The 115343-nt window shown below is 57.8% G+C and carries 102 protein-coding genes and 5 pseudogenes (2 of these 107 running past the window's edge); 53 read left to right on the top strand and 54 right to left on the bottom strand.

Annotated elements, in window-relative coordinates; genetic code table 11:
• On the top strand, positions 1-631 hold the 3' portion of the coding sequence (locus LQ231_RS12695; RefSeq protein WP_230171579.1) for a catalase family peroxidase. 344 nt of this gene lie to the left of the window's left edge; the window shows 631 of its 975 coding nt (coding positions 345-975); the start codon falls outside the window, past its left edge; it ends in the stop codon at positions 629-631.
• Positions 632-1159: 528 nt separating this feature from the next.
• On the top strand, positions 1160-2164 hold the full coding sequence (locus tag LQ231_RS12690) for a hypothetical protein (RefSeq protein ID WP_230171578.1): 1005 nt from the start codon (positions 1160-1162) through the stop codon (positions 2162-2164).
• 80 nt (positions 2165-2244) lie between these two features.
• On the opposite strand, the gene LQ231_RS12685 is transcribed toward LQ231_RS12690, so the two are convergent.
• Positions 2245-2664, bottom strand: a complete 420-nt coding sequence (locus tag LQ231_RS12685; protein ID WP_230171577.1) for a hypothetical protein — start codon at positions 2662-2664, stop codon at positions 2245-2247.
• 20 nt (positions 2665-2684) lie between these two features.
• Complete coding sequence (locus LQ231_RS12680; RefSeq protein ID WP_230171576.1) at positions 2685-3434, bottom strand: glucose 1-dehydrogenase; 750 nt, start codon at positions 3432-3434, stop codon at positions 2685-2687.
• 96 nt (positions 3435-3530) lie between these two features.
• Between LQ231_RS12680 and LQ231_RS12675 the strand changes: the two genes are divergently transcribed.
• The 3 genes from LQ231_RS12675 (at position 3531) to LQ231_RS12665 (ending at position 6968) form a co-directional block, all read left to right on the top strand.
• Positions 3531-4427: a LysR family transcriptional regulator gene (locus LQ231_RS12675; protein WP_230171575.1), complete on the top strand. Its 897-nt coding sequence runs from the start codon at positions 3531-3533 to the stop codon at positions 4425-4427.
• Between the two features lie 268 nt (positions 4428-4695).
• A protein-coding gene (locus tag LQ231_RS12670) for an IS3 family transposase (protein ID WP_113144399.1) occupies positions 4696-5795 on the top strand; the annotation gives its coding sequence in 2 pieces (ribosomal slippage) (positions 4696-4948 and positions 4948-5795; 1101 coding nt in all).
• Between the two features lie 258 nt (positions 5796-6053).
• Positions 6054-6968, top strand: coding sequence for an alpha/beta hydrolase (locus LQ231_RS12665; RefSeq protein WP_230173338.1), 915 nt, complete (start codon positions 6054-6056; stop codon positions 6966-6968).
• A 227-nt stretch (positions 6969-7195) separates the two neighbouring features.
• Here LQ231_RS12665 and LQ231_RS12660 read toward each other — a convergent pair whose 3' ends face one another.
• A complete protein-coding gene (locus LQ231_RS12660) occupies positions 7196-7984 on the bottom strand; it encodes a hypothetical protein (RefSeq protein ID WP_230173434.1) in 789 nt (262 codons plus the stop codon).
• Between LQ231_RS12660 and LQ231_RS12655 the strand changes: the two genes are divergently transcribed.
• Positions 7874-9319: a catalase gene (locus LQ231_RS12655; RefSeq protein ID WP_230173337.1), complete on the top strand. Its 1446-nt coding sequence runs from the start codon at positions 7874-7876 to the stop codon at positions 9317-9319. The two genes, LQ231_RS12660 and LQ231_RS12655, sit on opposite strands and share 111 nt — an antisense overlap.
• A gap of 136 nt (positions 9320-9455) precedes the next feature.
• Here LQ231_RS12655 and LQ231_RS12650 read toward each other — a convergent pair whose 3' ends face one another.
• Positions 9456-10358, bottom strand: a complete 903-nt coding sequence (locus LQ231_RS12650; protein WP_230171574.1) for a LysR family transcriptional regulator — start codon at positions 10356-10358, stop codon at positions 9456-9458.
• Between the two features lie 200 nt (positions 10359-10558).
• Between LQ231_RS12650 and LQ231_RS12645 the strand changes: the two genes are divergently transcribed.
• The 6 genes from LQ231_RS12645 (at position 10559) to LQ231_RS12620 (ending at position 17446) form a co-directional block, all read left to right on the top strand.
• Positions 10559-12121 (top strand): MFS transporter, encoded by a 1563-nt coding sequence (locus LQ231_RS12645; RefSeq protein WP_230171573.1) that lies wholly within the window; start codon positions 10559-10561, stop codon positions 12119-12121.
• A gap of 241 nt (positions 12122-12362) precedes the next feature.
• Positions 12363-12713: an SPW repeat protein gene (locus LQ231_RS12640; protein WP_230171572.1), complete on the top strand. Its 351-nt coding sequence runs from the start codon at positions 12363-12365 to the stop codon at positions 12711-12713.
• Between the two features lie 191 nt (positions 12714-12904).
• A complete protein-coding gene (locus LQ231_RS12635) occupies positions 12905-14083 on the top strand; it encodes an HlyD family secretion protein (RefSeq protein ID WP_230173336.1) in 1179 nt (392 codons plus the stop codon).
• Between the two features lie 139 nt (positions 14084-14222).
• Positions 14223-15764 (top strand): MDR family MFS transporter, encoded by a 1542-nt coding sequence (locus LQ231_RS12630; RefSeq protein ID WP_230173335.1) that lies wholly within the window; start codon positions 14223-14225, stop codon positions 15762-15764.
• A gap of 326 nt (positions 15765-16090) precedes the next feature.
• Positions 16091-16873 (top strand): alpha/beta hydrolase, encoded by a 783-nt coding sequence (locus LQ231_RS12625; RefSeq protein WP_230171571.1) that lies wholly within the window; start codon positions 16091-16093, stop codon positions 16871-16873.
• 132 nt (positions 16874-17005) lie between these two features.
• Complete coding sequence (locus LQ231_RS12620) at positions 17006-17446, top strand: hypothetical protein (protein WP_230171570.1); 441 nt, start codon at positions 17006-17008, stop codon at positions 17444-17446.
• 42 nt (positions 17447-17488) lie between these two features.
• Here the strand turns inward: LQ231_RS12620 and LQ231_RS12615 are convergent, their stop codons facing one another.
• Positions 17489-18241, bottom strand: a complete 753-nt coding sequence (locus tag LQ231_RS12615) for an NmrA family NAD(P)-binding protein (protein ID WP_230171569.1) — start codon at positions 18239-18241, stop codon at positions 17489-17491.
• A 379-nt stretch (positions 18242-18620) separates the two neighbouring features.
• Here LQ231_RS12615 and LQ231_RS12610 point away from each other — a divergent pair, with 379 nt between their 5' ends.
• Positions 18621-19259 (top strand): response regulator, encoded by a 639-nt coding sequence (locus tag LQ231_RS12610; RefSeq protein WP_230171568.1) that lies wholly within the window; start codon positions 18621-18623, stop codon positions 19257-19259.
• Positions 19260-19649: 390 nt separating this feature from the next.
• Positions 19650-20411 (top strand): SDR family oxidoreductase, encoded by a 762-nt coding sequence (locus tag LQ231_RS12605; protein ID WP_230171567.1) that lies wholly within the window; start codon positions 19650-19652, stop codon positions 20409-20411.
• A 264-nt stretch (positions 20412-20675) separates the two neighbouring features.
• Here the strand turns inward: LQ231_RS12605 and LQ231_RS12600 are convergent, their stop codons facing one another.
• Positions 20676-21647 carry an alpha/beta hydrolase gene (locus LQ231_RS12600; protein WP_230171566.1) on the bottom strand — a complete coding sequence of 324 codons (972 nt, stop codon included), beginning with the start codon at positions 21645-21647 and terminating at the stop codon, positions 20676-20678.
• A 341-nt stretch (positions 21648-21988) separates the two neighbouring features.
• Here LQ231_RS12600 and LQ231_RS27285 point away from each other — a divergent pair, with 341 nt between their 5' ends.
• On the top strand, positions 21989-22669 hold the full coding sequence (locus tag LQ231_RS27285; protein WP_356635954.1) for a response regulator: 681 nt from the start codon (positions 21989-21991) through the stop codon (positions 22667-22669).
• Here the strand turns inward: LQ231_RS27285 and LQ231_RS12595 are convergent.
• Positions 22647-23746 (bottom strand): IS3 family transposase gene (locus LQ231_RS12595; protein ID WP_113144399.1). Its coding sequence is split into 2 segments (ribosomal slippage): positions 22647-23494 and positions 23494-23746, totalling 1101 coding nucleotides; the frame shifts between segments, so codons are not numbered across the junction. The two genes, LQ231_RS27285 and LQ231_RS12595, sit on opposite strands and share 23 nt — an antisense overlap.
• Positions 23747-23812: 66 nt before the next feature.
• Here LQ231_RS12595 and LQ231_RS12590 point away from each other — a divergent pair.
• A pseudogene (locus LQ231_RS12590) lies at positions 23813-23980 on the top strand (winged helix-turn-helix domain-containing protein); the annotation flags it as partial.
• A 15-nt stretch (positions 23981-23995) separates the two neighbouring features.
• Here the strand turns inward: LQ231_RS12590 and LQ231_RS12585 are convergent.
• The 9 genes from LQ231_RS12585 to wrbA form a co-directional block, all read right to left on the bottom strand.
• On the bottom strand, positions 23996-24955 hold the full coding sequence (locus tag LQ231_RS12585; RefSeq protein WP_230171565.1) for an adenylate/guanylate cyclase domain-containing protein: 960 nt from the start codon (positions 24953-24955) through the stop codon (positions 23996-23998).
• 249 nt (positions 24956-25204) lie between these two features.
• The gene (locus LQ231_RS12580; RefSeq protein WP_230171564.1) at positions 25205-25876 is read right to left on the bottom strand and encodes an NAD(P)H-dependent oxidoreductase; all 672 of its coding nucleotides are present in this window, start codon (positions 25874-25876) and stop codon (positions 25205-25207) included.
• Between the two features lie 72 nt (positions 25877-25948).
• Positions 25949-26329: a response regulator gene (locus tag LQ231_RS12575; protein WP_290371357.1), complete on the bottom strand. Its 381-nt coding sequence runs from the start codon at positions 26327-26329 to the stop codon at positions 25949-25951.
• 86 nt (positions 26330-26415) lie between these two features.
• Entirely contained in the window at positions 26416-27054 is a 639-nt protein-coding gene (locus LQ231_RS12570) for a response regulator (protein ID WP_230171563.1), read from the bottom strand.
• Positions 27055-27139: 85 nt separating this feature from the next.
• On the bottom strand, positions 27140-29212 hold the full coding sequence (locus LQ231_RS12565) for an ATP-binding protein (protein ID WP_230171562.1): 2073 nt from the start codon (positions 29210-29212) through the stop codon (positions 27140-27142).
• A gap of 684 nt (positions 29213-29896) precedes the next feature.
• Positions 29897-30541 carry an HD domain-containing protein gene (locus tag LQ231_RS12560; protein WP_230171561.1) on the bottom strand — a complete coding sequence of 215 codons (645 nt, stop codon included), beginning with the start codon at positions 30539-30541 and terminating at the stop codon, positions 29897-29899.
• 485 nt (positions 30542-31026) lie between these two features.
• Complete coding sequence (istB, locus tag LQ231_RS12555) at positions 31027-31821, bottom strand: IS21-like element helper ATPase IstB (protein ID WP_230171305.1); 795 nt, start codon at positions 31819-31821, stop codon at positions 31027-31029.
• Entirely contained in the window at positions 31811-33331 is a 1521-nt protein-coding gene (gene istA / locus LQ231_RS12550; RefSeq protein WP_115672796.1) for an IS21 family transposase, read from the bottom strand. Before istA ends, istB begins: the two co-directional genes overlap by 11 nt.
• Positions 33332-33933: 602 nt before the next feature.
• Complete coding sequence (gene wrbA, locus LQ231_RS12545) at positions 33934-34548, bottom strand: NAD(P)H:quinone oxidoreductase (RefSeq protein WP_230171560.1); 615 nt, start codon at positions 34546-34548, stop codon at positions 33934-33936.
• A gap of 311 nt (positions 34549-34859) precedes the next feature.
• Between wrbA and LQ231_RS12540 the strand changes: the two genes are divergently transcribed.
• The 9 genes from LQ231_RS12540 (at position 34860) to LQ231_RS12500 (ending at position 46667) form a co-directional block, all read left to right on the top strand.
• Complete coding sequence (locus LQ231_RS12540) at positions 34860-36023, top strand: VOC family protein (protein ID WP_230171559.1); 1164 nt, start codon at positions 34860-34862, stop codon at positions 36021-36023.
• A 39-nt stretch (positions 36024-36062) separates the two neighbouring features.
• A complete protein-coding gene (locus LQ231_RS12535) occupies positions 36063-37178 on the top strand; it encodes an iron-containing alcohol dehydrogenase (RefSeq protein WP_230171558.1) in 1116 nt (371 codons plus the stop codon).
• Entirely contained in the window at positions 37178-38527 is a 1350-nt protein-coding gene (locus LQ231_RS12530; RefSeq protein WP_230173330.1) for an amidase, read from the top strand. Before LQ231_RS12535 ends, LQ231_RS12530 begins: the two co-directional genes overlap by 1 nt.
• A 45-nt stretch (positions 38528-38572) precedes the next feature.
• Positions 38573-39001 (top strand): CBS domain-containing protein, encoded by a 429-nt coding sequence (locus LQ231_RS12525; RefSeq protein ID WP_230171557.1) that lies wholly within the window; start codon positions 38573-38575, stop codon positions 38999-39001.
• 95 nt (positions 39002-39096) lie between these two features.
• Entirely contained in the window at positions 39097-39723 is a 627-nt protein-coding gene (locus LQ231_RS12520) for a glutathione S-transferase family protein (RefSeq protein WP_230171556.1), read from the top strand.
• Positions 39724-39954: 231 nt separating this feature from the next.
• A complete protein-coding gene (locus tag LQ231_RS12515; protein WP_230171555.1) occupies positions 39955-41397 on the top strand; it encodes a mechanosensitive ion channel family protein in 1443 nt (480 codons plus the stop codon).
• 164 nt (positions 41398-41561) lie between these two features.
• Positions 41562-42275 (top strand): nitroreductase, encoded by a 714-nt coding sequence (locus LQ231_RS12510; protein ID WP_230171554.1) that lies wholly within the window; start codon positions 41562-41564, stop codon positions 42273-42275.
• 122 nt (positions 42276-42397) lie between these two features.
• The gene (locus LQ231_RS12505) at positions 42398-43330 is read left to right on the top strand and encodes a LysR substrate-binding domain-containing protein (RefSeq protein ID WP_230171553.1); all 933 of its coding nucleotides are present in this window, start codon (positions 42398-42400) and stop codon (positions 43328-43330) included.
• A gap of 397 nt (positions 43331-43727) precedes the next feature.
• Entirely contained in the window at positions 43728-46667 is a 2940-nt protein-coding gene (locus LQ231_RS12500) for a PAS domain-containing protein (protein ID WP_230171552.1), read from the top strand.
• Positions 46668-46771: 104 nt separating this feature from the next.
• Here LQ231_RS12500 and LQ231_RS12495 read toward each other — a convergent pair whose 3' ends face one another.
• The 3 genes from LQ231_RS12495 to LQ231_RS12485 form a co-directional block, all read right to left on the bottom strand.
• The gene (locus LQ231_RS12495; protein WP_230171551.1) at positions 46772-47140 is read right to left on the bottom strand and encodes a response regulator; all 369 of its coding nucleotides are present in this window, start codon (positions 47138-47140) and stop codon (positions 46772-46774) included.
• Positions 47137-52755, bottom strand: coding sequence for an AAA family ATPase (locus tag LQ231_RS12490; protein ID WP_230171550.1), 5619 nt, complete (start codon positions 52753-52755; stop codon positions 47137-47139). Before LQ231_RS12490 ends, LQ231_RS12495 begins: the two co-directional genes overlap by 4 nt.
• A 65-nt stretch (positions 52756-52820) precedes the next feature.
• The gene (locus LQ231_RS12485; protein WP_230171549.1) at positions 52821-53258 is read right to left on the bottom strand and encodes an Rrf2 family transcriptional regulator; all 438 of its coding nucleotides are present in this window, start codon (positions 53256-53258) and stop codon (positions 52821-52823) included.
• 105 nt (positions 53259-53363) lie between these two features.
• Between LQ231_RS12485 and LQ231_RS12480 the strand changes: the two genes are divergently transcribed.
• The 6 genes from LQ231_RS12480 to LQ231_RS12455 all read left to right on the top strand — a co-directional run bounded on the left by LQ231_RS12480 (position 53364) and on the right by LQ231_RS12455 (position 59371).
• A complete protein-coding gene (locus LQ231_RS12480) occupies positions 53364-54026 on the top strand; it encodes a DUF1971 domain-containing protein (RefSeq protein ID WP_230171548.1) in 663 nt (220 codons plus the stop codon).
• 12 nt (positions 54027-54038) lie between these two features.
• The gene (hmpA, locus tag LQ231_RS12475; protein WP_230171547.1) at positions 54039-55256 is read left to right on the top strand and encodes an NO-inducible flavohemoprotein; all 1218 of its coding nucleotides are present in this window, start codon (positions 54039-54041) and stop codon (positions 55254-55256) included.
• A gap of 160 nt (positions 55257-55416) precedes the next feature.
• Positions 55417-55896 carry a carboxymuconolactone decarboxylase family protein gene (locus LQ231_RS12470; RefSeq protein ID WP_230173328.1) on the top strand — a complete coding sequence of 160 codons (480 nt, stop codon included), beginning with the start codon at positions 55417-55419 and terminating at the stop codon, positions 55894-55896.
• Positions 55897-56065: 169 nt separating this feature from the next.
• Positions 56066-56905, top strand: coding sequence for a tryptophan 2,3-dioxygenase family protein (locus tag LQ231_RS12465; protein WP_230171546.1), 840 nt, complete (start codon positions 56066-56068; stop codon positions 56903-56905).
• 122 nt (positions 56906-57027) lie between these two features.
• The gene (locus LQ231_RS12460) at positions 57028-58053 is read left to right on the top strand and encodes a glutathione S-transferase family protein (protein ID WP_230171545.1); all 1026 of its coding nucleotides are present in this window, start codon (positions 57028-57030) and stop codon (positions 58051-58053) included.
• Positions 58054-58435: 382 nt separating this feature from the next.
• Entirely contained in the window at positions 58436-59371 is a 936-nt protein-coding gene (locus tag LQ231_RS12455; RefSeq protein ID WP_230171544.1) for an MBL fold metallo-hydrolase, read from the top strand.
• 756 nt (positions 59372-60127) lie between these two features.
• Here LQ231_RS12455 and LQ231_RS12450 read toward each other — a convergent pair.
• The 4 genes and pseudogenes from LQ231_RS12450 to LQ231_RS12435 all read right to left on the bottom strand — a co-directional run bounded on the left by LQ231_RS12450 (position 60128) and on the right by LQ231_RS12435 (position 65104).
• On the bottom strand, positions 60128-60805 hold the full coding sequence (locus tag LQ231_RS12450; RefSeq protein WP_230171543.1) for a hypothetical protein: 678 nt from the start codon (positions 60803-60805) through the stop codon (positions 60128-60130).
• A gap of 777 nt (positions 60806-61582) precedes the next feature.
• Positions 61583-61815 (bottom strand): annotated as a pseudogene (locus tag LQ231_RS12445) (IS6 family transposase); the annotation flags it as partial.
• A gap of 215 nt (positions 61816-62030) precedes the next feature.
• Positions 62031-63863, bottom strand: a complete 1833-nt coding sequence (locus tag LQ231_RS12440) for an ABC transporter ATP-binding protein (protein ID WP_230171542.1) — start codon at positions 63861-63863, stop codon at positions 62031-62033.
• Positions 63864-63907: 44 nt separating this feature from the next.
• A complete protein-coding gene (locus LQ231_RS12435) occupies positions 63908-65104 on the bottom strand; it encodes an aminotransferase class V-fold PLP-dependent enzyme (RefSeq protein ID WP_230171541.1) in 1197 nt (398 codons plus the stop codon).
• A gap of 141 nt (positions 65105-65245) precedes the next feature.
• On the opposite strand from LQ231_RS12435, the gene LQ231_RS12430 reads away from it, so the two are divergent.
• Positions 65246-66031: an IclR family transcriptional regulator gene (locus tag LQ231_RS12430; protein ID WP_230173326.1), complete on the top strand. Its 786-nt coding sequence runs from the start codon at positions 65246-65248 to the stop codon at positions 66029-66031.
• 8 nt (positions 66032-66039) lie between these two features.
• Here LQ231_RS12430 and LQ231_RS12425 read toward each other — a convergent pair whose 3' ends face one another.
• The 5 genes from LQ231_RS12425 to LQ231_RS12405 form a co-directional block, all read right to left on the bottom strand.
• The gene (locus LQ231_RS12425; RefSeq protein WP_230171540.1) at positions 66040-66537 is read right to left on the bottom strand and encodes a RidA family protein; all 498 of its coding nucleotides are present in this window, start codon (positions 66535-66537) and stop codon (positions 66040-66042) included.
• A 30-nt stretch (positions 66538-66567) separates the two neighbouring features.
• Positions 66568-67776 (bottom strand): amidohydrolase/deacetylase family metallohydrolase, encoded by a 1209-nt coding sequence (locus tag LQ231_RS12420; protein ID WP_230171539.1) that lies wholly within the window; start codon positions 67774-67776, stop codon positions 66568-66570.
• A 1-nt stretch (position 67777) separates the two neighbouring features.
• Entirely contained in the window at positions 67778-68653 is an 876-nt protein-coding gene (locus tag LQ231_RS12415; RefSeq protein WP_230171538.1) for an ABC transporter permease, read from the bottom strand.
• Positions 68653-69594 (bottom strand): ABC transporter permease, encoded by a 942-nt coding sequence (locus tag LQ231_RS12410; protein WP_230171537.1) that lies wholly within the window; start codon positions 69592-69594, stop codon positions 68653-68655. The genes LQ231_RS12415 and LQ231_RS12410 overlap by 1 nt, the downstream gene beginning before the upstream one ends.
• Before the next feature lie 74 nt (positions 69595-69668).
• Positions 69669-71195: an ABC transporter substrate-binding protein gene (locus LQ231_RS12405; RefSeq protein ID WP_230171536.1), complete on the bottom strand. Its 1527-nt coding sequence runs from the start codon at positions 71193-71195 to the stop codon at positions 69669-69671.
• Positions 71196-71302: 107 nt separating this feature from the next.
• On the opposite strand from LQ231_RS12405, the pseudogene LQ231_RS12400 reads away from it, so the two are divergent.
• The 3 genes and pseudogenes from LQ231_RS12400 (at position 71303) to LQ231_RS12390 (ending at position 72513) form a co-directional block, all read left to right on the top strand.
• A pseudogene (locus LQ231_RS12400) lies at positions 71303-71635 on the top strand (type II toxin-antitoxin system VapC family toxin).
• A gap of 184 nt (positions 71636-71819) precedes the next feature.
• The gene (locus tag LQ231_RS12395) at positions 71820-72098 is read left to right on the top strand and encodes a type II toxin-antitoxin system Phd/YefM family antitoxin (protein ID WP_230171535.1); all 279 of its coding nucleotides are present in this window, start codon (positions 71820-71822) and stop codon (positions 72096-72098) included.
• Positions 72085-72513, top strand: coding sequence for a plasmid maintenance toxin (PemK-like) (locus tag LQ231_RS12390; RefSeq protein ID WP_230171534.1), 429 nt, complete (start codon positions 72085-72087; stop codon positions 72511-72513). The genes LQ231_RS12395 and LQ231_RS12390 overlap by 14 nt, the downstream gene beginning before the upstream one ends.
• 274 nt (positions 72514-72787) lie before the next feature.
• On the opposite strand, the gene LQ231_RS12385 is transcribed toward LQ231_RS12390, so the two are convergent.
• Complete coding sequence (locus tag LQ231_RS12385) at positions 72788-73690, bottom strand: site-specific integrase (RefSeq protein WP_230171533.1); 903 nt, start codon at positions 73688-73690, stop codon at positions 72788-72790.
• A gap of 219 nt (positions 73691-73909) precedes the next feature.
• Between LQ231_RS12385 and dusA the strand changes: the two genes are divergently transcribed.
• Positions 73910-74989: a tRNA dihydrouridine(20/20a) synthase DusA gene (gene dusA, locus LQ231_RS12380; protein WP_290371356.1), complete on the top strand. Its 1080-nt coding sequence runs from the start codon at positions 73910-73912 to the stop codon at positions 74987-74989.
• A 144-nt stretch (positions 74990-75133) separates the two neighbouring features.
• Here the strand turns inward: dusA and LQ231_RS12375 are convergent, their stop codons facing one another.
• Entirely contained in the window at positions 75134-75346 is a 213-nt protein-coding gene (locus tag LQ231_RS12375) for a cold-shock protein (RefSeq protein ID WP_007607318.1), read from the bottom strand.
• A gap of 433 nt (positions 75347-75779) precedes the next feature.
• Between LQ231_RS12375 and LQ231_RS12370 the strand changes: the two genes are divergently transcribed.
• Positions 75780-76400: a DnaJ domain-containing protein gene (locus LQ231_RS12370; protein WP_230171532.1), complete on the top strand. Its 621-nt coding sequence runs from the start codon at positions 75780-75782 to the stop codon at positions 76398-76400.
• Positions 76401-76493: 93 nt separating this feature from the next.
• On the opposite strand, the gene LQ231_RS12365 is transcribed toward LQ231_RS12370, so the two are convergent.
• A complete protein-coding gene (locus tag LQ231_RS12365; RefSeq protein ID WP_230171531.1) occupies positions 76494-77042 on the bottom strand; it encodes a hypothetical protein in 549 nt (182 codons plus the stop codon).
• Positions 77043-78075: 1033 nt separating this feature from the next.
• A complete protein-coding gene (locus tag LQ231_RS12360) occupies positions 78076-79569 on the bottom strand; it encodes a TIR domain-containing anti-phage reverse transcriptase (protein WP_230171530.1) in 1494 nt (497 codons plus the stop codon).
• Between the two features lie 736 nt (positions 79570-80305).
• On the opposite strand from LQ231_RS12360, the gene LQ231_RS12355 reads away from it, so the two are divergent.
• Positions 80306-80617, top strand: coding sequence for an antibiotic biosynthesis monooxygenase family protein (locus LQ231_RS12355; protein ID WP_230171529.1), 312 nt, complete (start codon positions 80306-80308; stop codon positions 80615-80617).
• Between the two features lie 239 nt (positions 80618-80856).
• On the opposite strand, the gene uvrB is transcribed toward LQ231_RS12355, so the two are convergent.
• Positions 80857-84081, bottom strand: coding sequence for an excinuclease ABC subunit UvrB (gene uvrB / locus LQ231_RS12350; RefSeq protein WP_230171528.1), 3225 nt, complete (start codon positions 84079-84081; stop codon positions 80857-80859).
• Positions 84082-84294: 213 nt separating this feature from the next.
• Between uvrB and LQ231_RS12345 the strand changes: the two genes are divergently transcribed.
• Positions 84295-85266, top strand: coding sequence for a hypothetical protein (locus LQ231_RS12345; RefSeq protein WP_230171527.1), 972 nt, complete (start codon positions 84295-84297; stop codon positions 85264-85266).
• 35 nt (positions 85267-85301) lie between these two features.
• Here the strand turns inward: LQ231_RS12345 and LQ231_RS27280 are convergent.
• From LQ231_RS27280 to LQ231_RS12335, 3 genes and pseudogenes are all read right to left on the bottom strand, one after another.
• Positions 85302-85556, bottom strand: a pseudogene (locus LQ231_RS27280) (NAD(P)/FAD-dependent oxidoreductase); the annotation flags it as partial.
• A 213-nt stretch (positions 85557-85769) separates the two neighbouring features.
• Positions 85770-86780 (bottom strand): annotated as a pseudogene (locus LQ231_RS12340) (NAD(P)/FAD-dependent oxidoreductase); the annotation flags it as partial.
• Between the two features lie 525 nt (positions 86781-87305).
• Positions 87306-89291 (bottom strand): EAL domain-containing protein, encoded by a 1986-nt coding sequence (locus tag LQ231_RS12335; protein WP_230171525.1) that lies wholly within the window; start codon positions 89289-89291, stop codon positions 87306-87308.
• Between the two features lie 399 nt (positions 89292-89690).
• On the opposite strand from LQ231_RS12335, the gene LQ231_RS12330 reads away from it, so the two are divergent.
• The gene (locus LQ231_RS12330; RefSeq protein WP_007607909.1) at positions 89691-90041 is read left to right on the top strand and encodes a DMT family protein; all 351 of its coding nucleotides are present in this window, start codon (positions 89691-89693) and stop codon (positions 90039-90041) included.
• A gap of 18 nt (positions 90042-90059) precedes the next feature.
• Here the strand turns inward: LQ231_RS12330 and LQ231_RS12325 are convergent, their stop codons facing one another.
• Positions 90060-90446, bottom strand: coding sequence for an acyl-CoA thioesterase (locus LQ231_RS12325; protein ID WP_230171524.1), 387 nt, complete (start codon positions 90444-90446; stop codon positions 90060-90062).
• A gap of 174 nt (positions 90447-90620) precedes the next feature.
• Here LQ231_RS12325 and LQ231_RS12320 point away from each other — a divergent pair, with 174 nt between their 5' ends.
• Together LQ231_RS12320 and LQ231_RS12315 are read left to right on the top strand one after the other, a co-directional pair.
• Positions 90621-92429 carry a methyl-accepting chemotaxis protein gene (locus tag LQ231_RS12320; RefSeq protein ID WP_230171523.1) on the top strand — a complete coding sequence of 603 codons (1809 nt, stop codon included), beginning with the start codon at positions 90621-90623 and terminating at the stop codon, positions 92427-92429.
• A 203-nt stretch (positions 92430-92632) separates the two neighbouring features.
• Positions 92633-93439 (top strand): hypothetical protein, encoded by an 807-nt coding sequence (locus LQ231_RS12315; RefSeq protein WP_230171522.1) that lies wholly within the window; start codon positions 92633-92635, stop codon positions 93437-93439.
• 124 nt (positions 93440-93563) lie between these two features.
• On the opposite strand, the gene LQ231_RS12310 is transcribed toward LQ231_RS12315, so the two are convergent.
• A complete protein-coding gene (locus LQ231_RS12310; protein ID WP_230171521.1) occupies positions 93564-94394 on the bottom strand; it encodes a hypothetical protein in 831 nt (276 codons plus the stop codon).
• Positions 94395-94676: 282 nt separating this feature from the next.
• Here LQ231_RS12310 and LQ231_RS12305 point away from each other — a divergent pair, with 282 nt between their 5' ends.
• From LQ231_RS12305 to LQ231_RS12295, 3 genes are all read left to right on the top strand, one after another.
• The gene (locus tag LQ231_RS12305; RefSeq protein ID WP_230171520.1) at positions 94677-95498 is read left to right on the top strand and encodes a sulfite exporter TauE/SafE family protein; all 822 of its coding nucleotides are present in this window, start codon (positions 94677-94679) and stop codon (positions 95496-95498) included.
• A 49-nt stretch (positions 95499-95547) separates the two neighbouring features.
• The gene (locus tag LQ231_RS12300; protein WP_230171519.1) at positions 95548-96462 is read left to right on the top strand and encodes a DMT family transporter; all 915 of its coding nucleotides are present in this window, start codon (positions 95548-95550) and stop codon (positions 96460-96462) included.
• Between the two features lie 138 nt (positions 96463-96600).
• Entirely contained in the window at positions 96601-96981 is a 381-nt protein-coding gene (locus LQ231_RS12295; RefSeq protein WP_230171518.1) for a DUF930 domain-containing protein, read from the top strand.
• A gap of 55 nt (positions 96982-97036) precedes the next feature.
• Here LQ231_RS12295 and LQ231_RS12290 read toward each other — a convergent pair whose 3' ends face one another.
• From LQ231_RS12290 to LQ231_RS12275, 4 genes are all read right to left on the bottom strand, one after another.
• Positions 97037-98056 (bottom strand): GlxA family transcriptional regulator, encoded by a 1020-nt coding sequence (locus tag LQ231_RS12290; RefSeq protein WP_113143514.1) that lies wholly within the window; start codon positions 98054-98056, stop codon positions 97037-97039.
• On the bottom strand, positions 98053-98289 hold the full coding sequence (locus LQ231_RS12285) for a hypothetical protein (RefSeq protein WP_230171517.1): 237 nt from the start codon (positions 98287-98289) through the stop codon (positions 98053-98055). The genes LQ231_RS12290 and LQ231_RS12285 overlap by 4 nt, the downstream gene beginning before the upstream one ends.
• A 72-nt stretch (positions 98290-98361) precedes the next feature.
• Positions 98362-98577: a hypothetical protein gene (locus tag LQ231_RS12280; protein WP_113143513.1), complete on the bottom strand. Its 216-nt coding sequence runs from the start codon at positions 98575-98577 to the stop codon at positions 98362-98364.
• Positions 98578-98642: 65 nt separating this feature from the next.
• Complete coding sequence (locus LQ231_RS12275) at positions 98643-98852, bottom strand: hypothetical protein (RefSeq protein WP_230171516.1); 210 nt, start codon at positions 98850-98852, stop codon at positions 98643-98645.
• 107 nt (positions 98853-98959) lie between these two features.
• On the opposite strand from LQ231_RS12275, the gene LQ231_RS12270 reads away from it, so the two are divergent.
• Both LQ231_RS12270 and LQ231_RS12265 read left to right on the top strand, forming a co-directional pair.
• A complete protein-coding gene (locus LQ231_RS12270) occupies positions 98960-99856 on the top strand; it encodes a LysR family transcriptional regulator (protein WP_113143511.1) in 897 nt (298 codons plus the stop codon).
• A 34-nt stretch (positions 99857-99890) separates the two neighbouring features.
• Positions 99891-100322: a thioesterase family protein gene (locus LQ231_RS12265; RefSeq protein ID WP_230171515.1), complete on the top strand. Its 432-nt coding sequence runs from the start codon at positions 99891-99893 to the stop codon at positions 100320-100322.
• Between the two features lie 147 nt (positions 100323-100469).
• On the opposite strand, the gene LQ231_RS12260 is transcribed toward LQ231_RS12265, so the two are convergent.
• The 7 genes from LQ231_RS12260 to LQ231_RS12230 form a co-directional block, all read right to left on the bottom strand.
• On the bottom strand, positions 100470-102500 hold the full coding sequence (locus tag LQ231_RS12260) for an ASKHA domain-containing protein (RefSeq protein WP_230171514.1): 2031 nt from the start codon (positions 102498-102500) through the stop codon (positions 100470-100472).
• A 188-nt stretch (positions 102501-102688) separates the two neighbouring features.
• A complete protein-coding gene (locus tag LQ231_RS12255) occupies positions 102689-103651 on the bottom strand; it encodes a methyltetrahydrofolate cobalamin methyltransferase (RefSeq protein WP_113143508.1) in 963 nt (320 codons plus the stop codon).
• Between the two features lie 98 nt (positions 103652-103749).
• Positions 103750-104844, bottom strand: a complete 1095-nt coding sequence (locus LQ231_RS12250) for a methylenetetrahydrofolate reductase (RefSeq protein WP_113143507.1) — start codon at positions 104842-104844, stop codon at positions 103750-103752.
• 3 nt (positions 104845-104847) lie between these two features.
• Positions 104848-105480: a methylenetetrahydrofolate reductase C-terminal domain-containing protein gene (locus LQ231_RS12245; protein ID WP_230171513.1), complete on the bottom strand. Its 633-nt coding sequence runs from the start codon at positions 105478-105480 to the stop codon at positions 104848-104850.
• Positions 105473-105775, bottom strand: a complete 303-nt coding sequence (locus LQ231_RS12240; protein WP_113143505.1) for a virulence factor — start codon at positions 105773-105775, stop codon at positions 105473-105475. The genes LQ231_RS12245 and LQ231_RS12240 overlap by 8 nt, the downstream gene beginning before the upstream one ends.
• Positions 105776-105875: 100 nt before the next feature.
• Positions 105876-106637, bottom strand: a complete 762-nt coding sequence (locus tag LQ231_RS12235) for a formyl transferase (protein WP_230173323.1) — start codon at positions 106635-106637, stop codon at positions 105876-105878.
• Positions 106638-106690: 53 nt separating this feature from the next.
• Positions 106691-107344, bottom strand: coding sequence for an exopolysaccharide biosynthesis protein (locus LQ231_RS12230; protein WP_230171512.1), 654 nt, complete (start codon positions 107342-107344; stop codon positions 106691-106693).
• 236 nt (positions 107345-107580) lie between these two features.
• Here LQ231_RS12230 and LQ231_RS12225 point away from each other — a divergent pair, with 236 nt between their 5' ends.
• Positions 107581-107721 (top strand): entericidin B signal peptide protein, encoded by a 141-nt coding sequence (locus LQ231_RS12225; RefSeq protein ID WP_085995727.1) that lies wholly within the window; start codon positions 107581-107583, stop codon positions 107719-107721.
• 13 nt (positions 107722-107734) lie between these two features.
• On the opposite strand, the gene LQ231_RS12220 is transcribed toward LQ231_RS12225, so the two are convergent.
• Positions 107735-108385: a DUF1638 domain-containing protein gene (locus tag LQ231_RS12220; RefSeq protein WP_230171511.1), complete on the bottom strand. Its 651-nt coding sequence runs from the start codon at positions 108383-108385 to the stop codon at positions 107735-107737.
• 42 nt (positions 108386-108427) lie between these two features.
• Between LQ231_RS12220 and LQ231_RS12215 the strand changes: the two genes are divergently transcribed.
• On the top strand, positions 108428-108586 hold the full coding sequence (locus LQ231_RS12215; RefSeq protein WP_113143529.1) for an entericidin: 159 nt from the start codon (positions 108428-108430) through the stop codon (positions 108584-108586).
• Positions 108587-108656: 70 nt separating this feature from the next.
• Positions 108657-108809: a hypothetical protein gene (locus LQ231_RS12210; RefSeq protein ID WP_230171510.1), complete on the top strand. Its 153-nt coding sequence runs from the start codon at positions 108657-108659 to the stop codon at positions 108807-108809.
• A 57-nt stretch (positions 108810-108866) separates the two neighbouring features.
• On the opposite strand, the gene LQ231_RS12205 is transcribed toward LQ231_RS12210, so the two are convergent.
• Positions 108867-109568, bottom strand: coding sequence for a B12-binding domain-containing protein (locus LQ231_RS12205; RefSeq protein WP_113143502.1), 702 nt, complete (start codon positions 109566-109568; stop codon positions 108867-108869).
• Positions 109569-109825: 257 nt separating this feature from the next.
• Between LQ231_RS12205 and LQ231_RS12200 the strand changes: the two genes are divergently transcribed.
• Together LQ231_RS12200 and LQ231_RS12195 are read left to right on the top strand one after the other, a co-directional pair.
• Entirely contained in the window at positions 109826-111391 is a 1566-nt protein-coding gene (locus tag LQ231_RS12200; protein ID WP_113143501.1) for a trimethylamine methyltransferase family protein, read from the top strand.
• Positions 111392-111489: 98 nt separating this feature from the next.
• A complete protein-coding gene (locus tag LQ231_RS12195; RefSeq protein ID WP_230171509.1) occupies positions 111490-112215 on the top strand; it encodes a ferredoxin in 726 nt (241 codons plus the stop codon).
• 5 nt (positions 112216-112220) lie between these two features.
• On the opposite strand, the gene LQ231_RS12190 is transcribed toward LQ231_RS12195, so the two are convergent.
• Positions 112221-112955: a ParA family protein gene (locus LQ231_RS12190; protein WP_230171508.1), complete on the bottom strand. Its 735-nt coding sequence runs from the start codon at positions 112953-112955 to the stop codon at positions 112221-112223.
• 232 nt (positions 112956-113187) lie between these two features.
• Here LQ231_RS12190 and LQ231_RS12185 point away from each other — a divergent pair, with 232 nt between their 5' ends.
• The gene (locus tag LQ231_RS12185; RefSeq protein WP_230171507.1) at positions 113188-113889 is read left to right on the top strand and encodes a phosphodiester glycosidase family protein; all 702 of its coding nucleotides are present in this window, start codon (positions 113188-113190) and stop codon (positions 113887-113889) included.
• A gap of 6 nt (positions 113890-113895) precedes the next feature.
• On the opposite strand, the gene LQ231_RS12180 is transcribed toward LQ231_RS12185, so the two are convergent.
• Together LQ231_RS12180 and bmt are read right to left on the bottom strand one after the other, a co-directional pair.
• Complete coding sequence (locus tag LQ231_RS12180) at positions 113896-114237, bottom strand: hypothetical protein (RefSeq protein WP_113143497.1); 342 nt, start codon at positions 114235-114237, stop codon at positions 113896-113898.
• 227 nt (positions 114238-114464) lie between these two features.
• Positions 114465-115343, bottom strand: the 3' portion of a protein-coding gene (gene bmt / locus LQ231_RS12175) for a betaine--homocysteine S-methyltransferase (protein WP_230171506.1). The gene runs 138 nt beyond the window's last position; only the last 879 of its 1017 coding nucleotides appear in the window; the start codon falls outside the window, past its right edge — the gene reads right to left on this strand; it ends in the stop codon at positions 114465-114467.

The raw sequence follows: 115343 nt of genomic DNA, 5'->3' as shown, positions 1-115343 counted from the left end.
ATTCATCTCGTTTCTTGCGGCCCGCCGTATCGACCCTGCAACGGGAAAACCCGATCCAGATGCAGTTGCTTTGTCCAACAAGACACATACAGATAGTGAAGCGCAACGCAGATGGCTTGCCGCGACACCCCCATCTGTTAGCTTTGCCACAGCTCCTTACTTCGCTGTGCACACGTATTTCTTCGACAATCCCGATGGCACAAAGCACTCCGCGAGGTGGATATTTGAGCCTCTCGCTGGCCGTGTTGGGCTTGATGCGGACGAGCTCAAGTCATTTCCCGACAATTTTCTAAATGATGAACTGGCCCGTCGCCTTTCCCGTGGTCCCGTTGAATGGCGCGTTTTACTGCAATTGCCGCATCCAATTGATCCACTTCATAACCCGACCACTGCATGGCCGGAATCTCGGAAAACGATTGAAGTAGGCAGGTTCGTCGTCGAGGACATATTACCCTCGGTAGATGGGGATGCTCTCGACGAGACGGTTTTCGATCCAGAGCGCCTTCCAGCTGGAATAACTGCGGCAGGCGACCCCATATTTGACAGTCGAAGCGCTGCTTACTCGATGTCCTTGGCTCATCGGCTTGTGTGCCCATTGTCAGAGAACGGCGGGGTTGATAGCGCGGGGTAGCGACGCGGTCATTCTCAGTGTTTATGAAATGAACTTCGATGAGCGACCTTGCCATCGCGGGCACTGACACCAACGCCGTCCACCAGAATTTTGGAGGCTGCCCCCTGGCAACTTGATCGCTTAACAGCTGGGATCGTCTGATCGATCTATGACCGTGATTCCCGAAAACGACAGATCAACACATCGGGCGGCAGGTTAGCCGTCAATGCGTTCAAGTTCAGATGCGACGTCGAGCGTGATCCTTCAAGTTCAGATGCGACGTCGAGCGTGATCCTTCCGCGTCGGTGTGGGGAAGTTTCATCCGACCCGCTGTGACACCGCGCGTGCCAAGCAGGGTGATTGCCTATAGGGGCGCAGAAAAGAGAAAGCATGCACATGCAATTCACGCAATTTAGTCGAAGAGACCGCCGAAATGTTTGGTTTCTCACAACTGGATTTACTGTTGGGGCTAGTGCTCCGGTGGAGGCCCATGTGAAATGGTTCGCTCCGTACATCGTTGGAGCGCCTCCACAGCCTGTTGGAGAAACATTGAGCGATGGTTGGTTTTGGCTCGGAATTTCTCTGGTCCTTGTCTTCTTCCTGGTGTTTGGGTTTTTGGAGAAACGGCCTCTAGGAGCGCGTGTCTTGGATCTCCTAGACAGCGCCACGAACTTCTTGTGGGTGCGGATCGACGATTACGTTCGGGCCATCATAGGTGCGTTTTTCATCTCGATTTTCTCCGTCGGTGGCATATACCTGACGCCTGATCTCAAAACCCCAGCAGAGTGGGTGTCCTGGGTCCAGTTGATAATTGCTTGGTGTGTATTCTGGACTTGGACGATGCCTTTGGCGGGAGCCGGAATTCTCTTTCTATGGCTCCTCGCACTACGGGATTATGATCTTTTTCATTTGCTCGACTACCTTGCATTGGGCCTCGGGGTCGCGGCATACCTGTTTCTCGCTGCCTCTAAGGACCCGAAATGGTCTAGCCACAGGCTCGAGGCCTTACGGTGGGGGCTGGCGATCGCACTTATGTGGTCGAGCTTAGAAAAGTTCGCCTATCCGGAGTGGTTCTATCCATTGGTTGTTGAGAAGCCTTTCTTAACCTTCGGACTCCCTCGTGACGCTTTCATTCCGATGGCGGGCGTCGCAGAATTCACAATGGGCTTCGGATTGCTGTGGACGCCATTGATCCGCCGACTGTCCGCGATCGCCCTCTTTGTTATCTTTACAGCCGCTGTCTGGCCGTTTGGCCGTATCGAGATCATTGGACACGGGCTGATTATGGCGATCATCCTAGCCGTGGCGGCAGATCACAGTCGGGACTCCCATTTCCTTGCCTTCTTCAAAAGCAAGCCGAGAAACATCCCGGTGGGGTTGGTTGCCGCTCTGGTGGTTTTCGTTTCAGGCTATTGGGGATTGCACGCCACATTTTACGGGGTGAACGGGTTTGTGGGGGCTGCGCGGAACGATCAGGCGACACACTCTCACAATCAAGAACATCCCCACGGGCCAAAAGCCGAGGGCGAGATTGGTGCTCCGCCAACCAAGTAGCGCTCAATTGGCGTATATAAATAGGTCAGGTGGGCTTTGCTGGGGGCGGAGGCTCTGCACCTACCGCCCCCAGCATAGGGTCAGTGCTCGCGAGGAGGCAAGAAGCTCCGAACGGTGTCCAGTTCTGGCCAAGGCAGAACGGTCTCCCCAACCACCTTCCAGTCATCAGCCATACGCTTGAGTCGTAGCTCGTAGAACGCGGGAGCGGCGCGCTCGCTCATACGACGGTAGAGAATGGCAGTGGCGTGATCACCCTGCTCTTCGATGTGAAGTATGCGCTTCTCCGTTGAAAGGGGTTGCTCACCGGCATCGCGACGCGAACGAAATTCGGAGAACATTTCCTCTTTCGAGAAGCGAGCAATGCCACCTTCCGGCGTCAAAACCAGGAATGCTAGATCGTCAGTGTAAAGCGCTTCCATTTCGTCCATGCGATAGTTGCTTCCAGTGTCAGCAAGCTTTTCGATGAAGGCAACAATTTCGGCATTTTGACTCTTTGTCATTTGGCTGTTTCCTTCCAGATTTAGATGAGCGACATTCCGCCGTCGACGTGAAGTTCGATCCCGTTCACGAACCTTCCGGCGTCCGAGGCCAAGAAAAGGGCGGCCTCGGCCAGTTCGTCCGATGTGCCTAGTCTTCCTGCTGGAATGGTGTTCGCCATATGCTCCAAGAAAGGACCGCGTTCAGCGTCGGAAATTCCCAGTTTTCCGAGAATTTCGGTGTCTGTTGGCCCTGGGCTGAGGATGTTTACCCTGATGCGCCGAGCTTTTAACTCGATCGCCCAGTTCTTCGCGAATGCCGCTGACGCAGCCTTGGAGCCCGCGTAGGCGGTATGGTTTGGCAAAACTTTAGTGGCGGCCAAAGAACTTGTGATTGTAATGCTTCCGCCATCATTCATGTGAGGAACGATAGCTTGAACGCCGAAAAAGACACCTTTGGTGTTGATAGCGAAATGCCGATCGTAGTCTGCTTCGGTGATCGCTGCGAAGGGTTTCAGATCGATTACCCCGGCATTTGCGACGTATACATCGATTTTTCCAAACCGCTTCGCAACTTCGCTAGCGACCGCCTGATGATGGGATAATTCGGCCACATCGCCTTGTATGCTGATTGCGCCGAAGCCAATCTCTTTCACAGCTTGCTCAAGCACTTCCTTGCGTCGGCCCGTGATTACAACTTGGGCACCTTTCTTTGCGAAGAGTTTGGCTGTGGCTTTTCCGATGCCGCTGTTACCACCTGTGATGACGGCGACTTTTCCTTCGAGAGTACTCATTTTCAACTCCATATTTGGTACAAAATGGAGGTAATGCTCGTTGCCTCTGCGCATTAGTGGTTCCGTGAGCAAATGATATGTGCCTAAGAGGTTCGAATGCCCAATCTGCTTCATGAGACACCAGGCTTGATCGCCTTTGTCAGAACCGTTGAAACTGGCTCGTTTAGTGCGGCCGCCAAAATACTGAAAACGTCTCCGTCTGCAGTCTCGAAGGGTGTCGGGAGGCTGGAGGCGTTGGTGAGCGCTAGGCTTTTCCTGAGATCCACCAGGGCCTTGACCCTGACGTCCGAGGGTCAAAAACTCTTCGAAAAGGTCGCACCTATTCTCCGCCAACTGGATACATCTGATGAGATCGCTTCAGGTGAAGACGCTTGGGGCGGCAGAATTCGGTTCAGCATGCCCAGCGAACTCGCACGGTTCTTCACGACCCCCATTTTCAGAGACTTTGCACCTCTGTTTCCGGCGTTGAAACTTGAGGTTAGTCTCACTGATCGGAAAGTCGACCTGATCAAAGAGGACTACGACGTCGTTTTTCGTGTGGGGGGGAGTTCACAGGGCAACCTGAAGGTTCGAAAACTTGCGGATGTGGAGATGGTTGTTGTCGCCTCACCATCGTATGTCGAAAAGCACGGCAAGCCGCGTTCAGTCGAAGAAGCCTCACGCCTTCCGTTCGCGCGATATGCCGTTAACGGCAATCCAAGACCCATTGTCTTTCTTGGTGGCGAACAGTTCGTTCCTGAAGGGAGAGTAGATTGCGACACAGGTCAGGCGTTACGTGCGGCTGCTATCCATGGCCTAGGGGCGGCTCTACTCATGCGATGCGTTGTTCAGGACGAGTTGAATGACGGGCGACTGGTGAATATCTCGCCACAGCTACGCTTACCGACTGAGCCCTTGAGTGTCATTCACGCGTTCGATTCAATGATGCCGGGACGCGTTCGGCGCTTCTGTGATTTTATTGCCGAACTGACCAAGACGATCCCGGGCCTTTAAGAAACGCGGATAACTTCCTTTTGGTCCAATCTCGGCGGCAATCAACAAGAGGATGATTGAGGCGACTGAGCACTCGATAAGTAGAGCTTTCGAGGGAGGCTTAGCAAGCTCATCGAGCGGCTGTACGCTTTTACAGCAGTGACGATCATGGGCCGGATAGAACGTCCTCTCCCGCAGATCCCTCCCTCCTGTAATCCGTCATTTTGACCTGAGACCCTGAACTTCCTCCAGAATTTGGTAGAGTCCGTCACAACCAGGAGACGGACGAATGAAGCGTTCACGGTTCACGGAAGAACAGATCATCGGGATATTGAAGGAGCAGGAGGCTGGCGCGAAGACCGTCGATGTCTGCCGCAAGCACGGCATCTCGGATGCAACCTTCTACAAATACAAGGCGAAGTATGGCGGCATGGACGTGTCGGATGCCCGCAAGCTGAAGGCGCTTGAGGACGAGAACGCCAAGCTGAAGAAGCTGCTCGCCGAGGCCATGCTGGACAATGCGATCCTGAAGGATGTCGCTGCAAAAAAATGGTGACGCCCGATGTGAAGCGAGATGCGGTGGCTCACGTCTGTGCGCAGCATGGAGTAAGCCAGCGTCGGGCGTGCGAGGTTCTATCGGTGGATCGGTCGAGCATGCGATATCGCAGCGTGCGGCCTGACGATGCGTCCATTCGGGAGGCAATGAAAAAGGTGGCGTCCGAGCGCCGCCGCTTCGGTTATCGCCGTATCCACGTGATGCTCGACCGTCAGGGGATCGTCATGAACCTGAAGAAGCTTCGACGTCTCTATCGGGAGGAGAAGCTGACGGTGCGCAAACGCGGCGGCCGAAAGCGGGCCTTGGGAACGAGACGTCCCCTGGCTCTGCCGTCACGCCCCAACGAGCGCTGGAGTTTGGACTTCGTCAGCGATGCCTTCACCGACGGTCGCCGCTTCCGGGTGCTGGCGGTTGTCGACGACTTCACCCGCGAATGCCTATGCCTGGTCGCCGATACATCCCTGTCAGGCGCAAGGCTTGCCCGTGAACTGGATAGTCTCATCGCCAGACGCGGAAAACCGAGGACGATCGTCTCGGACAACGGCACGGAGATGACCAGCATGGCCATCCTCAAATGGTGCCAGGAGACCAAGGTCGAATGGCATTACATCGCCCCCGGCAAGCCGATGCAAAACGGCCTCATTGAAAGCTTCAACGGCAGCTTCCGCGACGAGTGCCTGAATGAGACGCTGTTCTCGTCGCTCGCTCAGGCCCGCGCCGCAATCACTGCATGGAAGGAGGATTACAACAGAAACAGACCCCACTCGTCGCTGGGCAATATCACCCCCAGCGAGTTCGCAACGAAAATGGCTATGGAAAAACAGGCCGCATGAGGCCAGATTGAAAACCCAAGACTCTCTCGAAAACTGGAGGGAAATTGGGTCTCAGGTCAATTTGAAAGACAAAAATCACAACGGTCTTTTATAGCTCCAACCAGTGTATAGCTGGCTAGCGATATGCAGCGCTGTTCTATTGCCTTGAGAGTCATAAGGAATAGGATTTTCAACGTGGACAGGCGCACCTTTCTCCTCGGCACCGCCGTAACGAGTCTGAGCGGCACAATCGGATCGGCGCGAGCTGCGCCCAGCAATATGACTGGGGAGGTGAACTTGTTTGACGCCGCCAAGCAAATCAATGCTGGGGTCCTTAACGTCGGCTACTATGACGCTGGTCCGCTGAGCGGTCCAGTTGTGGTGCTGCTACATGGATTTCCCTATGATGTGCACAGCTATGTGGACGTGGCGCCTGGGCTGGTGAGGCAGGGGTACAGGGTGATTGTTCCACACCTTAGAGGTCATGGTTCCACCATTTTTCTTGATCCAGATACACCACGCTCAGGTCAGCAGGCTGCAATAGGTAACGATCTCATAGATCTGTTGGATGCGCTTAACATCGAGCAAGCTATTTTTGCCGGTTACGACTGGGGCGGACGAGCCGCTTGTGTTGGAGCAGCACTCTGGCCCGAACGATGCAGGGGGTTAGTGTCGGTAAACAGCTATCTCATCCAGAACATTGCCAAGGCGGGTGAGCCCGCGCCTGCTCGCGTCGAGCGAGGTTTCTGGTATCAATTCTATCTGCAGACGGAGCGAGGCAGAAAAGGGCTAGCCCAGAACCGAGAGGACATTGCCCGGATTATGTGGCGAGATAACTCACCAACGTGGGACTTTGATGCCGAGACTTTTGATCGAAGCGCGAAGTCATTCGATAATCCGGACTACGTCGATGTAGTCGTTCACTCATACCGTCACCGTTTGGGCGGTGCGGGTGGATTTTCCGCTTACGACGAGATCGAGGAAAAACTCGCCACACATCCAGTGATACGTGTTCCCACGGTGACGCTTGATGGAGATCGTGACGGTGTGGTCCCAGCTACCGATGGCACAGCCACCGCTAACAAATTCAGTGGGTATAGAAAGCATCACGTGATTTCGGGTGCAGGGCATAATCTACCACAGGAGGCACCCCAAGCCTTCATTGATGCTGTCATTGAAATTGCATCTCTGTGAGCAGGTCGCTTGGTAACTTTGCCTCCTTCCAAAGGAAGGGTGGTACCCAAACAGACGTATAGTTACGGGATAGGGCAGTTTCGGATATTGTCAGATTCTCGAGGTTGCGATCCTTTCTCCCAAGCTATGTGATCAACCTCGGGCCTCTCCCCCAGAGGCGAGCGGACGCCCCGTCCGCTTAGTGGGCCGTCCTCCGCCGAGGACGGCCCTTTTTTCTCGACTGTCTTCTAAGACCTCCAGATACGGAGACGCTCCGCATAGTCAGCGCTCAAATGCCCGGCGCTGACTGGGAGCAATTGCCGTAGCCCCTCGTCCAACTCGTCTTTGTCAAGGGAACCCTTTCCCGTTGGATCAAGTGTCGCCCAATGCTTCTCTGCTTGAGCGGGATCATATGGCCTGCCATTCGCCTGGGCCAGTCGAGCCTGACCATCCAGGTACTCGTCCTTTGTGACACTCCCGTCTTTATTGGCGTCGGCCCAGTCCAACTGTTGTTTGGTCAGGCGATCGTGGAAGTCGGAAATCAACTGCCCAGGAGACTTCATCTCCGGTGTGTTTTGTCGGGGCTGCGGTACTACATCCATTTTCTGATCAGCATTCGGTGGTGCCTTCCGTGTCTGAGGCACGAAAAGGCCGTAAATTGAATTGTCGGAACCTATTTTCATCATCCATCCCTCAATTGGTGTGTTTCCAATTGCAATTTCCGGGCAAAGGCTTGCTTCGGGCTTGCGAAAAACACGCATTCGAGGCTTGCGTTGCAACCGCAACCATTTGACGCCGACACCCTGTTGAAACGACGACAGCGTACGCCCGCTTCCCCAAACAACCGTATAGCTATTCTCTCCAAAGGCGACGTGGCCTACTGCCGCCGACTTGAACTCGGAGACAGTGATATGGCTCAGGACAAACTGACAACGGCGGCAGGCGCGCCAGTCGCCGATAACTTCAATATTGAAACTGCAGGACCCCGAGGGCCAGCACTGCTTCAAGATATATGGTTGATCGAGAAGTTGGCGCATTTCGATCGTGAGGTAATTCCTGAGCGGAGAATGCACGCGAAAGGAGCTGGCGCTTACGGAACGTTCAAAGTGACCGCCGACATAACGCGCTATACCAAGGCAGCTCTATTCTCCGAGCGGGGCAAAGAAACCCCGATCTTCATCCGCTTCTCAACAGTCGCAGGCGAGCGCGGTGCGGCCGATGCAGAAAGAGACATCCGTGGATTCGCCATCAAGTTCTATACAGAGCAGGGCAATTGGGATCTTGTCGGCAACAACACACCCGTATTCTTCTTCCGTGACCCACTCAGGTTCCCCGACCTGAATCATGCAGTGAAGAGAGATCCGCGCACTGGGATGAGGAGTGCGGAGAACAATTGGGATTTCTGGAGCCTTCTACCCGAGGCGCTGCACCAGGTTACAATTGTAATGTCGGATCGCGGCATTCCGAAAACCTTTCGGCATATGCACGGGTTCGGCAGCCATACCTTTAGCATGGTCAACTCAGCGAACGAGCGTTCCTGGGTGAAATTCACACTGAAATCTCAGCAGGGGATTGAAAATTTATCGGATGAGGAAGCCGCAGAGCTCATCGGTAGTGATCGCGAGAGCCATCAACGCGATCTTTTCGAAAGCATCGAGCGCGGAGACTTTCCGCGGTGGACCATGTACATCCAGGTCATGTCGGAAGATGCGGCGAAAGCGCACTACCACAATCCGTTTGATTTAACCAAAGTGTGGCCGCATGCTGAGTTTCCACTCATCGAGGTCGGCGTGCTGGAACTCGATTGGAACCCTGAAAACTTTTTTGCTGAGGTCGAGCAGGTTTCCTTCACGCCCGCAAACATCGTTCCGGGCTTGGGTTTCTCCCCCGACAGGATGCTTCACGCCCGCCTTTTCTCCTACGGGGATGCCGCTCGCTATCGGCTGGGCGTAAACAACCATCAGATCCCTGTTAATGCACCACGTTGTCCGCATAACTCATTCCACCGCGACGGTGCGATGAGAGTCGACGGCAATTACGGGAACCAGACGAGCTATGTTCCAAATTCAAAGGGCGCATGGACCGAGCAGCCGGACTTTCGCGAGCCGCCGCTCGAATTGAGCGGCCACTACGCAGATCGTTATGATCACCGGTTGGAAGAAGATCACTTCGAGCAGCCCGGCAATCTCTACCGTCTCATGTCGCCGAAGCAGAAATTGACACTCCTATTAAACACGGCCCGTTCAATGTCCGGCGTGTCGGCTGCCATCAAGGCGCGTCATATCGAGAACTGCCGCCGAGCTGATCCGGAGTATGGAGAAGGTCTAGCAACGGCCCTCGAGATGAACTTGGATGTGGGCTCAGTTGGCTAGTGGCTTCCAAGTGTTTTTAGGAGCACGGCCGCAGGTGGCTCGGCTAGTGTCGCCGTAGACGGTGATGGCGCTGGCCTACAGACTTCGATGCTTCACTTCTCGGCGCACGGAGTGTGATCTATCTTTGGCAAGGCAATCAAGTCATCCATTTGCGATGGTCGGAAAAACCTTCGGCAAGCAAATCTATGAACAGCCGCACTTTCGTCGGGAGGTGGTTTCGATTTGGATATATGGCGTTGATAGCGAACTCTATTCCTCGATAGCGGGTTAAGACGCGAACCAGACGGCCCGCCGCCAGGTCTTCCGATACGACAAAGCTGGGGGCTAGCCATAAAGCCCTACCGTTTGCTGCAAGATATCTGAGTGTTTCCGCACTGTTAGAGAGAACTGACCCGGCAACACGAACCTGAGTTCGCTCGCCCTTTTCATCTTCGAATTGCCAGTCGTCCCCGTGCGGATAATAGCTATACCTGAGGCAATTATGCTGCGTCAGATCGGCCAGTTCAGCAGGTTCGGGATAACGGTCAAGATAGGAAGGCGAGCAGACCAGAACATGACGCCATGATGTCAACTTTCGCGAAATCAACCCGGAATCCGGGGAAGGAATGGTGCGGATGGCCAAATCATAGCTATCCTCAATTGGATCGACCATCCGTTCCCCACTGTTGAGGTCTAACGAAACATCAGGGTAGAGCGCTAGAAACTCGTCGATCACGGGAAGAATAAAGCGCACAACCGCTATTGTTGAATAGATCTTCAGGACACCGCGGGGCGATGATGTAAGTGCACCGGCTGTTAGATCCGCCTCTTCTAAATCCGCAAGGATTTGAGATGACCGCTCGTAATAAAATCGCCCGGTTTCCGTGAGGGAGACGCGGCGGGTTGTCCTGTTCAGCAATCGGACCCCCAGCCTGTCTTCCAAGGACTGAACATGTGTGGCCACCATCGTGACCGACATGTTCATTGCACGCGCCGCAGCGGAAAATCCGCCATGCTCCACGACTTTTCCAAAGACGTTTAAACTTTTCAAGCGGTCCATGAAGTCTCCGAGGCAGTGCCAGCCCAGTGAGTTGAGGTGCGCAAAGCACCTGGGTCATTCTATCCTATTATCCGCTATGAGCGAATAGTCCTTGCGTTTAATTGCGCATTCTCAAGCGATGGCGATCATGACACTCCAAATACCTACGATTCACGCTCTTCAAGAGCATCTCACTATGCGTACGAGCGGAGGAGATTTCGATGACAGATAGAGGCAAGCGCATTGGAGTGCTGTGCATGCTGATCGGTGTCGTCTTGGCGTCGCTGACTGAGGCAGTGACCGGCTCGGTATTGTCGATCGCCCGATTGGATATGATGAGCGACGTGCACGCGTCGCCGGATGAGTTCGCCTTTTTGGATTTCGGATATACGGCCGCGAAGCTGGTTGGTTTTGCCGCAGGAGCGTGGCTGGCGTCCTCGCGTCATTTACGACGTGCCCTAACTCTCTCAACTGTTGTCATGACTTTGGCATGTGCCATCGCTGCATTCTCTCGGGACCTAACGGTTCTTTCACTCGCCCGAGTAATCCAGGGCGGGGCGGGGGGAATCCTGCTTGTTTGCGGTCAGACGCTACTCCTGACGTCCTTCCAGAGGCGAAGCCAGCCCTTTATCCAAGTTATTTTCGCGATCGGTGCAGTGGTCGCTCCGGCAACGCTTGCGCCATATCTACACGGTTGGATGCTGGACAATCACTCGTGGGAAACCGTGTTTCTCTCGGTTCTGCCGATCGGCGCGACCGCGTCTGCTTTGCTTATCATGTCAGACACCGAGACGACGGATCAAAAGCCACTGACAACTCCCGACATGCGCGGGTTCCTGTTTCTGACATTGGCTGCTTTCTGCGTGTCCTTTGTGCTGTCGCAGGGAAACCGATGGGACTGGCATCGAGACGAAACCATAGCGACATGCATCGCTCTGGGGGCAGCGGCGTTTCTAGCTTTTGTTCTGTCGGCGGGACGAACCCAGCCCCGCAGGGCACAGTTGCTGAATTTTGACGTCTTCCAGGACCCAGGCTTCACATTCGGCTTCCTCGCTAGTTTTGCCGCTGGTTTTGCCCTGATGGGGAGTGGTTTTCTAATCCCCTCGTTCGCGATTTCAATGCTGAGAATGACACCTACAGCTGCCGGAATGCTGCTGCTACCGAGCACGGTCATGTTCGTCTCAACGCTGATCCTGGCGGCAATCCTCATCAGTCGGCTGAGATTGCCTCCCGTAGTGACCGTGCCTTTCGGAATCCTTGGATTGATATCGTCAATGCTTATGCTGTCTGGTTCTACCGGCGGCAGCGGGATGCCTGATATGTTGCCTGCGGTTCTGCTCCGAGGGGCATCGCTGGGACTGCTGTTTCTATCGATCACTTTGATCACACTCCTCGACTTGAACCGAGCGGTGGTTGCCTCTGGTGTTGCCCTGTTCAACATAGGACGCCTTTTTGGCGGTCTCGTTGGGGTGTCATTTCTTCAGACGTTCATCGAGAACGAAACAGCACAAAATCGCGCTGTGCTGGCCGCACATATCACGCCGGGCAGTGTCGAGGTCCTAGAACGTGTGGTGTCGGCCGCCAAGTACCTAACTATGAATGGTATGGAGGCAGGCGCAGCGATGAAAGCATCAACACTGCTCATGGGAAAACAAGTCGTGCACCAATCTATGCTGATTGCTTTCAATTCCGCTTTCTTTGCGGTCGCGGCTTTCTTCCTGTTCGCTGCGCCAGCACTCATCATTTCTAAGATTGTAATAACCAAAATTTCTGCCAGTCGGTGACCGGCATTTCGACGTGTGAGGTTCGCCGCTGTAGCTGTGTTGGGAGAAATACATCGACAAAATATCGGCTGCGGCAAATGCATTGAAATCTAATAAATACAAAGCGCAACAATAAACACTATTCCAGCGAAGCTATACATACGTTTTATTGATGATTTCAATTCAATCGTAAATAAAACTAGGGTAGCGCCGAACGTTACTACGGCTCTATCTAATCTCAATGTGGAATAGGTACAAGATAATGAAAAATGAACTGCCGAGCAAAGCCTTGGAATGGACGAACGTACTGTTGGGTGTATGCATGGCCTGCTGCGCTCTCTATTTTCGGGACACCCCCGCTGCGGCCTGGAATGCGGTAATCGTTGGCGTACTCGTAATGAGTTTTTCTGCTGTTGCGCTCAGCCGTTATGGCGTGTGGGCGGAGTGGTCGAATCTTAGTCTCGGCTGCTGGACCCTCATCGCGCCTTTCCTCCTCGGCTTCGGCGTGTCTGGCGCCCCGATGTGGATCCACGTCGTGATGGGACTTTGCATTGCTGCCATTGCTAGCATTCAGCTGAAAGGCAGCTCCAAGGGAGGTCGACGCTCGTCATAATAACAAAGCGAGAGAGCATCTAGCTCAGGAAATTCCCGCCGGACGGCGAACGCCGACCGGCGGCTTGTAGCCTAGAGAAGGATTATCCGCGCTGGGCGAAAGATCCTTGCTGGATTCGAGCTATTATCAGATCGAACTGACCAGTTCAAAAAGGTCGGCTAAGCGCCGTGCGCGCCAAGCTGCTAAAGGAGATTAAAGTGGTCGAACTGCCCCGCAAAGAGGCCTTTGGGGCCCCCGCCGAAACGAACAACAAGAAGCTCGAAGAGTCATCGCCTTTGAATGAGAAAAAGCTCGTTGCTGATGGGGGAGCTCGCAAATCTAGTTTGAAAAAGGTCATCGTCAGCACGGTACTGCTTTCGGGTGCAGCTTATTCTCTTTATCTTGGTTACGGTTATTGGACGGTAGGGCGCTTCGTCGAATCTACCGACGATGCATACGTCAAAGCCGACTACACTTCCGTTGCCCCCAAGGTCGCTGGTTACATCAAGGAAGTCTTAGTCAACGACAACGACGTCGTTAAGGCTGGTCAGATCGTCGCCAGAATCGACGATCGCGATTTTCAGTCGGCTCTCGCTCAGTCCAAGGCGGACGTGAGCGCGGCAGAGGCGGCAATTACCAACATCGACGCCCAGATTGACCTTCAAGGTTCAGTGATCGAACAGGCAAAAGCATCACTTGATGCTTCCAAAGCGTCCCTGACCTTTGCCAAGTCAGATGCAAGCCGAAACGCACGGCTCATTTCCAGCGGTGCTGGAACACAGTCGCGTGTCGAGCAAAGTCAGTCTGTTCATGACCAAGCGGAGGCGGCGGTTGAAAGAGACCAAGCCGCGCTGATTGCGGCGCAGTACAAAATTCCCGTTCTTGAGACGCAACGTCTGCAGGCGACGGCACAGCGCGACAGGGCTGCTGCGGCGGCAAGACAGGCGGAGCTAAATCTGTCCTACACCAACATCATTGCGGCAGTCGACGGTACCATCGGTGCTCGATCGATTCGAGTTGGACAGTTTGTAAACGCTGGCACCCAGCTGATGGCAGTGGTCCCGCTTCATTCGGTGTATATCGTCGCCAACTTCAAGGAAACACAGCTTACATTCGTTCGCCCGGGGCAAGCGGTGAAGATCAAAGTTGACAGTTTTCCTGACCTGGATTTTACGGGCCGCGTCGATAGCATATCGCCCGCAAGCGGCCTTGAATTCTCGCTGCTACCGCCAGACAACGCCACCGGAAACTTCACCAAAATCGTTCAGCGCATTCCCGTGAAGATCGTCATCGATCAGGCGGGCCTTGAACGCGGCCTCCGAGCGGGAATGTCCGTAGAACCCGAGATTGACACCAAGGCCGAGCAGATCTCGAACGCAGAGACGCACTAACTTCCAAGCCGTCGATCTGGAACATCAACAATAAATTCGGCGGCTCTCAATGGGGCCGGGCCGAGAGGATAAAGACGTGTCATCAGCCGAGGCGGCCGCCACGCCAGTCTCGCGTACAAGCGCGAGCACAAACGAGCATATGAGTTCATTGCGCATGTGGGTTGCCGTTGTCGGCTCTACCCTCGGAGCCTTCATGGCCGTCCTGAACATTCAGATTGTGAACGCATCACTAGCTGACATTCAGGGGGCAATTGGTGCAGGAAAGGACGACGGCGGTTGGATTTCGACTTCCTACTTGATCGCCGAAATTATCGTCATTCCGCTGAGTGCATGGCTCGCAAAGGTCTTTTCGCTAAGGAAATACCTCCTGGTCAACGCCATATTGTTCTTGGCCTTCTCGGTTGCCTGTGCCTTCGCCGTTAACCTTCAGCAGATGATCGTGTTGCGTGCCATACAGGGGTTTTCCGGAGGCGTGCTGATACCGATGGCTTTTACGATCATCATCACGCTGCTTCCAAAATCAAAACAATCGGTAGGCTTGGCACTGTTTGCGTTATCGGCCACCTTCGCGCCCGCAATCGGACCGACTATTGGTGGCTACCTTACCGAAAATTATGGTTGGCAGTACATCTTCTACGTGAATTTGATTCCCGGTTCTATCATGATTGGGATGCTCTGGGCATCGCTTGATCCATCACCAATGAACCTCAAGCTTTTGTCTCAGGGCGACTGGCCCGGAGTTATAACCATGTCTATTGGGTTGGCAGCACTCCAGACAGTGCTCGAGGAAGGAAACAAAGAAGACTGGTTCGGTTCCGATTTTATCGTTCGTCTTTCGGTGATTGCGGCTGTCTCGCTCGGCCTTTTCCTAGCGATTGAACTCAAAACCAAGCATCCGCTTCTAAACTTGAGGCTGCTTCTAAGAAGGAACTTCGGCTTCGGGATCGTCGCCAATTTCATGTTGGGAATGGCACTGTACGGCTCTGTGTTTGTGCTCCCAATCTATCTCACCCGTATCCAGGGTTACAATGCTGAGCAGATCGGGTTGGTTCTTGCTTGGACAGGCATACCCCAATTGTTGCTGATACCTTTGGTCCCGAGGCTAATGAAAAGGTTCGACGTGCGGGCGGTCATCGTCGTTGGCTTCGCGCTTTTCGCAATATCAAACTTTATGAATATCTACATGACTGGCGACTATGCGAGTGATCAACTGTTCTGGCCAAACATTGTCCGAGCAATTGGACAAGCGCTCGTCTTCGCCCCGCTGTCTGCAGTAGCGACAGCAGGGATCGAACCGGAGAACGCGGGGTCAGCTTCGGCGCTTTTCAACATGATGAGAAATCTGGGCGGTGCGGTAGGCATTGCCTCGCTGCAAACCTTCCTGTCGAAGCGTGAGCAGTATCATTCAAACATAATCACGAATTCGATCAGTGCTTTCGACGACGCGACGCGAACAAGTGTGGCCAAACTGACGTCCTATTTCATGAGCCACAGAGTTTCCGATCAGGCATTAGCTACTCAAAAAGCCGTAGTCGTGATTGCTCTGAAGATCAGGAAGCAGGCGAATATCATGGCGTTTAGCGACACGTTTTTCGTCTTGGGTGTCGCCCTAGTTATCGCCCTCGTCGCGAGCCTTTTGCTTAAGAAACCTGACCACCTAGCGGGCGGTGGAGCGCACTAGTTACCGCGAGGTCAAAGTATCAGATTACTTTGAAAGCGACCGATGAATGAGATGTCCAGCAGCACGTATCAGTTGCGCTTCAGCACGAAATCAACGCTTGCGAAGCTAAATGCAAGCGTTGGTAACCCGTGACTAGATTGCAGACCAGCAAGTCTGTCTCTGGCGTGTGGAAACTTATGTTTAGGTTGCAGGGCAGGGCCCATTGAAAGCAGTCTAGCTGCGCCGTCTTCCGTAACAAACGCCGACGTAGGGCAACTCCGCTGACCCATCAAACGGCCTGTAGAAGGCGGCTGGGCCAGTCTCACTACCGATCAAAAGGATTGCAAATGCACAAGATCGCAAGATTTGCTTTGGCGGCTTCTCTTTACGCTGCCTCTGCGCTGCCCGGCCTTGCCGGAACCCACAAACCCACCGTCGTGTTAGTCCACGGCGCTTTCGCTGACTCATCTAGCTGGAACCATGTCGTTTCTCGCCTGGAAAAGGACGGATACAAAGTGTTGGCCGTCGCGAACCCCTTGCGCGGCGTGAAATCGGACGGCGAGTACGTCGCGAGGGTCCTAAAGCAGGTCGAAGGTCCGGTAGTTCTCGTCGGCCATTCTTACGGCGGCTCAGTTATCAGCGAAGCGGCTGCCAGCAGTTCCAACGTCACAGCGCTGGTATTCGTTGCCGCGTTCGCTCCAGAGAAGGGCGAGTCTGCGCTTGATCTGTCCGGTAAGTTTCCAGGCAGCACTCTCGGACCAGCTCTCGCCCCGCCTGTAGAACAGGCCGGTGGCGATCAGGACTTGTATATCGATCAGGGTAAGTTTCCCGACCAGTTCGCCGCCGACGTTCCGATCGCAGAGGCGAGGCTGATGGCGGTGGCCCAACGACCTATATCAAACGCGGCGCTGGCTGAGCCCGCACCGAACGCTGCGTGGAAGACGATCCCATCTTGGTTCGTTTACGGCGCTGAAGACAAGAACATCCCGCCGCAAACCCTTCAGTGGATGGCAGAACGTGCAAAGTCGCGGAAGACGGTTTCTATCAAGGGAGGTTCTCACGTGGTGATGATCTCGCATCCAGGCGAGGTCACGAAACTTATAGAGCAGGCCGTGTCCTCGGCGAAGTGACGCTCTAAAGGCGCGGGGTTGAGTTGTTTCACTCTCCCCGCGGCCGATACGGCAAACCTTAAACCTTCGTTTGGGAAGAACGAAGAAAGGCCTGGTGCTAGCCTCACTGCTATTCAACCGCAGGAGTCGAAAATGAAAATCCTCAAATATAGCTTACTCACGATGGTCTGGTTCAATGTCCTTTTGGCCGGATGGTTGTCGCTTCACATGCTCTATGATCCGGAAGGGTGGTACTACTTCGTTCCGGGCGTGACTGACACGGGATTTTACAACCAGCATTTCGTCCGTGACATCGGGATCATTCAGGGCTTTATCGCGCTGGCATACATCATTGGTACATTCAAGACGGAACGCCGCATCGAACTGTGGGGGGCCGCGACACTGTGGCTAATTGCGCACGCAACGTTCCATCTTTGGGAGGTTGCAGTGGGCATTTGCTCCTCGTCTGTCCTTGTCCGGGATTTCCCCGCGGTAAGCCTCCCGGCCATCTTCGGCATCGCCGCGACGACCTGGGCCTACCTGGAAGCACGGAATATGTCTGCTCGAAGAATCCCAGCGACGATCCGTTTTTGAGGGTGCGGGCCGGAGGCACGAGCTGCCTCCGGCCTTGCCGGTCTATTCGTAAATAGTCCGAGACAGCCAATCGTGGTAGGTCAGTCTGCCCGCAGCGGCAATCTGATGGGGAATCAAGGCTTCTAGGGTCGTAGCAACACCAAAGTACAACGCGTCCGGTGAGGTGACCACAGGGCGGTTGTCTTCCGTGGCGGTTAGAAGCTCCCTCGCGAGATCAGTTAGCAGCGTGGAAACAGGACCGCCTAATTCGACTATAGAATCTGTAGCCTTCTTCGCGCAAAACTTAGCAATCCAGTTTGCGGCTTCGTCGGCCGCAATGGGTTGAAGCCTTAGCTGCGGCAGCTTCAAAGCACCATCCACGGCAGATGTGTCGATTATTCCAGCCAGGAATTCGAAAAACTGGGTTGAGCGAATGATGGTGTAGGGGATACCAGAGGAGCGGATGAGATTTTCCTGCACTAGCTTAGCTCTAAAGTAGTCGTTTTCCACGAGTCTGTCTGATCCAACGACGGTAAGCGCAAGGTAATGTCGAACACCGGCGGATTTTGCGGCTGCAAGCAAGTGCTGACCTGCCTGTTTGAAGAATGCGAGTGAGTCTCCAGTACCAAAGGCCCCCGAATTGGTGACGTCGATGACTGTGTCGGCTCCCGAGAACGCGGCGTCCAGGCCCTCGCCAGTCAGGGCGTTCGCCCCGGTCCTCCCAGACGCCTCTACAACGTCAATTCCATTACGTTTCAACGCCCCGACTATTTTTGAACCCATGGTTCCGCTTGCGCCTACCACGACCACTTTCATAATACTCTCCATTGCTTCCGAGTTGGCCGATAGTAGGCAGCGAGAAACTCAGGTCGATTAAACGATGGGTTGGGTTGACCGATGTGGTTCGAAGGACGAGCGTCTCTTGTAGGGTCGAGTAACTCTTATCGACCCCAAACCGGGTAGCGACGATAGCAATCCGTGAGCTTCACATCCTGCGATTAACTTGGCTTGGCGTCGCACCTAAACCAAGGTTTAAGGTTCCCACGAGGTCATGCCGTGGTAAAATACGGCTGCGTTGCTACGAAAAGGCGCACTTGTGGGTGCGAGTTCGTCGTTTGGCCGCCTGGTTCTCGGATCGGGGGACGAACGCTTTCCGGCGGAACCGAATAAATCTAGGACATATTGGGGACGCGCCATGCAAAGTTCTGAAAACCATCTTGAACGCACCGTCGAACCAATCGTTTACGTGGTCGATGACGACGAGGAAATGCGAGAAGCGCTGTTGGATCTGTTTCTGCTCACCAAGAAACGGGCTTCAGCGTTTTCGAATGGCATCGACTTCCTCAATACGGCAGACACTGATGCGCCAGGTTGCGTGGTCGTTGACCTTCGGATGCCTGGTGGGACGGGACTGGACGTGCAAAATCAGCTGATTTCGCTGGGCAGCCGCCTTCCTGTGATCTTCCTCACTGCCTTTGCGGACATTTCAACCAGCGTTAAGGCAATGAAAGCCGGTGCTGTCGACTTCATCACCAAGCCTTTTTCCAATCAGGATCTCCTGGAAGCTATTGATCACGCCATCTATCTAGATTGCGAACGGCGCAAGGTGGATGCCGAATTCGATCGTATCAGTGCGTTGGTCAATGCCCTAACACCCCGCGAGCGCGAGGTCATGTTCGCCGTGGTGAGCGGCTTGATGAACAAGCAGGTGGCCTACCAACTGGGTATTAGTGAGATGACTGTGAAGCTTCATCGCATGAGCGTAATGCGAAAGATGCAGAGCCGCTCGCTAGCTGACCTCGTGCGGAAAGTCGAATATATTCAGCGTAGCTGAGCCCCGTCGCAAGTTCCTGATGGTCCCAATCTAAAAGCACCAGCCTGGTTGGTCGACACCAGGCTGGTGCTTGTCGGCGGCTTATCTTTCCGCTCCTGACGGCCGAGTATTCATCTTCGATCGAGGATCGCGCTTTGATCCCTAACTTACGTTTAGCTATCGCCAGCTAGCTGATCGCATACAGTTTAAACGGGCGGTGATCGCCAACCTTCGAAGACCTAGCGGTTGCTGTGATGTCCACAGATACCTGAATTGCGTAAGGCGGGCCTTGCGATAATGCCTTGTCGTCAGGCCTGACGCGCCTTCGATAGGTTGGGTCCAACTGATCCAACAGCTGCGCCGACAATCGGTGCACATCTCCCAACCACGTCCAATGCCAAGGAGCGAAAAATGAAAATCGTCGTAATAGGTGGAACGGGCCTCATCGGCTCTAAACTGGTCAAGCGCCTTCAGGCGAAGGGCCACGAAGTAATTGCCGCGTCGCCAGCGTCGGGCGTTAATACTATCACGGGTGAGGGGCTTGCCGAGGTTCTTGCTGGCGCTCAGGTGGTTGTTGATGTCGCCAACTCTCCGTCATTTGAAGACAAGGCAGTCATGGAGTTTTTCCAGACGTCGGGCCGCAATCTGCTGACCGCTGAAGCGGCCGCCGGGATACGGCATCATGTTGCTCTTTCAGTGGTTGGCACTGAGCGTTTACAGGAAAGCGGATATTTTCGGGCCAAGTTGGCTCAGGAAGTGCTTATCAAGGAATCTGGTATCCCATACACACTGGTTCATTCCACACAGTTTTTCGAGTTCATGTTTGGCATCGCTCAGTCCGGTGCTCAGGGCGATAAGGTTCACCTCTCTCCTGTTATGATGCAGCCTATCTATTCAGAAGATGTGGCGGAATTGCTCGCGGAGTTCGTTCTGGCCAAGCCACTTAACGGTGTTGCGGAGATTGCAGGTCCGGAGCCGATTCGCATCTCGGATGCCGTTGGGAAGTACCTTCGCCAGATCGGTGATAGTCGAGAAATCAAGGTCGATGAAAGTGCACGCTACTTTGGTGCACTTCTTGACGACATGACGTTGATGCCTGGCGAAGGTGTGGGTCTCGGGAAGAACGCCTATTCCGAGTGGGTGAAGACTGCCACACCCCCGCCCGCACACTGATCAAAGAACTCACTGACCGGAAATATTCGGTCAGTGACCTTGATACTTGATCACACAGGGGGCCGAGTTTGGGGTGGCCCCCTGTTCCGTCAGCTATGATACGTCCTCGAGCGATTTATCGGCGATCTTGAGAGGCATTGGGGCGGAGTTCATTGCCATTTGAACCAGGCTCCGATGCGTCACCGCGCCCAACGGTCGTGTAGTCCGCTCCCGGCAGTAAGAGCTAGGCGGGGATGCCCGAACAAGCCGCGCATCCCCCAGGCATTATTCTTGGATGAAGCTCAAAATATCTGCGTTGATGATATCTGCATGAGTGGTCGCCATGCCATGCGGCAAACCCTTGTAGATCTTCAGCGTTGGTTTTTTCAGCAGTTTCACTGAAATCTCGGCTGAGTCGGCGACCGGGACGACCTGATCGTCGTCGCCATGGAGCAGCAAGGTTGGCGCTTCGATGATCTTGAGGTCATTTGTGAAGTCTGTCTCCGAAAAGGCGGCAATTCCGAGATAATGAGCGTTTGCAGCGCCGTGCATTCCCTGCCGCCACCAATTCATGATCATTGCGTTAGAGGGCTTCGCATCCGTGCGATTGAAGCCGTAGAACGGCCCACTCGCGACATCGAAATAAAACTGGGACCGATTGGCCGCCAGGGCCGTGCGGAAGCCGTCAAAGACTTCGATCGGCAAGCCGCCAGGATTTGCTGCTGTCTTCACCATGATCGGCGGGACGGCACCAATAAGAACCAGCTTGGAAACGCGTTCTTTTCCATGGTGTGCGGCATAGCGAACTGCTTCGCCACCACCCGTGGAGTGGCCGACGTGAATGGCCCCACGGAGATCGAGGTGTTCGGCAACGGCGGCTACATCTGCCGCATAGTGGTCCATGTCATGACCATCACGGACTTGCTCCGACCTGCCATGGCCGCGACGATCATGAGCGATGACCCGGTAGCCCTTGCCAAGGAAGAAAAGCATTTGGTTGTCCCAGTCGTCACTGCTGAGCGGCCAGCCATGGTGGAAAACCATGGGTTTGCCGTCGCGAGGACCCCAGTCCTTGTAGAAAATCTGCGTTCCATCCTTGGCGGTAACGAAACCATGTCCCATGGGGCCGGACGACGAAGCTTTTTTGGAAGTGGCCGCGTTTGCAGACCCACCGCTCGTTGCGGCCACGGCCGCAGTGAGCGAAAGCGTACCTGCCATGACTGTTCGACGCGTGGCGATAACCGACGTGCTATTCATTTCAAATCTCCTAGTCGCACTGATGTTTTCCGCCCCAGCAAATCAAAGATGAAAAGGGGGTCGGTGACTAGGAAGACTATGGATCTGGTTAGATAACGGTAAGTATACTAATGTTCTATACGCTCATGTTTTCCGATGTTTTTCCTACGTAATTTTGAACAATCAGTTTATCAATCTTATAATACAGAAAATGTCTTACCTAAGGTATTTTTTGTTGTGTCGTCATCTCTGATTATGCAGCCGTTTAGGGGATTTTTGTCCAAGGCGGTGCAAAACGAAACGTATGCACTGAAGCAGGGCAGACGTAAGCTATACTTACGTTAGTGAGAAACTCTGCTCGAATGCCGATACAGCGTGCCTCGTCATCGCGTTCGACGGAGCCCAAAATGCATCACGTACTTGTCCTTGAGAGTGAAGATAAAGAGCGCACGGACTTGCGTTCGTTTCTCCAGGAGCATGGGATGCGGGTGACCCTAATGGGCAGACCTGATCAACTGAAACGTGTTCTTCTGAGAGAGAGCGTAGATGCAATACTGATTGACGTCGTAGCGCCCGCTGGGTTCCAGTTGGTGCGTGAGATGTCAACTGTCACAGACGCTCCTATCCTGATCCTGAGCAATCGATTGGTGACTGAGGACGATAGGGTTTGCGGGCTTGATGTAGGTGCGGTCGACTACATTTCTGAACCGTTCGGATCTCGTGAGCTAGTTGCCCGACTGAAGGTCGCGATGCGTGAAAGGTCGCAGACAAGAATAAGAGCCGACCGGAAGTCGTACTCATTCTCGGGCTATCATCTTCTCGTACAGCAAAGGATTCTCAGCACTCCGACGAGAGGGGATATGAAGCTCACCCCAGCTGAGCTGAATCTCCTCACAGCCTTCCTGGACGCCCCACGCCAGATCCTCAGTCGCGAGAGACTTCTCTCCGCGAGTAGGGTTCGTGACCTGAGACCCAATTTCCCTCCAGTTTTCGAGAGAGTCTTGGGTTTTCAATCTGGCCTCATGCGGCCTGTTTTTCCATAGCCATTTTCGTTGCGAACTCGCTGGGGGTGATATTGCCCAGCGACGAGTGGGGTCTGTTTCTGTTGTAATCCTCCTTCCATGCAGTGATTGCGGCGCGGGCCTGAGCGAGCGACGAGAACAGCGTCTCATTCAGGCACTCGTCGCGGAAGCTGCCGTTGAAGCTTTCAATGAGGCCGTTTTGCATCGGCTTGCCGGGGGCGATGTAATGCCATTCGACCTTGGTCTCCTGGCACCATTTGAGGATGGCCATGCTGGTCATCTCCGTGCCGTTGTCCGAGACGATCGTCCTCGGTTTTCCGCGTCTGGCGATGAGACTATCCAGTTCACGGGCAAGCCTTGCGCCTGACAGGGATGTATCGGCGACCAGGCATAGGCATTCGCGGGTGAAGTCGTCGACAACCGCCAGCACCCGGAAGCGGCGACCGTCGGTGAAGGCATCGCTGACGAAGTCCAAACTCCAGCGCTCGTTGGGGCGTGACGGCAGAGCCAGGGGACGTCTCGTTCCCAAGGCCCGCTTTCGGCCGCCGCGTTTGCGCACCGTCAGCTTCTCCTCCCGATAGAGACGTCGAAGCTTCTTCAGGTTCATGACGATCCCCTGACGGTCGAGCATCACGTGGATACGGCGATAACCGAAGCGGCGGCGCTCGGACGCCACCTTTTTCATTGCCTCCCGAATGGACGCATCGTCAGGCCGCACGCTGCGATATCGCATGCTCGACCGATCCACCGATAGAACCTCGCACGCCCGACGCTGGCTTACTCCATGCTGCGCACAGACGTGAGCCACCGCATCTCGCTTCACATCGGGCGTCACCATTTTTTTGCAGCGACATCCTTCAGGATCGCATTGTCCAGCATGGCCTCGGCGAGCAGCTTCTTCAGCTTGGCGTTCTCGTCCTCAAGCGCCTTCAGCTTGCGGGCATCCGACACGTCCATGCCGCCATACTTCGCCTTGTATTTGTAGAAGGTTGCATCCGAGATGCCGTGCTTGCGGCAGACATCGACGGTCTTCGCGCCAGCCTCCTGCTCCTTCAATATCCCGATGATCTGTTCTTCCGTGAACCGTGAACGCTTCATTCGTCCGTCTCCTGGTTGTGACGGACTCTACCAAATTCTGGAGGAAGTTCAGGGTCTCAGGTCATTCGGTCTGACGAAATAGTGGACCGTAGCCTCGACCCATTGATCCTGAGACTGCGGAGGAAAGTTGAAATTGACCCTCTGCGTCCGCGATTGATCGTAACCGAGAGAGGAGCAGGATACAGGCTCGACAGCTCAGTCGCCTTTGAAGAACGACCTAGAGTGAAGAGATAGACCGCAGGGAGGCACCTATACCGATCGGGCCTGAAGAGGTAGTGAGTGAATTTCAAACGCACCGTCGAAGCCCTTTAGGACGTGACGTCCCATATACTCGGTCTGCGTAATGAGCTCGGCTGTGCGAACAAAAGTGTCGGATAAGAGAACGGGCCGTCTCAGTTCCTTGGTCAAGGACTCAAGCCGCGACGCTAAATTTACCGCAGGCCCGATCACCGTGAAATCAAGACGCCGTTTTGATCCGATGTTCCCGTACATAACTTCACCGACATGTATGCCCGTACCGAACAGCAGTTCGTTTTTGCCATCTGTATCGTCACCAGAAGCAAGTTCATATGCCCGCCTGACCGCCAGGATAAGCCGCTGGCAAGCGTCTGGGCGGTCAAGGGGGAATACGGCTAGCAGGCCGTCCCCCGTGAATTTAAGGATTTCACCACCGTAAAGTTCGATGGGTTCTGCGACGAGATCGAAGTATCGGTTGAGGACTTCGATCACATCGTCACGGCTGCGGCGAACTGAAAGCGCGGTGAAATTCCGCAGATCGCACACCATTATTGCGGCGCTAATCGTCGCCCCGCTGCCCCGCGTCGTCGCGCCGTCGAGAATTTGTTCGCTTGCATGCGGGCCGACATAGGTACGCAGAAGCGTTCTCGCAAGCTGGTCTTTTATCCGGATTTCGGTCACGAGGGAGAACAACGGGAGCGCCTCCCGGATGAGCACGATGTCTTTTTCGGTGAACCCGGCCGGACGTGCGGTTGCGAAGGTGATGAGGTGACGCCGGCCTTGTGTGTGGTCAAGTGGCCAAGCTGCGTAATCAGTGTGCCCCAGCCCGCGGAGTTCGTCGTAGATAGGAAATAGATGGGGTCCGGTGAGGTTGAGTGGCTGCCTGACGTTGCTTCCCGTCTCAAGAACAAGTCGAAACGGACTGTGTTTGAACGAACTGCTTGCTTCAACGTCATACGCCACCGTCTCCACGAGTGGTTCCTGTATTTGTGGCGTCCAGGAGAATCTGGTTCCGAGCCATTGGGGATGGTGGACACGAAAGTGAAGAGTGGACCGGCTTAACTCAATTCCGCATTCACACAGACGTTCGCAAAACTGAGCGAAAATGCGTTCCGGGGCTGGTTCATCTCTGAGCCCCGATGCCAGCCATCGGAAAAGCTCACCTTGATGTTCTTCGTACCCGCTGCCCACCTTTTCGACCTCCCACTGCCTAGAAGAAGCCTACCAAAATTGTGACCAGAGCTCATGAACGGCGCTATGCTCTATCACTGGCCTGGAGTCGGCAAGCAGCGTCATCGCGTCCGTCGCTGTAACTATCCCTGCGCCGTCACTGACGAAATGACTAGGGAGACCGAAGAACTCGACACTGAGGATACCCATAGCTGCGAACATTGCCTTCAAGTAAGGCTTGAGAAAGTCTTGGTCATTGTCCCCCCAGCGATTGCCACCGGAAGACATGACCACAAAAACAGGTTTGTCAGCTACCAATCCGACCATTTCTCTCCCGCGGTATCGAAATGTCACATCTGGGCGTACGACATGGTCGATCCATGCTTTGAGCGCTGACGGGAACGACAGGTTGTGAAGCGGAGTGGATAGCACTATAGCGTCGCTTTCGACAACTTCAGCCACCAACTCTTCGGATAGCAGGAGCGATCCGTTGTCCGCTTTGGCCGTCCCGCCGGCGCGCGATGCCAGTGAAAACTCCCGATCGACATGTGGCATTGTGAGCGCGTTTAGACACCTCACGGCAACTTCAGAGCCTTGTCTGGCCGCGATTATTTTCTGAACAAGGTGACGTGAGATCGCGGCGCTGCGGGAAGCGTGTCCTTTCGGACTGCAGATCAGATGGAGAACCTTCACTGCCGTTTTCTCTCGTGTTATGTTTGGCATGGGTAAATATTCCTTTATGGAGTGTTGGTTGATTTACACCCTGCCAAGTGACGCTGAGTAGTATACGTGTGTTTAGCCGCTGACCGTTACCCACTCAGCCCGACTGTGGTTCTGTCCGCAAATTATGCGAAGGAGGTCTGCGGACCGGATTGGCTTCTCCAAAAAACCGACGGCACCTCTCTCGCTCGCTGCCAAACGGGTTCGATTGTCGGTGAACGATGTCATTAGACAGACCGGGGGACCATTCTGTCTGACAAGCAATTCAAGTAACTCAAGCCCGGTTGTTCCTGGCATCTTCACGTCGGCCAAGACGCAATGGATAATCGGCAGATCCCCCGATTCCAGAAAGGAATCCGCAGACTGATAGGTCTTGCTGTCAATTCCCATCGACTCGAAAAAATCGTGAAGTGACTCCAACAGAAACTGATCGTCGTCTACGATAGCGACCGTCATGGTTGATTTCTGGGACATTGAACCTCGGCTCGTTGCGGGAACCGATGGTTCCCAGATACTACATATGGTGAGGTCAAATGCCGTCTTCACTGGAGCAGTTCGTGTTGCCTCACGAGCTCGGCCAATGATGGTGCCTCCATTTTCCGCATCACGCTGCCTCTGTGAAGCTTCACCATTATCTCGCTAATTCCTAGCTCGTACGCAATTTGCTTGTTCATAAGGCCTTGTGCCACGAGGTCCAGCACTTGGGTCTCTCTAGGTGTCAGCTTATCCGCCCGGTCGCGAACTGCGTGTCTGTACGCGCGCTTAGCCTGAGCCTCTGAATCGCGTGCGAAGGCCGATTTGATCGCGTCCAAAAGCTCGTAGGTCCTGAGGGGCTTCTGAAGAAAGTCGATCGCTCCAGCCTTCATCGCCGACACACTCGTTGCTACATCACCGTGCGCGGTCATGAACACGATAGGGAGGCCATACCCCTTGCCTTCAATTGCCTTCTGGAACTCAATACCACTGAGGCCGGGCAGCCGCACATCTAGGAGAACACAACCCGCGGCGTTAGATGACGTCTTAGCAAAGAACGCCGCGGCGTCTTCGAATGCCTCGGCTTCCATCTTTAGAGACTGGAATAGATCCAGCAAAGAAAGTCGGAACTGCTCGTCGTCCTCTACGACGTGAACGAGCTGACGACATGGGCGGCTGGTCTCGGAAGATTTAATTTCACCTACCATGAAAGGTCCTCCAACGGAAAATTATGGCGTCGTTTGCACGCATTCTATCAATTTCTTTGGCACCGGACAATTAAACCAACGTTTGCTATCTATCTAGAAACAATAGCGGATCTGGATGTTCGTCCGTTCCTGATCCGCCATTCAACACTGGAAGTGTCATCAAGAACACGGCTCCCCGTGTGCCGTCGTTTCGCACGGTGATTGATCCACCGTGGTCCACTGCTATGGACCTGCATATTGCGAGTCCCATTCCCATCCCGTCGGTTTTCCGAGAGAAAAATCCGTCGAAGATTTGGTCGATGTATTCCAGAGGGATGCCGCCTCCTGTATCTCGTACGCACAGAAGAACGTGTCCACTTTCGTTGCGCGATGTTTCGATGGAGATGTCGCGCCAGGGTGGATTGTTCATCGTGATGGCTTGGATACTATTGATCAGCAGGTTGACCACCACCTGCTGCAACTGGACGCGGTCTCCCATTACCGTCGGGATTCCGTCAGTGAGCCGAGTGGTAATTGGAATATTGTGGGCGTGGCTTTCCGAACGAACGAGAAGGGAGGCTTCGCGAACAATTTCGTTGATGTCCGTCGCGCAACGGACGGGATCCCTTTTGACCGCCATGTCCTTAATGCGCCGTATAACCTCGTTCGCACGGTGGGCATTGTCCATGATGCGCGAAATAATGGATTTGACCTTGGGAATGTTTGGTTCAACCCGATCAAGCCATCGAAGGCCAGTGTCGGCGTCCGTTACTATCACGGAGAGTGGTTGGCGAACCTCATGGGCTATGGATGTGACAAGTTCGCCCAGCGCTGATACGCGGGCGGCATGAGCAAAGTCTGCCTCGGTCTTGCGAAGTTGGCGCTCGACGTGACGCTGCTCCGTCACGTCAATCATCATAATGAGCGTTTTGTCGAGTTTCTCGGGATATTGTGGAAAGGTAACATAGAACAGCACATCCAAAACTGCGCCATCGAAAGCTAGGATCTTAATCTCTTCGCTGAAGTTTCTACGTCCTTCAAAATGAGCTGCTACAAGGCGTGTAGCGGCCCCTGGAGTACCCGCGAAGAGATAGGATACATCCCGTAAGAAATCGTTTCGCGAGGCCCCTCTAAAGAGCCTGACGGCGCTGTCGTTTACATCAGTTACGATAACCGCGCCGCTCGCAAAGGCGATCAGATCTGGATGATTGGCGATATGGTCTGCGATGTCTTCTACACCCGCGGCCTTCAGCCTCCCAATAACCCCAGTCATAACGCGCGCATCGACCTGCCAAACTGGAAGTGGAATGTTGTCGATGAGGTTGCGGTACGTCTGTTCGCTCGCCGCGATGTCCGAGTAAGTATCAGCCTCTTGGCGACACCGGCTTACACTACTCAAAACGTGGTTGGCTTGTGAGGTCAGGTCTCGCCAGACTTTGAGCGTGTCGGTGCCCACGACTCTCGTAAAGCTTGAAGCTTCTTCCTTCGCCGTAGTCAATGCCGACACCGTCATCTCCAGCAGAGCGTCGCGATGCTCTGGGGGCCAGTACCAGTACACGCTTTTCCCCAAGGCTGTGCTGAGGGGCTCCCCGTTCGCAAATAGCTTGATAGCTGTAACGTTCAGGTCCGAGACTTGCATGTGTTCGCAGTTCAACGATGAAGTTGGAACGGGTGTAACACAGAGATCGGTGTTCCGTTCGATCTGCCCAAGGCTTGCCAAAGCGACTGAAACGTCGACAATCCACAGGGCGGACCATTCTTCGTCGGCGGATGTGGAGGTCTGGTGTTCGGAGGCACGAAAATCAGACACCCGTCCGTACTCGACAAAGGCGCTGATTGTTCCTCCTAAACCGTTCAGAGGATGGATCCGTAGCTCAACGGAGATCGTCCTTCCATCCAAAGTCTCTCTTTGGACTTCCCCTCGCCAGGTCTTGCGAGTCTGCCACTGTTTGAAATCGGGTTCGCTTGCAGCACTGCCGAAAAGATGCTGCTTATCCTTTTGCAGGGCGTCCACCCGGGCGAAGCCGTAGAGCACCTCGGACATCTGGTTCCAGAAAATAACTCGACCTGCGAGATCATACACGATGACGCTCTCGGTTGCGGCATCAAGCAATTGAGCGGTGAAGGCGTCAATGTCGTTTTGCGGTTCTCTGCCAATCAGGTGTTGAGTGGTTGCCATGATCTAGGTTCCGTTGACAAAGTTGACTCCCAAATCGGCGGAAAAGCGAGGGCGCTATTTCTATTGAAGCCCTCGTTATCGTTGCGACGCATCGGCTGATAAGACCAAGGTCCTCTGGCTCCCGGCGGCCGAAGCTGCAGACGATGAGCGCGACGGAGGCGGAACCCAACGAGGTCGGTCCATATTCATGAAGACCACGGAAGCCAAAACGGCAACCCAAAGCAAGTCGTGCAGATTGGACGCAACGTCCAAGAATCATGCCTTCTAGAACTCGCACCAGCGCCTGTGCCCGAATAGCCCCGGTCGCCTTCTTGCGGATTTAATCCTTGAGCGAGGGAATTGACTGGTAGCGGCCATTGTTTCGCCTGCGGGACTTCAAGGAGCAGCGCATTGATTGTGTCTAACTCTATGACTTGACGTAATTTCATCCGCCGTGTGACAGGAAGCGATCGAATAAGCCGTCATGGTGTTTGGCAACTTGACGGGGTGGCCAGCAGCTCGGGTTACGCAATTGTTGGATCGCTTAAACAAACAGCTCATCACGGTCGCACGCCAATCTCGATACTCGAGTCATTGGGGTAGATGGGCACTCATCGTTTTTCCAATGAGGGGCATATACATGCCCACGACCCGGACAAACCATCGCTAGGGTAAGCTACTGGATACATGTGCTCCTTCGGCTGCCTAGCTCTCGAATGGGGCGTTCATCACCAAATCGACGGACGACGGTCCCGCATATCCCGGTACATATCTCAGGCCGAAATCGCGCAGGAAGTTGTCATAGGTGGTTTCCATCGCGACCTCGACCACATGACAAAAACAGCTCGTCATCTTCACCTTCATGCCCAAGCGCGGATATGCGTCTGTGATCGCTTCCCTCGCCATCGCCGGTATTCGGTCATATTGGAGCCCGACGACGTCCAGACAAATGCCTGCAGTGCAAAGAGCAACTTCAGGCTCTTTGTAGAGCGCGATCGAAGGGGTCGAGTTGAGTGCAACACTGTCCCAAATTAGCTGGGCACGGCTGATGCTGACGCCCGCATCCAACGCAAACGATCGGGCGATATCTGCTCCCTCTACCTCGAAGCGCCGGGGTCCGCGAAATGAGGTGTTCAAGGTGATATCGTGCAACAAGGTTCCCAGTGCGACGACTTCGCTATCGTGCTCGACGTTTTGGATGGAGGCGAGACTGGTCGCAAACAACCAGGACCGAATTACATGGTTCAACAGGTATGGTTCGTATACACATTGTGCGTAGTCAAGCGCGGCTCGTACTAATTCCGTATCCGGAACCACCACCCCGGCTAACACTCGTTTTCTGTCTTCCATATTATCCCTCTCGCCGCAGCAGATGTTGCAAGTTGGGTATAGGGGCAGGCAGCGTCACATAAGTATACTTAGTGCGTACTCGACACGCCGCTGATTGAATCCTACGGTTTCCAACGACACGATCCTGAGCTTCTCACAATCATTTCCCATTGATCGGGTATCTCACCCTTGAGCTGGCCAGTCAGGTCGCGGAGACGTCCTCATTTCAGACGTCAGTTGTGCGCCGCGATTACGGGAGAGAGCCGTAGCATGCCGAAAAAGAATGTGGCTTCACCATTCGCTCGCACCCCAAAATTCCCGGCTCCGTCTATCGACTGTGAGCACAGTGATCTTCGCGTTGTTTATCGCATCAATCGTCTCTGTCTCACCAGGGCAAGGTCATCCGCTTGCAACCTTCGCATCCAGTGAATGAATGTTGGTTTCCACGCGGAACTGAGCCGGTTTTTCCACCGAGAAGTGAGCCACCTCTAAGTATGGTTTTTTGATCAGGCTTTGGTCAAGTGACTGGCTTTTTCTCCTCTCTTTTGCGCTGCTGCGGCCGAGCTGGCTTTGAAGCGGAAGCTATCGTTCCCGGTTTCAAGGATGTGGCAACGGTGGGTCAAACGGTCGAGAAGAGCCGTCGTCATCTTGGCGTCGCCGAAGACCGTTGCCCATTCGCTGAAGCTGAGGTTGGTGGTGATGATGACGCTGGTGCGCTCATAAAGCTTGCTCAGCAGGTGGAAGAGCAGCGCTCCGCCTGAGGCACTGAACGGAAGGTATCCGAGCTCATCGAGGATCAGCAGATCGAGACGAACCAGCGTCTCAGCGATCTGGCCTGCCTTGCCTTTAGCCTTCTCCTGCTCGAGCGCGTTGACCAGTTCGATGGTCGAGAAGAAGCGGACCTTGCGGCGATGATGCTCGATCGCCTGGACACCGAGGGCTGTCGCGACATGTGTTTTTCCTGTGCCTGGTCCGCCGACAAGCACTATATTCTGCGCCCCGTCGATGAACTCGCATCTGTGCAATTGGCGCACCGTCGCTTCGTTGATTTCGCTGGCGGCGAAGTCGTATCCGGAGATGTCCTTGTAGGCTGGGAAGCGGGCAGCCTTCATGTGATAGGCTATGGACCGGACCTCACGCTCTGCCATCTCGGCTTTCAGCAACTGGGACAGGATCGGCACGGCCGCGTCAAAAGCCGGAGCACCTTGCTCGATCAGGTCCGTGACGGCTTGAGACATGCCATACATCTTCAGGCTACGCAGCATGATGACGACGGCGGCGCTGGCGGGATCATGACGCATTGCGACCTCCCACGATCCGGACACGCAGGCCATCGTAACGTTCGACATTGGCCTTGGGCTCCCGCAGCAAAGTCAGTGCCTGTGGCGTATCGATGTCGGGACCGTCGGTCGTCTTGCCGTCAATCAACCGATGCAGCAGATTCAGCACATGCGTTTTGGTTGCTACGCCTTGATCCAGAGCCAGTTCCACAGCCCTGACGACGACCTGTTCGTCGTGATGGAGGACGAGAGCGAGGATATCGGCTATCTCGCGATCACCGCCAGGACGGCTGAGCATCTGGTCCTGCAGTTGTCGAAAGGCCAGCGGCAATTCCAGGAACGGTGCGCCATTGCGCAGGGCTCCGGGCTTGCGCTGGATGACCGCAAGGTAATGCCGCCAGTCGTAAATCGTCCTTGGCGGTTTGTCGTGGCTCCGCTCGATGATCCGAACATGTTCGCATAGGATATTGCCCTCGGCCGCAATGACCAGTCGCTCGGGATAGATCCGCAGGCTGACGGGCCGGTTCGCAAATGATGCTGGCACGCTGTAACGATTACGCTCGAAGGTGATCAGGCATGTCGGCGAGACGCGTTTGCTCTGCTCGACGAAACCGTCAAATGCAGTCGGCAACGCCATCAATGCTGCCCGCTCATCAGCCCAAACATCTGCGATTGTGCCGGACAAGGTGCCATGCGCCGTCTCTCGCCACAGGTCCTGGCAATGCTGTTCCAGCCAGTCATTCAACGCCGCCAAATCTGGGAAGTCCGGCATCTGCTGCCACAGCCGCGGTCGCGCATCCTGGACGTTCTTCTCGACCTGACCCTTCTCCCATCCTGCCGCTGGATTACAGAACTCGGGCGCAAACACGTAGTGGTTGGTCATCGCCAGGAAACGGATGTTGACCTGCCGCTCCTTGCCGCGACCGACGCGGTCGACCGCCGTCTTCATGTTGTCGTAGATGCCGCGATCAGGTACGCCGCCGAACACGCGGAACCCGTGCCAGTGGGCATCGAAGAGCATTTCATGTGTCTGGAGCAGATAGGCCCTGACCAGAAACGCCCGACTGTGCGATAGCTTGATATGTGCGACCTGAAGCTTGGTGCGCTCGCCGCCGATCACAGCATAATCTTCACTCCAATCGAATTGGAATGCTTCGCCTGCACGGAAAGACAGCGGAACGAATATGCCGCGGCCAGTCGTCTGCTGCTCAACCCGCCACTCACGGGCAAAGGCAGCGACCCGACCATAGGAGCCGGTAAAGCCGAGAACCACCAGATCGGCGTGAAGCTGCTTCAGCGTTCGGCGCTGCTTGCGCGACCTCCCGGCCTCGGTCTTCAGCCAGGCCGCCAGTTTGTCGGCAAAAGGATCAAGCTTGCTCGGCCGCTCCGGTACCGTGAACGTCGGCTCGATCGTACCAGCGTTCAAATACTTCGCGATCGTGTTGCGCGACAAACCAGTATGCCGACTGATCTCGCGGATCGACTGCTTCTCGCGCAGTTTCATTCGCCGGATGATGTTTAAAAGTCCCATGTGGATCACTCCGTTGCCCCCGTCGCTGACCGCGTTCGGGGGAAGGTCACATGGCTCAATTCTCAATGGAAATTATGCGCCTAACCGGCTCAGTTCTGCGTGGAAACCAACAAATGAACCCATATCGCTCAAGGGACGGCAATACGACATCAACGGAGAGATAGGATGCGCTTCATTATCGCAGCCATGATTGTCTCGGTACTTAGTATCCTGGCGTTCAAATATGCAGACCATTCTATCGGGGCGGCTCTGATGCGACCTGACGCCGGTCGCAACCAAGAACGCCGGTCGTAGGGGAAGCGACCGGGTTGTTTGAGCGGCACGCAGGAGACAACGGGATTTTGGAGAGAAACGGGACGGAGATTATTTGACGTCGGAAATCACCGACGAGATCGTCGAGCCTCGGACAAAACTCTTTACCGAGCGGTCCAGCTTACGGTGCGGTGAGCCCAAAATGATCAGTTTCGATCCAGGAGGTGGTCGTGACACGGGGGTAAGGACAGCCATCGATTCGATGGATGCTTCGTGGTGATGCCGCGTAACTGTACCGTGCGGCACCTCCAAAATCGGAAGTGCCGCTTCTCATCTCGGGACGGTCGGCCTTACGGGTTGTTGATCAGCAGGCCCCGTGCGACGGACGTCACTCGACGACCTTGGAAGCGAGCGACCGCGAGGTGTGCATCGTCCGGTTTGAGGGTGTCGCGTGCAGAAACATGTGTAGCCCCGTAGGGCGTGCCAGCGGCGAACATTGCGGGATCTGCGTAACCGAGGGGTACAATGATGAGACCGAGGTGCGCCATCGGTGCGTAGATAGAAAGCAGTGTGGACTCGTTGCCGCCGTGCTTCGACGATGTCGCACCAAAGACCGAGCCGACTTTGCCATTGAGCTTGCCCTGGAACCAAAGCCCCCCCAAACCGTCGATATAGGCCTTCAACTCCGAGGAGATTGAGCCGAATCTCGTCGGTGTGCCAAACACGATGGCGTCCGCCCATTCAGCATCAGCTTCCGTCGGCGCTTCGTATTTATGGTTCATGGCCTCGGCGTTTTCGCGCCAGCCGGGAACCTGTGACATGACTTCTCCACTAACGAACTCACGCGCACGCCGTAGGCGGACCTCGGCTCCTTCTTTGATTGCCCCTTCCGCGATGGCGTTTGCGAGAATCTCGGTGGAACTATTGCGTGAATAGAACGCAATGAGGACTTTGGGTTTTGACATTGCTGCCTCCAGCATTGGTTACGGCTGTCGGCCAGCGCCACAGCTTCGGCTGGAAAATGAACGACGCGACAACGGTCCAACAGCCGGTGATTGATGGAACGTGTGTCCAAAAAATTGGACGATAACGCTCTTTCAATACGTCAACGGGCCAGTGCCTGCTTGTCGCATGGGTTGGGTCTCAACACTTGGCCTGTCCATAATCTTGGACGCTCCGTCCTTGCAGCGCGGGCTTCTGACGGCTGTGGGCAGCCTCTAATGTGCATTAGATCGTGCTTGTAGAGCCGACATCTAACAAAAATTAGAGGTGGAACATGAATCAGATGGTCATCAGAGGCGTAAGCAGCCAAACCTTCATCGCTGCCAACATCAGGCGGACAGAGGAATTCTACAGCAAGGCCCTCGGTTTGCCGGTGGTCAAGCGAACCGTCCATCATCATGATGCGCGTTTGCCAATCGTCACGTTCGCGTTTCAGCAATTCCAAGGTGAGGTTCAGCGGACGGAGTCCATAACCTACGTTGAGTGGAACCCGGTGTTCTACATGATGCCGGAGAAGGGCTTCATCGAACAATCCGAGACTGTGGATGGCGTGGCGAACCCTCGAGTGGGCGATCCGAGAGGGCGGTGGGGTGCGGGCACCAATCACCATCTGGCCCTGCACGTTCCCAACCGGAATGGCCTGCTAAAGTGGAAAAGAAGGCTCACGGATCTTGGCGTTCACGTTACAGGCCCGTACAACCGTCACTACTTTCACGCGATTTACCTTCGCGATCCGGATGGCGCAATCATCGAAATCGCGACCACCGAGCCCGGCTTCGGACATGACGAAAGCGTCCTTGGCTCGGGCTTCCGTCCTCAGCCCAAGGAGAACCTGATTGGCGGACGTGATGAACTGCAGGTGGCGGCTGAAACATGGCCGCAGCCCGTTCCTGAGGTAACGGTGGATTTCGCCCTACGTGGGTTCCACCACATAACGTCGATCTCAAGCGACGCCGAACGCACCGAGAACTTTTTCGTCGAGAAAATTGGTCTTCGTCTGATTAAGAAGACCGATTATCTGGACGAAAAGGGAGGTACCCACTTTTATTACGCCTGCGACGAGGATCTGTCGCCGGGATCGGTTCTGACCTTCTTCGGGTTGCCTGGATACAAGTCAGGACGACTTGGCACTGGTTTGTCGCACCACTTCGCTCTCGAGGTAGAGAACGATGCCGCGTTGGTCCACGAGCATGCTCGGTTTAAGAAACTCGGCATTGAAGTCTCTTCAGTGCAGGACGCAATCTACGCCAAGCAATTCCATTTTCGCGACCCAGACGGCCATATCTGCGCCCTCTCAACGCCCAATCGCTTTTCCGTCGACGAAGACGCCAATCTTCTGGGCCGAAAGCTCTGCCTGCCCAATGCCTTGGAAATCGAACGTTCTTCCATCGAGCGGCACATCGCTCATAGGCCTGCGCCTGTTCCCGTGTTGCCCTGAATCCGTAGTGGTCATCGGACAACATACAGGAATTGAAACATGGAAAAGCTCGAATTTCTTCCACAGGATAAGGTCATCTGGGGCCGCCAGGCCCTGTCCGATACCATGGCGACGCTTGGTCGCCATGGATTTTCGCGCCCTATTGTCTTTACAGTGGAGCCGTTGGAAGGGCTGTACAGAAGGTTCATCGAGCCGTTTCTCCCCGATCAAGTGGGTACGTATCTCGACCTGCCGCCACACGTGCCCGATTTCGCGGTGGAGGGGGGGCTGAAAGCCTGTGTGGCACGAGGTGCGGGTTCGATTGTCGCCCTTGGCGGCGGTTCTGTCCTCGACGCGGCCAAAGCGGTCTCTCACTTTCACAAAATCAAGCACGGTCGCTTTTTACCTATCGTGGCCTTGCCTACGACCTTGTCGGGGTCCGAATTCTCGCACTACTTCGGCGTCACTGAAACCACCGAGCCCGTTAAGTTCAAGAGAAGTTATGCTGTTCGGGAGACCGCGCCGAAGCTGGTCGTCATCGATCCCGAACTTGTCCGAGGAACACCTAGAGGCCTTCTCCTATCCTCCGCAGTTAAGGGGCTCGATCATGCGATCGAGGGAATGAGACTGGTTGGCGCGGACCATCCACATGGAATTCTAGCGGCAAGTGGGGTCAGGCGGTTCCTCGGCGTCCTTAGTCGATGGCCAGAGAGGGCGTCAACCGAAGAGGCTCTCGTCGCGGGGGCCGTTACTCTCGACGACCTGCTGCAACTCCAATTGGCGGCATGGCAGTGTTACTTTTTCCCTGCGTCGGTAATTTATGGCCTGAGCCACCGCATTGGCCACATTCTTGGTGGCACATTCGGCGTACCTCACAGCATGACGTCCTGCATCACGCTCGCTCCAGTCGTCAGGGCGTGCGCTGGATTCTATGGTGACAAACTGCGTATCTTCAGCGAGCCCCAAGCCCAGCATCCGGCCGCCGCTCTCGCTGGCGAAATCGCCACGACAGTTAAACGCCTGGGGCTCCCAACCCGCTTGAGGGATCTAGGGTTAGAGCGATACCAACTGCCGACGCTCCTTGCACTGCTTGTCGAAAACTATCCTGAGGAGGTGAAGGACCTGGGTGACGGTGCCGAGGAGAAGCTCTTCGAACTCGTACAGGGAATTTGGTAGTGGACATCTCAACTCAACCCAAGTCAGGGGTCCCGATAAGACAATTACTGTCCGAGTTTGCAACCGGGCGCTTGACGCCGTCTGGGGTTGTTGATGATGCACTGGCCTTGTCAGAAATGTGTCAGCGCGACGTCAAAGCCTTTGCACATATCGAGCATATTGGTGCGACGGCGGCTGCCGTCGAATCCAATCGACATTACCGGGAGGGTAGCGCACGCCAACTGGAAGGAGTTCCGGTTGGCATCAAGGACTTGATCGATACAGCAGGCATACCCACAAAGTACGGATCGCCTGCATATTCGGAGAACGTCCCGATCGCGGACGCGGAGGTTGTCCGGTTACTGAAAAGCAAGGGTGCTGTGATTGTAGGCAAGACGGCTACCCACGAATTTGCATGGGGAGTAACAACATCCAGTTCGTCATTCGGCGATACACTGAACCCGCATGATCGCTCCCGGATACCCGGAGGGTCGAGCGGCGGAATGGCTGCCGCAATCGCCTATGGGGCTTTGAGGGCTGGGCTCGGGACCGACACTGGCGGATCGGTTCGAATCCCCGCGGCACTCTGCGGTATCGTGGGATACAAACCAAGTTATGGGCTCCTCCCGACAACCGGCGTATTCCCCTTGGCGTCGTCGCTCGATCATATCGGGATCTTGGGAAGTTCGGTGGCCGATGTGGCTTTGGTTTCGATGGCACTCGATATCGCCACTGCGCCTCCTGGGCAGCTGGGACGATATCGCGTGGGTGCCCTAGGGCGCATCGGAGGCGTGCCAACGTCCACACCTGTCGCCTCGGCCTTCGTCGACGCTTGCGAACAAATTTCGCGGAACCACGATCTGGTAGTGCGAGCAGACGTGTCGCTGTTCGATCGCTCGTTTGCTCTGTTTGCGGGGATCGTCCTGGCTGAGGGCGGAATCACACATTTTCGTCGCAATAGCGCAGCCTTCATTCACGCCCACTATGGCGCAGAAACCGCGTCACGTCTTGCACTTGCGGAGGAGGTCACGGTCGGACAATACGCGAGTTGGTTGCAGGCGCGCCGGGAATTTTCAAGCGACCTTGAAGAGTGGATGACGGATCTAGACTTCTTGATCTGTCCCACGTGTCCATGCACCGCACCCTTCATCGGCCAGGATCACATCGAAATAGAACAGTGGAGTGGATCTGTCCGCGAAGCGTTGATGACATACACAGCGCCATTCAATCTTTCGGGCTTACCAGCGATCTCACTACCCATGCGGCCATCAGCAGCGGATGGCATGCCTATTGGTCTGCAAATTATCGCCCCTCGGGGACGAGACGGAGCGTTGTTGAACTTCGCCGCTGAGATCGAGCGCTTCCGCTAGGCAAATTTTCTACGAAACATCCCTTTAACGCAGGAGGAGAAACTGATGTCGGTAGAGGCAATATTGAAAGAGAAGGGATGTGATGTCGTCACCGCATCCCGGGACACAACAGTCTTGGCGGTGTGCCAGCTTCTTCATGAAAACCACATCGGCGCGGTCGTCGTGGTTGATTCTAATGAGAGAATAGAAGGAATTTTCACGGAACGCGACGTCGTGGCGGCTATTTCCCGCCGAGGCGTCGGGTGTTTGACTCAGACGCTCCGCGACGTGATGTGGATGAACGTATTTCGCTGTACGCGACAGACCAGCATCAATGCCTTGATGGACATGATGAATAAGCATAGGGCGCGCCATCTACCAGTGGAACACAATGGGCGGTTGGCCGGTATTGTGTCGATCGGAGATGCGGTCAGGCATCACATTAGGGCCATCGAATATGAGGCCTATTACATTCGGTCATACATCGCGGGTTGAGCTGGTCGCCCCAAACAAAACCTGGTTTCGATAGCCAAGCCCGTGGGTTAGGCGTTAAGGTGAGAGTCGTACGTCAACGTTGGGTGGACCAAGTGATGCTTCGACTCTATGACAGCCGCTACTCTGGCAATTCGTGGAAGATCAGGATTCTGCTCAATCAGTTAGAGAGATCGTTTGAGCGCCACACCCTCGACCTTGAGGCGGGTGAGACGAAAACTGAGGCATTCTCTCGACTAAATCGATTTGGCCGCATTCCGGTACTGCAATTACCGGATGGACAAACGATCGTCGAGTCGGCGGCCATACTTCTCTATCTCGCAGAGGGGACGCCCTTCCTTTACAAGGATCCCTACCTTCGCGCCCAAGTCATAGGATGGATGTTCTTCGAGCAAGGTGATTTACAACGTTTCCTTGCGTTATCACGCGTCTACCACATCAGGGGAATGGCGGATAAAATGTCCCAGCAAATAGAGCGGCTTCACGCTGACGGCTATCTCGGGCTCGAAAAATTGGAAAGATGGCTCGAGACCCACGAATGGCTCGCGGGTGATCGCTACACGGTGGCCGACATATCGGTGTTCGCTTACTGCTCCCTCGCGCATGAAGGAAAGTACGAAATGGAGCGGTTTCCCAGTGTGAACGCATGGCTCCAACGTGTGCGTGCTCAGCCTGGATGGCTCGACATGTTCGACATCAGCCCATTCCAGACAGGGCACCATTAGTTTCTTGCGCTTTTGGCGCCTTTTCCGTGTGGCTCCTACATGGCTGGCTACCGGAGTGGTGAATGCCTGCGACGCGCATTCGCGTTGGTAGACAGAGCAACCCACCATTTGGTTTGATAGTCGGCTCGACCGTTGCAATGTAGCTTCAGGTTCAAAACCGAAACCCAGACGTCGAATTGCCGGTCTTTCGAAGTCACAACGGCATCGCTCTCCATGTCTCAGCAAACCCTTATGTGGACGATCGTGCTCAATGCCCTTGGCGTGGCCGGTATAATTGTGTGGCATATGCAAGGACACACAAGACAAACCGAGCGGCTTGTTTCGCAGATCGTTTTTTTCCTCACAATGAGTGTCGTTCTCGTCTTGGCACGCATTGTCCCGTTTCGATTCGACGCGCCGCATATCGATGGCAGCCGGTCGCTCATTGTCCTCGCCAAAATTTTATGGTGGACACACCTCTCTTGGGCGACGATCGGGATCCTGAGAATTTACATTGTTTTTGACGGTCGTCCCCGAGAGGCCCGACTGATCCAGGACCTCCTTGTTGCTATTGTATACCTCGGCGTCCTGCTTTCTGTGATGGCTTTTGTCTTTGGGGTCCCGATCGGAACGTTGCTCGCTACATCTGGCGTTTTCGCCATTATTCTCGGCTTGGCTCTGCAAAATACTCTCGGCGATGTTTTCTCTGGGGTCGCCCTCACGCTCGGTCGGCCATATGTTATCGGTGACTGGATCTTGTTGCAGGATGGCACCGAGGGAAGAGTCGTGGCGAGCAATTGGCGGTCGACTTACCTCTTGACGAGTTCCCACAATCACGTGGTAGTGCCGAACAGCGTCCTGGCGAAGCAGGGCCTTACCAACATCAGCAAACCGGATGAATCTCACCAGATTACACTTTCAGTGCGAATTGTTCCGACCCGGAGCCCGAAATTCATAGTTGATGTCATGCACTCTGCTCTGAAAAGCTGCAACTCGATAGCGCAGGAGCCCGCCGCCAGCGTTTCATTGGTCGGTATAGATGCCGTGGCGGTCGATATCCAACTGTTCCTCCGCGTGACGAGTCCCGCGCAGAGGATAGTCGCGCGCAACGACATGATTGACCTGGTGTACAGGCACTGCAGAGCGCATGGCCTTGTCTTTGCGCGCCCTATAGGGAGTCCGCTCTTGCATGACGATCGGGCCGAGAGTCCCGGAGTTGACGTGGCAACCCTCCTCGATTCTATACCGCTATTTTTCGACCTGACACATGATGAACGCGAACTCCTCGCGTCCTCTGCTGTGTTGCGAACGGTGGCGGCCGATGAGCTTCTGGTTGGACGCGGTGAGGTTTGTCGTAGGTTTATGGTAATAAAGCAGGGCGTTGTGGTGCTACGGGAAGACGGCAGAGATATCTTGAGGCTCGCACCGGGAGATATGCTGGGCGCAGGAGGGGTTTTTGCCGAATTGCCGGAAAATCGAGAAGCTACGGCAATGACGCAGTTGGAGGTCTACGAGTTTTCAAGCGATGTTATCGATCTTATGTTCGCAGAAAAACCGTCCGCCCGCGATCGTATTCGCATGCGTTTGGCTAGCGGGTCCATCAATTTGCCAACCGCCCAGCCCCCCGCTGCATCTGCAGAAGGCACGCGCTCCGACTTCGTTCGGTCCATCAGATCGGTGTTCGGCACACGTTAACAAGCACCACGCCAATACGCGTCTACACATCATTCTTTTTAACGCCCAATTCCTTTTGAAGACATCGTTCGCGTAAGTTGGACCATGCGTGCAAGTGCGCGAACTTCTAAAAAGCCCGGGAGCGTCTAGTCTTCTTTCAGCTCATAAAAGAAAGGGGAGCTGCAATGCACACCAATGTTAAATGGGAAGAATCGAATGATCGCGCGAGTATTGTCGATCTGGTCATGACTGAACGGAGGGCGAAGCGAGGTTTTCTTAAGACCCCGGTTCCCTTGGAAACTGTGAATGAAATTTTAAATGCGGCCCGCTACGCGCCAAGTTCCAGCAATACGCAGCCATGGAAATGTTTTGTCCTGACCGGTGGGGCACGTGGTCGCATCACCGAGCGAGCTGTGGAACTCTTTCGAGCGGGGCCGGAAAAGCTATCTCCCGAATATCCGTTTTTTCCGCAACCGCTTCATGACCCCTTCATAAGTCGCTTCAATGTTTTTCGAGGTCAGCTTGGGGACGCCGTCGGTGTCCCGCGGAGCGACAAATATGGCAGAATGAAAGACGTAGAAAGACAGTTTCGCTTCTTTGAGGCTCCCGTGGGTATGATTTTCACGATGGACCGGAAACTGGAATGGGCAAGCTTCATTTGTTACGGATGTTTTCTCCAAAACATCATGCTGGCTGCCAAGGCTCGTGGTCTGGATACCTGTGCGCAGCAAATCTGGTCACTTCAGCACCCGATGCTGAGGGAAGAACTAGGTTTTTCAGAAAATGACATGGTCGTAGCTGGTCTGTCACTGGGCTGGGCAGATAACTCGCTCGCGGAAAACAATATGACCAACCACAAGCTGGCGATCGATGAATTCGTGACATTCCTGGGCGATTGAGCATGCGCTCGGGCTTGGGGCTTGACGTTCGTTTGGCAAGGCGTCGATATGGAACCGCCGCGATGCGTCGCGGCGGTCTTCGCGCAACAGGGAAGCCAATGGACTCAAAGTTATAGGTTTCAATGCTCGACCTGAAAGACGTGTTTTATTTCGTTCATGTCGTCGACCGTGGGGGATTTACATCCGCCGGGATAAGTCTGCGCGTACCGAAATCAACACTCAGCCATCGCGTTCGGGAACTCGAGGAATCACTTGGTGTTAGACTCATAAATCGGACATCCCGTCAGTTCGGAATGACAGACGTCGGAGCCGAGTTTTATCAATATGCATTGCAAATGCTACACAGTGCAGACGTTGCGGAGGAGTTTGTGCGCTCACGGCTGCATGAGCCGAGCGGGACAATTCGAATAACTACGGCGGTAGAGATCGCCCAGTTCGCCTTGAGGGATCTAATTCCGATTTTTCTCAACAGGTATCCGAAGGTGAAGATCATCGAGATTGCCACCGACAGGCTTGTCGACATGGTCGGCGAAGGTTTCGATGTTGCACTTCGTGGACACGTATCATCTCTCCAGAACTCCACCCTTGTTCAACGCGGAATAGCAAGCGTTCCCTGGTACCTGTTTGCCAGCCCAGGCTACCTCCGGCGGGCGGGCGACGTGGACAGCACCGAAAGCCTTGCCAACCACGCGACCCTTGCAATGGATCGGCATGGAGCGGAAACGTGGCATTTGAAGGGACCTGGTGGTGTTGAAGCGGACGTAGCGATCGAGCCAAGGTTCCTGAGCAACAATATGATTGCATTGAAAGAAGCCGCTTGCGCAGATTTAGGTATTACAGCTCTTCCGGGTTACATTTGCCGGGAAGAGATTGAATCGGGTCGGCTTTCTCAGATTTTGCCTGGATGGATTGCTGCCGATGCCCGTATGAGCGCATTGATGCCATACAGGAACGGTTTGCTGCCAGCGGTTCGTTCTCTGGTCGATTTCCTTGCAGCTGAAGTACCGAGGGTTACAGCATTCACGCCCCGAAGTGATCCCGTTAATCCATCGTAGCAACCCCAACTTCAGTTTGCTGGATAGGTGGATGCGCTTGTAGTAGTCTGCTTCTAGCCGAATGGCATGCCTCGACGCGATAGATAAGTGGGGCAGGGTGCATGGGTAAGTTCATCCTAGAAACTGTTCGTATGCTGGTGGATTTTCTGCGTCTATTTCGAGATTGTGCACCTGTGCAAGCATCAATGGTAACAGAACCTGGCTGAGGGTATTCTCTCAAAATATAGTGCCCGATTTTAGCGCCGTTCGTCCTATCGAGGTTCACGCGCATGCTGTGGCCTCGATACTGAGGGTGCGGTCGCGCTAGGGGCGTGTGGAGAGCTGGGAGAAAATCGGTTACCTTTCACCTGGTTCGACGTTCGAGCAAATGCATTTTTCCGCAAAAAGATGAGAGGCAATGTCGAAAAGTTTCCTTTTTAAGTCGACGGCCAATGAACGCATCTTTGGCGGCGGGTTTCGGCTCTACCTTTACTCGGTACTGATTGCGCTTGCGGGAGCCATTTTCGCGCTCGCGCAAACAAGCGCTGGCCTATTGCCGCTTGTGACTGTGCTGTTTATCGGTGCTAGGCGGCACGCTCTTGGATCGAATTTGACAACTCTTTTTGCGTTGGGGAGCATTCTGTCCGCAGTGGCTCTCCTAACCGATTGGCCGTGGCCGGGGGAATATGTAGCCCGCGATCTTCTCATCTTGTGCGTGTGTGGGGTTTCCATTGGCATTATACTCGTGCAAGAGAATTCTAGTCAGTATAGGGAAAGTACCAATCCCGACGGTGATGTGCCGGTGACGAGGTCGGGTCAGGAAAACTTGTCCCAGCAGAACCTTAGAGGCGCAGAAATTGATAGGAAAGCGGTAGGTTTCGCAGAATCTCGTGCGTTCTGGACGGGCGTCACACAGGTAATGCGCTTCAGGGTCCAACAGCCCGATGGCACCTTTCAGTGGACTGAAGTGAGGGTTGAACCTGCTATCAAATCAAGTCTGGAGATAGGGGACCTTGCCCCGTCGAAGGATATATCATCGATCAACGATCCGCTCGCATTCCTGGCGCCAAGTACGGATGTGGTTACTGCAGCAAAGACGATCGAGAACCTGTTTGGCAATGGATGGGCCTTCGACGCGGTTGGAAACTGGATCTACCTACCTGCCTTTGCCCAATCGACACTGGAGACGACGCCCGAGGAGCTCAATACGTCCCGGAGTGAAGGCTTTATCAGCTGGCGGCAGTTGCTGCATCCCGACGAATATGAATCCGTCGCCCAGGCTTGGATACGCTCCCTAGAAACGGGCGAACCGTTCAATTCCGAATTCAGGATACGCCGGAAGAGCGGGTACGCGTGGGCGAGAAGTTCTGCCAGGGCTGTTCGGGATACGGATGGGAGCATTAAAGGCTGGTACGGGACTTCAATCGATATCGATGTTCATCGAAAAACGGTCGACGCATTGCGCGACCGCGAGCAGGAGTTGCTGGAAATCGTCAATCTTGTGCCGAGTCATCTCTGGCGCTTAGGACCCGACGGCGAGCCCAATTTTTTTAATCGTCGAATGGTTGACTATCTGGGAATAGACGTTGGTGGAATTAGAGCAATCGGCCAATCGAGGCTGTGCGCGATGATCACTTCCACCATCCATCCTGATGACCAAGGGTTGTTCAGAGAGGGGCTGGAGCGCGCAATATCAAGCGGATCAGGCTTCTCTGCCAGGTACAGGCTTCGGCGCTCTGACGGACTATACCGCTGGATGTCGAGCAGAGCCGAAGCGCTGCGCGATCGGAATGGTCAAATTTTGCAGTGGTATGGTCTCTGCCATGATATTGACGACCATGTGCAGGCGGAAGAGGCGCTCCAGCGAAGTGAGTGGCATCTTCAACAGGTTGTTGAGGCCTTACCCGTTCACGTTTGTACTTGGACGCCAGCTGGTGAGTTGCTTTACGTAAGCAAACGGTACCGGGACGAACTCGGGTTGGAAAAAAATACCACTCTGACGGGGTTTGCTCGAGCCATTCTTAGATGTGTGCATCCGGACGACGTACAGGCGGTCCGCTTGCAGGCTGCGGATGGCGTCGCCAAACGGCAAGCGTTCTCTATGCGCTACCGTAGGCGCGTGGGCGATAATTACCGGTGGACCGATGGCCGCTTCGAAGCGCTGCGAAGAGCCGACGGCAGTATCAGTGAATGGTTTGGTTTATCGATCGACATAGACAATGAAATACGGATTCAGGAAACACTTAGGGAAAGTGAGCGTTCGCTCCGCCAACTCGTTGAGTCCCTCCCGGCATTGATCTATTGCGCCGACCCCGAAGGAAAGCCCATCTATCGGAGCCAGAGGCTAAGAGAGTTCCTCGGTGTCGAGCTAGAGGAGGGTGTCGAGCCTGGTGGTTTACGGCTGGAGGCTACGCTCGATGCTATTATACACCCAGATGACCTTGAGGCGGTTCGGGAGAAGTATGCGCACTCTTTGAAGACTGGCGACCCATACCTTATGAAGCATCGTTTAAGGCGTCACGATGGCGAGTATCGGTGGGTCGAGACACGCACCGCCGCTATGCGGAGCGCTGGAGGCGATGTAGTGCAGTGGAATGGGGTATGCCTAGATATCGACGACTGGATAAAGGACCAAGAACAACTCGGACTCGCTCAACGCAATCTCGCTCGTGCCAACCAAGCTGCGAGTCTTGCCGAGCTGACCGCATCTATTGCACATGAGATCGGTCAGCCACTTGCCGCTTTGGTTTCGAGCTCAGATGCCTGCCAGCAGTGGCTCTCGGCAGACCCTCCCAATCTGGAAAGGGCACAAAAGGCACTCGAGCGCGTGGTCAGAAGTGCGGGGACGGCAATCGAAGTCGTAAGCCGCATCCGTGCGTTGTTTCGTCACAGCAACGATGCTCGACAGATCACTTCATTCAGCAAGGTCTTGATGCAGGCTCGGGAGCTCATGGCAGAGGAGGCGGCCCGGCGGAGGGTTTTGGTTAAAGTGGATGCCGACGATGACCTACCATTGGTCTCCTTTGACCGCATCCAAGTTCAGCAGGTCCTCGTCAATCTAGTGCGTAACGGCCTTGAAGCGGCACAAGGTGCCAAACATCGCGGGACGCTGATCATTCGGATCAGGCGGCTGGATGGTTCCCTGCAAGTGGAGGTAAGGGATAATGGCCCGGGCATAGAGTTTCCCGATCGAGTATTCGAGCCGTTTTTCACTACAAAAGAAGAGGGGATGGGGATGGGTCTTGCTATATGTCGGACGATTGTCCAGGCCCATGGCGGCCGACTCTGGGCCGAAAACAATGCCACGGGCGGCGCATCTTTCTTTTTCACGCTACCTGTCGAGGAAGCGCATTCCTAGCGCGGCTGTGTCAGCATGAGACCAAGAAGGATCTGCTTCGTGTCGGAAGGAGCCGTTGATGGCAGTTCGGTACTCTCACCGTAGTTGAGGTTCAGCGAGCAAGTTCATTTGCGCGCGACCGCCTCTTGGATTGCTTCTTTCAGATCGCGACCGGCAAACGGCTTGAACAGGCAGGTCCCAGCGCGTTTTGCTTCGTTAATCAAAGCGTCCTGTGCATGGCCAGTCATGAATACCACTGGAATGTAGACCTTCCTGCGCTTCAATTCGAGATTTAAATCCACACCATTCATTCCGGGCATCGAGATGTCCAGAACAAGGCACTGTATCTCCGACATGGTAGGAGAAACTAGGAAGTCTTGGGCAGAAGAGTAAGTCACGGCCGGATAGCCAGACACCTCGAGTAAATCAAGCAGTGATTCTCGCACCGACAGATCGTCATCGATGACTGCGATGAGTGGCAGGGACTGCGTCATCTCAGTTCCTTTGAGCGCGACGAAGCTTCTTGTGGCGTTCGAATGGCACGTTTGAGTGTGAATGAGAAAGTCATGCCCGCCATGTCATTCTTGGTGGCCCAGAGATGTCCATTCAGTTTCTCCACAATAGCCTTGCTTACGGAGAGGCCCAGACCCATTCCGTCTTTCTTGGTGCTGTAAAACGCATCAAACAAGGTGTCCATCGAATCGGCGTCAATACCCACCCCACTATCGGCGATTTCGACGCGGACATCGTCAGCTCCTTCTGCGCAGGTTCTAACGATGATGATCTTGGGTCCCGTGCCGTTGGCTTGAACAGCATCCACCGCATTTAAGAGTAGGTTCAGAACGACTTGCTGAATTTGGACGCGATCTCCCAGTGCGAGCGGCAGCGTTTGATTGAAATCGGCCTGGACGTGAATATCATTGGAGTGCAGTTCGTTGCACGCAAGCGCTAGAACTTCTCTCACCATCTCGTTGACATCGATAGCCCCTACCGCGGCTGTTTTGTTGCCGAACAGGCTTCGAAGCCTCTTTATTGTCAGGGCGGCTCGGTGACCGTCCCGCTTTGAACGCTCGGCCGTACGGAGCGCTCCAGGGATGTCCGGGGGGGTGGATGTGAGCATCAACTCGCACGTTTCAGAATTTGCCACAATTCCCATCAAAGGCTGGCTGACCTCGTGGGTAATAGACGCGGCGAGCACTCCTAGCGTGGCCGTGCGTGAAACCGTCGAAAGCTCTGATCGAACTCTGGCAAGTGTGTCTTGGGTTCGCTGCATTTCGCTGACATCTTGGAGACACCCAAGATGAACTTGCTGTCCTTTTTCATCAAGACCGCCGCGGGCTACTAGCCGCACGTCTTTGGTAAGCCCATTCGACAACTGGAGGCGGAATTGGCGATCGATGTCAGCCCCCGAAGAGCGAGTGCTTTCAATGATATTCCAGAACTCATGACGTTCCGCCGGATGAACAAGATCGGCGAAACGGTGAATACTTATCGGAAGATGCTGGGAAAATTCGCAAATTCTGTAAAATTCATCTGAACATTCGAGATCGTCGAGCTCATAGTACCAGTAGAAGCTCCCGGTTCGACTCAGGAGTTGTGCCTCCCGTAACCAGGCTTCGCTCCGTTGTAACTCGGAATAAAGTCTTGCATTACTAAGCCAAATTCCAGCATTAGAAGCTAGGAAATCGAGTACCGAAATGCGATCCTCTGAGAATATGTGAGGTGCAAGATTGTTTTCGACGTAGAGAAGTCCGATTACATCGGTCGCGTTAAAGACCGGAACACACAGAACAGAACGCGGGTGGTTTAGCTGAAAATAATGATCCGTCGGATCTATGGCGGCAACAGCCAAATCATGCAGGACAACTGGTGCCCCTGTGCGTAGGACGTACTGGAATATTGACCTTGGCAGGTCCGAAGGCGATGGGCGTCGTCTTTCTAGCGTAACGTCGATACGCCCATCAACCGCAGCGGCAATAGCCTCGACAAAAATCTCCTTGTCTGAAAGCAAGATGAGAGCACCCCGGTCCGCTCCAGCGTGCTGTATCGCGAGGCCCATCAATTTCTCGATGAGGTTCCCCAAGGTCATCTCACTGGAAAGGACCTTCGAAGCCTTACCCACGGCTTCGATGTCCAAAGAAGTAACTGGAATTGCCATTGGGCGCGGGTTTGTATCGCGAAGCTGAAAATCACTACAACTCATAAAGTGGAAATCAAGCAGGCGGACTTTCGAGATGCAGCCCCATCGGACATAGCATTCTCGCGCCCTGCGCAGATACGCGTCGGCAGGGATCTGGAGTCCACGTGTGGCATAGAAGCGCCCGGCAAGCTCGCAGGCCAATGCCTCCACTTGGAGAAAACCATCGGCCCGAGCTCGCAAAATTGCTTTCTCGTACAGAGTGGAGGCGTTATCCACACGTCCCTCAAGCTGTGCCAGTTCCGCTCCCAGCAGTGCCTCTCTGCATGCGAAATTGTCCGGGCAGGTGTTCGCCCATATTGCCATGCGGCTATGATGTTGGCGCAGGTCATCGATATGTGGGTTCGGGCGAACGGTGGGTAAGAAGTCCCGGATTGCCAGTGCCGACGAGGTGAGGCCACTATAGAAATCATATTCCGCTTCTTCGATGGACGATCTCATCGCCCATTTGAATGCCGAAACTTTTGCGGCTGCGCGGCTTGCGGCAGCAAAGTCTTCTGTCAGATAGAACTCAATCAATCGGAAGACCCAGTGGTAGCAGATCATCATTGCTACTCCAGGAGCTGGATTCGTTTCCTCTGCCCATTCGTCTGCGCCTTCGTTGCCGATGACATCAATACCGCGGATGTTTCGGATCAATCGAAGCTGCCCAAAGAACTTTTCTACAGGCAGACCAAGCTGCACATCTTGGGCGAACGTAACTGCAAGTTCCGCCTGTTCCTGTACGTGGGCCAGAGGTAACCCGGCCACCAGTTCGTGCGTAATACGGTTTCGGGTATTGTAGGCCGCAAAGGCCAAGTCGCCTGTGGAACAGCTAGTCTGGAATGCCTCTGCCATCAGGGGCGCACTATCGGCCAGAGGCTTTGTCCATGGCGTGGTAAAGCCTGCGAAGACTGAGTAGACCCTCGCCTTGTAACGGCTGCTTTCGCTCCGATCGACCAGTCGCAGTGCCAGTTCTCCAAATTGATACGCTGTAGTGTAGTCGCCGAATTGTGCGCCGAGGGCCATGTTCAGAGCGGCATATGCGACGCTTGACCCTTCGCAGTTGCCATACTGAAGGCTCAGGTTGACCATCCGCAAAAGAAGAAATTCCATCAGGCGTCGATCGACGGCATATGCTGCGGGGAAAACTTCGGTCATCACGGCCATAGCGGCCGCTATATGGGGTTGTGGGACACGCGACATCGCGGTCAGGTCGCCAATGGATAAACCGGACAGGTTTCCATGCAGTTGTAAATATTCGCGATGCACATCGGCCTCGTCTGGGCCATCGATCCAGTTGACGTCCGCGCCATTGAGGAACGTGACGCCGACGCGCACCGCGATCGCGCTTCGCCCGGTCGTAAAAAATAGCAGTACCAGCAAACAAACGACCTTTGACCGGTCTAAAGAACCCTTAGCTTTCTCCATCAGAAAGTTAAGCCGGTCTTCCGCAGCGCTCAACTGGCCCGCCACGATCTCGCATTCGGCGCGGTCTAGCTCGATAGCGAACAAGACGGAATAGGAATCGTCCCATCGCCCGCCAAGCAATGAACTTCCCTTTTCAAGATAAGACTGCGCCGACTTGTAGGCACCTGCCGCCTTGGCCCGCTTGCCAGCAATTCGGAACACATTGGCCACTGACTTGGCCTCGGACTTCGAACAGATCCGTAGAGCCTTACTGAAATGGCCCGCAATTTCGAATATTCGTTCATCGAGATGCGGCTTTGCGACGTTCGCCAGGAGTAATCGCCCGATCCTGAGGTGCTCTGCAGGCCATCGTCTGCTGTTGCCGGAATGGTAAGCTGCGGTCTGCACTTGATCGTGGACGAAGGCGATATCATTCGCAGATATCCTGACGAGCCCCGCATTAGCGGCAGGCTGTAAAATGGTTTGCAGCTCGTCAGTGGTTCGACCAAGCACAAGCTCGACGGTGGCTACATCAGTCACTATTCCAAGTAGGGATAGCATGGAGAGGGCCTGAAGAGTGTCACTGGGAAGGCTGCTTAGCTGCAGACGTAGCAACTGAGCGACGTTATCGGTCATCCTCTTCTGGCGAATCTCCGAGACACTCCAGTCCCATTCTGAAATGTCCGATCGGAAGAACAGAGTGCCGTCGGCTGCGAGCTGACGGGTGAACTGGAGTGCGAAGAATGGGTTTCCTCCGGTTTTATCGACGACAAGCTCTGAAAGAGTTTGCATCCGTTCCGCTGAGCTGGAAAGCAAGTTCGCAAGCAGTTTTGCGACGTCGGCCGCGGCCAAGCCCTTTAGCTGTAATTCTGTCAAACGTGAGCGAGCGACACGTGACGCTGCAATGAGATGTTGTAGAGGATGTGAAGCGTCCACCTCTTCATCGCGATATGCGCCAACGATCAACAGATTGCAGATTCCGGTATTAAAGATCAGACTTTTCAGTAGCTCCAGTGTGGCGGGGTCGAGCCATTGAAGGTCATCCATGAAAAGAACCAGCGGATGGCGAGAATTCGCGAACACGCCGACGAATGACCGGAACACTTGGTGAAACCGAGACTGCGCAGTACGTAGGTCTGCGGCGATCGCGGCTGGCTGAGAGCCAATGACAAATTCGAGTTCTGGAATGAGGTCCACGATCAATTGAGCGTTAGAACCCAAGGCCCCCAACAAGGCGTCACGCCAGACTATTAATTCCGCCTCCTCTTTCGATAGAAGTTGGCGAACTAGCCCGCTAAGCGCCTGAATTAGTGATTCATAGGGGACATTCCATCGATGCTGGTCGAACTTGCCCGAGGCGAACATGAATCCTCGGCCCCGAAGAATGTGATGCACGCACTCTACCAGTGAGGACTTACCAATCCCCGGAGGGCCAGACACAAGGACGAGTTCGCTTTCGCCGCCTGCGGCCACGCGCTCTGCCGCATTTAAGAGCAACTGTCGTGCATCTGTGCGTCCGAAGAGAGAGTTTGAGTGGGGAGCCAATCCCGCCATTTCTGCCCGGGCAGGCGGAAATCGCTCGACATTCGCCGTGGCTGACCAGTCGTCAAGGGAACGCTTTAGATCCTGCATGACTGCCCGTGCGGTCTGATATCTGCCGTCCGGATGTTTCTCCAGAAGTTTCAATAGTATCGCATCCAACTGGGGAGGAATTTCGCCTACGATCGCGCTCGGTTTAGGTGGTCGGCGTGCGACATGGCTGTGCGCCCATTCCATCGGGCTGCCAGCGCTAAACGGCAGCTGGCCGGTAAACAATTCAAATAGAGTTACTCCTAGTTCGTACAGATCGCTCCGGTGGTCTGATTGCAGGCTCGTCCTGCCGCTTCGTTCAGGTGACATGTAAGCCAGCGTGCCGGAGAGAAATTTAGCTTTTTCGGATATGGGAGATGGTTGATCTAGTGTTCGCACGGCCGAACCGAAACCGGTCAACCACACCTTTCCGTCCTCGCCCAGGAAGCAGTTCGACGGCTTTACATCCCCGTGTATTACCTTTCCTAGATGAAGATCATGCAAAGCAGCCGCGAGCTGACACGCGACTTCCAACGTGTCTTTGAATCGGGTCGGGGATGTTTCTAAAGCGAACCTAGCCTTGTCTAGCGGTTGGCCTCCAGGGTCTTCAAACACCAATCCGGTCCTCGCTCCCTCACGCCCCAGAGCGAGTGGGCGAAGAACCGACGAACAGACGACGTCGCTTAGGAAAGCAAACTCAAGGACGAGAGGATCGTCCACGCGGGTGCCTGTTGTTCCCGCACGGGGAAGCATGATTAGAACCGGGTCGTGGGTGTCGTCGAGCACTCTAAACCAAAGGCGGTCGCTTTGCACGTGGAGCAGAACAGGTTGGGTCGCGGGAAGATCGAAGAAAGCATTAGCGATCGAGCGAGCGCATAGCACGTCTGCAATGCTCGCCGATGTCTCGATGTTCGTGTCTTTGCTCAATGGCGACATGGAGCGATCGTACATCATCTCATGTGCGTCCGGACGTAAACCAACGTTCTATTGCGTTTTGTTACGCGGGTTCAAAGCAATGCCTAACCAGCCGTACGTCTCTCATGAGGACGCAAAATCAGATTGAGTTCGACCTTGCGATGGACGAGATCCGCAACGGTGTATTTGTCGAACACTGAAACGAAGGCGGCTGTGGCCTCGGATAAAACCGTCGGCATTCCACACGCTTGTTTGACGATGCAGATCGAGCACGCCAGCAGATCGTCCAGACCCTCTGTATGACGAAGTAGGCGGCCGAGGTTAATGTCCTCCGCAGGCATCGCAAGACGTATACCGCCCATCCGCCCTCGCACGGATTTGACAAATCCCGCCGCTGCAAGGTCCTGCACCACCTTCATGAGGTGATTTTGTGAAACTGAAAACGCTGACGAAATAGAGCGAATTGAACAGAGCTCATCCTCGCGGGCGGCGAGGTAGATGAGCACGCGTATGGCGTAGTCGGTGTAGAGTGTAAGGCGCATTTCGATCCTGCGGCAAAAAGCCCATCCCCAAAACATGCATTTCATTAGCATCTTTTTGGGGGCTATTATACATGCATATAAGATGCATTTTTAAGGGTGTCTCAGATGGATGTTTTAACTGAACCGGAGATCGCAGCGGTTGTTCGCAGATTTTATGATCGCGTGCGGAATGACGACCTGCTGTCGAATGTCTTCGACGTCGTCGAAGACTGGGATGAACATCTTATTCGACTAAGCGAATTTTGGTCATCCGTTGCCCTGATGAGCGGGAAGTACAAGGGGAATCCTCTCGCAATACATTACGTGCATCGCGACCGAATAAATCCGGAGATGTTTGATCGTTGGCTGGAACTGTGGAGGGCCACCACTGAAGATTTGCTCTGCGCAGACGCAGCTTTGATTCTTCAATCGAAGGCAGCGCGCATAGCTACAAAGCTTAGATTTTCAATGACAGAACAACGAAGCGTTACGTCCACTTCGAACACTCCACCTCTGCGCGCTTTCAAGGTTTCTGAAGATTTCACCGACCAGACAATGCCGGGTGCATTGCTGCGGAACGCTGAACACGACGGCGCAACGTGGGCTCTGATCAGAGTCGCCGCAGGCACGGTCCGCTATGTGGAAAATGACGGCGAGCACTCCGTTGTGGTTGGCGGCGGGAGTTCCGTATTGGTCAAACCACACGTCAGCCACCGCCTCGAAATCCTAGGATACGTGTCTCTCAGGGTCGAATTCTACGACCGCAATCCATCACGCCATCAACTTTAGAAAGGAAGTACCATGCCACAGCCACTTTCATCACGCACGATCGCACTCGTCAAACTCAGTGTTCCTGCACTGTCTGCCCACGGAACCGACATCACGCGTCGGATGTACTCCATACTGTTTCAGGATGCCCACATTCGTGAGCTATTTAATCATTCGAATCAGGGGCAGGAGGGGTCACAAGTCAAAGCGTTGGCGTCTGCAATCCTGGCCTATGCCCAGAATATAGAGAACCTGGAGTCACTTATTCCAGTGGTGGAACGGATCGCGCATAAACACATCGGCTACCATATTCTCCCCGAGCATTATCCTTTTGTTGCTAAGGCTCTTCTTTCTGCAATCGCCGACGTCTTGGGCGACGCTGCCACTCCTGAACTCATCGCGGCTTGGGGGGAAGCTTACTGGTTTCTCGCGGATGTATTGTGTGAACGCGAAGTGGAAATCAGAGCCCGGCTGGAGACTACGGTTGGCGGCTGGAACGGTTGGCGCACTTTCAGGATCGAGAGCAAGGTCAGGGAAAGCAGCGTGGTAACGTCATTTACGCTCAGACCTGTCGATGGCGACGCAGTCTCGCGTCACAAACCGGGTCAATACCTTACGGTCCGAATGGCCGTTGATGGTGGCGCAGTGCTGAAGCGCAACTATTCAATCTCGTGCGCGCCGAATAATGAAACCTATCGGATATCAGTCAAGCGAGAAGCGAACGGGCAGGGCGCTTCGCGGTTTCTCCACGATCAGATGAAGGTAGGAGACGTTCTTGAGGCGACGCCACCTGCTGGTGACTTCTATTTAGCGGACGAGCCGGCAAGACCCGTCGTTCTCTTGTCTGGCGGTGTCGGACTCACCCCGATGGTGAGCATCCTAGAAACTATTGCCTCGGATTATCCCGAAATCGAAACCCACTTCGTACACGGCGCACTAAACAGTGAAACGCATGCCATGGACCGTCACGTTCGCACTTTGGCCGCGAACCATGGCAAGGCTACGGTCAAGACGTTCTACAGCGAACCGAACGTTCGCGATGCCGCAGGCTACTCGCATGATCTCGACGGGTTCATCACGGTGCCTTGGCTCCAGGACCACGTCCCATTCAACGAAGCAGATTTCTATCTCTGCGGCCCAAGACCGTTCCTCGCGGCCCTAGTCTCTGGATTGGTCAAGGCTGGGGTTCATCCTGATCGTATTCACTATGAGTTTTTCGGGCCGAGCGACGAGATTTTAGTGGCCGCGTAGACCAATTGCGACTAGGGGGGCTTTCTCGCCATGCTTTTCCGAGAGCAACCCCAACGGGAGTATAGCTATGCCCCACCATCGGGCTGATCCACGATGAATCTTGCAAATGCAGCCATCCATGCGCTGCCTAGCCCGAACACAATCAGAGTGGATTAGAACAATGACTCAGCGGCTTAATTATGCGCAACTCTCTCCTGAGCTTTTCAAAAGCTTGATGGGTTTCAGCACCGACGTGAAAAACGGTTCCATCGAGCAATCGATTATCGACCTGGTCGATATCCGAGCGTCTCAGCTTAACGGCTGCGCCTTCTGCTTGGACATGCATACGAAGGAAGCCAAGATTCACGGCGAACGCGAACTTCGTCTCTACCATATCGCCGTTTGGCGTGAATCGACCTTGTTTAGCCCACGCGAGCGCGCTGCGCTCGCTTGGACAGAAGCGCTGACCAAGCTTCCTGAAGGCGGTGTTTCGGATGAACTTTTCGAGAAGGTTCGCGGACAGTTGTCCGAAAAAGAGATCTCCGACCTGACGTTCCAGATCATGGTCATCAACAGCTGGAACCGCGCCAGCGTCGCATTCCGCGCAGTACCTGGCTCGGCTGACAAGGCGTTCGGTCTCGACAAAGCTGGTTTGCAATAAGGAATACGGCGGGCGGCCTCATGGTCCGCCCGCCTTCAAAACCATCGTTCATGCTTTTGGACGCTAAGTCGAAGATGAACCGACTGTTGGATCGCCCATTATACTCTTACGCTCTCGTCGGACCAGCTCAAAAAGAGCGGCGGCATTAGCCAAAAAAGAGGATGGAACGATGAGTGACACCGGGATTAACACACAACCTCTCGCAGACGGCCATACCCCTTACAGTCGGTATGTGCAGACGGAAGCGCTCCACACTCTTCAGGATTTTGTGAGCGAGAGCCCAGCCGAACCGGCCTTCTTAGCAAACGTGCAAATAAGTGAGATTTATTGGGCACTGATCACACGAGAGCTCGTTGTGGCCCAAAATGAGCTACGCGGCGACCGTATCGCGGCGACCAACAGGGTACTCCGCAGGATAGTTAGCCACATGGAAGCGTTCAACGCCAACTGGCGTTCGTTGTCGTGGCTCACACCAGCAGAACTCATGCCCATCCTGAAAGGGCTCAGCGCCAGACATGGGAAAGATACGGCGCTTCAAGGCTGGTCCTTCCGGGAGATGGTCTATCTTCTCGGTGTGAAGGACAGGCCCTCGCTTGAGCACTTTGAATCTCAACCCCATCGGCACAAGCAACTGACCGAACGGCTGAATTCTGCAAGCCTTTACGATGATGTTCTAGCCGCGCTGGCACGCTCCGGAAAATCCATTCCGGAACTATATCTCCAGCCGGAATATTCTGTCGCGTATGTTCCGAACAAGGAAATCGAGGCAGTGTGGGCGGAGATTTACCGCCAGGACGACCCTGCTGACGAGTGGCGTGCCCTCGCGGAACTTCTGGCAGACATTGCGGTCGAATTCACCAACTGGAAATATCTGCATCTCATGGCGACGCGGCGTACATTTGGCTCACGTCCCGCGTACCATGGGGTGGATGCGATCCAATGGCTTCTGCCTACAATGGACGAAATTCCTTTTCCCGAAGTCTGGACGGCACGCGGCCTTGTCTGTTGACGTTAGTCTCCAGTGACCGTTCGAGCCGGCTGGGTAGCCAGGATCTGCGGCACCAGACTGAAAGCCTACTTTTCAATCCACATTCAGCCTGAATGGCGTGCCCGTAACCCGAGGAAATGGATATGGAAAACGCAGAATTACAGAAGATGCTCGACCGGGCGCGCCTTTGTTTGGCGGATGTCGACCGCTCCGCTAACCCCGTTGGTAGCGGAAAGCCTCGCTTCGTCCTTTTCCATGCCGCAATGTCGTTTTGCTCGCAGAAGGTTAGAGCAACCTTGGCGCAGCGGGGTGCGGCCTACGAATCGAACGAGATGCTGATCCTCGGACGGCGCGAGGCGAACGGATTGTTGATACCAGCTGAGAACTATTCCCCCGATTACGTTCGCCTACGTCTCCGCGGCCAGGGCGCAGGAAGCGTTGGGCTAGCTCAAGCATATTCCGGAATCTCCTCCGTGTCAGAAGTAGGGCTGGACGCTTGTGCGGTTCCGACGCTGGTGGATTTAGAAACCAGCGAGGTGGTCGTGGATTCGCTGCGTATCTGCATTCACATCGATGCGGTTGCGGGCGGCAACGACAGATTAATTCCCACTGACCCGGTCCAGTTGCAAATTGTACGCCGCCAGCTGAGAGCGGTCGATGTTACGCCACATCCAGGACTACTGTACGGCTTCCCCCAAAACGCAGACCTGAGGCCCGATCCTCTCAAAAAAGCGATGTCCACGGTTTATGAGGAAAAAGTTGAGGCGCTGAGAGCGTTGTTGTCACAAAATATCGGGGATCCTGAACTTGTGGAGGCATACAGGGCTAAGATCGCCAAGGAAGCAGGCGGGTTAAATCTTCGATACGATTTCGCATTTCAAGACAGTCTTCGCGCTTCGGCGAGGCGAATAGTCGAACAGCTTGCTTCTGATCTCGAGGGGGCCGGTACTGGATGGCTCTGCGGTCCAAGCTTGACGCTGGCTGACATTTTCTGGGCAGTCAGCCTCACGAGGCTGCAATACCTGGGGCTCGGAAGACTGTGGGTGGATTTTCCCGCCGTGGCTGCCTATGTCGACCGTCTCCACGAACTGCCCTCGGTACAAGAAGAAATAATAATGGCAACGAGACGCTCAATGCCAGAATCTAAATATATCAGATCCTTAGTGTGATATATTCATCTAACAAATCAGTTTCGTCGGCGAGTCTGTATACTTCAGCGTAGCGCCATCATGGAGCCGACAGTTTGACACCTAAGCCACGCCTTAGGCGCGTGAACTGTCTCCGCTGGTACGTACCGTTCGTCCGTGTAGGGGGAGCCTCCGCTATCCCGTGACTTGCGTGACTAGCAGCCCCACCACCCCGCCCCAAACCTAAGTTTGGATTACGAAGGGAAGTCCGCAACGGTAAAACGTAGCTAGCCATCACCGAACAAACGTCCACCACAGTAGTGCAGCGTGCATTTCCAGGTCGTTTGATTCCGTCGTTGAAGCCAAATCCCCATCGGCGAATGGACGGTGACAGGTTGGTGCTACAGCAACACAGGAGCGCACTATGACGCAGCAGACAAAAATTCCCGCAGAGAACACCTTTCATCCAGGCAAATCAGGCGCCTCCGAGTTGGTTCCGTCTCGATACGCACTGAAGATCGGCGACATCGACGTGATGGTGGTCAGCGACGGAGTCCTTCCGCTCCCCACGAAAATGCTTGGGCACAATGCGGACCCCGCTGTTCGTGCGACCTGGATGGCAAATCAATTTTTGCCACCCGAGGCCTTTGACTGGCCGCTAAATGCCGTCGTTGTTCGTAGCGGTAAGCAGGTCATCCTTCTGGATGCGGGCTTGGGCCTCGACCCAGACCTCCATCTCCCGAGGGCCGGTCAATTGGTAAAGCGACTGGAAGCGGCCGATATCGATCTCTCGTCCGTTACTGACGTTGTGCTCACTCACTTGCACATGGATCACATTGGCGGTCTCCTTGTCGAAGGAGTGAAGGAAAAACTCCGTCCAGACCTGCGGATCCACGTGGCCGCCGCGGAAGTCAAGTTCTGGGAGGCGCCCGATTTTTCGCTCACTGCTATGCCCGATGGCTTTCCGGACGCTCTCCGGGCAACTTCGAAACGCTTCTTGAACGAGTACCACAATCAGCTCCACACGTTCGATGAAGAGGTGGAGGTTGCCCCAGGCGTCGTCGCTCGTCGTACTGGTGGCCACACTCCTGGTCACTGTGTTATCCGTCTCACTTCTCAGGGCGAGGCTTTGACATTTGCTGGCGACGCTGTCTTCACCGTGGGCTTCGAACAGCCTGAGTGGCACAACGGCTTCGAACACGATCCTGAGGAGGCTGCCCGCGTCCGGATAGATCTCCTTCGGGAAGTTGCAGAGAGTGGTGAACTGCTGGTCGCTACGCACCTGCCATTCCCTTCACTGGGCCGTGTCGCTCGGTCAGGTGATGCGTTTCGTTGGGTGCCTTTGTTCTGGGACTACTGATCCAAAGCGTTCTCTCGGCGCTGCTCGACTTCATCGGGGGACGCAGGTTGAATCGGCACTCTAAATCGTTGGCCAAGTGCGATTTTTACCTGGTCGCCGAGTTTGCCGAACGAACTAGGATCAACTAACGCGATTGGCGAGCCCGGGCTCGCCAATTTGCTACTTCACCGTCTGCGGCAAATTGGGGGGCTGGAGTCCTCAACGTTTCAACGGACAGGACGGTTTGGAAGGCTATTTCTCGCTTCACCTCAGCCATCGTAGTCGCAAGACAGGCTGGAGTTTTGATCCGGTTTTTCACGACACAGCGCGATGGCCATGTTGGTGTATGTGCTGGCAACGCTTGGCTCCGCCGATCTCCCCGATGAAGTTTCCGCCCTGAAGGCAATGGTGACCTTGAATGGGCGCGGTATCCTGTTGAGTCCTTAGGCGACTACCGGTTGTTTCTGGTTCACATTATTTCGGCTAGCCAGGCCTCGACACGTCGGACACCCACGACCACGGATGGCAGCTGCAACATCTTCTGCCGCTTGCACAGGAGCTTCGCGATGCTCGGGCCAATGTCACGCTGCGTGCCCTAGAGGCAGATCACGGCTCGGCATCCGTTGGAAGGGATCTTGCCCTGGCGCTCTTGGATGACGGAGAAGCTCTCCTCACGTTTCACATTTTAAATCACTGGGTGACGCTAAGCCTCCCGGCGATGCATGCGTGACATAATATATAGTTGGTGTCGTCTGGGCGGTAGCACTCTGTTTTGGGTCAACGGAACGAAGCTGCCCATCTTTGTACCCAGTCTTGAAGCAACCGAAGCCACTGACGAGGAGCTGGCTTCGGTCGCTTTTGCAAGCTGACCTCCGGTAGCGGAGTGGCCGCCACGACTTGATTACCTGAAGGATCGCTCAAAGCGGACGGGTTATTTGCAACCTTGGTGACGCGCCATTCATAGTGAATGAGGCCGTCCGCATGATCTTGCACCAATATACCCTGATCTACGGCAAGCGAAAATTCGGCATGAATTTCGTCGGTAAAGCCAACAAAAAGCATGCGTTGCATCAAGGTGGAGCGCCCCGACCTACTATAGGAAAATTTTATTTCGGCCAGGGTGGCGTCCCAGTGCGCCGTGGAGAACGGCCCCTTGTCGCCGATAAAGGCCTCATCGGAGTATGCGTAGAACATTCCCAGTGCGAAGAACCGATCGATCTCCTCCAGGACAGCGCCGACCGGCGCTTTCGCCCACGCGGAGGCTACTATTTCGCCTGTGAAACCTTCTTGTGCGACTTTTCCCCCAGCGACTCGATGGATAGCTTTGTGTCCATAGCCATTTCGGTAGATGATAATCTCGATGAGAGCGGATTCCACGCTGTCAGGGTTTGCAAGTATTTCGACGTAAAGATTTTTAAGCCTACCGACATACGTGGTGTACGAAGTTGCCGTCATTTTGTTGTTCCGTGAATTGTGCTGCTGGACGACTTCGGCTGCAGTTGGGATTGCGAGATATCCCTGTTGCTCGCGGCCAGGTCGACTAGCTGGCATTAGACGTGAGTCTAATAGCGACGAGCAGTTGCGAGGAGGGCCTCCAGTCTTGCTACCGGGCCGTGAAGTTTCTGGAGGCGCGCTTCCTCTTGTGCGTCGAGGCGATACCGCTTCGCAAAATCTCGGACCACCCAAAGCCCACTGTATTCTGTGTCAAGGGTAGGACGGTTACATTGCTCCACCATGGGATCTCCACCCGCCGTCAATGGTACACCCTCTTGGAGGGCGAACTCAGCCCGACCGAGGTTCCTTCGATTTGCCACGAAGGAGTGTGAACGCGAAGGCGAATGTCTGGCCCCTTCATTATATCTACCGCTAGATACAAAACCGTCAGTCCGTAGGCAGACAGGACTACCAGCATCGAAATTGCCGACGATCCCTTCGCGGTGTGATACCGCCGATACTCCGTTCTCTTCATGCGCGCGATCTCCTTTGTCGGTGTGTCGATGGGCGCGGATCACGGCTTGTGCCAATGTTGATTGGCGTGACGTTCCCAAACAGTCGATCTCTGTCGTCAAATGTGAATGGGTCGCCGTATCCTGAATAGCTAGACGAAGGTTTGGGAACGTCACCCAAGCAACATTCATCAATCGCAAGCGCAAACCATCGGTCGCGACGTGTCGAACGCATCGTAAAACTTGACTTGCGAGGAGCACCCGCAAGCCAGCTTTACCGGGCACTTCATGCTCGGCCGATCTTCGCCCGCAGGTTCATCGCCTCTGAACGCATTTCGCGATGATGCTTAGAGGGGATGTCGTGGCGCGGGATGTGGAACAGATTGGCAATCGGGTCATGGATTGCGACGAAGCGATGTAGATGTCGCGGCGACTTGAAGCGCTTCCTGATCCGCTCTCGTCGCCGAACTGCCGGTGGGCATTCTCAGCCCCGTTGTTCAGGCCTTTGTGGGAACGGTAAGAACCGGGGCCGAGCGCCGCGAGTGATGATCACCGATAAGCTCGGTCTTACGAAGCTGCAATGCGGAAGACCATCCCCGGTTTCGAGCAGAGCCACACGGCGCGGGCAATCATCTTGGCCGGGAAAGGATGGCGGCGGTAAAGAGGGTCACGGTCTGTCATCCCTCTTTATCTCATAGACGTCCTGGCTTCATAAAATTGATGATGCCAGCCGGTCAGTTCATCACAAGATGGCCGTCCGAAACCGTGCGGTATGTGCGCACCGGCATAACTTCATCGCTCGAGCGAATGGGGCTCTTCAGGTCATCCACCACCAAGTCACGCCTTTGCCGCCGTCGGGACGGATCGGGGACCGGAACCGCGGAGAGCAGTTTCTTAGTGTAGTCGTGTTGCGGATTGCTGAAGACGCTAGCGCGCGGGCCGATCTCGACGATCTCACCGAGATACATCACCGCCACCCGGTGGCTTGCCCGCTCGACAACCGACATGTCGTGGCTGATAAACAGGAAGGCGAGGTCGAGTTCCGCTTGCAGGTCCAGCATGAGGTTGATCACCTGCGCCTTGATCGATACGTCGAGCGCAGACACACTTTCATCGGCGACGATGACGCGCGGGCGAAGCGCAAGCGCGCGGGCAATGCAGATCCGCTGCCGCTGGCCGCCGGAGAACTCGTGCGGAAAGCGGTTGGCCATGTCGGCACCAAGGCCGACCTTGACGAGAAGATCGGCCACTACCTCGCGCGCCTCGCGGGCAGTCCCCATCCGGTGTTCCAGATAGGGTTCGGCAATGGCCTGCCCGATGGTCATGCGTGGGTTCAGCGAGGCAAAAGGATCCTGGAAAATCATCTGCACAGATTTGCGCATCTGACGGATGTCGCTTTGGCCAAGTGTCAGCATGTCGCGGCCGTCAATCATGACCGAGCCGGAATCTGGTTCGATCAGCCGCATGATGGCACGCCCGGTGGTGGACTTGCCGCAGCCGGATTCGCCGACCAGTGACAGCGTTTCTCCCGCCATCAGGTCGAATGAAACATTTTCCACCGCATGAACGCGCCCGACCAACCGGCCAAGCAGCCCGGCATGAATGTCGAAACGCTTCGTCAGCCCCTTCACCTCCAGAACCGGTCGCGTCGCATCGACCGTATCCTCGACTTCGATCGCCTCGTTCGCCACGCCTGTCGATGGATCGACCACCGGGAAGCGCAGCGGGCGCGCATGACCCTGCATCGAACCGAGCACGGGAACGGCGGCCAGAAGTGCGCGGGTGTAGGCATGCTGGCCGCGATAAAAGATATCGGCCGTCTTTCCGGTCTCCACCTGTTCTCCGCGATACATCACCACCGTACGGTCGGCGATTTCAGCCACCACGCCCATGTCATGGGTGATGAAGAGAACCGACATGCCGTCTTCTTCCTGCAATTCCTTGATCAGGTCGAGGATCTGGCCTTGGATGGTGACGTCGAGCGCTGTCGTCGGTTCGTCAGCGATCAGCAGTTTCGGCTTTGAGGCGAGCGCCATTGCGATCATCACGCGCTGGCGCATGCCGCCGGAGAAACGGTGCGGATATTCGTCAAAACGCGAGGCGGCAGACGGAATGCGGACCTTCTCGAGAAGCCGTATCGTCTCGGCCCGCGCTTCTGTCGCGGAAAGACTGCCGTGGCAGAGAAGAGCCTCGGAAATCTGGTCGCCGATGGTGAACAGCGGATTGAGCGAAGTCATCGGCTCCTGAAAGATCATGGCGATCTCGTTGCCACGCACCTTGCGCATGTCGCGCTCAGGCAAGGATAGAAGGTCGCGCCCGGAAAGCCGGACGCGACCCTCGATACGGCTCAACCCGGGGTCGAGAAGCCGCATGACGGAGAGAGAGGTGACGCTCTTGCCAGAGCCGCTTTCGCCAACAATGGCCAACGTTTCGCCGGCCGCAACATCGAAGGAGACGGTATTGACAACAGGTTTCCAGGCCCCGTCGACGATGAAGGAGGTGGTTAGGTTCTCCACCGACAGGACAGGGTCCTGTCCTTTGACTGCAATGATCATATCTCTCATCATCTCTCCCTCTTGGCGCTATGGTCTGACCGTCTGTTAAAACTGCTTCAGTCGGGCCAGCGCAGCATGCCATCGAAGCGGTGGCGGCTGAGGTCTTCGATGGGCGTCGCGATGATCTCGTTGGAGGCGCGTGCCTTGTCGAGTTCTGCGGTGAGGCGCTCGGCCACGACCACTTCCTCGCCCGGATGCAGGTTGCACGGGTCGAGATAGAAGTAGTTGTGCTCGGATTCGTGGTCGCGCACGATGATCGGTGGGCTGCCGGCGCGAAGGGCAGCGGCCAGATCCCAGGCAGTGATATGCGCCTCGCGCGGGTCGATGATCACCCGCATGCGGTCGAGCGGATTGTCTGTCGGGTCGGGTTCCACCAGCGCGGTCACGCCGGCGCGCCCCTTGAGCGCCTCGTTCCACAGCGCCAGATATCCGGTTTCGCGGGCCCGCACCCCCTCATGATCGCGCGCTTCCCAGGCCTCGAGTGCCGCCATCACGCCAAAGACGCTTTCCTTGCCCACCTTCATACCGCGGCCTATGCCCATGTTCTGCAGGAAGGCGTTGCGCACTAGTTCCTTGCGGCCGGCGACGATGCCGGTGGTCGGGCCACCGAGGAACTTGTGTCCGGAATAAAGCGCGATGTCGGCGCCGCTGGCGAGGAATTTCTGGAGATCATATTCGGACGCTGCATCGACGATGACGGGTACACCCTTGGCATGCGCGATCTCGACAAACTCGGTCAGATGTAGAAGCCCATAATCGACAACATGATGTGAAACGACGTAGACGGCGGCTGCGGTGCGTTCGTTGATGGCATTTTCCATGTGGTAGCGATGGGTGGACGTCGCCTGACCGATCATTACGACCTTGCCGCCCGCTATCCGGATGGACTGGTCGACTGGCGCGCCGTAGCTCACCACATGGCCCATCTGCACCAACACTTCGTTCTTTTCTGGCGCGAGATCGGGCAGCCGCTCGATGGCGAGGAGATCCGGCCCGGTGATGGCGCCGGCCACCGCAAGGCTGATGCCGGCCGAGCAGGATGCAGTCACGAAGCCCGCCTCGCCACCGGTTAGCCGAGCGATCACGGCACTTGCCTTGCGTTGGAGATCATTGACCTCGACGAAGTGCGGCAGGATCTCTGCCATGGCCGTGATCGCCTCCGGCACAACAATGGAGGCGCCAAGGCTCGTCATCGTGCCGGAAACGTTGATGACCGGCCGAAGGCCGAGCCGCGTGCGAAGGTCGTTGGACATGGTGTCGTTTCTCCTGATCTGCCGGCATGCCGATGACTATCGACAGCTATGCCATAATAATATAATAGCCTCTCGAAATCCTCGAGGAGCATCGTCGTGTCATCTCAAGCGTCCAGCCCTGTTTCCATCCCTGACGTCGCCATGCTGGAGGAGGGGGAAAAGACCACCCGCCGCAGCCGCGTCAGCGGTATTGATCGGGCGCTGCAGGTCATTGACCATCTTTATGAGACGGGCGAGCCGGCTGGCGCCTATGCCATCGCCAAGGCGATCGGCGCGCCGCTCTCGACCGTCTATGTCATCATCGAGGACCTCGTCGACAAGCAGATGCTCACGCGCAACGCCGACAACGCGATCTGGCTCGGGCCGCGGCTTTACCACTATGGCCTTGCTTATGCCCGGTCGCTTGATTTCATGAGCGTCTCCACTCAGGAGATGCACGACCTGTGCCGGCAGGTTGGCGAGACGGTACAGCTGTGCGGGCGCGACGGAGACCATATGCTGGTGCTGGCCATGGCGGATGGCCCGAGCCATTTCCAGTTTGCCTCTCGGGTCGGAACCCGTGTTCCGCTCAACTGGACGGCGTCCGGACGGCTGCTGGTCGGTCATATGGCCCCGGAGGAACGGCGAGAGCTCTTCCGCCGCTGCGCTCGCATCTCGCCGACGGGACGGGCGGAAGTGGATGCCGCGACTCTGTGCGATGCCGCCGGCAGCGCCTTCGCGGAGCGGCTGTCCGTCCAAGTGGCCGAATCCGACTACGCCGTCGCGTGTATTGCATCTCCCATCGTCAATGATGCTGGTAGTTGCGTTGCCACCATCTCGATCGTGCTGCCCGAACAGAAGGTCATCGGCAGGGACAATCCTTACGCGGAAAGCGTCAAAGCCTCGGCTGCAAAGATCGAAAAGATGATGGGCTGGCGCAATCGCTGACATGTGCCTCAATCCCTCAACGCCACGATCGCTTCGATTTCAACGGTAATGTTGCCAGGCAGTGATCCAAAGCCGACCGCCGAGCGGGCATGCCGGCCGGCCGTGCCGAATACATCGAGGAACAGGTCCGAGCAGCCATTGATGACCTTGGGGTGATCAAGGAAATCCGGCATGGCATTGACCATGCCCAAAAGCTTGACCACCTGCTTCACGCGGGAGAGATCCCCCAGCGCATGCTGCATGACCGCGATAAGGTTGATGCCGACGAGCCGGGCATGGAGATAGGCTTCCTCGACGCTCACATCGCCCCCCACCTTGCCTGCGTGCAGGTAGCCGTTTGCCTCGAGCGGCCCCTGGCCGGACAGATAGAGCATGCCACCTTCCACCACATGCGTGACGAAATTCGCGATTGGCGGCGGCGGCGGCGGCAGCGTGATCCCGAGCCGAGCCAGCCGGTCATATGCCGTCTGCTGTGGATCGGGATTGGAAATGCGGGGATGGGTCAAGACAACTCCTTGATGCGGAAGCGAGCGCGATTACCGCCACGAATAGCCATGGCTGTGACGAACCAGCTTGCGGGCGCGCGGAATGTAGCGTGACGCGGTGATGGCTTCGGCGCCGATCACCGCATAGCGCGGTTCGAACAGCCGGGTTAGGCGCGAGACGTCGCCATTGCTGTCGGTGGCCTCGAGATCGGCATCGACGAGATCGAAAATGGTGAAGTCGGCACGGGCGCCGACGCTCAGACGGTCCTCCATCGACAGCTTGATGGCAGAGGCGGGCGCGAGGGTCACTGCCTCCACTACCTTCTCAAACGGCATTCCGACGCTGAGCAGCTTCGACATGGTGGTGGCCAGGTCCCAGACCGGGAAGTTCATGGAATGGCCGTGCAGGTCCGTCGAAATCGAAAACGGCAGGAGGCCGCGCGCGATTGCCGCTTCCGCGACCTTGAAGGAAAAGGAGGCGCCGCCATGGCCGATGTCGAGGCGAATGCCTTCCGAGGCGCAGCGTTCGGCCAGGTTGAACAGGTCCTCGTCCTCCATGATCGAGGAACCGGCCTTGCCGTTGAAGCAGTGCGTGACAATATCGCCGGGGCCGAGGATTTCCAGCACCTCGTCATAAAGTGCCGGCGGCTCGCCGACATGCACCATCATCGGGATTTTGAGGATCTTGGCGATCTTCTTGCCGAGCTTGACCGGCGTCACACCCCACGAACCGGTGATCACGTGGCTGGCCCTGACTTTCAGACCAACGATATGCTCGCTGTTTTCGGCATAGCATTCCAGGATGCGGTCGAGATCGATATCCTTGATGTCGCGCAGTTCCGGCACGCGGTTGCATGCGACAAGGCCGATGGAGCCGAGATTGAGGAAGGCCTTGATCCGCTCGCGTGAGGGTTCGATGATATATTCGCGAAACCCGTGGAAATTGGCTTCCCCGGCCGATCCGGCATCGACAAGCGTCGTCACGCCGCGTTCCGCTCCGCATTCGGAAGGACGGATGGAAATGTCGGTTCCGCCGTGCCAGATGTGGACATGCAGATCAATCCAGCCCGGAGAGATGTAGGTACCGGCGCCATCGATCACGGTTGCATCTGGCGGCTGGGGCAGGCTGTCTCCAATGGCGGCGATATGACCATCGGCACCGACGAGGATGTCGGTCGATTTTGCCGCGGAAGGCGTGGAGAAGGCCATCGGCTTGACGTTCTTGAGAAGGAGCGGTTTGAGCGCTGTGCTGTCGGCCATGTCAGAGGTCCTTTCGAAGTCTGGGATCGAGCATGTCGCGCAGTCCGTCGCCCACCATCTGCAGGCAGAGGACCGAGAGAATGATGGCAAAACCCGGGAAATAGGTCATCCAGTCCGCCTGGCCGACATACTGGCGGCCGGCAGCGATCATGGTGCCCCAGGTGGGAATTTCGGGGCTGACGCCGAGCCCGAGGAAGGAAAGGCCGGCCTCAGCCAGCATGGCGCTGGCAAACAGGAAGGTGCCCTGAACCAGAATAGGGGAGGCCAGATTGCGCAGCACATGGCGTGTCATGATGTGCCAGGTGGAGATGCCGAGCGCCCGGGCCGCCTCCACATAGGGAAGTTCGCGGATCACCAGCGTCGAGGCGCGCACGATGCGGGCAAGCCGTGGCGCATAGACCACCGAAAGAGCGACAATGACGGTTGCAAGCGACGGTCCAAGCGCTGCCACCAGCGCGATGGCCAGCAGGATGTCGGGAAAGGCCATCATGGCATCGATCAGTCGGGCAATCGGCGTATCAAGTCGCTTGAAGAAGCCAGCCAGGAGCCCGAGCGTCACGCCGATGACCGCCGACAGGCAAACCACCGATGCGCCGACGAACAGCGACAGGCGCCCCGCATAGATGGTGCGTGAGAAGATATCGCGGCCGAACTCGTCCGTGCCGAACCAAAAGAGCGTGCTCGGTGGCTTCAACCGGTTCACGATCGACAGTTTCGAAGGAGAGTATGGCGCAATCCAAGGCGCAAGAACGGCAAGGAGAACAAAAATCGCCAGCACGATCAATCCGACAGCTACCGTCTTGCGCTTCAGGAAACGGCGCAGGAAGAGAGCCCGTGGTGCGGCCGGTTGGCTGGCTGTGGTGGTGATTTCGGCCATCAGTAGCGCACCCTTGGGTCGATGAGCAGGTAGAGCATGTCGATCAGGAAGTTGATGAGGACATAGAGGCCGGCAATCACCAGCAGCGCACCCTGGATGACGGGATAATCACGCCGCAGGACCGCCGAGACGACGAGGCTTCCGACGCCGGGCAGGCCGAACACGGTTTCGGTGACGACAGCGCCGGCAATCAGCACCGCGGCCGTCAGGCCGAGCACGGTGAGGATTGGGATGAGGGCATTTTTCAGCGCATGCTTCAGGACAACGCGGCGCTCGACAAGCCCCTTGGCTCGGGCGGTTCGGATATAGTCGTCGCTGAACACGTCGAGCATGGAGGCGCGGGTGAAGCGAAGGATGAGCGCGGACGAGACGAGACCTAGCGCGACGGCCGGCAGCGTCAGGTGATACATCCGGTCGAGAAAGCTCGCATCCGGCCCGCCGTAACCCGACACCGGAAACCATCCCAACCGGACGGCAAAGATCTGCATCAGGATGAGGCCCAGCCAGAAACTTGGAATACTGGCGGCGAGCATGGCAATTGTTGTTGAAGCCTGATCGATGATCGAGCCACGGCGATAGGCAGCATAAATGCCGATGGGAAGCGCAATGACGGCTGCAATGAGAAGCGAAAAAACCGTGAGGAAAAAGGTCGGCTCTGCCCGCTCGACCAGCGCCTGGCCGACCGGAATGTTGAGGAAGATCGATTGCCCGAGGTCGCCCTTCAGCAACTGACCGATATAGAAGACGTATTGCACCAGGATCGACTGATCGAGCCCGAGGCGGGCGCGTAGCGCCACAATGTCGGCAGGTGTCGCATCCGGGCCGAGCATCACGGCGGCCGGATCGCCCGGCGTTACACGCACGATGATGAATACGATCGTCACCACCAGGAACATGACGACTACCATGCCGGCCAGACGTTTGAGAATATAGCTGATCATACAGTTCGGTTCCGGTGCCGCATGCGGGGCGTCAGCGGGACGCTGGCAATCGTGCCGGCATCCCGCGGTTCAGATCACGGGGTGACGGAGGCATTCCAGAAGTAGGGCCACGGGGCGGGCTCGACACCCTCAAGCTTGTTCGACACAGCGGCTACGGCATTGAAATTACCGATCTTCAGGAGCGGCAGTTCGTCATACATGGTCTTCTGGACCGCCTGCCACAGCGCGATACGCTTGTCCGGATCGGCTTCGGAGGTGAAAGCGTCGACCGCTGCCTTGCGGGCCGGCGTGTCCCACCAGCCGGGGGAACTGGTAGACAGCGCTCCCATCAGGGCGGGTTCAGGCAGGAAGGGGCTGTGGGAAATGTAGATGTCCCACAGCTTCGGGTCGGCGCGACGCTGCGTCAGCGTTGCCCAGTCCACCACCTGGAGATCGACGATGAAGCCGGCAAGTTTCAGATATTCGGCCGCGACCTGCGCCATCTTGTAGTGGAACTCGTACTGGCGGCTTGTGAGGATTCGAAGCGGTTTGCCGTCATAACCGGCGGCCTTCAGATCCTTCGCCGCGCCTTCCGGATCGCCGAGATTGTAGTTGCCTTCTGTGCCGATCTCCGTGTGCCATACGTAGGACGCGGGATAGAAGGCGCCGTCGGCCTCATAGAAATCTTTGGCACCGAAGGCAGCGGCCAGCATGTCTTCGGTGTTCAAGGCCTTTTCCACCGCCTTGCGCACGGCCAGACTGGAGGACAGGCCCTCCTTGGTGTTGAAGACAAAGACCGGGAAGCCGAAAGGTTTCAGCATGATCGGCTTGGAGGCGCTAGAGGACTTGACCCGGTCATAGGCCTCGACCGGGATCGAATCCACGTAAGCGTACTGGCCGGAGATTGCCGCTTCCACACGGGTGTTCGGGTCGGGAACAGGAACGAACCTGATTTCATCAAGATACTGATGGCGGGCGCCACCATAACCGTCCGCCTCGCCGGAGCGGGACTTGTAGCCGTCAAAGCGCACCAGCTGGATATACTGGTCCGGCTTGCGCTCCTTCAGCATATAGGGGCCGGTGCCGATCACCGCGTTCATCGTGTCGGCTTGGTTTTCCGACGGCAGGATGACGGCCGCCGAATTGTTGAAGGCGAGTAGCGAAAGAAGCGGCGCATAGGGCTGCTTGAGGGTGATGGTGACCGTCTGCGGATCGGTGGCGGTCACCGCATCGATGAATGGGGCCGCCTGCTTGCCGCGCGAGGCGATTTTCATCCAGCGGCCGAGCGAGGCGACGACATCGTCGGCATTCATTTCGGAGCCGTCGTGGAAGGTAATGCCGCTGCGCAACTTGATCGTATAGCTTTTCCCGTCAGCGCTCATCTCGGGCAGGCTTTCGGCGAGCAGCGGCGCAACCTTCCAGCTTTTGTCGAAGGTGTAGAGCGTTTCGAAAAAATGCTGGGTGACGATGCCGACAAGATCGGCAGTAGATGCCATCGGGTCGAGCGTTGGGGGTTCACCGATCGTAGCAACATTGACCACGCCCCCACGCTCGGCGGCAAGCGTAAGGCAAGGAGTTGAGACAAGTACGGTTGCGGCAAGGAAGGCGAGTTTCAAGCGCATGATGGACTCCCGAGTTAAGTGTTCCACAATTATGAATTATAGTTTCTAACTATAGAGTACTGGGTGTTCGCGCGCTGTCAATGCTTCGCAGTTGATCCGAGGCAAGAATCTGGTGCCAGACGTGTGAAGCGCGTCAGGCCTGTTTGGCGGAATAGGATCCGGCGCGGCTTCTGATCAGCGACTGGACCGATACCGAGATGTCGTCGGCCTTGGCCATCAAGCTGCGGACCGGACAGAACACCTTGAGCAGCGCGCCGCGGCGCTAGCCATGTTCAACAGGCTCGTCGCCGAGAGTTTTACCACGTGCGGTCAGTTCCGGGCGGCGGCGAGGTTCGCTGATCAACATGCACTTGGATGGTGTGCGGGAAACGCGCTGCATCTCGCCATCGCATCGGAGCGTGGCCCCCACGGTACATACATTTGATCAGTGGCTGGCTTAAGCCGGGCCAGCCCTTGGTGTCCCGCGCAGCTGTTGGCATGATTCGGGCCTTCTCCAGCTTGGCCCACCCGCTCGGGAGCCGCCATTGCGGGCGACGGGTCCGGCGGCCTTTCGCTCGAACTATCCAACTGCCGGGTTGAATAAAGTCCGGAAATCCCCTATTTTACGGAAAATAGGGGGCGAGGATGACTTCAACTGTGACGGCCGCTGCCGTATCCAAGAATTTTGGCGCCTATCAGGACGCCGCCGTGCGTGAGCCGGTGATCATTACCAAGAACGGCCGGCCGCGGACGGTATTGATCGCCTACGAAGACTATTTGCGCCTGGCCCGCCGCGACCGACGTGTCGAGGTCACAGCGATGCTGGGCGACGACGATCTGGCAGTGGTCGAGGCGTCGGACATGGAGCCGGGTTTAGATCACCTCGATCGCGAACTGGTGACTAGCAAGAATGCTGCCGGCTGAACCAAAAGTCGGCTGGATCTTTCGCTATTCCTACCTTTGGCACTGGCAGCATCTGGAAGGTCGTGAAGAAGGCGACAAGGATCGCCCGGTTCTCGTGCTGGCGCTGGTTGCAGCGCTTGAGGATGGGACGCCCGTTGTGCGCGTGTTGCCGATAACCCACACACCGTCCGACCCCGCGGATGCCATCGAGATACCGTCGGCCACCAAGCAACGCCTCGGTTTAGACGACGAGCGGTCATGGATCGTGCTGACGGAAAGCAATCGCTTTGTCTGGCCGGGGCCTGATGTTCGGCCGATCGACAGCGAGAACGGCTATCACGGGCCTTTGCCGCCGGCACTGTTCGATCAGGTGAAGCGTCGATTTGTAGAACTGGCCAAAAGCCGGCGCCACCAGGCGACTGCGTGCAGCGAATAGGCCGTGAAGGCCTTGCGGCTTTCGCGATGTGCGGGGTTGTCGTGATTGTGGCCGGTATTGACCCGCATCGCCTCGGGAGGTTCGATGCGGATATCGATCTCTTCCGAGAAGCGGTTGATGATGCGGTAGCCTTTGGATGGCCTAAGCCGCTAGCCTTGGGATTGGTCGTTTAACCAATCGCAGGAATCGTTGGTTGTGAGCCCCCGCAACCAATCCCTTCTCCACACTACGCGGTTCTTCGCTTGCACCAGTGGCACAGTAGGTGGTCGGCTACCTATTTGGTGTCGATCGTCATTTGAAGGCCGTGCCAGCCCGCATATTTATCGCCCGTCTCGCGAACGTGTGTATATCGCTTGAGGCTGATCCATGAACGATGCCCGCTGACTGCAGCCACATGAGGGATATTCCTCCCCATCTCAAACAGCCGTGAAATGCCCTCGTGACGCAGGTCGTGAAAGCGGAGATCATCGATGTCCAAGAGTTTGCAGGCTCGCGTAAAATTCGCGGAGATGGCGTCGGTGGAATAGGGAAAGATCTCTGCCTTGCTCTTTGGCATGCCGCCGATGATCTGGATCGCCTGATCGGGAAGGTCCCCCCACGTATGATTGCCGATCTTTTCTCCGGGGTGCTTCATATCTCGAACAAGGACGCGTTTCTGTTCTCTCTGGAAGTCCTTCCATCTGATCCGCGTGATTTCCTCCTGGCGACGGGTCGAAAATAGCGCGAACGCGATGACCTTGTGCATTGGCATCGCCTGGGGGACCTTCTTCCGCCGTTCAATGAAATGGCCGATCAGACGATCAAGCTCATCCAAAGTCGGTCGCCGATCGCGTTGCGCTGACCGGGAGATAATGCCCATCCGACGGGCAACCTTGACAGCGTCCTTCATCTCCTGCTCGTCGAGCCGGTAGCCCCATATCGGCCGCGCGATCGCGAAGATCGCAGCGAGATGGCTAGCGTAGTTTCCGACGGTTTGTGGCTTTGCCGTGAGTGACAGCAGGAATTCAACGATGTCTTTCGATTTGATCGAAGAGCAGGGCATGTTGGCGATGTCGTAGTTCTTGATCGCCGTTAAGACCTGCGCTTTTGTGCGACCAATATCCTTGATGGTCTCCTCGGTGTAGCTGTCGATCACCTTGGCCAATGTCGTCGGATCATCATCATTTGATTTGGCCACTGCCCCTGTCTGGAGAGTTCCCGTTCCCGTTTGAAATCCAGGCTGCGGCCGCAGGACGTCTGTCAAAGGTCTCGGTCTCGTGATAAGTCACGTCATCCCGCACACCCCGCACCCACGCCATGTAGCCGATACTGTCGTGCGTGCGTGCGGTGACAGTGCCCAAGCCGGCGTTAATCGCGCCAAAAGAGCGTAAACGAGACGATGAAGAAAGTGCCGTAAGTGTCGGTAAAACAACACAACTTCAATTATTTCAAAGCGCCCGTCTTTGCCGTTGCGCCGATGATCGACTGGACGGATCGGCACTGTCGTTATTTTTTGCGGCAACTGACCAGCCATGCGCTGCTCTATACCGAGATGGTGGTGGCGGATGCGATCCTTCATGGGCCGCGCGACAGGCTGTTGTCCTACAATGAAGCGGAGCATCCGGTGGCGCTGCAGCTTGGTGGGTCGGATCCGGGCAAACTTGTCGAGGCGGTGAAGATTGCGGCGGACTATGGCTATGACGAGATCAACCTGAATGTCGGTTGCCCGTCGGACCGGGTGCAGTCGGGCACGTTCGGGGCCTGCCTGATGCGCGAGCCGCAGACGGTGGAGGCCTGTATTGCGGCGATGAAGGCTAGCTCCTCGGTTCCGGTGACGGTGAAGTGCCGGATCGGGGTGGACGATCAGGAGCCGGAAGAGGTCTTGCCGGACTTTCTGGCGCGCATGGTCGGGGCGGGGGCGGATGCGGTGTGGATCCATGCCCGCAAGGCCTGGCTGCAGGGGCTGAGCCCGAAGGAGAACCGGGACATTCCGCCGCTCGACTATGCGCTGGTCCAACGGATGAAGCGGGAGAACCCGGATGTGTTTCTCGGCATCAATGGCGGGATCACCACGCTTGCCGAGGCGAAGGCGCATCTGGCGGTGATGGATGGGGTCATGCTCGGGCGGGCGAGTTATCACAATTCGACGTTGCTGACCGGGGTCGACCATCTGATCTACGGCGCGCCGGAGCGGGACTTCGACTGGGCGGCGCTGTGCGAGACGATGGTTGCCTATGCGGACCAGGTGATCGCCTCGGGCGGGCGGCTCAACCATGTCACCCGGCACATGGTCGGGCTGTTCCAGGGTTATGCAGGCGCCCGGCGGTTCCGGCAGATCCTGTCGTCGGAGGCGACCAAGCCGGGCATTTCGCCGATGCTGATCGCGGACGCCTTTGCCGCGGTCGATATCGCCGGCGGGCCGAAGCTGCAAGCCGGTCCGGCAGGCACGGCGAGCGATGCAAGTCCGGCGGCCGAGGCCGTGCGGGCGGCGGAATAGGGCCTAACAAAAAAGCGGCGCCCGTTGAGGCGCCGCTTGTTCGTTTCGTTCCTCGTGCCTGTGGCCCCGAGAATAGTGCAGGATTGTGGCGCGCGTCAGGCGGTGGCCGCAATCGGTACGCAGGCAATCGGCAGGCGGGTGACCTTAGTCAGCCTGGATGTTGACGGCCTTCGGGCCCTTGCCCATGCGATCCGGCTCGGTGTCGAAGGTGACCTGCTGGCCGTCCTTCAGGGTCTGCAGGCCGGAGGCCTGGAGCGCCGAGATGTGGACGAACACGTCTTTCGCGCCGCCGTCCGGCGTGATGAAGCCGAAGCCCTTGTCCTGGTTGAAGAATTTAACGATGCCCTTGGTGGCCATGGGGGATTTCCTTTTCCCGTGTTGCGGTATCCTCCGCGCCCGGCAAACCGGAGGCGGACAAGTTAAGTCCCGGCAGGCGGGACCGTCGAGTGGTCGCGATAACGGGGAAAGAACGTCTACCAGCGGGAGGAGGCCCCCAGAGACCGCATGACGCGGTCGAAACAATCGTTCCAGTCTCCGGGATCATTAGTGCCCGAACGTCAATAGAGGTATGGACATTTTTTGCGAAAGGCAAGGGCCAAAAGTGATGGGGCGCTTTCCGTATGCGGTGCAAACGGCTGATATCCTTGATCATTGACAGGCCGGCCGGTGCCGGGTGCGCCCTCGTCGGGCCAAGACCCGATCGCAGGCGGCGGGGGAAAGCCGGTCGTCCGGTCTTGATGCCGCCCGCCGTCCGGGGTAGGGGAAGGGCGGCTGGGAACGAGGTGTTGTGATGGCGAAAACGGGAGCCACGGTGATCGATCCCTATGACATTCTCGGCGTCGCGCGCGATGCCGACGAGGCGGCGATCAAGGCCGCCTACCGGCAGGTGGCGAAAAGCGCGCATCCCGACGGCGGCGGCGATACGGACCGGTTCGCGACGATCAGCGCCTGCTACGAGCTGCTGAAGGATCCCGTGCGCCGGCGCGTCTATGACGATACCGGCTACGATCCGCAGCTCGCCGAGCCGACCGACCTCAAGGGGCTTATGGTCCTGGAAACATTGGTCAATGACATGATCCTCGACGAGCGCGAGCCGGGCAGTTTCGATCCCGTCGCCGGCCTTCGCCGCAAGCTCACCGACGATATCCTGAAAGCCCGCTTCCATATTCTCGAACTGGAACGGCACCGCGCCCGGGTGCGCAAACATATGGACCGGATCGGCCGCAAGCCGGAGGCCGACGTGCTCGGCTCGATGCTGCGGGCGCGCGCCACGTCGATCTCCGAGGCGATCAAGAACAGCGAGACGCAGATCGCCGCGATCGAGCGGGCCTATACCATGCTCGAGGGCTATTCCTACGAGATGGAACCGGCACCCGCGCATGCCGAGGAACTGCCCAAGGCGGCGGAATAGCCGGCGCGCCTCTGGCAGGGCTGATGGCTGGGCCAATTGCCGGAACAATGTCCGGATTGGGGGCAGGGTGGTCGGCACCATGGCCCGGCTCGCTCAGGTCGGGGGCGCCGGACGTTTTTTCCTGGACGGTTTTTGCATTGCCGCCCTGTCGCTCGGCCAGTCGGGATCGGAGCGCACCCAGGCGCGCACCCTTGCGCCATGCACCGGATGCCGAAAGCCGAAGGCGAGATTGAGCAGGATCACGTCGAGCCGGCGCCGGCCGATGACGTCTTCATCCGGACCCGCCGGGTCCTGATCCGCCGTTCCTTGCTCCACTGGCCAGGGATCGGGATCGCGGCCGAGCTTGTCGCGGGCGCCGGCCGCAAGCCGGTGAAATTCGCGGCGCGTGGTGGCGCGATCGGCCTCGGGCAGGACGGCGAGGCAGCGCGGCCAGGCGGGATGGCCGCTGCTGGCGGTGCACCGGCGCCGGCGGTGGCAGGCGCGCACCCGGCAGCCGTCGAGCTTGAACACCAGCTTGACCAGGGTGCGAAAGATCGCGTCGTCGGCATGCGGGCAGGGTGGATCGGCGGATGTCGGCCTGGCTGCCGAACTGGCTGCCGAACGGGCGGATGATGGGGGGAGGTTGGTCTTGCGCTCGGTCATCTTTGGTCTCCTGAACAGCGCTGGTGAAGGGGAAGGGTGGAAAAAAAGGCCGTGCTTCGCCGCCGGTCGGATCGAACTCCTCCGGGGATGATGGCAGTCTCGGACAGGGCGCCAGTAGCAGCCTCTGTAAGTTTAGTATGTGGCTCCTTCCGGCGCCCCGTTCGGCGATTTTTGCCGGTTGCATGCGTCTCTCTGGCAAGGCGGCTCTGCACGACGAAACTTGGCGTCTCGTCGTCAACCGGGCGCGGGTCCGGAACGTCCCATCGAGACGTCCTGGCCGGGTGCCCGGGAGGTTCTCGGCGGATGTGCGCACATCCCGACCTGACCCTCGCCCGGGGAGCCTTGGCATTTGCGCCTCAGCTCCCGCCGTCTTTGTCACCAGACCCGTTTGACCGGATCCGGCGCCTTGTTTGTGTGCCCCTGAGGCACGCCCGATGGCCGTTGGGATCGAGGCTGGCTCAAACCATCCGAGGTCTTAACCATCCACGATCCCGCCACCGGAGGGAGACCGTTGCATCCGGCCCGGAGGGTCTGGCCAGCGACAGCCGCGCCCTCCGGCGCCGGTTCCGCTTCGCCGGGCTCGCAAGACCCGGTGTATCCGAAAGCGGAACGGGGGGAGTATGGCACATGGGAAAACGAGGGGGATGAACTGGGGTGCGTTTTGTTGAAAACGTTGGGGAATTTGGAAAAGTCATCCCCGCGTGAAGGGGTCGAGTTCGGGGCACACGCCCCCGAGACCTTCGTTCCAGCCCTCGTTCAGAGGGAGACCGTTGCAGCGGGACGGGGATATCCGTCTGCGAGAGCGCACTACCCCCCGGAGCAGGCACCGCCTAGCCTGAAATCGCGTCCGGTGTATCCGAGGGCGGGACGGGGGAGGGTGTAAGGAGTGGGAATCGTAGCGATAAAAAATGTTGCGGCGTTGATGCTTTTGGGGGGCGTCCCCTTTTTTATCGAAACGGTTTTTCGGCCGTCAAGAAGACGATTTGCTCCAGTCGCCGATCGATGGATACGTTAAGTTTCCAAGCTTCCGCGTTCAGCCTAAGTCTGTCTTTTCGTGGTGTGATTTCTGGATTTTCAGCAGGATTTGGTCGCTGATTTCTTCCAAAAACTCTCCTTCTTTTTGTTCTTGCGCTGGCCAACTGCGGTAAAGCGTTTCGTTCAACAGTGGATAGTTTTCAGCTACAGAGAACCCCGGCATAACGATTGGTAAGATCCGACCTTTGCGTCCAATATTGCTCTGTATAGCTGAGTTTAGTTCCTTGTTCGTCCACCCCTTCTTGGCAAAAGTTTCAGATAGGACTGGCACAAAATAAAGTGATTTCAAAAGCCCATGATTAATTTTTTCAACGATCGAGTCTCCCCAACTAATGCTGCTTTCATCGAAGAATACCCTGACATCTTTTCCCTCAAGTTTATCTTTGAGTTTTCTTACTTTTTCTTTGTCTTCGCTGGCGTGAGAAAGAAATATATCAAACTCTCGAACCATGTCTGCATACCTCCTTATCCATTCTGCGCCGTTTAACCCAGCAAGAATTGCTTGTTTGCAGAGCTTCGCAACTACCGGATCATCGTTCCCTCGAATTTGCCTGACATAGGCAAGCCATCCTGTAATATGTTGCCAAAATTTTTCTCCATCGGCGCTCTCGCCTATGAATATCTTTGCGGCACTTTCCGCACCATGCTTGCGGGCCGCATGTATCTTCATCCGGAGTTTGGAGACGTCCCTTCTCCAAACGTTTGCTTTCTTGTTGACAATTAAGCCGGTCACTTCTTGCCGTTCATACGGGAACTGGATCCTAACCTTGTCTTCATTTATCGCAAAATTGCTTTGTCGAAACGCATCGTGAACCGCCGAACTCAGTGTAATCTGTCGATTCCCCTTGTCTGGCTCCCATAACTTAATGAGGGCAGAGGGCACGGTTTTCTGTGATGAGGAGAATGTAATGTCATCGGCGTATCGCGTGTAGCGTAGTCTTTCTTTCGCGGCGATAGCGATTAGTTGTTTATCTAGGTTGTTCGCGATAATGTTCGCTATTATTGGCGACGTTGATGCGCCCTGCGGCAATCCATTTTCGAATGTAACAATTCGGGCAAGAACTGTTGATACCTGCTCATTAAACCCGAACATTTGAGAGATAAACAAACCTCTAACTCTACCAAAGTGTATCGATGGAAAAAAATCTTTTATATCAAGGTTTAATACCCATTTTTGCCGCTCATGATACTTCGCATTCGTAAAGAAAGATTCGCCTTTTATGTAACCTTTAACAAAAGATTTTGGTTTGTAGTGCGCTGTAAGTACAGCAGATAGTCTGTCTTGTGCGAGTGCTAGTCCACGTAGAGGCCGAGAAATTTGCCTGACACCACCGGATTTTTTAGGTATTTCGAATTTCTTGTAATAACTTCCGTTTTCACTGTTTTGTATGACATAGAAAAACTTCGCGGGATCGAGATTCAACGCGAACGCTACGTCTTGGACGGAATGAGCTAATCGAAGCTTGGTTATTGGATCATCGAAAACGGACATGAGAAGAAAGCTTGACCCTCGATCTTTACCTTCGTTGGGCTTGCCGGTGTTTGGTCACGCCGGCCCGCGCGCATGTGTACAGACGTTATAGCGAGTTGCCGTGGATTCACCGGCACCAATTAGAGGGTCAAGCTACGTCATCAATTGAAAAGTTCATGCAACTTTGTCAAGAGTAAAGCGTCATTGATGACTTTGGATTGTCGAGCAGGCTGCAACGATGTTAGTAATCGACACTCCGATTCAGGTGCTGATTTACGGCTGGGGCGTGGCTTCAAACATGCAATGTGTTTCCGCTACTACAGCCGCCATAGCACCCACATGAATGCGACCACCAACGCAAGCATCACACCGCCGCGCTTACCTACCGCATGCGGCGGGACTGGCTGCGCCACTTAGCGCTCATGGAGCTAACGACATCGGAAATCCGGGCTGCAAGGTCTTACGAAGTTGACGTGCATCGCGGATGCAGCCTGCCTCTCTCTAACCCTCCCCACAAGGGGGAGGAGATGCCCCTCATCCGCCCTTCGGGCACCTTCTCCCTCGCGGGGAGAAGGAAGTCACCGCACGGGGCGGCCCGACTTGCCCTTGGTGCGTTTCTGCCGCTTGGCATCGCCGGGGTGTTCCTAGGATTTGGCGCGGATGATCGGTCCTCGGGGCGTGACCGGGGATGGGGCTTGCAGATCACCCGCACTCGGTCGACATTGCACTCCTCAGCCAAATACCTCGGGAGGATACCATGAAATGCATCATCGGTTTCTTTACCACCAAGCCGGGACAGCGCGAGGCCTATCTGCGGGCGGCGCAGGATCATCTGGAGAAGAGCCGGCTTGATCCGGACTGTCTCTATATCGAGCTTGTGCCGATGCCCGAACATCCGGACCGGATCCTGCTGGCCGAGGCTTTTACCAGCGAAGAGGCGCATCGGCGGCATGAGGATACCGACCATATGCGGGCGCTCTGGGCCGTCGGGCCTTTGCTGCTGTCGCATGTGGTGATCGACAATGTGATCTCCGACCAGGTGCAGCATATTGATGAGCGGTTTGATTGAGGGGGGTGGTTGCCCCCTCATCCGCCCTTCGGGCACCGCCGGCCCTTCGCATGGCTCAGGGCGTTCGGCACTGCAATCGATTCACTGGATCGATTGCTTCGCTTCGCGAACCGTACCTCACCCTCGGGGGGAGAAGGAAGGGGCGCGGATTGTTGGGTTCGACGTCCCAAACCCTCCCCACAGGGTGCCGCCCCCTCATCCGCCCTTCGGGCACCTTCTCCCTCAGGGGGAGAAGGAAGTCAGCGACCGGGTCTACCCGTCTTGCCCTTGGTGCGTTTCTGCCGCTTGGCGTCGCCGGCATCCTCGTAGGAGCCGGCGCCGGATTTGGCGCGGATGATCGGGCGGGGGTCGGATGGGGTGGTTGACCCAACCCGTCCCACAGGGGGGATGGCCCCCTCATCCGCCCTTCGGGCACCTTCTCCCTCGCGGGGAGAAGGGGGAGCCGCCGGCTTTTCCGGGATCTTGCCGGGCATCGGTTTTTCGGTGCGGCCGACGGTCATTTCGTCGAGCGTGTTCTTGCGGAACAGGGGTCCTCGGGTCGAGCCCGAGGATGACGGGGTCGAGCCCGAGGATGACGGGGTCGAGCCAGACGCGGGCACTGCGCCGTCGGTGCCCGGGCCCATGTCGTCGAGCGTGGGTTTGGCGAAGTAGCTGCCGGATCTCCCCCCTTGTGGGGGAGATGCCCCGAGAGGGGCAGAGGGGGGTATGTCGCCGACGGCTGAGGGTGGGGCGCCCCCCTCTGTCCTGCCGGACATCTCCCCCACAGGTGGGGAGATCGAGTCGGGGCCGGCGCCGCGTTCCGATGGTTTGCCGGATTTCGAGCGGCCGGATGTGGAGATGCGGGACTGTCCGCCTTCGATCGCCTTGGCCTCCTGCCTTGCCATCGGGTCGTCCATGGTGGCGAGTTCGACGGCCTTGAGGCGCTTGATCTCGTCGCGCAGGCGGGCGGCTTTTTCGAAATCGAGGTCGGCGGCGGCGTCGCGCATCGATTTTTCCAGCGCGTTGAGATGGCTCTGCAGATTGTTGCCGACGAGGTGGCCGCCATCGGCGAAGCCCTTGCCGCCGGTGACGCCGGAAATGTCGGGGCGGACGTGGTCGCGCTCGTAGACCGAGTCGAGAATGTCGGAGATCTTCGCCTTGACCGATTCCGGCGTGATGCCGTGTTCGAGATTGTAGGCCATCTGCTTTTCGCGGCGGCGGGAGGTTTCCTCCATGGCGCGGCTCATCGAGCCGGTGATCTTGTCGGCATAGAGGATGACCTTGCCATCGACGTTACGCGCGGCGCGGCCGATGGTCTGGATCAGCGAGGTTTCCGAACGCAGGAAACCTTCCTTATCGGCGTCGAGAATGGCGACGAAGCCGCATTCGGGAATGTCGAGGCCTTCGCGCAGGAGGTTGATGCCGACCAGCACGTCGAAGGCGCCGAGGCGCAGATCGCGCAGGATCTCGATGCGCTCCAGCGTGTCGATGTCCGAGTGCATGTAGCGGACGCGCACGCCGTGTTCATGCAGGTATTCGGTCAGGTCCTCGGCCATGCGCTTGGTCAGGACGGTGACCAGGGTGCGGTAGCCCTTGAGGGCGGTTTCCTTGATCTCGCCGAGCACGTCGTCGACCTGGGTCTTGGCCGAACGCACCTCGACCGGCGGGTCGATCAGGCCGGTCGGGCGGATGACCTGTTCGGCAAAGACGCCGCCGGCCTGTTCCATTTCCCAATTGCCGGGCGTGGCCGAGACGGCGACCGTCGGCGGGCGCATGGCGTCCCATTCCTCGAAGCGCAGCGGCCGGTTGTCCATGCAGGAGGGCAGGCGGAAGCCGTATTCGGCAAGCGTCGCCTTGCGCCTGAAGTCGCCGCGGTACATGCCGCCGATCTGGGAGACGGAGACATGGCTCTCGTCGATGAACAGAAGGGCATTGTCGGGGATGTATTCGAACAGCGTCGGCGGCGGCTCGCCGGGCTGGCGGCCGGTCAGGTAACGCGAATAGTTCTCGATGCCGGCGCAGGAGCCGGTGGCTTCCAGCATCTCGACATCATAGCGGGTGCGCTGTTCGAGGCGCTGGGCTTCCAAGAGGCGGCCGGCCTTTTCCAGCTCGGCGAGGCGCTGTTTCAGTTCCTCCTTGATCGACTTGATCGCGCCGTTGAGGGCCGGGCGCGGCGTGACATAGTGGCTGTTGGCGTAGATCTTCACCGACTTCATCTCGCCGGTCTTCTGGCCGGTCAGCGGGTCGAATTCGGTTATGCTGTCGATCTCGTCGCCGAACAGCGAGATGCGCCAGGCGGCATCCTCCAGGTGGGCGGGGAAGAGTTCGATCGTGTCGCCGCGCACGCGGAACGAGCCGCGGACGAAATTGATCTCCTGGCGCTTGTATTGCTGGGCGACGAGGTCGGCGAGGAGCTGGCGCTGGTCGATGCGGTCGCCGACCGTCATCTGGAAGGTCATGGCGGTATAGGTCTCGACCGAGCCGATACCGTAGATGCACGAGACCGAGGCGACGATGATGCAGTCGTCACGCTCGAGGATGGCGCGGGTGGCGGCGTGGCGCATGCGGTCGATCTGTTCGTTGATCGAGGACTCCTTCTCGATGAAGGTGTCGGAGCGCGGCACATAGGCTTCCGGCTGGTAATAGTCGTAATAGGAGACGAAATATTCGACCGCGTTGTCGGGGAAGAAGTGCTTGAACTCGGAATAGAGCTGGGCGGCGAGCGTCTTGTTCGGTGCGAGGATGACGGCCGGGCGCTGGGTCGCCTCGATCACCTTGGCCATGGTGAAGGTCTTGCCGGAGCCGGTGACGCCGAGCAGGACCTGGGACCGCTCGCCGGACTGGATGCCCTCGACGAGGTCCTTGATCGCGGTCGGCTGGTCGCCGGCCGGCTCGTAGTCGGAGACCATGCGGATGGCAATGCCGCCTTCCGACTTGTCCGGCCGGGCCGGGCGGTGCGGCGTCCAGATCTTGCCGTCCTTGAACAGCGGATTGCCGCTTTCGATCAGCGAGGACAAGGCCTCGACGGTGGCGGTGACGGCGCCGGGGGCGAGGCTCTCGGCTTCTTCCAGCGAGACATCCATGCCGGCGACCGGATTGAGGCCGGCGGCGGCGCGCGTTTTCGGGTCGGAGGAGGCGCCGATCGAGACGCCGCGCGAGGTGGTGGTCGAGGTGGTGTGTTTGGCGGTGGCCTTGCCGGACTTCGACTGTGCTTGCTGGGCCTTGTCGAGCGCCACCTTCTCGGCATGGCGGCGGGCCTCGATCTCGATCTTCTTGCGGTGCTTGCCGGCCTTCGACGCCAGTTCGCGCTGGCTCTCGACCCCGGCGGCCTCGGCCTCCGCCTCGAGCTGCTTCACCCAGTCGGAGACGCTGCCAGAGAGCGGGGCCGAGAGTGGCGCGCCTTCGAATTCAGACTGCGGGGCTTCCCCGAAACCGGGTGCGGAACCGGGCTTCGAAGGGGCGGAGGATTTGGGTGTCTTGGCCATGGGCGGAATATGGCGAAGCGATGCGGCGAAGGGAAGAGCCGGCGGCGAAAAAACCGGAACAAAGGTGCAACGGGAAGCTGGGCTGCTGACAGGATGGTGGCAGTTGTGGGGGGCGAGCATGCTGCAGTAGGTGAGGGCAAGCGTGACCGGCAACCGCAGTGGTGGCTTCGATCGCGTTGCAACCTCGTTTCCGCCGGTGCATAAAGCTTGTTCATGGAAACAGGCGCGCGTCTCACCTCGACTTCTACGCCGTCCGCTTCGGACCTCAACTCCGACGCCGAGACCGATTGGCTGGCCGTGACCGCTGCGCTTGCGGCTTGCAACGCCAATCGTCTCGCTGGCGCGCGGGAAATCCGGAGGCTGGAACTAACACTCTGGTTCAGCCTAGCTGCTCTCTTCATCACGGCGCTGGTGATAGCCTATCGGAACGGCTCGGTCTATTTTGCAACGACCGCGTTCGCCATCAGCTGTCTCCTGTTGGCAGCCATCCAATCGGTCACGGAACGGCAGCGGCGGCGGCTTCAGGGCGACGCATATCGTGTCCTGCTTCCATCCGTGCTCAGCCGGATCGATGATCTTGTCATCGAGTTCGGGCAGGCATCGGATTCCATGGAACGTATGCCAGGGCACTATTTCCTGCCGCGCCAAAAGGCGCGACACGATCTCGTGGTGATTGGCCGATGGAGCGGACTGGTCTTTTCAGTCAGCCAAACACAGTTCACCCGCGCGGCGGGAGACGACCGCGACGAGATCACGTTCTGGGGAGTCATCGTCTGCGTGAAACTCAAGAGTGTGTTTCCCGGCGATTTCGCCGCTTTGCAACGACCTGAAAAGGCGCGATCCCTGCTGCGGCAGACGACTTTGCCCGATCAATTGCAAGTGCTCTACAGCGAAGCCACCGAACAAAGAGGCCAATACGAATTCGTATCGACGGCGCCTGATGCGGCCGAGACGCGGCTGGGCCGCATGCTGCATGCGCTCGACGCGGTCCGGACCCTGCCACTTGATGGTGTGGCGCAAATCGGCGTGAGGAACGGTGATGCATTCCTTCTACTACCCTTTGGAAACGCCCCACTGGCATTACCCGATGTCTTGATCGCGATCGACATCGAACGGGACCTTAAATCGCTCCGCGACAATCTATCGGACATTTTGCAGGCTGCTCAAGCGGCAACCGAAATCTAACCTCCACATCCAGCGTCTATCCAGTCTGAGGTGCTTCACCCCTCATCCTTGATCGTTTCGCGCTGGGTGATCAGGCGGGCGCTGTGCTGGCCGCTGATCGAGATCCACAGCCAGCTCCAGGCGACGGCGAAGCGCCAGCGGGTGCCGATCAGGAAGTAGATATGGGCGATGCCCCAGATCCACCAGGCGAGGCTGCCCCTGAGCTTGATGCGGCCGAAATCGATGATGGCGGAATTGTTGCCAATGGTGGCAAGACTGCCCTGGTGGCGATAGCGGAAAGGCGGCGGCGATCCGACATTGGGCGTGCCACCGCTCCGGCCTTTCGGCTGGGCGCCTGTCGGACCCGCTTCGGTGCTCGCCTGGGCTGCAACTTGAGTGCCTGCGTGGCCCACCTCATGGATGCCGGCCAATCCCGTCACTGGGGGCCCGGCTTGGCCTGCAGCAGTGGCACCTGCCTGGCTTACAGCATCGGCGACCAGATTTTCTTCGCGGCTGGCGGTCGCTTTTCCAGACGTCAGGCGGTCGCGGATCAGCCTGGCGACATAGGCACCCTGCTGCTTGGCGGCTGGCGCAATGCCGGGTACGGGGCTGCCGTCTTCCTGGGTGACCGAGGCGGTATCGCCGATGGCAAAGACGTCCGGCAGGCCGGGAACCGTCAGGTCCTTGCCGACGATGACGCGGCCGGCGCGATCCGCCTCGGCACCGAGCCAGCGGGCGGCGGGCGAGGCCTGGACGCCGGCGGCCCAGATGATCGTGCGGCAGGGAACGAATTCGTCGCCGATCGTCACGCCGTTAGCGGTGCAATTGGTGACGGCGCGGCCGGTCAGGATTTCGACGCCGCGTTGCTTCAACGTCTTTGCGGCATAGCCTGCCAGGTCCTCGGCAAAGCTCGGCAGGATGCGGGGTCCGGCCTCGATCAGCAGAACGCGGGTTTTGCGTGTATCGATGCGACGGAATTCCTTTTGCAGCGTCGTATGGGAGAGCTCGGCGATGATGCCGGCCAGTTCGACACCTGTCGGACCGGCGCCGACGATGGCAAAGGTCATCTGCGCATCCTGCTCGGCAGTCTCCGCGGCCAGTTCGGCACGCTCGAAAGCGAGAAGCGTGCGGCGACGGATGGTCGTTGCATCTTCCAGCGTCTTCAGGCCCGGCGCTACCGGCTCCCATTCGCTGTGGCCGAAATAGGCATGGGTGACGCCAGTCGCCAGCACCAAGGTATCGTAGGACAGGGTTTCGCCACTGGCCAGTTCGACCGTTCTGGCGCTCTTGTCGACGGCCTTGACCTCGGCAAGCAGCGTCGTGACTTCGGGGCGGTCGCGGTAGAGCGAGCGGATCGGCCAGGCGATTTCCGAAGTTGCGAGCAGGGTGGTGGCGACCTGGTAAAGCAGCGGCTGGAAGAGGTGGTGATTGCGGCGATCGATCAGCGTAATGCGGAGCGGGAGACGCTTGAGATCGTTGATCAACTGCAAGCCGGCGAAACCGCCACCGACGACAACAACATGATGTTCCTGCATGGGATGTTCCTTCGCATGTCTGCCAATTGCCGAGACAAGGACATATGGCGCTGTGCCTCGGAAAAGAACCGAATGCACGTCTGAACCTCCCACGGTCTTATGTAGACAGTTCCACCGATTAAACGAGACCGATCCTTGCGCTTGGTCAAAAAAACGGCGTTGCCGATCGGGAACCGGCATCCGAATGGGAGCCGGATGCAGGCCCGCGCAGGTCTCTTACCCTGGCGGAACAGGCATGTCAGCAACAGGCCAGAAAAGGGCCAATAACAATAGAGGGTCGAAGTGACCTGGAGACCCGTGGCAGCGGGCCGCCCAGGGCGGGGAGACGGCTCACGCCTTTCTGGCTGAACTCGCCATGCAACGGATGTGCATGAGAAACCAGCCGAAGCATTTCGACGAACGGGTCCATGCCGGTGCGCGGTCTAGTGCATTTCCGTCGGAAACGGAGTCGCCTTCAATGTTCTATCGATTTGTTTCTACGCAATTCCGGACGCAGAACCGTCTCCCACTTTTGCTGGAAGCGCTCTAGTTGCCCGCGATCGACAGATGGGTGGCCTTGGTCTTGCGGGTCTGGCTCGTCTTGCTCTGCCGCTCGGCGATCCACTCCTCCAGCTGCTTGACAGGCATCGGGCGGGCGAAGAGATAGCCCTGCGCAGTGGTGCAGCCGAGGCGGGCGAGGATGGCGGCATCTTCGGCGGTTTCGACACCTTCGATGATGATATCGAGCCCCAGGGATTCGCCCAGGCCGACCAGAGCGCTGATCAGCTTCTGGTTGGTTTCGAAGCTTGCGACATTGTGGGCGAAGCTGCGGTCGATCTTCAACCGGTCGATCTTCAGGCTGATCAGGTAGGCGAGCGAGGAGTGCCCCATGCCGAAATCGTCGACGGCCAACTTGTAGCCGGCTGTTTCCAGGCGCTTCAGCTGTTCACCGGCGATTTCGGGATCGAGGATCGCTTCTTCGGTGATCTCGATCTCGATCAGGCTCGGATCGACGCCATATTCGCCGGTGACGCGTTCCAGCATGTCGGCAACCGAATAAAGGGCGAATTCGCGCGGCGACACATTGAGGGCGACCGTCACGCCCTTGATGCCGAGTTCGGGCAGGCGCTTGCTCAGCAGGCAGACATCGGCAGCGATCCGCGCCGTCAGCCTGTCGGACAGATGCACGACTCCCGCGGCATTGACGATTTCGGGTGGCGAGATAAAGCCGAGCTGCGGATGCTGCCAGCGCACGAGAGCCTCGAAACCGGCGATGTCGCGGGTGGCAAGGTTGATCTGCGGCTGAAACCAGGCGGTGACGGCGCCGGATTCGATCGCCTTTTCGAGGTCCTGCTCAATGACACGCTGGCGGTCGGCATCGCGCTTGAGGTCCGGATTGAATTCGCGCATCTGTCGGCGGCCGAGGCGCTTGGCATCGTAGAGCGCCATGTCGGCGCAGGCGAGCAGTTCCTCGGCATTGGCGCCATGATCGGGATAGGCGGCGAGGCCGATGCTCAGGCCGATGACCGACTTGGTCGCACCGCAGCGGATGGCGGCGCGGCTGGCCAGCAACACGCGGTTGGCGTGGTTGCGCGCGCGCTCCATCGCCCGTTCGCCGGTGACGACAACGGCGAATTCGTCGCCGCCGAGGCGGGCGATCAGGCTACCGTCGGTGATCGTATCGCGGAGCCGGTTGCCGATGTCGCAGAGCAGCGTGTCCCCGGCGCTGTGGCCTAGCGTATCATTGATCGACTTGAACCGATCGACATCGATGATCAGCAGGACAACCTGCTCGTTGACGACCACGGCCCGGGCGATATCGCCATTCAGGTGGCCATTGAAGAACATGCGATTGGCAAGTCCGGTCAACGTATCGCGATTGGCCAGCGCTTCAAGCCGAGTGTTCTGGCGAAGGATGTCATTGTTGGCTCGGGTCAGACTGTCGGCAAGCGCCGTGGCCTCGAAACGGGCGAGCTGGTTGCTGACGAACATGCGTTCCGTCCAGAGGCTGCGACGAATGAAAACATAGATCAGCATCGCCAGGCAGCCGGCGAGCAGATATTCCGGCCATTCGCCGATCCGCACCAGACTGAAGATGATCGAGCCGAGGATCGGGATCGAGAAGACCAGCGCCAGCGGCGTGTAACCGATCTGCTTGACGACAGAGCCGGCCGCCATGCCACCGAGCAGGATGACCAGCGCCGCGTCGGACCCGAGCGGCGCAAAGTTCGCGATGAGAAAGGGAAGGGCGGCCCAGCACAGACCGGAGGCCGCGGCACCGAGCGACATGACGAAAAGCGCGGATCTAGGATTGTCCCGCACGATTTGCTGCCTCAGCAGATAGAGGACGGAAATCCGGCGCAAAACAAGGATAGCCATGGAGAGCGCAAGCCACAGCAAGATCGCGAGTTGCAGTTCATGGTTGATGATGACGATCAACACTGCGACGGAAAGGCTGATGGCGTTCATGGCGAGTGTGGAACGATGACCGTCGATTATGTCGTCGACCTGGGCTTGCATCACTGCCGGCATGAAATGGGCGCCTCGATTTCCAAACAATGACATAAAACACGTCCGCGCTTAATCGCAATAATTACTCAATAACATGAGCCACTTAACGGCCCGTTACATGACCGCGCCTGCATTTTAGTAGAAATCGTCCCTCAATTTTCAGGCAATATCAGTACTCTGATCCCCGGTTGAGATTTGCACGTGCAGCGAGCATGCCGGGGTGCGGGCGCTCGAAGCCCGGCAACGCCTCCTCAAACCTCTTGGTTGCAAAGGGATGATGGCGGCAAAAGCGATCGGAGCGGCTTACAAACACTGTTGCTGCTGATAAAAAGGCCGAAGCGTCATTTGCGGATTCGCAAAGCGGCGCGTTCTCCCATGCAGCGCTCGCTGATCTTTTCATTCTTCTTTGCGGACATCATCATGCCAAGCTTCTCCCCGGCCGCGCTCTGGCCCATCCTGTTGCTGTCGCTCTCCAACGTCTTCATGACCTTTGCCTGGTACGGGCACCTGAAATACAAGAATTCGGCGCTGTTCATGGCCATCCTGGTCAGCTGGGGCATCGCATTTTTCGAGTATTGCCTGGCTGTTCCGGCCAATCGTATCGGCTCGCAGGTCTATTCCGCGGCGCAGCTGAAAACGATGCAGGAGGTGATTACCCTCATCGTGTTTGCCGGCTTCTCGGTTTTCTGGCTGAAGGAGGCGCTGACCATCAATCATGTGATCGGCTTCATCCTGATCGCGGCCGGCGCGGCTTTTGTCTTCAAGGGCTGACAGGCTCCGGATGCGCGATCAGGCCGGCGGAACGGGTGTCGGCTTGCCGTCGCCATCCAGGGCGACCATGACGAAGGTGGCGGCCGTTACCTTTTCCATGATGTGGGAGAGGTAACGCTGGGCCCAGACTTCGACCGACAGGGTGATCGAGGTGCGGCCGACGCGGGCGATATCGGTATAGACGCAGAGCGTATCGCCGATCTTGACCGGCATGGCGAAGGCCATTTCCTGGACCGCTGCGGTCACGACACGACCACTGGCGCGTTCCGCGGCGCGGATGCCGCAGGCAAGGTCCATCTGCGCCATGACCCAGCCGCCGAAGATATCGCCGGCGGCATTGGCGTCGGCCGGCATGGCCAGCGTCCGCAGTGTCAGTTCACCGGTCGGGGTGATGGTTTCGGTCATGTTGCACCTGATTCATGTTTCATCGCCGCTCAGGCTAGCGGAGACGGCGCGACGCCGCCACCGCGAAGATTAACAAAGACTTGCCATATTGATTATGACTTTTGATAGTTCGCTCTTTAGAATATAACAAAATGACTTATGGCAATTTATCCCCAGTTCAATTGGGGGGATTCCATGAAAGCCTTTTCCTTGTCCGTCAGGCTCTATGCACTGGTCGGCATCACGCTTGCGGTTCTGGTGGCGACACTGACCTACAGCCTGTTTCATTCCTATGATGCGCTGACCAACGAACGGCGCGCCGGGCTGTCGGCGATCAACGACAATGCCATCGCCATCTTTAACAAATACTACAAGTTGGAGCAGGACGGCACGCTGAGCCGGGCAGACGCGCAGGAGCGGGCGAAAGAAGTCGTCGCGGCGATGCGCTACAAGCCGGACGGCTATCTGTGGATCAACGACATGGGCCCGACCATGATCATGCATCCGATCAAGCCGGAACTGAACGGCAAGGACCTGAGCCAGAACAAGGATCCGACCGGCAAGCACCTGTTCGTCGAATTCGTCAATACGGTGAAGGCGCACAAGCAGGGTTTCGTCGACTACATGTGGCCGAAGCCGGGATTTGAAGAGCCTGTCTTGAAGTTTTCGCATGTTGTGGGCTTCGAGCCGTGGGGCTGGGTTGTCGGCACCGGCGTCTATTCGGACGACCTGGCGGCAATGTTCCGCCAGACGGCGCTGCAATATGGCGCGATCATCGGTGTCTCGATACTCGCGATCATCGCCTGCGCCTATGCCGTGGTGGCGAGCGTGGTCAAGCCGATCAACCGGCTGAAGACGGCGATGAGCGATATTGCCAATGAAAAGGTCGACACCGAGATTGCCGATGCCGACCGCCGCGACGAGATCGGCGGCATGGCCGGTGCGCTTTCGGTGCTGCGCGACAGCGTGCGCGACCGGATCGGCATGCGCCAGCGCGAGAGCGAGCAGCAGCACAGCCTGAACGGCGAGCGCGAGCGCAACGAAAGCCAGCTGCGCGCGGCGGCAGACCGGCAGAACCATGCGATCCATGCGATCGGCTCGGCGCTGGAGCGCCTGGCAGAGGGCGACCTGACGGTGCAGATCGAGGCGCTTGGCGCCGATTACGAAAAGCTGCGGCACGACTTCAACCGGGCGGTCGACTCGCTTGGCGGGGTGATCGCCTCGATCAACCAGACCAGCGACGTCGTGACGTCGAGTGCCGGCAATATCAGCGAGGCGACCAACAACCTGTCGCGGCGGACCGAGCAGCAGGCGGCAGCACTGGAGCAGACGGCAGCGGCACTCGACGAGATTACCGCGACCGTGCGCACCGCAGCCGAACGAGCCAACGAGGCGCGCAACATGGTGGCGGAGACCAAGAAGAGCGCCAACCGCTCCGGCGAGATCGTCCGCAATGCGGTCGATGCGATGGGGCGGATCGAAGGCTCGTCGCAGAAGATCAGCCAGATCATTTCCGTCATCGACGAGATCGCCTTCCAGACCAACCTGCTGGCGCTGAATGCCGGCGTCGAGGCGGCGCGTGCCGGGGAGGCGGGCCGCGGCTTTGCGGTGGTTGCCCAGGAAGTGCGCGAACTGGCGCAGCGCTCCGCCAATGCGGCCAAGGAGATCAAGACGCTGATCAGCGCATCGGCGGCCGAAGTCGATACCGGCGTCGGACTGGTACGCTCGACCGGGGAGGCGCTGGTGGAGATCGAACAGCTGGTCAACCGCGTGAACGACAGCGTCGACACGATTGCGACGGCGGCGCGCGAACAGGCGACCGGGCTTGCCGAGATCAACACCTCGGTCAACCACATGGACCAGATGACCCAGCAGAATGCGGCGATGGTCGAGGAAACCTCGGCGGCCGGCCAGGCACTGGCGGAAGAAAGCCACAATCTGCGTCAGCTGCTGTCCAGGCTGAAGATCAATCGCGACCAGGGCCGCCTGCGCCGCGTCGCCTGATCAATCAATGTGCAGATGAGAGGCCGGCGGAGCGATCCGCCGGCCTTTCGTGTTGCAGGGTCGCGCGTTAACCACGACTGCAAAAGTGTGGCAGGTGCTGCCGTTCTGTCCTAACTCGGCCTTAATGGCTGCATCCTATTCTGTCTCGCAATGGGCTGGTTTCAGCTGTCTGATATCGGCCGCCTTCGAGAGTGGAACCTGGTATGGCGTCTTCCTTCTCCCAATCCCGCGTCGCTCTGTCGCTCAGCGCCGCGATCATGCTTGGCGCCTGCTCCGGCAGCGACAGGCTTCCGCCGGCAGAGGTATCGGGCGTGCCGAAGGGCATGCGCGGCGAGATCGAACTGGTGGGCAGGGTCGGCGATGTCGAGTTGGACCGGCGAGACAGAGGCAATGAAGAGCCGATTGCCTATGCGGCGCCGGCGGCAAGCAGCAATGGCGGCAGTGCAGCGATCGACTATCTCAATACGCCCAACCTCGCCGGCACCGATCCTGGGACAAATGTTCAGGGCGACGTGGAGACGATAGGGGGGCAGACACTTGAGCCCAGCGGCATGAGCGGCCCACAAACACTGGCCGGTGCATCGACGGACGATGCAAGGCCGGGTGGGTTGGTCATTCCGGAAGGTGGCGTGAATATCGACGCGGAACTCGGACTGTCCGCCGCCGAGGGCGAAGGTTACAGTGCTGCACGGATTGACGGGGTGCAGCCGCAGATCGTCACCGCGGGCGGCGCCATGGCGATCGCCGAGGGCAATACCAGCCAGCCGGTGGTGGACGGGATCGGGTTCGACAATCCGACATCGCTGAACGCCGGCGTTATGGGCGCAAGCGGTATCGAACAGGTTGCCGACGGCGTTGCCGAAATGCAGGCTGGCGAACAGCAGGTTGCCGATGACCGCATCCTGCCTCTGGCTGAGGACAGCGGCAATACCGGCATGGACAGCGCGGATAGTAGGCCGCCTGTCGATTGCTCGCTCTATCTCGACAAGCGCAACTGCCCGAAAGGTTGATGTCGACGGGCGTCGTCGCGGATGTTCCCGTAGCTCTTGCCGGCGTGGCAGCCCATGCCACGCGGTGCGAAAGGCGGGTTAATCCGGCTGGCCCAGATCTCCACGCCAGTGCCACGGCGTTCTGTTAGTTGGCAACAGCGTCGGTTGGCTGCGCATCGGTAGCATAGAAAACAAAACCGGGTTCGTTCGAATAATTGCTTTCTTTGGTAATCAAACCGGATTTCATCGCTTCGATGTTCGAAAGAAAATGCATGCCGTCCGGCGCTGCCAAGCCCATCATGGCAAACATTTCGTCTGGTTTGATCCCCATTTCAGTGAAGTAAACGGACAGTTTCCGTTTCAGTGCCACATCAGACCGGGTTGATATGGCGTCCAGATTTCGTTTTCCCGGGGTGCCATAGTCCGCACTTTTGCGGCCATTGGTAACCTGATGAAGGCCGATTAAAGAGATACCAGCACCTGCGCGAACCGTTCCACCGGCGAAGGCAAGCGGACAAGCGGAGTAACAATAGGAACCTGCCGAGGTTACTTCGCCTTCGGACCAGCCATTTCTGACGATCTTTTGGGTGCAGCGCCGATCCAGCATGGGGCAATCGTTCAGCGTGGTGCGACCAACGGCGGTTTCGAGGCCAGCTGCTCGGATCAAACGTCCAATCGCAAGCGCACCGTTGACGGCGCCACCATAGGACTGAAACACAACAGGCAGTTTCTTGCCCTTTAGTCGCTTCAGAAGAGCCTTTAGTCGTTTCGGGCTGTCCGATGTTATTTCGCCTTCGGCGGATATCCATTGAATACAGCTTTCGCTGCAATCACCGGTATGAACCAGAATGAAATCCATAGGACGATCTTCGGGTGGCTTCTGCTTCGCCTCGCCGGGAAATGCGGCCATCATGCACAAAGCGAAAACAGCGACGGCGAAGCAGAGGTGCGACGGTAAGCGGAATCTGACTGACATCAATATACCCATAGATAACAGCCAATTGGTACCGATTCGACGACCTCAGTGCAAGCTCCTGCCAAGGCAGGACCACAAATGGCATTGGCTTGGCTGCCATGGACCATGCGCCGACATTCGGTCTGCAGGCACCTTCCAGCGGGAAAGACAACACCATTCGCAGCGAGCGTACCGTCGCGGTCGCGGGTGGACTTGTAGCGAGTCGCGAACGGGCTATGACGGTTTCGGCAAGTCGATGGACACGCAGCGAGGCTGCGTGTCGGTCTTTCACGGGAGCCTGCAATGCCACCAGTATCGGACTTATTGATGTTTGCCGCGTTGCTGATTGCTGCCGGCGGTGTCGCTGGCCTGCTGGCGGGCGTGTTCGGCATTGGCGGCGGTGCGGTGCTGGTGCCGGTGTTCTATCAGGTGTTCGGCTGGGCCGGTATTTCGCCCGAGGTGATCATGCATCTCGCCGTCGGCACCTCGACGGCCATCATCGTGCCGACGTCGATACGGTCCTTCAGGGCGCATCAGGTGCGCGGCGCCGTCGATATCGCGCTGCTCAAAAGCTGGATCATCGCCGTGCCGCTGGGGGCATTTCTGGCAACCGTAGTGGCCGCCTATGCGTCGAGCGAAATGCTGCGGCTGATCTTTGCGGTGATCGGACTGGTGCTGTCGGCGCGCATGCTGTTTCTGACCAACCGCTTCCATCTCGGGACAGATCTGCCCGGCGAACCGGCGCGGTTTGCCACCGGCAGCGTGATCGGGCTGATCTCCGGCCTGATGGGCATTGGCGGCGGCGTGCTCAACAATACATTCATGACGCTGTTCGGTCGTCCGATCCACCAGGCGGTGGCAACATCGTCCGGCGTGGGTGTGCTGATCTCGATCCCGGCGCTGGTCGGCTATGTCTGGGCCGGATGGGGAAGGGCGGACCTGCCGGCCTTTTCCACCGGCTATGTCAACTGGATCGCCTTTGCACTGATCTTTCCCACGGCGATGATCATCACCCCCTATGGCGCCAGGCTGGCGCATGCGATGAGCAAGCGGCAGCTGGAAATCGGCTTCGGACTGTTCCTGATCTTTGTCTCGATCCGGTTTTTCGTCAGCCTCTACGCATGACACATCACATTGGCCAAGCCTTTACCCCGTCGCGATCAGGAGAAATATCATGAAGCTTGGCGCGATCGGGACGGCCGGCAATGCAGTTCTGTTCGGTGTCGTGCTGATGCTTTTCGGCGACTTCCTGTTTGCACTGAACGATGCCATGGGCAAGTGGCTGGTTGCGAGCTTTTCCGTCGGCCAGGTTCTGGTCATGCGTTCGCTGGGATCCTTCGTGATGCTCACGCCGATGATCGCGAGACAGGGACGCGACGGGCTGTTCCGACTTGAGCGGCCTTCGCTGCAAATCCTGCGCGTGGTGCTGACAACTGTGGACGTGGCGCTGTTTTACGCTGCGGTCGCCTATCTGCCGCTGGCCGACGTGATCACATTCTATATGGCCGGCCCGATCTATATCGCGGCGCTATCACATTTCTTCCTCGGCGAGACAATCGGCTGGCGTCGCTGGCTGGCAGTCGTCATCGGCTTCCTCGGGGTGATCATCGCATTGCGCCCGTCTTCGGCGATGTTGTCCTGGCCGGCGATCTTCGCCCTCATAGGCAGCCTGTCGTTTGCGCTGACGCTGATCCTCGGCCGGCGGCTGCGTCAGACGAGCGATGTGACGCTGGTGACCTGGCAGACCGTGGGTGCCCTTGTCGCCGGAGCGGTCCTCAGCATCGGCAATTGGAGCCCGATGTCCAGCCTCGATCTCTTCGCCATGCTGGGGCTCGGTATCGTCGCCGCCAGTGCGCATATGCTGATAACCCGGTCACTGAAGCTGGCGCCGGCGTCCCTGCTTGCGCCGCTGCAATACAGCCTGCTGCTCTGGGCGATCGTGCTTGGTTATCTGTTTTTCGGCGACCTGCCAGATCGCCAGGTTCTGGTGGGCTCGGCTGTGATCGTGCTTGCCGGCCTGTTCATTTTCCACCGGAAAAAAGTGGTCAGCGGAATCCCAGCCGACGATGTGGCGCCTGACGGGCACTGATGCACTGCCATTGCTGTGTTTCTGCACGGCAGGTATCGCCAGCGTGGCGACCGGAGATGGCCAATGATCGCGGCCCTGCAGGCCCGCCAATGGGCATCCCGGCTTTATTCGGACTTTTTGAAGTGGTAGTGGATTGGCATGCCAAAGACACTCCACATTGCCAATGCCGCAGTTGTCTGCGTGCTTACCCTGCCGATGGTTGCCCAGGCGATCGACAAAAAGACCGCGAGCCAGATCGAAAAGCTCGATCCGTCCGATCAGCTTGAGCAACGATGCGATCTGGAGGGCATGGACCGGCTGAAGGCCGACAAAGTCATCTCGTACACGTTTTCGCGGCCGAAACATTCGGACGTGCATATCGAGGCACAAGGTGCGGTCTTTCGGCGCGATGGCGAGTGGTATCGCCTAGCTTATACCTGTACCACGAGTGCGGACCATCTTTCGATCATCGCGTTCGACATGAAGCCCGGCGCACGTATTCCGCATGAGGACTGGGACCGGTATTATCTCTACCCCTGAGCCCGACCGGCCCGAGCGTCGCCAGGCGGCGCCCGGGAGACCATTGCCGTTCTCGTCAGACCACGATGCCGGTGCGATTGGTCGACATGGTCAGCTTGCGTTCGGCGCGCTCCTGCTGGGGCGAGCGGTTGTAGAGTTCGCGATAACACTTGGAGAAGTGCGAGGCGGAGACGAAACCGCAGGCGACGGCCACCTCGACCACCGGCATGGATGACTGGACGAGCAGATGGCGGGCGCGGTCGAGGCGGATTTCGAGATAATAACGGGCCGGCGAGCGGCCCATCTCCTGGCGGAAGAGGCGTTCGATCTGGCGGCGCGACAGGCCGGCGTCATCGGCGATCTCGAGCAGCGACAGAGGCTCGGAGAGATTGCTTTCCATCAGCTCGATGATCTGCAGCACCTTGGAATTCTGCACGCCGAGGCGCGCCCGGAGCGGCAGCCGCTGGCGGTCATGCGCCGAGCGCACGCGGTCGGTCAGATGCTGTTCGCAGACGCGGTTGACGAGGCCTTCGCCGAAATCCTGGCCGATCAGGTTGAGCATCATGTCGAGCGAGGCGGTGCCGCCGGCGCAGGTGTAGAGATTGCCGTCGACCTCGTAGAGATCGGCGTAGACTTCCGCCTGGGGGAAGGTTTCGGAGAAGCCCGGCAGGTTTTCCCAGTGAATGGCGCAGCGCTTGCCATTCAGCAAGCCCGCCTGGGCCAGCACATGGGCGCCCGTACAGAGCGAGCCGATGGCGACGTTGCGGTTATGGGCTTCGCGCAGCCAGGCATTGACCGACTTGTTGTTGAATTCCTCGACATAGATGCCGGAACAGACGATCGCCATGTTCGGACGGTTCTCGCCGCCGAGGAAGCGGCGCTCGTCGGCGAGCGAGGAATTGACCTCGATACCGATGCCCGAGGAGGAATGAACTTGCTGGCCATCGACCGAGGCGAGGCGCCATTCATAGGCGGCGTAGCCGAGCATGCGGTTGGCGATGCGCAGCGTTTCGATCGCGCCAGCGAAGGGCAACAGCGTGAAATGCGGAACGAGGAAGAACGTGATTGATCGCTTCTTGGTCTGCTGCTTGCTCATGGTGATGTCCAGTTCCCTTGTTTTCCGGCATGCTCGACCGGAAATGTCTTTTGGGATGTTCTCACTGCGACATTGACATGGAATTCAGCGGCGCGGAAGTATTCCGATCCGCTAAAAAGCGACATTTCTTCCGTGTTTCCATCCTGCGACGCAATTGCCTTGGCGATAACAATCGTCAGTTTAGCAGGTCGTTGAAAAGAAAACCCTTTGTTGGATGATCCGGCGCTTGACACCGTCCACTCCATTCAGCCGGTTTGCGACATGACCGCGCAGCCATGTCGCAGGCGATCGCAGGATCGCGCCGATCAGCGATGCATGTCGCCGGCAGGCCAGCCAAGGTCCTTGCGCAGATCGAAGGGCAAGGATTCCAGGGCACGCATCTGCTCGCGGCGTTTGCGCCACTCGTTGACCGCCGCGAGGGCCTTGACGATCCCGAGCGCTGGCAGGCGCGCCGGGCGGTTCGCCGCCGGAACACCACGCAGGGAGCGGGCAATCGGGGTATCGAAATGAACCAGTGTCATGGCATTTATCCTTTTCGTTCGAGCCCAACGGGAAACCCATTCGGCAGATCGTTTATCTGCTGCTGCTATTCATCAATCAAACGAATGTTTCTGATGGCATCAATTCGATTCATTGATGATTGATCGCCGCCGCCCAATGTCAGATCGCGTTGCAGGTAGTCCGGCAGGCGTGCGATCTCACGCAGGGCCGCGGCGCGCGTTCTCGCCCGGCGGCGGTTGTTGCTGTGTTCGCGATAACGGTGGTGGCAATAGGCCAGAAAAGCTCCGAGAAGCATGTCTTCCTCCTGTTTTGCAGTGCATGCGAAGAGGATGCGCCTCGATTGACATTCAATCAAATGCAATGATATCGTCTTCACGTTCAATTTTCTTGAAGGCTACCGCCATGACACTCATGCTGCGCCAACCCCTGCCACTGCTCGATAACGATGTGCTGCGGACCTTCGTCGCCATTGCGGAGACCGGGAGTTTCACCACGGCAGCCGACCGCGTGTTTCGCACGCCCTCGGCCGTCTCGATGCAGATCAAGAAGCTCGAGGAACAACTGAATGTGACGCTGTTTCTGCGCGACGCCCGCTCGGTGACGCTCACCGAAGGTGGCGAGACGCTATTGCCTTACGCGCGGCGGATGCTGGCGCTGTCGAACGAGGCTGTCGGACGGTTCCGCATGCCGGAAATGAAGGGTGTGGTCAGGCTTGGTGCGCCGGACGATATCGGCGAACGCTTCATGCCGACCATTCTCAGGCGTTTTGCCGAAGTCTATCCGGCGATCATGGTCGATCTCACGGTCGATTCGTCCGGGGCGCTGCGCCGGCGACTGCAGGAGCAACGGCTGGACCTTACCCTGATCAATTGCGCTCCGGGCATGGTGACGCATGATGGCGAGGTGATCCACCAGGAACAGCTGGTCTGGGCTGGCGCCAAGTGCGGCACGGCGCATCTGCGCGATCCGTTGCCGGTGTCGATCTGGGAAGACGGCTGCTGCTGGCGCGCCGACGCGCTGGCACGGCTGGACAAGGGCAAGCGCCCCTACCGGATCGCCTATCTGTCGGCCCATACGATGGCGCAGCGTGCGGCCGTGATCGCCGATCTGGCCGTCGCGCCGCTGCCGCGCAACTACCTGACCGACGAGATGACGGCCCTCGGCGCCAAGCACGGACTGCCGGAACTCGGCAGTTTCGAGGTTCGGCTGCTGACCGGCAAGGAAACCAGCGATACGATCCAGGCGGTTGCCGACAGCGTGCGTTATGCGTTTTCCGAAATGATCGGCATCGCGGCCTAATTCGCCGCAGCGCCCCAGACGATCGGACAATTGCATGGATCAGATGCCTCGCCTCGAAGACTTTCCCAACCGCGCCTATGACAAGCTGCGCTACGGCGACACGGATCGCCAAGGGCATGTCAACAATGCGGTGTTTGCCACGTTCATGGAGACCGGACGGGTAGAGATGATCCTTGCTGCGAACGAGGAACCGCTGCTGGAAGACGGATATTCCTTCGTCGTCGCCAAGCTCGACATCAATTATCTCGCCGAAATCCTGTGGCCCGGCACCGTCGATATCGGCACGCGCATCGTCAAGGTCGGTCGCTCGTCGGTGACGATGCAGCAGGCGGTGTTCCAGAACGGCGTGTGTTGCGCCACGGCGGAGACGGTTGTGGTGCATTTCAGCCAGGCGACGCGCAAGTCACACGAGTTTTCGGAGGCGCAACGGGCGCGGCTGCTGCCGACTGAAATGGCGTCGGTGTAGAGCCATGCTGGGCGAGTCAATCTGAAGGCGCTGACCGAGACGCGCATCGGGAGCAACCGGCGGGTGCTGGTCAGCCCTTATGGTGGAGATCGGTGCCGGGCAAACCGGATGGCCTGTTCTACCGGTTGCTGCCGGGACGGCTGCAGGTTAGTCGCGACTTCTGCGGCGCCGGCGGCCGCCGCCTTCGCCATCGCCGTCCGACAGGACCTTGCGTTCGGGCAAAGTGACTACGGCTGCGAGCTTGGGGAAGGGGTCGACCTTGTTGGGCAGGGCCATCGCATCGATGAACAGCTGCTGGAAATGCGGCTCCAGCGCAGTCTCGATCTTTTCGATCCGGGTGACGGTTTCCTCGATCTCGCGGCGGTGGCCGCGATTGAGTAGCGCCATCAGCGCGCCGGTGCCAGCAGCATTGCCGACAGCCTTTACCTCGGCGAGGTCGCAATCGGGGATCAGGCCGAGGACCATGGCGTATTTCGGATCGATGAAGGAGCCGAAGGCGCCGGCGAAGCGGATGGTATCGACGGTTTCGACGCCGAGCTTTTCCATCAGGAGCTTGATGCCGGCATAAAGGGCTGCCTTGGCAAGCTGGATGGCGCGTACGTCGTTTTGCGTCACCGTAATCGTCTGGGCACCCTCGTGCAGCAGATAGGAGAAGGTTCGGCCGGTCGACAGGATGCGCGGGCTCTTGGCCGCCATGCCACCGTCGACGACGCCATCCGTCGAGATGACGCCGGAGAGATACATTTCGGCGACGACCTCGATGATCGCCGAGCCGCAGATGCCGGTGATGCCGGTCTTTTCGGCGGCCTCCGTGAAGCCCTCTTCGTCGGACCATTGCTCGACGCCGATGACCTTGAAGCGGGGCTCGAGTGTTGTCGCGTCAATGCGCACGCGCTCGATGGCACCGGGTGCTGCGCGCTGGCCGCAGGAGATTTCGGCGCCCTCGAAGGCGGGGCCGGTGGGAGAGGATGCGGCAACAGTGCGTTCGCGGTTACCAAGGACGATCTCGGCATTGGTGCCGACATCGACCATCAGCATCATCTTGTCCTGACGATGCGGGCCTTCGGCGAGTGTGGCGCCGGCAGCATCCGCGCCGACATGGCCGGCGATGCAGGGCAGCAGATAGGTGCGCGCACCCGGATTGAGGGAGAGCTCGATGTCACTTGCCTTGCAAGAGATCGCGCCGGAGACGGCGAGCGCAAAGGGGGCCTGGCCGAGTTCGGTCGGGTCGATGCCAAGGAAGAGGTGGTGCATGATCGGGTTGGCGACGAAGACGGAATCAAGAATGTCGCTGCGGGCGACGCCGCCGGAGGCGCAGACCAGATCGACGAGGTCGGAGACAGCCTGGCGGACGGCCTTGGTCATCGCTTCACGCCCGTCCGGGTTCATCATCACATAGGAGACGCGGCTCATCAGATCCTCGCCAAAGCGGATCTGCGGGTTGGACGCGCCGGACGAAGCGACGATGCGGCCGGAGAGCAGCGAGACGAGATGCATGGCGATCGTCGTCGAGCCGATGTCGCAGGCAATGCCATAGGCCTCGTTGTGCAGGCCGGGCCAGAGGGCAACGATGGTCGGACGGGAGGTTTCGCTGTCGCGATGGATCGCGGCGGTGACTGTCCAGTTGCCCTTGCGCAGGATTTTCTGGGCTTGCGGCAGGAGATAAGGGTCAAGCTGCAGATCGGTATAGCCCCAATCCTTTTCCAGCATGACCTTCATGCGGTCGAGATCGCCGAGCGGCTTGTGCATGTCGGGCTCATCCACCTCGACATAACAGAGATGAACGGCGGGATTGCGCTCGATGACGCGGTCACTGGCCGCCTTGCGGACGACCTGGGCGTTGACGACGGCATCCTGCGGCACGTCTACGACGAGATCGCCTTCGATCGTGGCCGAGCAGGAAAGGCGCCGGCCTTCCGGCAAAGTGCGGACTTCGGCGTAGCGCTTTTCCTTGGGGCCGGGCGCGGAGATATGGTCGTTGGAGGAGGTGATGCCATGCTTTGCGAAATGGCCTTCCTGGACCTCGATCTGGCAGCGCCCACAGGTGGCGCGGCCGCCGCAGACGCTCTCGACATAGACCCCGAGCTGACGGGCGGCCTCGATCACGGTGGTGCCGGTCGGGAAGCGGCCGCGTTTGCCGGAGGGCATGAAGAGGACGAGGGGATCAATATCGGTCATGAGCAATGCAATTCCTGAGAGGCTTGGAAGCAAGGGGCGTGCCTAAGCGGTATTTTTGCCATTGTCGAGTGGACCGCCTTGCCCCTTACCCTAGCCCTCTCCCCGTAAACGGGGCGAGGTGCCGCTTGTGTCTTCTCCCCGCCTGCGGGGAGAAGGTGCCGGCAGGCGGATGAGGGGCGAGCTAATACTTACTCCGTCGCAGCGCCTGCGCCGGTTCTGCCTGCACGGCCACCGCGGCGGCCGGATGAGGCGCCGGGGGGCGTGGTGGCGGGCGCTGCACCGGCTTCGGCCGGCTTGTGGTCGCGGTAGGTCATGATCCAGTTGCCGCAGTTCGGGTCGGTGCCATTCAGCACGTTTGCAGCGCGCACGGCTTCCATTTCCTGCGGACGGCAGGGGTTCATGATGGCGGATGTCATGCCGGCGCCGATGACCATCGGGATAAAGCCGGCATTGATGCCGTGGCGGTGCGGCAGGCCGAAGGAGATGTTGGACAGGCCGCAGGTGGTGTTGACCTTGAGCTCGTTGCGCAGGCGATAGAGCAGCTGGAAGACCTGGCGGCCAGCATCGCCGAGTGCGCCGATCGGCATGACCAGCGGGTCGACGACGATGTCATGCGGCTTGATGCCATAGTCCATGGCGCGTTCGACGATCTTCTTGGCAACGGCGAAACGCACGTCCGGATCCATCGAGATGCCGGTCTCGTCATTGGAAATGGCAACGACGGGCACGTCGTATTTGGCGCAGAGCGGCAGGATGGCTTCGAGCTTTTCTTCCTCGCCGGTCACCGAATTGACCAGCGGACGGCCCTTGGCGACCTTGAGGGCTGCCTCGATGGCGGCGGTGACGGAACTGTCGATCGACAGCGGCACGTCGACGAGGCCCTGGACGATTTCCATTGTCCGGACCAGCAAAGCCGGCTCGGTCTCGTTCGGGTTGACCGAGGTGACGCCGGCATTGACGTCGAGCATGGTGGCACCGGCGGCGACCTGTTCCAGCGCGTCCTTGATGACCGTGTCGAAATTGCCTTCGATCATTTCTGCCGCGAGTTTCTTGCGGCCAGTCGGATTGATGCGTTCACCGATGACGCAGAACGGCTGGTCGAAGCCGATGATGATTTCCCTGGTGGCAGACGCGACGATGGTACGGGTCATGTGGATCTCCGGTGTGGCCTCTGGGCACTGTTCGCCAGACGGTCGATGGATGCAAGGTGTGTCATGCGGGCGGATGAACTCCTCCCGTATTCAGTTGATCAGTGCGGCAGGTGGGCGGCCTTGTCGACCAGGGCCTGTTGGTCCTGAACGGGCTCGGAGCCGATTTCGTGAAGGCGTTCGGCGACCATGGCATCACCGCGCCCGGTTTCGCGCTTCCACGGCTGGCGGCCTTTCAGGATGCCGGATTCATGGACGATTTCGGCGACATATTCCTCCTGGCGATAAGCCATGACATGCACGCCCGACACGCCCTCGATTTCCTTCACCTCGTTGATGATGTCGATGCAGAGCTGCTTGCCTTCCTTCTTCTGATCCTGTGCGCCTTCGAGGCGGGCAATGACCGAATCGGGAATGTGGATGCCGGGCACGTTGGAGCGGATCCATTTGGCAGTCTTGGCAGACGCCAGCGGGCCGACGCCAACCAGGATGTAGCATTTTTCGTGGAAGCCGAGATCGCGGACCTTCGCCATGTAGTCGCGGAACATCGGCACGTCGAAACAATACTGGCTCTGGACGAACTGCGCGCCGGCCTCGATCTTCTTGCCGAGCCGGTAGGGGCGGAAATCGTAGGGCGGGGCAAACGGATTGATGGCGGCGCCGAGAAAGACCTTCGGCGGCGTTGACAGCTTGCGGCCGGAGAGAAATTTCGCCTCGTCGCGCATTGTGCGCACGGTTTCCAGCAGCGACATGCAGTCGAGGTCAAAGACCGGCTTTGCGCCAGGCTGGTCGCCGGCCTGCACGCCGTCGCCGGTCAGGCACATGATGTTCTGCACGCCCATGGCGGCAGCACCGAGCACGTCGCCCTGGATGGCGATGCGGTTCTTGTCGCGGCAGGCGATCTGCATGATCGGCGCATAGCCCATGCGGGTCAGAAGCGCGCAGATGCCGACCGAGGACATGTGGCAATTGGCGCCCGAGGCGTCGACCGCGTTGATACCGTCGACCCAGCCGTCGAAGACCTTGGCGCGTTCATAGACGTCCTGAGGATCGGCGCTGTCGGGCGGGTTCAGTTCGGCGGTGACGGCAAATTCGCCGCGGCGCAGGACACGTTCCAGCCGGCCGAGAGAGGAATGGCCGGGCAGCGGATCGAGCGGCAGATGGGCGCCAAGCGGGTTTTCGTCGATATGGGCCATGGGTCAGGCTTCCTTGTCGCCGGTTTTCGGGCCAACGGATGTCGGGCCAGCCGATGTCGGGGTAGCGGCTTCGCGGCTGGCTGCGGCTTCGGCCGTCACGCGCAGCCAGGACGAGGTTTCGCGCAGCGACTGGTTGACTGGTTTCTGCACGTTCAAGATGGCATCGCCTTTCGCCATGTTGCGCGACCCGTTCCAGGCCTGGACCCAGACGCAGGGCATGTCGGGTTCGACTTCGCAGTTGCCATTGGCCCGCACTCCGCCGCAGGGACCGTTGCGCAACTGCTTGGGACAGTTCATCGGGCAGGACATGCCGGTCGACGACAGCGCGCACTGGCCGCACATGCGACAGTCGAACAGCAGGCCCTTGACGTTACGCTCGACAAAGGTGATCGGCCGCTCGACGCGGGCATAGCCGATGGCTTTCCACAGCGGATGCAGCAACAGGAACATATGGGCGAAGCGGTTGTAGAACCATTCGAGGAAACGCGAATGGCGCACGGCCCAGAGACGGATGGTGTAGGAGCGGCGGGCGCGACGGTTCGGCGAGACGCCGGCGGGCGTGTAGGCGCCGGTGGCGGCCTTCTTCGCCGGGGCGGCATTGCCCTTCTGGACAGGGACAGGCCCGGCGTCAGCCATTGTCGCGGCCTCCGGCATGGACGAGCGCAACGAGACGGGCCTTGTCGTAAGCGGCTTCGATTTCCGTCAGGGCCTTGTCCGCCTCGGCTTCGAGATCGTCACCGACGGGGATCGGATCGGCCTTGCGCCATTCGGCCAGATAATCCTCGGTTTCAGCGGCACCGGTGCGCATGGCGCACATGTCGATCGCCTCGGTAAAACGCAGGGAAAGCTCGCGCTTGGCGGCCTTGCGTCCCTGTTTGATGATCACCTGGGCCGGAATATCGCGCCAAAACACGATGATCTTGTCTGCCATGCCACTCACTCCCCTTTATATCCGCAGAATGCACGGCGTCAGGGTGCCAGACTGCGCTCTTCACGACGTCGCAGACAGCAAAAAACGACGCAATCGGGATTTACCAGATTCGCCGGGTGATGCCGTGGAATATCCACGACCAGAGCGTCGGCGGAAAATGCAGGGCGGACGGGCCCTGTGGAGTGTACGGCTTCAGGGTTCCCTCGAGCGCATCCTCGACCGCGCGGCAGGTGACATCGAGGGCGGCGACCGTCAGGACCAACGGATAGGTGGAGATGAAATCACCGGGTTCAGGCTTCGCGTGGACCTGGTAGAGCGTGCCGCCGGTGTCGGTGCCGGCATCGACGAGATGCACGGTTGCGCCGAAGTTTTCCGCGTCATTGTCGCGCAGCGACCAGTATCCGCCCATCTGGCCGCGATAGGTCGGATTGAGGCCGGCATGCAGGTTCAGGACAGGGCAGGGCATGGCGGCAAGTTGCCCGGGTGCCATCAGGCGGGTCGATACGAGCAGGATGACGGCGGGGCGGATCTGCGCAATCACGGCGCGGGTCTCGCTGTCGTTGATCGAGGCGACCCGGTGAACGGGTATGTCGGCCGGCATTCCGCCGTCGAGATTGTGGTCCGTCAGTATTTGCGCAATTCGCTTATTGGCTAAATTCCTCAGAAGCCGCGCAGCGACCATGGTGCCGAGCTGGCCGATGGCGGCAGACCAGCCGAGACGGCGGGCACGGCGTCGGGTGATTTCGGCCTTGCTCTCTGACTGCTCGATGAGCACGCGCACGTCGGGAAAACGGGCGCAAAGCGCCCGGACGACCAAGGTCGGATTGAGGCCGCCGGCGGTCATGACCACGATCGGGGCCATGATCGGCGCTGTGGAAGGCCTGGTTGCGATTTCCGTCACCGTCGGCCTCCGGATCAGACGACGAGCATGAAGACGGCGCAAGCCGTATAGACGACGAAGCCGGCAACCAGCAACGAGGCGACACCGAGCAGGCAGCCGAGCGTCACACCGAGACCGTCGCGCTGGGAATGGGTAAAGCCGATGATGGCGAGTGCCACGGCCGGCGGCCAGTTGCCGAGCGGGATCGGGAGGAAGATGACGACCGCCAGAACCAGGGCGAGAAAGCCGATGACACGTTCGGCGGCGCGGCTTTCGAGGAACCAGAAACGCGGCACGACCAGCTTTTCCGCCTTGCGCAGCCACGGCACCAGGCGATCGACGACGAGCTGGAACGTGCCGGCCTCGACGCCGTAGTCGCCGATGCGGCGGGGGAAATAAACGCGGCCCTGGGCCGAGGCGAACATCTGCCAGGCGATGAACACCAGCGGCAGGCCGAGCACGAATGTGGCGCCGGGCGGCAGCGGCACGAGATTGGGTAGGGCAAAGACGAGCAGGAAGGCGCCGAAAGAGCGGTCCTGCAATGCAATGGCGATGTCGCGAATTGTCACCTTGCCATCACGGGAGCGGGCGAGCCGCGCCAAGAGGTCGGAGAGGTTTTCGGGATGCGCTGCAACGGCAGCCGTGATGCCGGAAATGCCGGCGATATGCGTGTCCACCCTGTCGGTCATGATCTCGCTTCATTGTTTTTTGTTGACCTGGGAGACAGGCTGACAGCGATTGCTTGCAGGACGATTAAGGCCGGAACAGGGGCGCGGACCAATATTGGGCGGATGGTAAAGGCGGGGTTACATTTGCAGCCCTACCGAGGTCAGCCTTGATTTTTCCCAAGAGCTTTGTCACCAACTGGTGGGTGATTTGTTCCATCGGAGAGACGAAGATGTCCGCTTTGACTGCCAAAGGCTTGATGCGACTGACGGTTCTGGGACTGGCGCTGGTGGCGCTGTCGTCCTGCGGCAATACGATCCGCGGCGTCGGGCGCGACATGGGCAATGTGGTCGACGCCACGCAGGATGCCGGACGCAGCGTGGCGAATTCGGTGAACTAAAGACCCTTCCCGCTCAAAGACCTGAGGCGGTGACCGGTGGCTTTGCGAACGCTGCCGGCCTTGCCGCAAGCGTGAGTTCGCGGTCGAGATCGCCGTAGCCGGTGAAGCGGTATTCGTAGTCGAGTTTCAGGTAGTCGGCTGCCCATTTTGCCTTTTCCTGCAAAGCCTTGTCCTCGGTCTGGGCGAGATAGACGATCTTGGTGTAGTTGCCGAAGATCATGTCGCGCAGTTCCGGATGGCGATCGAGCTTCAGCGGCTCGATGACAAAGGCCTCGAACTGGCGGGTGATCAGGTCGGTCAGGTAGAAGGCGGTGAATTCCGTGTCGCATTCGGCGAGGAATTTTTCCGTGCCGGAGAAGAAGGCGTAACAGTGCGGGCCGGAAATGCGCTCTATGCCCTCGGTGGCACAGATCTTGTCAATTTCGCCCTGGGTGCCGCATTCGGCATAACCGATGAAGATCTTTTCATGGCCGTTTGCCCGGGCTTCGGCGATCTTTTCGCGAAGCGCCGGCGCTATCTTTCCTGGATAGACGTGCCAGATGGCCGGTAGACATTCGAGGGTCAGGTAATCCAGGCGATTGGCGTCCTTGACGGCCAGAATTTCACGGGCGATCGCGCCGCACGCAATCACGTGAACCTTTTCGCTTTTCGCGCGTTGTTCCATCGCAAATCGTTCCTCGTTGAATTCAAGAAGGATTACACACTCATGATCGCGAAAAAACTGACCACCGGCGCAGCTCTCATCCTCACCGTATTCGCGCTCAGCGCCTGCGGCAACACGATCCGCGGTGTTGGCAAGGATGCTGCCAGCACGGTCAATGCAACGCAGGCTGCCGGCCAGAGCGTCGAAAGCGCCGCGAACTAATTTTTTCCGGCGCAGGCGACATACAGGTGTCGCCTGCGCCGACTAAGCTTTGCCAAGAAGGAGAGGGGCAATGACACTGACATCCGTTGCAAAAGCGAGCGCCATCTACATGCTGGCTGCGGTCCTGTATTCCACCGGTCACATGGCGATGAATTCCATGTCCTCTGCAGACGGTTCGCAGCGCGGCGTCGAGATGTCGCTTCTGACAGATGCCGGCCAATAAGCCCGGCATCCCTGTTTCAGGTCTTCAAACCCGGTTTCAGCGCTTCAGACGCTGGACTCAAGCGCGCGCAGCCAGGCTGTTGTGCTTGCGGGCGACAAATTCCTTCGCCGTTTCCACCGCCACGGCCGCATCGCGACAATAGGCGTCTGCACCCACGGCCTTGCCGAATTCCTCGTTCAGTGGCGCGCCACCGACCAAGACGACGTAGTCGTCGCGAATGCCCTTTTCCTTCATCGTGTCGATGACGACCTTCATGTAGGGCATGGTGGTGGTCAGAAGTGCCGACATGCCGAGAATGTCAGGCTGTTCGCGCTCTAGCGCTTCCAGATAGTTTTCGACAGGATTGTTGATGCCGAGGTCGATGACGTCGAAGCCGGCGCCTTCCATCATCATGCCGACAAGGTTCTTGCCGATGTCGTGGATGTCGCCCTTGACGGTGCCAATGACCATCTTGCCCTGTTTCGGGGCGCCGGTGGCGGCGAGCAGCGGGCGCAGGATGGTCATGCCGGCCTTCATCGCATTGGCCGACAGCAGAACTTCCGGAACGAAAAGGATGCCGTCGCGGAAGTCTATGCCGACGATGCGCATGCCTTCGACCAGCGCCTGGGTCAGCACGTCGTAAGGAACCCAGCCTCGCGCGATCAGAATGTTCGTCGCTTCCTCGATTTCTTCCTTCAAGCCGTCATAAAGATCGTCGTGCATCTGCTGCACAAGCTCTTCGTCGGACAGGTCTTCGAGAATGATTTCGTCGTCTGACATTGGATGTTTCCCGCTCGCTGTTTTTTGGCACTGTCGATGACAGTTCAAATCGAGACTGCCTGAGTTGCAGTTAAACCTCAAGTTCGTGAAAAACTCTTTTCGAAAGCGACGCCGCTTCGGTGAAAAGCGACGGGAATGGACAACACATGTCCGCAACGTGCCATTGGTTGGCGCAATAAGGAATGTTTCCCATGGAAATGCGAATAGCATAAAGGTGAGGAAGCAGCGCGGAATGCGCGAAGGACGAGGAAACACAGATGGACGATAGCACAGCACAATCGGGCGCCGGTCGGCGCGTGCGCGGAGAGGGCCGGGGCGCTGCCGCCAGACGCGCCTCGCGGACGGGTGGGGGCCCGGGCGCGTCGCTTTCGTATATCGAGCGCCAGATTCCAGTCTATGAAGTGCTCAACGAGGAGGCTCTGCTGCTGATCGAGCGCAATGCCGACATCGTGCTGGAGGAAATCGGCATCGAATTCCGCGAAGATCCGGAAGCGCTGGAACTGTGGAAGCAGGCCGGCGCCGATGTGCGCGGCGAGCGGGTGCATTTTCCCAAGGGCCTGTGCCGCGAAATCCTGAAAACGGCACCGTCGGAATTTACCTGGCACGCGCGCAATCCGGAACGCAATGTGCGAATCGGTGGCAATGCGACCGTGTTTGCGCCGGTCTATGGCCCTCCCTTCGTGCGCGACCTGGAAGGCGTGCGTCGTTATGCGACGATCGAGGATTTCCGCAATTTCGTGAAGCTCGCCTATATGGCGCCGTCGATCCATTCGTCGGGCGGTACGGTCTGTGAGCCGGTCGATGTGCCGGTCAACAAGCGCCACCTCGACATGATCTACAGCCATATCAAATATTCCGACAAGCCGTTCATGGGCTCGGTGACCGCGCCGGAACGGGCCGAAGACACGATCGCCATGGCCAAGCTGGTGTTCGGCGACGATTTCGTCGAGAACAATTGCGTCACGCTCAACCTGATCAACGCCAATTCGCCGATGGTCTTCGACGAGACGATGGTCGGGGCGCTGAAGGTCTATGCCCGTCACAACCAGGCCTGCGTCGTATCGCCGTTCATCCTGTCGGGTGCGATGAGCCCGGTCACGGTCGTCGGTACGCTGACGCAGATCCTCGCCGAAGTTCTGGCCGGTGCTGCGTTCACCCAGCTGATCCGCAAGGGCGCGCCGGTGCTGTTCGGCACGTTTGCCGCCTCGATCTCGATGCAGTCGGGTGCACCGACCTTCGGCACGCCGGAGCCGTCGCTGGTGTCTTATGGAGCCGCCCAGCTTGCGCGCCGCCTTGGTCTGCCGTTCCGTACCGGCGGTTCGTTGTGTGGCTCGAAGGTTCCCGATGCGCAGGCAGCACACGAATCGGCCAATACGCTGAACACGACGCTGCTTGCCGGCACCAATTTTGTCCTGCATGCCGCCGGCTGGCTCGAAGGCGGTCTCGTCTCGTCCTATGAAAAGTTCATGATCGATCAGGACCAGCTCGGCATGATGCAGAAGATGGCGCAGGGCGTCGACACTTCGGAAAGCGGTCAGGCGATGGACGCGATCCGCGAGGTCGGTCCCGGTAGCCACTATCTCGGTTGCGCCCATACGCAGGCGAATTTCCAGACGGCCTTCTACCGCTCGGCGCTGATGGACAACAACTCGTACGAACAGTGGGAAATCGAAGGCGAAAAGCGCATCGAACAGCGCGCCAACGCGCTTTGCCGCTCCTGGCTCGAAAGCTACGAGGCGCCGCCGCTCGATCCCGCTTTGGACGAAGCGCTCTTGGCCTATATCGCCGAACGCAAGGATTCGATGCCCGACGCCTTCACCTGAAAGGTTCCCGCAGCCAGGGAGCAAGGCGGAGCGGACAGGGTGGCGGACATGATCCAGGCAGAAGTCTGGCGCCCTCACTACAAATTCGAGGGGCCGCGATGAGCGCCCCTTCGGCACTTCTGGACCGGATTTCGGACGATCTGGCACCCCATGGGCTGTTTGCCCGTGGCGTATTGTGCCTTGATGGCGAGACTTCGGCACCGAGGCTGGCCGATGGCACCACGGCACGAAGCGTCGTGCTGATCGGGCCGATCGGTGGTTCGCTGTGGCCGGCATTCGAACATTGGCGCGCAACGCAGTCCGATCGCGGTGGTGATCATCCGCTCGACGCCTGGTCGAAACAGATCCTCAATGCGGTCGCCGAAACCCATGGCGCGACAGCTTATTTCCCATCCGATCAACCCTATCAGCCGTTTCAGGCCTGGGCGAAACAGGCCGAAGGCCTGAAGCCCTCACCGCTGGGCATCCTGATGCATCCGCAATTCGGCCTGTGGCACAGCTATCGCGGCGCGCTCGGCTTTTCGCAAGTGCTGGATGAAGAACCGTTGAAAGCAGATACGGTGTCGCATGCCTGCGACCACTGCGTGGACAAACCGTGCCTCAGCCGGTGTCCGGTGAACGCCATCAGTCCGGCAGGATTTGACGTGCGCGCCTGCCGGGCGCATCTGGCGACCGAGGCCGGGCAGGCGGGGTGCATGCAGAACGGATGCCTGGCGCGCAATGCCTGTCCGGTGGGCGAGGCGTTTCGGTATCCGGGGCCGCAGTTGCGCTTTCACATGCAGGCACTCGGGCACATGCAAGCGCTCGGGTCAGCCCCGGAATAGCCTGATCAGGCTGCCTTCCTGAGCGGAGCCTTGGCGACGGCCTTCGGTGCGGCTTCCTTGCGGACGGCTTGACGGACATTGCGCTGCGGCAGAAGCGAGATCACTTCATCGGCCAGCCGGGCGGCATTTTCCAGTGCCTTGGGAAGGTTGGAGACTTCCAGCGTATCCAGATTGTGCAGCAGTCCACCCCGGTCAAAGACGTCACGGTAGGCCGCGCGTTCGGCAATGGCTGTAGACAGAGTGCGGATGCCTTTTTCCGTGAGGAAATCCTTGGCCGCCTGCAGCGCGCGGGTGGTCACGGCGGCATTGACGCGGGTCAGGACGACGGAATGGGGGATCCTGACATCACACTGGCTGGCAAGTTCGGACAGCAGGTCGAGGACTTCGGCGCCGCCTTGGGCATCCATGGCGCAGCCCTGCACCGGGATGATCACGTGGTCGGCGAGGCCGACGGCGCGGGCAAGCAACGCATCGTGGGAGGAGGGCAGGTCGATCAGGATATAGCCACCGCGCTTCTTTGCCTTCAGGGTTGCCGCTTCGATCGTCTCGTCGCTGACGGAAACGACCGAGAGCAGCGCACCGGTCGCGCCCTTGGCGTGCCAGCGGCTCATCCAGCCGCGCTGATCGGCTTCGAGAATGGTGACGCGGTTGCCGCGGGAAACGAGTTCGCAGGCGAGCATGAGGGCTGCCGTGGTCTTGCCGGCGCCGCCCTTGGTATTGGCAAATGTTACAACTGGCATAATCTTTTCCTTTTAAAACAAGGGTCAGAGCCAAGTCATCGCTCTGGAAAAGCAGCCGTTGTCATGCTGCGCGACGAGGATCATTGGCACGCATGGTTAACCAATGGTAAACGCGGAGCATGATTTGTTAATGACCTGAAAAAAGGCCTGCGCAGCAAGGCTTTGCGGTCAGCAAAGGCGGTTCATCTTGCGGTTGGGACGATTGATTTGTCTGACTTATCTGGCGCTCGTTGTGACATATGGCACAGTCCTGGCCAATTGTGGGGAGATCGACGAAAATGGCACGCGTTACACCGCCTGCCGGTTCGATCCAAACGCGGTTGCGATCCGGACCAACCTTGCCGACCCGGAGGGCCGAATCTACGGCAGATTCGATTCCCTCAGGCAGCAGCTCTGGGCAGAGCATCGCGTGCTGCTGTTTGCGATGAACGGCGGCATGTATCACGCCGATCGATCGCCCGTCGGCCTGTTCGTCGAATATGGCAGGACGATCAAATCCGCGGTGACCGGCGGTGGATGGGGCAATTTTCATCTGCTGCCGAACGGGGTTTTTGCTGTTCGGGACGGTCGGCCGATAGTGATGGAAACCAAGGCTTACATGGCCCAGGGCATCACGGCGGATTTCGCGACACAGTCGGGACCAATGCTCGTGATCGACGGCACGCTGCATCCGCGTTTCCTCGCCGACAGCGACAGTCTGAAGGTGCGCAACGGCATCGGTATCGATGCCAAGGGGCAGGTGCATATGGTGATTTCGAAGGGGCCGGTGCGCTTCTACGACTTCGCCAAACTGTTTCGCGATCGGCTCGGCTGCGCCAATGCGCTCTATCTCGACGGGACGATTTCGAGCGCATTCATTGCCGACAGCAATCGGCGCGACCGGCTGTTTCCGGTCGGGCCGATCATCTCGGTCAGCGTTCCCTTACCTAACTGAACGCTTTCAGACGGCCGCTGTGGGATAGGCACGCTCCAGGCCGCCGGAGGCTTGCAGCCCCTTGCGGAAGGCGGCAAAGGCCGGGTGCTGGCTCGACTTGGCGGCCTCCATCAGGCGGATCTGCAGGCGGGCAGGAGCATTGTTGCCGATCCACTCGCCGCAACGCTCCAGCTTGAGCGAATTCAGGAACTTCGCCTCGGAGGCGCGATCGAGATAGAGATGCAGGCCGTCAAACAGGGCGTCATCCTGGGCTGCGTTTTCGAACAGCAGGCGCAGGAAGGACTGGTCCTGATCCTGCAGGGACGACAACTTGTCGGCGACGGTTTGGCGATCCGGGAAAACGGACATGGCGGATACTCCCTCACAAAACACACGGCAGGTTACAGCCTCTGTCGGCCGCGTCTATTAGGGTGAGCTACACCACAACAAGATTGCCCGAGGCTTGTCGGTGGGATTGGCGGATGAGCTGCCCGGACCGCACGGGTGTGACGTGGGCAGCAAATCCGGTGTCGGCAAACGAAAAACGGCGGCCCGAGAGCCGCCGTCTGCAGATGTCTTCGGTTTGGCCGTTCCGCTCAGCCGCGCCGGCGGTTGCGGCGGCCGCTTTCCTGGCTGCTCGATTCAGTCGCCGTCTTGTTGCGCAGCGGGCCGATGCGCTCGACAATGACGTCGAGGGTCGGGCGGGGGCCGGGCGTGTAGTCATCAAGAGCGGCACGCATGGCGGCCAGATGACCGCAGGAGGTGCCGCAGCAGCCGCCGATGATGCGAGCGCCTGAATCACGCGCAAGGCGGGCATAGTCGGCCATCAGCGGCGGGGTGCCGGAGTAGAAAATCTCGGTGCCGCGGAATTCCGGAATGCCGCAATTGCCCTTGACGATGACGGTCGCATCCGGATTGGCGGCGGTCATGTCGAGCAGGCTGGCGAGGATGTCGGACGCGCCGACGCCGCAATTGGCGCCGACGGCAAGGGGGCCTGCGCCGATATCACCGGCCACGCCGTGGATGTCCTTGGGGTCCAGACCCATCATCGTCTTGCCGGCGGTGTCGAACGAACCGGTAAACGTGTAGGGCAGGCCGACCTTGACGGCGGCTTCGGCAGCGGCGCGGATTTCCTCGGGCGACGACATGGTCTCGATCCAGGCGACATCGGCGCCGCCGGCTTTGAGGCCTTCCATCTGCTCGACAAAGGCCGCGACTGCTTCGTCATAGGTCATCGCGCCGAGCGGGACCAGCAGTTCGCCGGTCGGGCCGACGGAACCGGCGACGATCACCTTGCGCGTTGCCTTGTCGGCAACGCCGCGGGCGATCTCGGCGGCCTTCTTGTTTAGCGCATGCACGCGGTCTTGGGCATGGTGCAGCTTCAGCCGGTGGCGGGTGCCGCCGAAGGAGTTGGTGAGAATGATGTCGGCCCCGGCATCGACGAAGTCCTGATGCAGCTTGACGATCTTTTCCGG

Source organism: Rhizobium sp. CECT 9324 (assembly GCF_918741265.1).
GTDB lineage: Bacteria > Pseudomonadota > Alphaproteobacteria > Rhizobiales > Rhizobiaceae > Allorhizobium.
This window is presented reverse-complemented; position numbering and strand designations above follow the sequence as displayed.

Excerpts from the sequence above, each read along its gene's own strand:
- LQ231_RS12685 (WP_230171577.1), bottom strand. The coding sequence starts at position 2,664 with ATGACAAAGAGTCAAAATGCCGAAATTGTTGCCTTCATCGAAAAGCTT.
- LQ231_RS12680 (WP_230171576.1), bottom strand. The coding sequence starts at position 3,434 with ATGAGTACTCTCGAAGGAAAAGTCGCCGTCATCACAGGTGGTAACAGC.
- LQ231_RS12675 (WP_230171575.1), top strand. The coding sequence starts at position 3,531 with ATGCCCAATCTGCTTCATGAGACACCAGGCTTGATCGCCTTTGTCAGA.
- LQ231_RS12665 (WP_230173338.1), top strand. The coding sequence starts at position 6,054 with ATGACTGGGGAGGTGAACTTGTTTGACGCCGCCAAGCAAATCAATGCT.
- LQ231_RS12660 (WP_230173434.1), bottom strand. The coding sequence starts at position 7,984 with ATGCGCCAACTTCTCGATCAACCATATATCTTGAAGCAGTGCTGGCCC.
- LQ231_RS12650 (WP_230171574.1), bottom strand. The coding sequence starts at position 10,358 with ATGGACCGCTTGAAAAGTTTAAACGTCTTTGGAAAAGTCGTGGAGCAT.
- LQ231_RS12645 (WP_230171573.1), top strand. The coding sequence starts at position 10,559 with ATGACAGATAGAGGCAAGCGCATTGGAGTGCTGTGCATGCTGATCGGT.
- LQ231_RS12640 (WP_230171572.1), top strand. The coding sequence starts at position 12,363 with ATGAAAAATGAACTGCCGAGCAAAGCCTTGGAATGGACGAACGTACTG.
- LQ231_RS12630 (WP_230173335.1), top strand. The coding sequence starts at position 14,223 with ATGAGTTCATTGCGCATGTGGGTTGCCGTTGTCGGCTCTACCCTCGGA.
- LQ231_RS12625 (WP_230171571.1), top strand. The coding sequence starts at position 16,091 with ATGCACAAGATCGCAAGATTTGCTTTGGCGGCTTCTCTTTACGCTGCC.
- LQ231_RS12620 (WP_230171570.1), top strand. The coding sequence starts at position 17,006 with ATGAAAATCCTCAAATATAGCTTACTCACGATGGTCTGGTTCAATGTC.
- LQ231_RS12615 (WP_230171569.1), bottom strand. The coding sequence starts at position 18,241 with ATGAAAGTGGTCGTGGTAGGCGCAAGCGGAACCATGGGTTCAAAAATA.
- LQ231_RS12610 (WP_230171568.1), top strand. The coding sequence starts at position 18,621 with ATGCAAAGTTCTGAAAACCATCTTGAACGCACCGTCGAACCAATCGTT.
- LQ231_RS12605 (WP_230171567.1), top strand. The coding sequence starts at position 19,650 with ATGAAAATCGTCGTAATAGGTGGAACGGGCCTCATCGGCTCTAAACTG.
- LQ231_RS12600 (WP_230171566.1), bottom strand. The coding sequence starts at position 21,647 with ATGAATAGCACGTCGGTTATCGCCACGCGTCGAACAGTCATGGCAGGT.
- LQ231_RS27285 (WP_356635954.1), top strand. The coding sequence starts at position 21,989 with ATGCCGATACAGCGTGCCTCGTCATCGCGTTCGACGGAGCCCAAAATG.
- LQ231_RS12580 (WP_230171564.1), bottom strand. The coding sequence starts at position 25,876 with ATGCCAAACATAACACGAGAGAAAACGGCAGTGAAGGTTCTCCATCTG.
- LQ231_RS12575 (WP_290371357.1), bottom strand. The coding sequence starts at position 26,329 with ATGACGGTCGCTATCGTAGACGACGATCAGTTTCTGTTGGAGTCACTT.
- LQ231_RS12570 (WP_230171563.1), bottom strand. The coding sequence starts at position 27,054 with ATGGTAGGTGAAATTAAATCTTCCGAGACCAGCCGCCCATGTCGTCAG.
- LQ231_RS12565 (WP_230171562.1), bottom strand. The coding sequence starts at position 29,212 with ATGGCAACCACTCAACACCTGATTGGCAGAGAACCGCAAAACGACATT.
- LQ231_RS12560 (WP_230171561.1), bottom strand. The coding sequence starts at position 30,541 with ATGGAAGACAGAAAACGAGTGTTAGCCGGGGTGGTGGTTCCGGATACG.
- istB (WP_230171305.1), bottom strand. The coding sequence starts at position 31,821 with ATGCGTCATGATCCCGCCAGCGCCGCCGTCGTCATCATGCTGCGTAGC.
- istA (WP_115672796.1), bottom strand. The coding sequence starts at position 33,331 with ATGGGACTTTTAAACATCATCCGGCGAATGAAACTGCGCGAGAAGCAG.
- wrbA (WP_230171560.1), bottom strand. The coding sequence starts at position 34,548 with ATGTCAAAACCCAAAGTCCTCATTGCGTTCTATTCACGCAATAGTTCC.
- LQ231_RS12540 (WP_230171559.1), top strand. The coding sequence starts at position 34,860 with ATGAATCAGATGGTCATCAGAGGCGTAAGCAGCCAAACCTTCATCGCT.
- LQ231_RS12535 (WP_230171558.1), top strand. The coding sequence starts at position 36,063 with ATGGAAAAGCTCGAATTTCTTCCACAGGATAAGGTCATCTGGGGCCGC.
- LQ231_RS12525 (WP_230171557.1), top strand. The coding sequence starts at position 38,573 with ATGTCGGTAGAGGCAATATTGAAAGAGAAGGGATGTGATGTCGTCACC.
- LQ231_RS12520 (WP_230171556.1), top strand. The coding sequence starts at position 39,097 with ATGCTTCGACTCTATGACAGCCGCTACTCTGGCAATTCGTGGAAGATC.
- LQ231_RS12515 (WP_230171555.1), top strand. The coding sequence starts at position 39,955 with ATGTGGACGATCGTGCTCAATGCCCTTGGCGTGGCCGGTATAATTGTG.
- LQ231_RS12510 (WP_230171554.1), top strand. The coding sequence starts at position 41,562 with ATGCACACCAATGTTAAATGGGAAGAATCGAATGATCGCGCGAGTATT.
- LQ231_RS12505 (WP_230171553.1), top strand. The coding sequence starts at position 42,398 with ATGCTCGACCTGAAAGACGTGTTTTATTTCGTTCATGTCGTCGACCGT.
- LQ231_RS12500 (WP_230171552.1), top strand. The coding sequence starts at position 43,728 with ATGTCGAAAAGTTTCCTTTTTAAGTCGACGGCCAATGAACGCATCTTT.
- LQ231_RS12495 (WP_230171551.1), bottom strand. The coding sequence starts at position 47,140 with ATGACGCAGTCCCTGCCACTCATCGCAGTCATCGATGACGATCTGTCG.
- LQ231_RS12490 (WP_230171550.1), bottom strand. The coding sequence starts at position 52,755 with ATGATGTACGATCGCTCCATGTCGCCATTGAGCAAAGACACGAACATC.
- LQ231_RS12485 (WP_230171549.1), bottom strand. The coding sequence starts at position 53,258 with ATGCGCCTTACACTCTACACCGACTACGCCATACGCGTGCTCATCTAC.
- LQ231_RS12480 (WP_230171548.1), top strand. The coding sequence starts at position 53,364 with ATGGATGTTTTAACTGAACCGGAGATCGCAGCGGTTGTTCGCAGATTT.
- hmpA (WP_230171547.1), top strand. The coding sequence starts at position 54,039 with ATGCCACAGCCACTTTCATCACGCACGATCGCACTCGTCAAACTCAGT.
- LQ231_RS12470 (WP_230173328.1), top strand. The coding sequence starts at position 55,417 with ATGACTCAGCGGCTTAATTATGCGCAACTCTCTCCTGAGCTTTTCAAA.
- LQ231_RS12465 (WP_230171546.1), top strand. The coding sequence starts at position 56,066 with ATGAGTGACACCGGGATTAACACACAACCTCTCGCAGACGGCCATACC.
- LQ231_RS12460 (WP_230171545.1), top strand. The coding sequence starts at position 57,028 with ATGGAAAACGCAGAATTACAGAAGATGCTCGACCGGGCGCGCCTTTGT.
- LQ231_RS12455 (WP_230171544.1), top strand. The coding sequence starts at position 58,436 with ATGACGCAGCAGACAAAAATTCCCGCAGAGAACACCTTTCATCCAGGC.
- LQ231_RS12450 (WP_230171543.1), bottom strand. The coding sequence starts at position 60,805 with ATGACGGCAACTTCGTACACCACGTATGTCGGTAGGCTTAAAAATCTT.
- LQ231_RS12440 (WP_230171542.1), bottom strand. The coding sequence starts at position 63,863 with ATGATGAGAGATATGATCATTGCAGTCAAAGGACAGGACCCTGTCCTG.
- LQ231_RS12435 (WP_230171541.1), bottom strand. The coding sequence starts at position 65,104 with ATGTCCAACGACCTTCGCACGCGGCTCGGCCTTCGGCCGGTCATCAAC.
- LQ231_RS12430 (WP_230173326.1), top strand. The coding sequence starts at position 65,246 with ATGCTGGAGGAGGGGGAAAAGACCACCCGCCGCAGCCGCGTCAGCGGT.
- LQ231_RS12420 (WP_230171539.1), bottom strand. The coding sequence starts at position 67,776 with ATGGCCGACAGCACAGCGCTCAAACCGCTCCTTCTCAAGAACGTCAAG.
- LQ231_RS12415 (WP_230171538.1), bottom strand. The coding sequence starts at position 68,653 with ATGGCCGAAATCACCACCACAGCCAGCCAACCGGCCGCACCACGGGCT.
- LQ231_RS12410 (WP_230171537.1), bottom strand. The coding sequence starts at position 69,594 with ATGATCAGCTATATTCTCAAACGTCTGGCCGGCATGGTAGTCGTCATG.
- LQ231_RS12405 (WP_230171536.1), bottom strand. The coding sequence starts at position 71,195 with ATGCGCTTGAAACTCGCCTTCCTTGCCGCAACCGTACTTGTCTCAACT.
- LQ231_RS12395 (WP_230171535.1), top strand. The coding sequence starts at position 71,820 with ATGACTTCAACTGTGACGGCCGCTGCCGTATCCAAGAATTTTGGCGCC.
- LQ231_RS12390 (WP_230171534.1), top strand. The coding sequence starts at position 72,085 with ATGCTGCCGGCTGAACCAAAAGTCGGCTGGATCTTTCGCTATTCCTAC.
- LQ231_RS12375 (WP_007607318.1), bottom strand. The coding sequence starts at position 75,346 with ATGGCCACCAAGGGCATCGTTAAATTCTTCAACCAGGACAAGGGCTTC.
- LQ231_RS12370 (WP_230171532.1), top strand. The coding sequence starts at position 75,780 with ATGGCGAAAACGGGAGCCACGGTGATCGATCCCTATGACATTCTCGGC.
- LQ231_RS12365 (WP_230171531.1), bottom strand. The coding sequence starts at position 77,042 with ATGACCGAGCGCAAGACCAACCTCCCCCCATCATCCGCCCGTTCGGCA.
- LQ231_RS12360 (WP_230171530.1), bottom strand. The coding sequence starts at position 79,569 with ATGTCCGTTTTCGATGATCCAATAACCAAGCTTCGATTAGCTCATTCC.
- LQ231_RS12355 (WP_230171529.1), top strand. The coding sequence starts at position 80,306 with ATGAAATGCATCATCGGTTTCTTTACCACCAAGCCGGGACAGCGCGAG.
- uvrB (WP_230171528.1), bottom strand. The coding sequence starts at position 84,081 with ATGGCCAAGACACCCAAATCCTCCGCCCCTTCGAAGCCCGGTTCCGCA.
- LQ231_RS12345 (WP_230171527.1), top strand. The coding sequence starts at position 84,295 with ATGGAAACAGGCGCGCGTCTCACCTCGACTTCTACGCCGTCCGCTTCG.
- LQ231_RS12335 (WP_230171525.1), bottom strand. The coding sequence starts at position 89,291 with ATGCCGGCAGTGATGCAAGCCCAGGTCGACGACATAATCGACGGTCAT.
- LQ231_RS12330 (WP_007607909.1), top strand. The coding sequence starts at position 89,691 with ATGCCAAGCTTCTCCCCGGCCGCGCTCTGGCCCATCCTGTTGCTGTCG.
- LQ231_RS12325 (WP_230171524.1), bottom strand. The coding sequence starts at position 90,446 with ATGACCGAAACCATCACCCCGACCGGTGAACTGACACTGCGGACGCTG.
- LQ231_RS12320 (WP_230171523.1), top strand. The coding sequence starts at position 90,621 with ATGAAAGCCTTTTCCTTGTCCGTCAGGCTCTATGCACTGGTCGGCATC.
- LQ231_RS12315 (WP_230171522.1), top strand. The coding sequence starts at position 92,633 with ATGGCGTCTTCCTTCTCCCAATCCCGCGTCGCTCTGTCGCTCAGCGCC.
- LQ231_RS12310 (WP_230171521.1), bottom strand. The coding sequence starts at position 94,394 with ATGTCAGTCAGATTCCGCTTACCGTCGCACCTCTGCTTCGCCGTCGCT.
- LQ231_RS12305 (WP_230171520.1), top strand. The coding sequence starts at position 94,677 with ATGCCACCAGTATCGGACTTATTGATGTTTGCCGCGTTGCTGATTGCT.
- LQ231_RS12300 (WP_230171519.1), top strand. The coding sequence starts at position 95,548 with ATGAAGCTTGGCGCGATCGGGACGGCCGGCAATGCAGTTCTGTTCGGT.
- LQ231_RS12295 (WP_230171518.1), top strand. The coding sequence starts at position 96,601 with ATGCCAAAGACACTCCACATTGCCAATGCCGCAGTTGTCTGCGTGCTT.
- LQ231_RS12290 (WP_113143514.1), bottom strand. The coding sequence starts at position 98,056 with ATGAGCAAGCAGCAGACCAAGAAGCGATCAATCACGTTCTTCCTCGTT.
- LQ231_RS12280 (WP_113143513.1), bottom strand. The coding sequence starts at position 98,577 with ATGACACTGGTTCATTTCGATACCCCGATTGCCCGCTCCCTGCGTGGT.
- LQ231_RS12275 (WP_230171516.1), bottom strand. The coding sequence starts at position 98,852 with ATGCTTCTCGGAGCTTTTCTGGCCTATTGCCACCACCGTTATCGCGAA.
- LQ231_RS12270 (WP_113143511.1), top strand. The coding sequence starts at position 98,960 with ATGACACTCATGCTGCGCCAACCCCTGCCACTGCTCGATAACGATGTG.
- LQ231_RS12265 (WP_230171515.1), top strand. The coding sequence starts at position 99,891 with ATGGATCAGATGCCTCGCCTCGAAGACTTTCCCAACCGCGCCTATGAC.
- LQ231_RS12260 (WP_230171514.1), bottom strand. The coding sequence starts at position 102,500 with ATGACCGATATTGATCCCCTCGTCCTCTTCATGCCCTCCGGCAAACGC.
- LQ231_RS12255 (WP_113143508.1), bottom strand. The coding sequence starts at position 103,651 with ATGACCCGTACCATCGTCGCGTCTGCCACCAGGGAAATCATCATCGGC.
- LQ231_RS12250 (WP_113143507.1), bottom strand. The coding sequence starts at position 104,844 with ATGGCCCATATCGACGAAAACCCGCTTGGCGCCCATCTGCCGCTCGAT.
- LQ231_RS12245 (WP_230171513.1), bottom strand. The coding sequence starts at position 105,480 with ATGGCTGACGCCGGGCCTGTCCCTGTCCAGAAGGGCAATGCCGCCCCG.
- LQ231_RS12240 (WP_113143505.1), bottom strand. The coding sequence starts at position 105,775 with ATGGCAGACAAGATCATCGTGTTTTGGCGCGATATTCCGGCCCAGGTG.
- LQ231_RS12235 (WP_230173323.1), bottom strand. The coding sequence starts at position 106,637 with ATGGCCCCGATCGTGGTCATGACCGCCGGCGGCCTCAATCCGACCTTG.
- LQ231_RS12230 (WP_230171512.1), bottom strand. The coding sequence starts at position 107,344 with ATGACCGACAGGGTGGACACGCATATCGCCGGCATTTCCGGCATCACG.
- LQ231_RS12225 (WP_085995727.1), top strand. The coding sequence starts at position 107,581 with ATGCGACTGACGGTTCTGGGACTGGCGCTGGTGGCGCTGTCGTCCTGC.
- LQ231_RS12220 (WP_230171511.1), bottom strand. The coding sequence starts at position 108,385 with ATGGAACAACGCGCGAAAAGCGAAAAGGTTCACGTGATTGCGTGCGGC.
- LQ231_RS12215 (WP_113143529.1), top strand. The coding sequence starts at position 108,428 with ATGATCGCGAAAAAACTGACCACCGGCGCAGCTCTCATCCTCACCGTA.
- LQ231_RS12210 (WP_230171510.1), top strand. The coding sequence starts at position 108,657 with ATGACACTGACATCCGTTGCAAAAGCGAGCGCCATCTACATGCTGGCT.
- LQ231_RS12205 (WP_113143502.1), bottom strand. The coding sequence starts at position 109,568 with ATGTCAGACGACGAAATCATTCTCGAAGACCTGTCCGACGAAGAGCTT.
- LQ231_RS12200 (WP_113143501.1), top strand. The coding sequence starts at position 109,826 with ATGGACGATAGCACAGCACAATCGGGCGCCGGTCGGCGCGTGCGCGGA.
- LQ231_RS12195 (WP_230171509.1), top strand. The coding sequence starts at position 111,490 with ATGAGCGCCCCTTCGGCACTTCTGGACCGGATTTCGGACGATCTGGCA.
- LQ231_RS12190 (WP_230171508.1), bottom strand. The coding sequence starts at position 112,955 with ATGCCAGTTGTAACATTTGCCAATACCAAGGGCGGCGCCGGCAAGACC.
- LQ231_RS12180 (WP_113143497.1), bottom strand. The coding sequence starts at position 114,237 with ATGTCCGTTTTCCCGGATCGCCAAACCGTCGCCGACAAGTTGTCGTCC.